Genomic DNA, 112,791 nt, shown 5'->3' with positions numbered 1-112,791 from the left:
GCGCGTGCGATCGCGCTCGGCAAGCTGCGCCGCGCAGCGCAGGTTGTCGAACACGGACAGCCGCGCGAACACGCTGGTGCTCTGGAAGCTGCGCGCGAGGCCGCGGCGCGCGATCGCGGCGGGCGCCAGCCGCGTGATGTCCGCGCCGAACAGATGGATACGCCCCGCGCTCGGCCGCGCGCCGCCCCCGATCAGGTTGAACAGCGTCGACTTGCCCGCGCCGTTCGGGCCGATCAGCGCGTGCCGCTCCCCGGGCTCGATCGCGAGATCGACGCCGCGCAGTATTTGCGTCGCGCCGAAACGCTTTTCGATGCCGTAGAGCGCCAGTGCCGGGATCATCGTGCGGCTCCGGAGGAACGTGCCGCGCGTGCGTGGGCGCTCACGCGTGCATGCGCGCGCAGCGCATGGCGTGTGGACAACGCAGCCAGGGCGGCGAGCGCAACGAATGCCAGCGCCAGAGGAAGCGGCAACAGCATCGGTGCGACGGTGACATCGGTGCCCGCGCCCGCACCGCCGCCGAACAATGCGCTAAACGCCGCCCCTTCGTCCGCACCGAACTGCGCCGCATAGGCCCACTGCACCGCGATCACGACGGCCGCGAGCCACAGCAACCCTGCCGCCGCGCTCCACAGATAAGCGGCGCGGCAACCTCGCCAGCCATAGGCCGCAATCCGCGCCACGTGTCGCGAGGCAAAGCCCGCAAGCCCATCCGGCGCGGCCATCACGACGACGACAAAGAACAGCCCCAGGTAAAACAGCCACGCCCGCGTGACACTCGCGACCACCACGCTGAAAAACGTCAGCACGATCGCCCCCGCGACCGGCCCGAAAAACGCGGCAGTGCCGCCGATCACGGTCGCGATCAGCACCGCGCCCGAGCGCATCATGCCGACGCTTTCGGTCGATACGAGTTCGATATTGATCAGCCCGAGCGTCCCCGCGATGCCCGCGAAAAACGCCGACAGCACGACCACGCCATAGCGAACCCGGCGCGGATAGCAGCCGATCGCCGCCGCGCGCGCCGGGTTGTCGCGCACCGCGTTCGCGAGCCGCATGAACGGCGTGCGCGACAGCGCGAACATCGCGACACTCGCGACGACGCACCACAGCGCGATCAGCGCATAGGCCTCGCGCGCCGGACCGAAACTCCAGCCGCCGAAGAGCGGCCCGCTCGCGCGATCGATCGCGACGCCCGCCTCGCCGCCGAACCAGCCCGGCAGCGTCCACGCGGCCGCGACGACGAGCTCGCCGAGACCGAGCGTGATCATCGCGAACGCGGTGCCGGCACGGCGCGTCGCGATAAAGCCGAACAGCACGCCGCACAGCGCGCCGCCGATGCCGCCGACCAACGGCAGCAGCACGAGCGGCACGCCGCCCGCGTTGAACATGCGCGCGGCGATCAGCGCGCCGAGCCCCGCATACGCGGCATGTCCGAACGACAGCAGCCCGGTCTCGCCGAGCAACAGGTTGTACGACAGCGCGAACACGATCATCGTCGCGCTTTGCGCGAGATAGGCGAGCAGCCAGCTGTGCGGCCAGATGAAAGGCGGCACGGCCAGAAAGGCGACGAGCGCGAGCCAGGGCGCGAGCGCGCCGCCGCGCCTGCGCGGCGGCACCCGGCTTTCCAGCGCATCTGACGGCCCACTCGGCTTACGCATGATCGTCACGCCGTCCGAACAGCCCGCGAGGCCTCATCGCCAGCACCGCGACGAGCAGCAGATACGGCAGCAGCGGCGCGACTTGCGCGAGCGTCAGCGCGTCCCATTCGGGCGGCAGCACCGCGCCGACGAGCGCCACCGCGTCGCCCAACGACAGATCGCTCGCGACCGCCAGCGTCTGCACGCACCCCACCAGCAGCGACGCGATGAGCGCCCCGCTCAGCGACCCGAGCCCGCCGATCACGACGACGACGAAGACGATCGAGCCGAGCGACTCCGCCATCGCCGGCTCGATCACGAACAGCGGCGCGCCGATCACGCCGGCCAGCGCGGCGAGCGCGGTGCCGGCCGCGAATACGCCGGTGAACACGCGCGGCACGTTGTAGCCGAGCGCTTCGACGGCCTGCGCATGCGTGAGCGCGGCGCGCACGATCAGGCCCGTCTTCGATACGCGCAGCATTGCGATGAGCGCCGCGAGCATCGCGAGCGACACCGCCATCATGAACGCGCGATAGCGGGTGAAAACCGCGCCGTACAGCGAGAACAGCGAACCGTCGAGCACGGCCGGGATTCTCGCCGACAGCGGACTGAGCCCCCAGCCGAGCTTGACGAGTTCGCCGAGCAGATACGCGGCGCCGAACGTCAACAGAAGCTCGGGCAGATGACCGTGGCCGCGCACGCGCCGCAGCAGCCAGCGCTCGAGCGCCGCGCCGAGCAGACCGACGACGAGCGGCGCGACCACCAGCGCGCTCCAGAAACCGGCGCGCGCCGCCACCGAAAAGCCGACGTACGCGCCGAGCATGTAGAAGCTCGCATGCGCGAAGTTGAGCACGCCGAGCATGCTGAAGATCAGCGTGAGCCCGGCCGACAGCATGAACAGCAACAGCCCGTAGCTCAGGCCGTTGAGCAAAGTGATGATGAACGACTGCACGCGTCTAGTCCGCCGTCCCGCCAACGCACAACGGTTCGAGCGCCGCGCGCAGTTCGGCGGGCAGGTTCACCGGCCGCCGCGTCGCGCGATCCACGTAGACGTGCACGAAATGCCCCTGCGCGGCGGGCGCTTCATCGCCGTCGCGGAACAGCCCCACCTCGTAGCGCACGCTCGACGTGCCGAGCCGCGCGACGCGCAAGCCCGCGTCGATGCGATCGGGAAATACGAGCGGCGCGAAGTAGTTGCACTGCGTCTCGACGACGAGCCCGATCGTCGCGCCGTGCTCGAAATCGAGCACGCCCGCGCGGATCAGATACTCGTTCACGACGGTGTCGAAATAGCTGTAGTAGACGACGTTGTTCACGTGGCCGTAGACGTCGTTGTCCATCCAGCGCGTGGTGATCGACAGGAAGTGCGGATACGCGGCGCGGCCGGCAGGGGCGGGTTTGTTCATCGGACGTGGCGGTTGGTGGATGCGAGGATGCGGGGCTGCGTCACAAAGACTCCGTCAGCATGCGGCGATAGTCGTCGGCGCTCGCCTCACGCGGATTCGTGCGATGGCAGTGATCGAGCAGCGCGCCCTGCACGACCTTGTCGAACATGCTTTCGTCGACGCCCATCTGCCTGAGGCCGGTCGGCAGACCGAGCCGCGCGGTCATGTCGAACAGCGCCTGCGCGAGATCCGCATGCTCGGGCACCCCCATCACGCGACGCATGCGCGCATAGCGGCGCTCGGCCACCACGCTCGGCGCGCGCTCGTTGAAGCGCAGCACCGCGGGCAGCACGACCGCGTTCAACGTACCGTGATGCAGCGACGTGCGGCCGTTCACCTTCAGGCCGCCCAGCGGATGCGACAGCGAATGCACGCAGCCGAGGCCCTTCTGGAACGCCATCGCGCCCTGCATCGACGCGCTCATCATGTTCAGGCGCGCCTCGCGATCGCTGCCGTCCGCGCACGCGCGCTCGATGCTGTGCCACGCGCGCTCGAGGCCGTCGAGCGCGATGCCGTCGGCGGGCGGATTGAAGGCCGGCGCGAGGAAGGTCTCGATGCAATGCGCGATCGCATCCATGCCGGTCGCGGCGGTCAGCCCCGGCGGCAGGCCGAGCGTGAGACCCGGATCGCACAGCGCCGATTTCGGCAGCAGACTCCACGAATGAAAGCCGAGCTTGCGGCCATCGTTCAGGATCACGATCGCGCCGCGCGCGACTTCGCTGCCGGTGCCAGCCGTGGTCGGAATCGCGATCAGCGGCGCGACGGCGTCGGTGATCTTCGCGCTGCCGCCTTCGATCGTCGCGTACTGCGTGAGCGGCCCCGGATGCGTGGCCGCGATCGCGACGCCCTTCGCGAGATCGATCGACGAACCGCCGCCCACCGCGATCAGCCCGTCGCAGCGCTCGTCGCGATACACCTGGGCCGCCGCGAGCACCTTGTCCTCGGTCGGATTCGACGGCGTGTCGTCGAACAGCGGCACGTCGCCGAGCTTCAGCGCATCGAGTGCCTGCCGCGCGATGCCGGCCGCGACGACGCCCTTGTCGCTGATCACCAGAGGCCGCCTGATGCCGATGCGCGCGCACTCGGACGACAGTTGCGACAGTGCGTCGTAGCCCAGATGAATATGGGTCAGGTAGTAGATGTAGGCCATGCCGTTGCTTCTCCCTGAGCGTGCGCTCATTGACCGCTGATTGACGTGGATGAACGATTCGATGATGCGTCGATGGCTGCTGTGTGCTGTCTCTATGTTGTCCGCGTTGTCCGCATTGTCTGTGTGCTGGCCAATGTTGCGGCTCGATGGACGGAGCGCTTCACAGCCCCGGCCGCTCGACGAATTCGAACGGCAAATTGCGCCGCCGCATCCATTCGCCGAGCGCTTGCCCCGTGCCCGCGCGCCACGGCCGCAGCTTCGCGGGCTCGACGAGCTGGTATTCCAGGAGTTCCGGCGACAGCGCGATCGTCCCATGCGCCTTCACGTGATACGCGATGATCAGCTCGTTCTTGCGGATGAATTCGTACACGCCGATCAGTTCGACCGATTCCGTGTGCAGCGACGTCTCCTCCATCACTTCGCGAGCGATGCCCTGCTCCGGCGTCTCGCCGTTTTCGAGGAAGCCGGTGATCAGCGCGAACCTGCCCTCGGGCCATGCGGCGTTGCGCGCAAGCAGAACCTTGCCCTCGTACTCGACGATCGCGGCGACGACCGGCAGCGGATTATTCCAATGAACATAACCGCACTCGGTGTCGGGACAGATCTGACGGACGCGGCCACCGTCGTGTTCGGGGTCGGTGCGTTCGGTCAGAGGCTTCGCGCAGCGGGGACAGAATCGGTACTCGGTCATGGCGGGGGACGTCTCGTTGTTTCGTGTTTGTTGGCGGGTCGTAGTGGTGTGGCATTGCGCGTGTACCGAGTGGTGCGGCAAGGCGCCGGCAGTCACTCAGGCTGCGGCAGCTTCATGCGTCTTCGCTCACGCGACGCACAGTTCGCGTACGTCGGCCGCGAAACGCTCGACCGTTTCGGGCTGCGTGTCCCACGCGCACATCAGCCGGCAACCGCCCGCGCCGATGAACTCGTAAAACTTCCAGCCACGTGCGCGCATCGTCTTCGCGGCATGCCGCGGCAACTGCGCGAACACCGCGTTCGATTCGCTCGGAAACATGATGCTCACGCCCGGGATTTCCTGCAACCGCGCCTCCAGCAGACGCGCCATCGCGTTCGCGTGACGCGCATTGCGCAACCATACGTCGTTGTCGAGCAGGCCGAGCCACGGCGCGGAAATGAAACGCATCTTCGATGCCAGCTGTCCCGCCTGCTTGAGCCGATAAGCGAAATCGTCGGCGAGCGCGCGGTCGAAGAACACCACCGCCTCGCCGACTGGCAGGCCGTTCTTGGTGCCGCCGAAGCACAGCACGTCGACACCCGCGCGCCATGTGATTTCCGACGGATGCACGTCGAGCGCGGCGACCGCGTTCGCGAAACGCGCGCCGTCCATGTGCACCTTCAGATGACGGCGCTTCGCGATCGCGGCGATCGCGCGCACTTCCTCGACGCTGTAGACGGTGCCGACCTCGGTCGACTGCGTCAGCGTGACGACCTTCGGCTTTGGATAGTGGATATCGGCGCGCCGCGTGACGATGGACTCGATCGCATCGGGCGTGAGCTTGCCGCCGATGCCCGGCGCCGTCAGCAGCTTCGAGCCGTTTGAAAAGAACTCCGGACCGCCGCATTCGTCGGTCTCGATGTGCGCGAGTTCGTGGCAGATCACCGAGTGGTACGACTGGCACAGCGACGCGAGCGCGAGCGAATTGGCCGCCGTGCCGTTGAACACGAAGAACACTTCGCAATCGGTTTGAAACAGGTCGCGCAGACGGTCGCAGACCTGGTTGGTCCAGGAGTCGTCGCCGTAGGCCGGCTCGTGGCCGCTGTTGTTGGCGGCGATCAGCGCGTCGAGCGCTTCGGGACAGATGCCGGCATAGTTGTCGGACGCGAAATGTTGCATGGTCGAGCGACGCGCCCGGCGACAGGCGCGAGGGAATGACGGAAAGCGGTCATTTTAGTGCGCTCGTGCGAGATTTGTTTTCAGGCGCTAGTTGCAACCGCAATCCGGCATGCGGCCACGGCGCGGGCCGCGCGGCACGCGCATCACCGCGATCAGCCCTACCGCCCCCGCCAGCAGCGCGCCCGCGGCGAGCCACAGCGCCAGCGAAAACGATCCCGTGTGGGCGGCAATCGGCGCTGCCACCAACGGACCCGCGATCTGTCCGATGCCATAGGCCGCCGTCGCGTAACCCATCAGCCCGGCCGCATCGTCGCCGCGCAGCCGCCGCGCCTCGCGCATCGCGAATAGCGTGATCGCGGTAAACGGCAGGCCGATCAGGATGCTGCCGAGCGAAAACCCGCCCGCCGTCGGCCACACGATGCCCAACGCGATGCCGATTGCCTGCAACACATATGAGCCTGCGAGCAGCGTGCGGTTGTCCCAATGCAACGGCAAACGCGCGGCGAGCAACGCGCCGACGATCAGCGCGGCACCGAACATCGGCCAGAACAGGTCCGGCCATGCCGAGCCCGGCAACGCGTGGCGCGCGATGACCGGCAGAAAGGTCGCGGTGATGATGTAGCCGAAGCCCGGGATACCGTAGAGCAGCACCAGCCAGAACGCGTCGCTGCGGTGGACGGCATGGCTCGTCTGAACGCCGGCCGTACGGGGCGGCGGGTTTGCGCCAGTGCGTGATCCAGTGGCGGATTTTGCTGCCGAGGAGCTCGCAACGGCAGGCCGCGCTGCCCCCACGCGCCCTGTCTCGGCGAACACGGGCCACACCAGCACGGTCAGCACCGCGCCGATCACCGCAAAGCCGATCCATCCGACCACCGCGCCATAGCCACCCGCGACGCTGACCAGCAAGCCGGTCCCGACGATGCCCACGCCCGGCCCGGTGTAGATGACCCCGCTCCACGCATGCGCGCCGAGTTCGGCGAGCCGCCGCAAGCCCCACTGCGACGCGAACACGAAGGTCCATGCGCTGACCGCGCCGGCGACGAAGCGCACCAGCGCCCACACCCAGAACTGGCCGGTGACGCCCATCGCGAGCGTGAGCAGCACGGTCGCGGCGAGTCCGACGCGCACCATCCGCGCGGGCTCTGCCCGCAGCGCCGCGCAGGTCATCGCACCGACGAAATAGCCGGCGTAATTGAACGACGCGAGCCAGCCGCCATGCTGGATATCGAGGTGCGGCTGGCCGAGCGCCGCGCCGTGCAGCATCAGCGGCAGCAGCGGCGTGAATGCGAAGCGCCCGATCCCGAGCGCGACGGCCAGCGCGGCCATGCAGGCGAGCGCCGCGCGCCGGGCGGCGTGCGGTTCGTGAAAGCGCCGGTACGCGTGGGAAGCCAGGTCGTTCATGTCGGACGGTCAAGCAGCGATGGGGTGAATCCATATTAGCTTGACCTTTCGATCACGAAAAATGAATAATTAGAATGTAATTCATCGCCGGGAGAGAATCATGGATCTGGCTGCTCTGACGATTTTTCGCGCGGTAGTACGCGAAAACGGCGTGACGCGCGCTGCGGCGAAGCTCAATCGCGTGCAATCGAACGTGACCACGCGCATCAAGCAGCTCGAGGAGCAACTCGGCACCGAGTTGTTCATCCGCGACGGCCGCCGGCTCGTGCTGACGCCGGCCGGCGAGACCCTGCTGCCCTACGCGGAACGGCTGCTCGCGCTCGCCGACGAGGCGCGTCACGCGGTGCGCGAGGATCGTCCGAGCGGGCGGCTGCGTCTCGGTACGATGGAAAGCGTCGCGGCGACGCGTCTGCCGGCCCTGCTCGCGCAATATCACCAGCAATGGCCGGCCGTCGAACTGGAGCTGGAGACCGGCACGACCGGCAGGCTGATCGAGCGCGTGCGCGAGTTCGAGGTCGATGCGGCGTTGGTCGCGACGCCGCTCGATCCTGCGACGCTCGGCGATGTGTTCGAAACCGTGCCGATCTTCCGCGAAGAACTCGTGATGCTGACGCCGCGCGGCCATCGGCCGATCCGCGAGGTGCGCGACATCGCGCTATCGACGCTGATCGCGTTCGAGCGCGGCTGCGCTTATCGCGCGTATATCGAGAAGTGGTATCTGGAGCACGGGGTGCGGCCGGAGCGCGTGCTGGAGCTCGGCTCGTATCACGCGATCGTCGCGTGCGTGGCGGCCGGCGCGGGCGTCGCGGTCGCACCGCGCTCGGTGCTCGATCTGCAGCCCGACACGAGCAATATCGCGGTGCACGAGTTGCCCGATATTGGCATCATCGACACGCTGCTGCTCTGGCGACGCGGGCATTTTTCGTCGGCACTCAACGCGTTGCGGCGCGCGCTGGTCGCGTCGCAGGAAGGGACGGCCGACGCGGATGCGGCGGCGCCCGTGGATACCAATGCGGTCTGATCGTTGAATCCACCGCGCCGGCAAAGAGGTTCGACGCAAGCCGATCGGCTTCGGCAAAAGCGAAGGGGCCACGCAACGCGCCGATTCTGCTGGCGCGCCGCGTGGCCCCTTTGTCGAACCCGGCTCGACTTCGCGTCGAGCCGGACTCAACCGACCATCAGATTCAAAGCTGTGCTTCGACCCAGCCCTTGACGCCCGCGAGCGCCGCCGGCAGGTTGGCCGGCTCGGTACCGCCAGCCTGCGCCATGTCCGGACGGCCACCGCCCTTGCCGCCCACCTGCTGGGCCACGAAGTTGACCAGTTCGCCCGCCTTGACCTTCTTGCTGGCGTCGGCGGTCACACCGGCGATCAGGCTGACCTTGCCGCCTTCGACCGACGCGAGCACGATCGCCGCGCTCTTCAGCTTGTCCTTGAGCTTGTCGACCGTTTCGCGCAGCGTCTTCACATCCGCGCCTTCGAGCGTTGCCGCGAGCACGTGCACGCCGCCGACGTCGATCGCCTGGCCCGCGAGCTCGTCGCCCTGGCTCGACGCCATCTTCGACTTCAGCGCGCTCAGTTCCTTCTCGAGCGCCTTCACCTGGTCCTGCACCTGGCCGATGCGCTGCGTGAGTTCCGCCGGTTGCGCCTTCAGCACGGCCGCGGCCGCGTTGACGCGCGCTTCGAGCTCCTGCACGTAGCGCACCGCGTTGTCGCCGGTGATCGCTTCGACGCGGCGGATACCGGCCGCGACGCCGCCTTCCATCACGATCTTGAAGAAGCCGATGTCGCCCGAGCGATTCACGTGCGTACCGCCGCACAGCTCACGCGAGAAGCCGAGGTCGAGCACGCGCACTTCGTCGCCGTACTTTTCGCCGAACAGCGCCATCGCGCCGCCCTTCACCGCATCGTCGTACGACATCAAACGCACGATGCCGGGCGCGTTCGCCAGCACTTCCGCGTTGACGATTTCCTCGACGCGGCGGATCTGTTCGTCCGTCATCGGCGCGTTGTGCGCGAAGTCGAAGCGGGTCTTGTCTGCGTCGACGAGCGAGCCCTTCTGCTGCACGTGCGAACCGAGCACCTCGCGCAGCGCCTTGTGCATCAGGTGCGTGGCCGAGTGGTTGCGCGCCGTGCGAGCGCGGCGCACCGCGTCGATTTCCGCCTTGACGACGTCGCCAACCTTCAGCGTGCCCTGCTCGAGCGTGCCGTGATGGCCGACCACGTCGGCCTGCACCTTCAGCGTATCGGCAACGGCAAAGCGCGTGCTCGCGTTCGCGAGCACGCCCTGGTCGCCGACCTGGCCGCCCGACTCCGCGTAGAACGGCGTGTGATCGAGCACGACGACCGCCGGCTGGCCGGCCTGCACCTGCTGCACCGACGCGCCGTCCACATACAGCGCGACGACCTTCGCGTCGTCGAAGACGATTTCCTCGTAGCCGTGGAACGTGGTCTTCGCGCCCGAGTATTCGAGGCCCTGGGCCATCTTGAACTTGCCCGCCGCGCGCGCCTGCTCGCGCTGACGCGCCATCGCGTCGTCGAACGCGGGTTCGTCGACCGTCACTTCGCGCTCGCGGCAGACGTCCGCGGTCAGGTCGAGCGGGAAGCCGTAGGTGTCGTGCAGCTTGAACGCGAGTTCGCCGTCGAGCGTCTTGCCGCCCTTCGCGTCGAGATCGGCCAAAGCGGCTTCGAGAATCGACATGCCGTGCTCGATCGTCTCGAAGAAGCGCTCTTCTTCCTGACGCAGCACGTCGGTCACGCGCTTCTCGGCCTGTGCCAGTTCCGGATAGGCTTCGCCCATCTGCGCGACGAGGTCGGCGACGAGGCGATGGAAGAACGATCCCTTCTTGCCGAGCTTGTAGCCGTGGCGGATCGCGCGGCGCACGATACGGCGCAGCACGTAGCCGCGGCCTTCGTTGCCCGGAATCACGCCGTCGACGATCAGGAACGAGCACGCGCGGATGTGATCGGCGATCACCTTCAGCGAGTTGTTGGTCAGATCGGTCACGCCGGTTTCGCGGCCAGCGGCTCGAATGAGCGCCTGGAACAGGTCGATCTCGTAGTTGCTGTGCACGTGCTGCAGCACCGCGGCGATACGCTCGAGGCCCATGCCGGTGTCCACGCATTGCTTCGGCAGCGGCGTCATGTTGCCCTGCGCGTCGCGGTTGAACTGCATGAACACGAGGTTCCAGATTTCGATGTAGCGGTCGCCGTCTTCCTCGGGAGACCCCGGCGGGCCACCCCACACGTCCGGGCCGTGGTCGTAGAAGATTTCCGAACACGGGCCGCACGGGCCGGTGTCGGCCATCTGCCAGAAGTTGTCCGACGCGTAGCGCGCGCCCTTGTTGTCGCCGATGCGGATGATGCGCTCGACCGGCACGCCCACTTCCTTCGCCCAGATGTTGTGCGCTTCGTCGTCTTCCTGGTAGACGGTGACCCACAGCTTGTCTTTCGGCAGCTTGTAGACTTCGGTCAGCAGTTCCCACGCGTAGTGGATCGCATCGCGCTTGAAGTAGTCGCCGAACGAGAAGTTACCGAGCATCTCGAAGAACGTGTGGTGACGCGCGGTGTAGCCGACGTTCTCGAGGTCGTTGTGCTTGCCGCCGGCGCGCACGCTGCGCTGCGCGGTCGTGGCGCGCGAATACGGACGCGACTCCGCGCCGAGGAACACATCTTTGAACTGCACCATCCCCGAATTGGTGAAGAGCAGCGTCGGGTCGTTGCCGGGCACGAGGCTCGACGAACGGACGATCGTATGGCCCTTCGATTCGAAGAACTTGAGGAATTTCTCGCGGATATCAGCGGCTTTCATAGCGTGCGGGGGACGGTCCTGACGGTTCCTGACGAAGACTGGCGGTCGATGGGATGCGCCAACTGTCTGTTTCTTTAAACGACTGATTATACGGGATCGGCACGCGTGCGCGGCACCGCGCGCCGCCTGGCTGGCGATCCGGCCAGCACGGCATGCGCGCGCCGCGACACGCGCGCGTCCGATCGTCCGATCGGCGCTATGACGTTCGGCTGACTGCGCCCGCGAGCGGGAATCGCTTAAGATGACTTCCACGAAACGTCGCGCGAAATTGCGCATGGCGGCTCGCCGCGCGGCCTGCAACCATCAGGAGACATTCAGGAACATGGGCGCTCTCAGTCATATCCGCGTGCTGGATCTCACCCGCGTGCTCGCCGGTCCGTGGTGCGCGCAGACGCTCGCCGATTTCGGCGCCGACGTCATCAAGATCGAACGCCCCGAGGTCGGCGACGACACGCGCCACTGGGGGCCGCCGTATCTGAAGACGCCGGACGGCGCGGACACGCGCGAAGCCGCCTACTATCTCGCGGCGAACCGCAACAAACGCTCGGTCACGCTCGACATCGCGTCACCCGAGGGCCAGCGGATCGTGCGCGAGCTGGCCGCGCAAAGCGACGTCGTGCTCGAAAACTACAAGGTCGGCCAGCTGAAGAAGTACGGCCTCGACTACGAATCGCTCAAAGCGGTGAAGCCCGACCTGATCTACTGCTCGGTCACGGGCTTCGGGCAGACCGGACCGTATGCGCAGCGCGCCGGCTATGACTTCATCGTGCAGGGCATCGGGGGCTTCATGAGCATTACCGGCGAGCGCGACGGTCAGCCGGGCGGCGGCCCGCAGAAGGCCGGCGTCGCGATCGCCGACCTGATGACCGGCATGTACTCGACGATCGCCGTGCTGACCGCGCTCACGCACCGCGATCGCACGGGCGAAGGCCAGTACATCGACATGGCGCTGCTCGACGTGCAGGTCGCGATGCTCGCCAACATGAACTCGAACTACCTCGCGAGCGGCCAGCCGCCAGTGCGCTGGGGCAACGCGCATCCGAACATCGTGCCCTACCAGACCTTCCAGACGAGCGATGGCTGGATCATCGTCGCGGTCGGCAATGACGGCCAGTTCCGCAAGTTCGTCGAGGTGGGCGGCCGCCCGGAACTCGCCGACGACGACCGTTTCGCGACCAACCCCGCGCGCGTGCGCAACCGCGAACTGCTCGTGCCGATGCTCGCGGACATGGTCCGTCTGCAAGGCAAGCAGCAATGGATCGCGGCGCTCGAAGCGGCCGGCGTGCCGTGCGGGCCGATCAATAACCTCGACGAAGTGTTCGACAACGAGCAGGTGGTCGCGCGCGGTCTGCAGGTGGATCTGCCGCATCCGTCGGCCGGCACGGTCAAGCTCGTGCGCAATCCGATCAACATGACCGGCACGCCGCCGCAGGCGCTGAGCCATCCGCCACTGCTCGGCGAGCACACCGAGCGTGTGCTGCGCGACCTGCTCGGATACGACGCGCAGACGATTGCGGAATTGAAGCGAAAGGCGGTGATCTGATCGACGATGCGACGAGACTCAGCGCGGCGCCCTTAGCGAAGCCAGCCAGCTGCGCCCCTCGTCCCAATCGCCGAGGCCGCTATCGGCGTTGATGTGGCCGCGCGCGCCAATCTCGATCCAGCGGCTGCCCCACGCGTTCGCGCAGGTTTGTGAAAACGGCACGCCGCCATACGGATCGTCGCTGCTCGCCACGACGATCGTCGCAAACGGCAGGCGTTCGAGCGGCACCGGCGCAAAGCCGGTCGCGTCCCGCGGGAAATGCGCTTCGGCCGGATCGGGCACGGCGACCAGCAGCGCGCCGGCCACCTTCGCGAGTTGCGCCGCGCTCGCGTACCGCGAGGCCCAGAACGCCGTGGTCAGACAGCCGAGGCTGTGAGCGGCGAACACGACCGGCGCGTCGAGGGAGTCGAGCGTGGCGGCCAGCGTGCGGCACCAGGCGTCTCGCGAAGGGTGGTCCCAATCCGGCATCCGCACGCGGAGGAACGCGGGATCGAGCGCTTCCCAGCGCGTTTGCCAGTGGCCTGGGCCGGAGTCCAGATAGCCCGGCAGTACGAGTGTGGTTGGTTGTTGTTCGGTCATCATGCTTCCCCGGGTTCGGCTTATGGCCCGCTCGCGGGATAGCGCGGCGGGGCGTCTACCGTATCACGCGTGCCACGCCGGCACCACGGGGGTCGCTCGCGGGCTCGGGCGTCGTGCCGTTCACGCGGATCATCTGCACGTCGCCGTTGTACGGCTGCTGCTCGACCGTATAGCCGAGCGCCTTCAGCTGCGTGGCGAGCTCATCCGGCGCCGGATGGTACGGCTCGAAGTAGATCGTCTTTTGTGGCAGCAACTGATGATGGAACCGCATCGCGGCGAGCGCGTCCGTCGGCGACATGTCGAAGTCGGAGAGATTCGTCATCACCTGGAAGATCGTCGTCAGGATGCGCGAGCCGCCGGGCGTGCCGATCGCCAGCGCGATCTTGCCGTCCTTCAGCAGCAGCGTGGGCGTCATCGACGAAATCGGGCGGCGGCCCGGCGCGATCGTGTCCGGCTCGGCATCGTCGGCGCCGGATGCCGAGGCCGCGCCCGACGCGCCCGTCGCCCCGGCGCCGGCCGGCTTGATCAAGAAATCGTCCATCGCATCGTTCAGCAGGAACCCGCCGCCGTCCACCACCACGCCCGAGCCGAAATCGCCGTTCAGCGTGTAGGTGTTCGACACCGCGTTGCCCCACTTGTCGACTACCGAGAAATGCGTGGTTTGCGCCTTCTCCGTCGCCTCGGCGCCGTCAGCGCCGGGCTTCACCGGCGCCGCGCCCGGCGCTTCGTCGGTTTTGACTTCGGCCGCGCGCTGCGCGAGGTAGGCGTCGTCGATCAGCTTCGCGACCGGCACCGGCGATGCGTCCGGGTCGCCGATATAGCGCTGCCGGTCCGAGAACACCCGATCCTCGATCTGCGCGATCAGATGGATGTACGGCGCCGAATTCAACGCGAGACCGTCGAACGCCGGCTGCAGAGCGGCCCGCATCTTCAGCATCTGGATCAGCCCGATGCCGCCCGAGCTCGGCGGCGGTGCCGTGATCACGCGGTAGCCGTGCCAGTCGGCTGCGAGCGGCTCGCGCCACAGTGCCTTGTACTGGCTCAGATCCTGGCTCGTGATCAGGCCGTGGCCGTACATCTGCGCGGCGATCATTTGAGCGGTGCGGCCCTCGTAGAACTCGCGGCCGCCGTCGCTCGCGATTCGCCCGAGCGTCTGCGCGAGTTCCGGCTGGCGCAGCGTCGCGCCCGTTCTCAGGTTGCCGAAATAGGCGTCGAAATTGGTCTTGCCGGCGAAACCCTTCGCGGCCGCGTCGCGCCGCTGCTGCAGGCGCGGGCCGATCTGGAAGCCGTCGGTCGCGTAATGGATCGCAGGCGCGAGCACCTGCTTCCATTTAAGCTTGCCGAAGCGGCGCTGCGCTTGCCACATACCATCGACGGTGCCCGGCACCGCCGCCGCGCGATGACCGACCGTGCTCATGCCCGGCACCACGTTGCCCTTGTCGTCGAGGTACATGTCGCGGTTCGCCTGCTGCGGCGCGCGCTCGCGATAGTCGAGAAAATACGGCTTGCCGTCGACCAGCAGCGTCATGAAGCCGCCGCCGCCGAGGTTGCCCGCATCGGGCCGCGTGACGGCGAGTGTGAAGGCCATCGCGACCGCGGCATCGACCGCGTTGCCGCCTTCGGCGAAGATCTGCTGCGCGGTGTCGGCGCTGTAGGCATCGGGCGCGGCGACGGCCGACGCATCGAGCGGCGGCTTCGGCACCGCTGTTTTCGCGGCGGCGGACGGCGGCGCGGCCACGTTCACGGCAAGCGCGGCAAACCAGGCCGAAGCGAGCACGCGACGAGTACCGCTAGAAAATCGGGCGCTAGCCAAAGCGCCGGCAAAAGGCGCGCGAAACGCGCCGTGCATCGGGATAGACATCCGGGAGAACTCCGGCAACGAAGCGAGCATGGCGCACGAGCAAAGGAGCCTCGTGCAAGCGATGAAGGACAGCGTGGACAGCTCAGGCGGCCCGCCCCGCGCGAAGGCCCAGCGCGGGTGCGCGGGCCGCGCGCAGCAGCGCATCCTAAGTCGGCGCGTCGCGCGCCGCCAACCCGTTTTACCTCCTGTTACAGCCCCGCGCGCCTGCTTCGGCGACTGCGGCATCCGCGCCAGACCGCCCCGCCGTTGGCTGCGCGCCGCAAGCGCCTGCCGCGAGCGGGCTCGTCAGGTAGAATTGTCGGCTAAGCGGGCGCATTGCGCGCCCCACGGACTCTCACCTTCTCGCATGAATACCGAACGCAAAGACGCTGATCGCAACGACGCGCCCACGGCATCCAATTTCATCCGCAACATCATCGACGACGACAACCGCACCGGCAAATGGAACCAGCGCGTCGAAACGCGCTTCCCGCCGGAGCCGAACGGCTATCTGCACATCGGTCACGCGAAGAGCATCTGCCTGAACTTCGGCGTCGCGCGCAGCTACGGCGGCGTGTGCCATCTGCGCTTCGACGACACCAATCCGGAGAAGGAAAGCGTCGAGTACGTCGAGTCGATCATCGACTCGGTGCGCTGGCTCGGCTTCGAATGGGAAAAGGACCGCACCGAACATCTGTACTACGCGAGCGACTACTACGACAAGCTGTACGAGTTTGCGGAGCTGCTGATCCAGCGCGGCAAGGCGTACGTGGATAGCCAGTCGGCCGAGGAAATGCGCGCGAACCGCGGCTCTGCTACCGAAGTCGGCACGCCGTCGCGTTTCCGCGATCGTTCGGTCGAAGAAAACCTCGACCTGTTCCGCCGCATGAAGGCGGGCGAGTTCAAGGAAGGCGAGCACGTGCTGCGCGCGAAGATCGACATGTCGTCGCCGAACTTCAACATGCGCGACCCGGTCATCTATCGCATCCGCTTCGCGCATCACTACCGTACCGGTGACACCTGGTGCGTGTACCCGATGTACGACTACACGCACTGCATCTCGGACGCGCTCGAAAACATCACGCATTCGCTGTGCACGCTCGAATTCGAAGATCACCGCCCGCTGTACGACTGGATCCTGAACGAGCTCGCTGAAGCCGGCATCTTCAAGCGTCCGTTGCCGCAGCAAATCGAGTTTTCGCGCCTGAACCTGACCTATGCGATCACCAGCAAGCGCAAGCTGCTGCAACTCGTCAACGAAGGCCATGTGGAAGGCTGGGACGACCCGCGCATGCCGACCATCGTCGGGGTGCGCCGGCGCGGCTTCACGCCGGAATCGATCCAGCTGTTCTGCGAGCGCATCGGCGTGACCAAGGTCGACTCGTGGATCGATATGAGCGTCTTCGAAGGCGCGCTGCGCGACGATCTCGACGAGAAGGCGCCGCGCATCGCCGCCGTGCTCGATCCGGTCAAGCTGATCATCGACAACTTCCCCGAACGCCTCACCGAGCCGTGCCACGCACCGGTGCATCCGCATCATCCGGAACAGGGCGTGCGCGAGTTTCCGATTTCCCGCGAGCTGTGGATCGAGCGCGAGGATTTCACGGAAACGCCGCCGAAGGGCTACTTCCGTCTGTTCCCGGGCAACAAGGTGCGCCTGCGCTACGGCTACGTGATCGAATGCACGCACGCGGACAAGGACGAGAACGGCAACATCGTCGCGGTGCATTGCAACTACTTCCCGGACAGCAAATCGGGCACCGAAGGCGCGAACAATTACAAGGTCAAGGGCAACATCCACTGGGTCAGCGCCGCGGCTGCGTGCCCGGCCGAAGTGCGCATCTACGACCGGCTGTTCAAGGAACCGCAACCGGACGCCGGCGGCCGCGATTTCCTCGAAGCACTGAATCCGGACTCGAAGCGCGTGGTCCACGCCTACCTCGAAACCGGCGCGCGCCATGCGCTGCCGGAGCAGCGCTACCAGTTCGAGCGCCACGGCTACTTCGTTGCCGATCGCGTCGATTCGAAGCCGGGTAAGCCCGTATTCAACCGCATCGTCAGTCTGCGCGACAGTTGGGGCAAGCCGGCCTAAGCTCACGTCAGCGACGGCCCGGCGTTGCCGGGCCCAGACCGGTTGCCTGAGATTCGATCGACACTCATGCGCGCTCGCCTGGGCGCGCCGGTCCGGGAGGTCCGATGAAGGTTGCAGTCCGCCGCGGGGATGGGACTGAAAGTAGCATTTGCGTCGCAAGGAGTCCGCGCGGCTCACGCTTGCCGCACTTGCCGCGCTTCGTGCGCGACCTGCACGGCGCGCTGCTTGCGCTGGCCGCCTGCGGTGTGGTCGCGTTCGCCGGCCCGGCAGGCGCGGATGAACTGACCGGTACGCTGAGAAAGATCCACGACGACGGCGTCGTCGTGCTCGGCGTGCGCGAGGCATCGATCCCGTTCTCGTACTTCGACGGCAAGCGCACGGTCGGCTACTCGCAGGCGATCGCGATGCAGATCGTCGATGAAATCCGGAAGACGCTCGGCATGGCGCAGTTGCGGGTTCACGAAATCACGGTGACTTCGTCGAACCGCACGCCGATGCTGCTGAACAACCAGATCGATCTCGAATGCGGCTCGACCACGCACACGGTCGAGCGCGAAAACGTCGCCGCGTTTTCGGACAGCCTGTTCCAGTACGCGGTGCGCATGATCACGCGCAGGAACAGCGGCATCACCGACTTCCCCGATCTGGCCGGCAAGCCGGTCGTGACGACCGCGGGCACGTCCGACGAGCGCCTGCTGCGCAGCCTCAACACCGAGAAGCAGCTAAACATGCGCATCATGAGCGCGCGCGACCATCAGGAAGCCTTCAACGCAATGAAAGACGGCCGCGCGGTGGCGTTCGTGATGGACGAGCCGATCGTCTACGGTTTCAAGGCGACCGACCCGCATCCCGACGATTTCATCGTGACGGGTGCGCCGCTCGGCTATGAGGTGTACGCGTGCATGTTCCGCAAGGGCGACGAGCCGTTTCGCGCGCTCGTGAATCGCGTGATCGTACGCTCGCAGACGTCCGGCGACGCCGAGCGTCTGTACCGGCAGTGGTTCACGCAGCCGATTCCGCCGCGCGGCATCAATGTCAATTTCCCGCTGTCGGAGCAGAACCGCGCGTTGTTCGCGCATCCTAACGACCGCGCGCTCGACTGAACGCGGCGCGCGCCGTCTATAGCGACCGGTGCAGCTCCGCGAGCGACAGCGTCGTCTCGAAGAGCCGCGTCAGACTACGGCTCGCATACAGCGGGACCTCTTCGATCGACGCCCAGCGGTAGTCGTCCATTTCGGGGATCAGTGTGCCGTCCGAGCGGCGCGGAAACAGCGACGTGCAGGTGCACACGCTCAGATCGAGTTCGCCGGCACTCGCGCGCGCCGCGAATAGATGCAGGTCCTTGTCGCGCCGGTAGACGAACAGGCCGAGATCCTTCAGGCGGCCAGCCTCGAGCGCGATGCCGGTTTCCTCGACCATCTCGCGTAGCGCGGTCACGTGCGGCGCCTCGCCGTCCTCGCCCTGCCCTTTTGGAATATCCCAGTGCGACGTTTCGGTGGCGTGCGCGAGCAGCACGCGTCCGTCGGGATCGAGCAGCACGATCCCGCACGAGACGATTCGCGGGCTCATCGCTTCTGCAGTTGCCAGGCGCCGCCTACCTTGCAGAAGTTCGGACGCAGGTTCATCGATTGCCCTTTCGCATTGAGTACGACGCCGAGGACGCGGCAAGTGCGCCCGCCTTCGGTCGAGGTGCTGTCCATCGTGATGGTCGCGTCGATCTTCACGCTGTTGCCTGTGCCGTCGTTGACCCACGTGAAGCTGTCGCCGTCCTTTCTGTCATTGAGCGCGCTCATGACCGCGTGCTTGATCGAGTCGTTGTCGCGCTGCCTCATGTAGGTGATCGGCGTGTCGTTCAGAAAGGCGAGGTTCGCGGCTTGCGCGCCGATCGCCGCGCCGAGCAGCAGGCTCGCGGCACTGAGGCGGAACAGCACACGGGTTCGCGTCGACATGTGGGACTCTCCTTGAAGTGCGCACGGCGCGCACGGGCGCACGCGGCATTTGATCCTGACCTCAAAAGCATAGCATGCACACTTCTGCGCGCAGCGCGCCATCGACGCGGCCATCAACGCGCCGCGGCCGTCCCCTGCAGGCGGAACGTGCTGACGACGTCGCGCAGCATCTGCGCCTGTTCCTGCATCGACTGCGCGGCGGCCGCCGCCTGCTCGACCATCGCCGCGTTCTGCTGGGTGGTCTCGTCCATCTGCGCGATCGCGAGATTGACCTGCTCGATGCCACGGCGCTGCTCGTCGGACGCGGCGGAAATCTCGCTGATGATGTCGGTCACGCGCTTCACCGCATCGACGAGCGAGTCCATCGTGCCGCCCGCTTTCTCGACGAGCGCCTTGCCGCTGCCGACGCGCGCGACCGAATCCTCGATCAGCGTCTTGATCTCCTTGGCCGCATCGGCGCTGCGGCGCGCGAGATTGCGCACCTCGCCCGCGACGACCGCGAAGCCGCGACCCTCTTCACCGGCGCGCGCGGCTTCGACGGCCGCGTTCAGCGCGAGGATGTTGGTCTGAAACGCGATGCTCTCGATCACGCCGATGATGTCGACGACGCGTGCCGAGCTCTCCGCGATGCTCTGCATATTCGCGACGACGTGCTGCACGGCCTCGCCGCCCTCGCCCGCGAGTTGCGACGCGGAGTGCGCCATGCGGTTGGCCTGCAGCGCGTTGTCGGCGTTCTGTTTGACGGTCGCCGTCAGCCGCTCCATGCTCGCGGCCGTTTCGCCGAGCGACGACGCCTGCTGTTCTGTGCGCGCCGACAGATCGAGATTGCCGGCGGCGATCTCTTCCGCCGCGACCGTGATGGTTTCGGTGCCGCCGCGAATGCGCCTGATCGCGTCGGCGAGGCGGCTTTGCATGCGCTGCATCGCGAACAGCATGCTTTCCTGATCGTTGCCGGCCAGTGCGACGGGGCACGATAGATCGCCGTCGGCGATCGTCTCCGCGACGCTCGCCGCGTAGGCGGGCTCGCCGCCGAGACTGCGCTTGACGTTGCGGATGATCAGCACGAGCGCGATGGTGCTGACGCTGCCGATCACGAGGATCGTCAGCAGATAGCGCAGCAGGTCGGCGCGGAACGCCGCGTCGATGTCGTTCACGTAGACGCCCGAAATCAGATACCAGTCCCACGCGGCAAAGCGCTTGACGAAGCTGATCTTCGGCACGTGCTCGTTGTGGCCAGCAAGGCGTCCCATGTAATCGACGAAGCCCTGTCCCTGCGCCTGCGCCACCTTGACCATCTCGACGAACAGCAGCTTGCCGTCGGTGTCCGCGTAGTGCGACACGTCTTTGTTGCGCAGATCGGCGAGCACCGGGTGCATGATCACGACCGGCGTCGCGGTCGTCACGATCATGTAGCCGCTGCCGGGGTAGCGCATCGCGGACAGGCGCGCCAGCGCCTGCTGCCGTGCCTGTTCCGGCGTCAGCTCGCGCCGGTCGGCGCGCTGCGCGTAGTCGGCGACGATGCCGTACGCGCTCTCGACGACGTTCTGCACCGCCGATTTGCGCTCGGCGAGCATCGTCGCGCGCGACTGCCACGCGGCCCAGCCGCCGAGGCCGAGCAGACCGAGCCACGTGATCAGCAGCGCGAGCCAGAGTTTGGTGTTGAGGCTGAGTCGGTTCACGCTGATTCCTCCAATCGCGGCGCGTCAAACGGTTCTGTTGAACTAACGGCGTCGCGCGCGATTTCCTGAGTCGGGAAACACCCGAAGCGAGCCATTCGATGATGGAAACGACAACGTGCGTGTGACGTCGGGGAGTTGCTGATCGTCAGCCGGGCCCGCGCGCCGATATCAGTTGCTCGACGATCCGGGCAGCAATCTCGCGGTGATCATGAAGGATGGGCGGATCTACAGGAAACACGCTCGGCGTGGCGTTCAACCGTTGCGCGCGTGGTGCTAAAAGACAGCAAAAAAGACAAAAAGGGTTACAGGCGCGAGGCTTGTAACCCTTTCGATGATTCTGGTACGGCAGGAGGGGCTCGAACCCCCGACCCTCGGCTTAGAAGGCCGATGCTCTATCCAGCTGAGCTACTGCCGTATGGATCGCTATCTGCATGAAACCGGCACTCGCAGCGAGCCGCCCGATTTCGCACAAACTAAAATTCTAACTGACCTGCAAACAACCGGGCCCGGATTATAACCGATCGCCCGCCGCGCTCAGACCGGCTGCGGATGCAGCATGAACCAGCCGAGGAACACGATCCCCGCGATCGCGCAGTACAAACCGAACGACGCGAGACGCCCGCGGCCTTCGAAATAGCGCATCAGGAAACGCACGCTCAAGTACGCGGCGATCGCGGTCAGCACGCCGCCGAGCGCCGCGTCGGCAAGCTGGCTCGGCGCGTGGAGCAGCTTCGGCAGTTCGAGTACGCCAGCCGCGAAAATGATGGGGGTGCCGAGCAAAAACGAAAACTCGGCGGCTTTCTCGGTGGTGAGGCCGGCCGCATTGCCGGCGATCATCGTCAGGCCGCTGCGCGAGAAGCCCGGAATCAGCGCGCCGATCTGCGCGAGGCCGACGAAGAACGCCTGGCGGAACGTCAGCTTTTCCGGTGCCCGATGCGCGCGTGCGCGTTGCAGGCGATCGCCGAACCACAGCAGCACGCCGTTCACGATCAACGCAAACGCGACGATCCGCAGATCGTGAAAAATCGCCTCGAGGCGCTTTTCCAGCACGAGACCGACGAGACCCGCCGGAATCGTACCGATGATCAGCGCCCACATCATGTGACCGTCGTCGTTGCGGCGGCCGCCGAGCGACGCGAAGAAACCGCGCACCAGCGCGCACCAGCGCTCGCGGAAGTACCACAGCAGCGCGAACGCGGTGCCCAGATGCAGAGCGACGAGGAACGGCAGCAACTGCGGCGCATGCTTATCGATGTGCATGTCGAACAGGGCTGGCACGAGCAGCGTGTGGCCAAGGCTGCTCACCGGAAACAGTTCGGTCACGCCTTGCAGCACGCTGAGAAAAATCAGAAACGACAGGTTCACGCGGCGGTCCTTGTAAGCAAAGTGTCGGGAAACTGCGCGCCGCACAAAAGGGAAGCCGGCGCGTCAAAAGGCGCACCGATTATGCCTGGCTGCACAGTCAGCGCCAAGCGGTTGGACCACATTCGGAGAGAAATTGACGCGCCGCGTCACAACTCGACACGGTTGTTACGCGAGGGCAAGGAAGCGGGCAGCGGATTCGTCGCGCGCGTACTGCGAACGCAGAGGAATGAACCCAGCGGGATCAGCGCTTGAGCGAGTGGAAGAAGTAGTACGTGCTAGCCGTGAATATGCCGAACAAAGAAACGGCCATTGCCATTGCGAGATCCATGATGCCTCCTGAGCCGATTCGCCCGGGAGTCGGATAGACCGGACGCTCAGGCGGATTATCAATAGGATTCGCCCTTTTCCGACACCCGCAATTTCCCGGGAAGGGTTTCCCCGTAGCGCAAAGCAGCGCAAAATCGCGGTTTCAGCGCGCCTGACGCAGTCGCGGCGAGTGGCGCAAAACGCCGCTTCATCCGGATGCAACGGCCGACGCAGCCAACCGCTTTGCACGACCCTCAACCTCTATCTGGCTACCTACTGACCATGCCCCTCTCCCCGGAACAGGACATTCTCGAGATCGCCCAGGACGCCTCCGTGCTCCGCTTTTCGCCGCAAGCCGGCGGCCGTCTGCTATCGTGGACGATCGATGGCGAAGAGGTGATCCACTGGCCCGAACACGCCGACTGGAGCGCGCCCGCGCGGATTCGCGGTGGCAATCCGCTGCTGTTTCCGTTTCTCGGCCGTCACTTCGTCGACGGCAAGATCGGCCATTGGCGTGACGCGCATGGCACCGTGCGTGAGATGCCGATGCACGGTTTCGCGCGCGACCTGCCGTTCGAGCCCCACGCCGACGTGCATGGCGCCGGCCTGCGCATGATTCTGACCGACAGCAAAGCGACCCGCGCCGTCTATCCGTTCGGCTTTCGCTTCGAAGCCGCTTACGAGCTCATCGATCCGCGCACGCTCGACGTGACGCTGACCACCACCAATACCGGCCACACGCCCCTGCCCTACTACGCCGGCCATCACTTCTACTTCACTCTGCCGCACACGCAGCGCGCGCAGACGACGATCGAGCTGCCGCCCACCGAGCGCTGCCGTCAGCTCGGGGATGGCTCGATCAGCCCCGCCGAGCCTGGCGAAGCGAGTTACACGCTCGACGAAGACCGCATCTACGACCGCTTCCATTGCCTGAGCGGCACGCCCGATCGACCGGTGCGGGTCGAGGCGCCGGGCATCAACCGCGTAATTACGATCGATCTGCAGCGGCCCGGCTCGGTGCCCTGGTACTCGGTCACGACGTGGACCGAAACGCCGCAATCGGACTTTTACTGCGTTGAGCCGTGGCTCGGGCTGCCCGATGCGATCCATAACGGCCGCGGCTTGCGCTGGCTCGAGCCGGGACAAACCGAGACGGCGGCACTGCGCATTACCGTCGAGAAGACCAGCTGATATGCCGACGCCGGCGGCGAGCGGCTCGAAGCGGCCGCCCGCCGCCTCGCCCTCCTCGCCGGGGGGCGCAACACAAAACCGTTAGAATCGAACGCTTTGTCTGTCTGTGCCGCGTGATCGGGATCGGCGCGCGGCAGCGCTTTGCGAGGTCCAATGCTGGAAACAACAAGAATCAAACGACTCGGTTGCGCGGCATTGTTCGTGCTGCTCGCCGCGTGCGGGTCGGCGCCGGTGGCGCCGGGCTACTACCGGGTCGAACGGGGCGACACGCTGTCGAAAATCGCGCGCGGCAACCGCCAATCGGTGCAGAACATCGCGCGCTGGAACAACCTGACCAATCCGGACAACATCGAGGTCGGCCAGGTGCTGCGGGTCGCGCCCCCGAGCGGAACGGCGTCGACGAGCGGTGCGATCCGTAGCGGCGGCGGCGGTGGTAGCGGCAGCGCGAGTGCTTCGGCCGCGCCGCGTGCTGCGCCGGCGGACACTGCGCCGGCCGCCGCGCCCGCGCCGATTTCGCTAGTCTGGCCGGCCGACGGCACCGTGTTCCGCCGTTTCGACGGCGGCAACTCGAAGGGGATCGATATTTCCGCGGCGGCCGGCACACCGATCGTCGCGGCGGCGCCCGGCACCGTCGTCTATGCGGGCAACGGTCTGCGCGGCTACGGCAATCTTTTGATCCTCAAGCACAACGCCGACTACCTGACGGCTTACGCGCATAACCGCACGCTGTTCGTGAAGGAAGGCGAATCGGTCAAGCGCGGCCAGAAAATCGCCGAAATGGGTGACACCGATACCGATCGCGTGATGCTGCATTTCGAGCTGCGCTACCAGGGCCGCTCGATCGATCCGTCGAAGGAACTGCCGCCGCGCTAGGCGGCGGCGGGCGCGAGAACCCACCGTGCTATAAACGCTCAATTCGAAGCGGCGTGGCTGCGCGCCACGCCCTTCGTAGATTTGCAAGGAATCTGAAATGAAAAGCCCATTGGCGCGCGTCGCGGCGGCCGCAACGATCAGTCTCGGCCTCCTGACGCTCGGCGGCCTCGGCGGCTGCTCGACCACGACTACGATGACCTATCTGCCGAGCGGCGACACCGGCTTCGCGATCAACTGCAGCGGCAGCGACGCGAGCACGAGCTGGGCCGAGTGCTACAAGCGCGCGGGCGAAACCTGCGGCAACTACGGGTACGACGTGGTGTCGAAAGACGTCGACAGCGGCGCAACGTCGGGCGGCACGATCGGCGGGATTTTCGGCGCGAATGTGAAAAACCGTTCGATGGTCATTCGCTGCAAGCAGTAATGGCGGCACTTTGTGCGCCAGGCACGGCCGCCCAGCGGGATAGCGTCACCGATCAGCGGCGTCGCCGGCGTCCCGAGCGCGGATCGATGCGAGCGGCGAAGCGCAGCAGCAACGCGAGCGCGATAACCCATACGCCGACAAAGATGATCACCCCGGTCATGAGCCTCGCGCCGAAAAAATAATCCGCCATCATCGGCCGTGTATGTGAATTCGCGGTGAAGATCGCCGCGACGGGTTAAACACCCGCGTAAATCGGTTCAAAAAAAAGCCCGGCACGAAGCCGGGCTAACGGGGGTTCGGCGCATATCGGCAAAGGACCGGTTCACCATGCGCCAGAACGAAATCTAACAATCTGCATTTACAAGCGCAATCGATTAATTTTGCGGTCAATGTTACACGGCGTACGGATTACGCAATCCGTGAATCGGAAATGTCGGAATGAGACCGGCTAAATGCGCCGCGGCCGGGCTACTCGGCCCGCGAGGTCATTCAAACTGGATTGTCCGAGCCTCGCACCAGCCAATGTTCTTGGGCCATCGAGGAAAATGCCGGGAAAACAGCAGAGGAAAGACATCTGTCCGAATAACACTAACTCGTTCGGCAATAAGCCCGCTTTGGCTCGTGAATATTAACTTGGTGCGGAAACGCACGTAACGCATCGATTAGTCGCGGCAACCGGTTCGGAATAAGCTTCGATATTTCATCACAACAAATTCGCGAATAGTGAAAGATTTAACATCGACAATTCCCCGACAATCTTGAAACCATTCAAACTCGCGTTTCAATTCGGAATATTCGGACGATTAATCGCGGCGCTGATTGGCGGCATGGCGCGTGCGCCGTCGTCGTTGAATCCGTCGGCATCCAGGTTCAGAATCCGACTCAGTCCGGCGATGCATAAAAGACCGCTCCGCGCGTTGCGCAGGCCCGCCATGCGGCTCGCCGGTCTGCGCCAATGGTTTATAGTGACGACCCCGTCCGACCCGCCTACTATGACTTCCAACGACGCCCCCCAAAGCCCCCTGTACGCGAAGCTGCTCGGCGAAACCGCCAAGATCGGCTGGAGCGAACTCGAACGTTTCTTTGCGCGCGGCATCCTGCTGCACGTCGCGCGCGACCTTGATCTCGTGAGCGTCGCCGAAGCGATCGCCAACGACGACACCACCCAGGTCGCCCAATGGTTGTCTTCGGGCCTCGTTGAGCGCGTGCAGTCGGAGACGGCCGCCGATTTCGCCGCGCGCGATCCCGAGCTGTGGGCAGTCGTCGTCTCGCCGTGGGTGTGCGTTCAGGAGCGCTCTTGAGCGACGCGAGGACGCCCGATGCCGGGACGCCCGACGGCGCGCCTTCCCAAACCGCCGCGCATTCAGCCAGCGGGCGGGCGCTGCCGGTACGCTGGCATCGCCGGGTGCTCGCGCTCGCGTTCCCGATCGTCCTCGCGAATCTGACGCAGCCGATCCTCGGCGCGGTCGATACCGCCGTCGCCGGTCATCTGGATAGCGCCTCCTACCTCGGCGGCGTTGCGCTCGGCGGGCTCTTCTTCAACTTCGTGTTCTGGGGCTTCGGCTTCCTGCGCATGGGCACCACCGGCCTCGTCGCGCAGGCGCACGGCGCGGCCCACGGCGACGAGCTGCGCAACAGCGTGGTGCGCGCACTGCTGATGGCGGCTGCGATCGGCGCGCTGGTGCTGCTCGTGCAGCAACCGCTGATCGACTACGCGCTGCGGGCGATCGGCGGCAGCGACGCGGTGCAGCGGCATGCGCAGGTGTATTGCCACGCGCGCATCTGGGCCGCGCCGCTCGCGCTCGGCAATTACGTGGTGCTGGGCTGGCTGCTCGGCACGCAGCGGGTGCGGCTCGCGTTGCTGTCGCAGGTGTTCATCAACAGCGTGAACATCGTCGCGGTGCTGCTGTACGTGTACGCGTTTCATTGGGGCGTGGCCGGCATCGGCGCGGCTACCGCGACTGCCGACGCACTCGGCTTCTTGCTCGGCCTCGCGCTGCTATGGCACGGCAGGCCGCGCGGCCTGCCCGCGCTGAATCGCGCCGCGTTGTTCGACACCGCCGCGCTGAAGCGTCTCGTCGTGCTCAATCGCGACATCTTCGTGCGCACGCTGTGTCTGCTTTCGTCGTTCGGCTGGTTTGCGCATCTCGGCGCGCGGCAAGGCGACGCGACGCTCGCCGCGAACGCATTGCTGCTCAATTTTCAGACCTTCATGGCGTACGGGCTCGACGGTTTCGCGCATGCGGCCGAGGCGCTGGTCGGCGCGGCGATCGGCGCGCGCGATCGTCACGCGTTCGCGCAGGCGGTCAAGGTCACCGCGATGTGGTCGGCGCTCGGCGCGATCGGCTTCTCGTTCGTGTACTGGGGCGCGGGCGCATGGATCATCGAGCGGCTGACCGATCAGGCCGCCGTGCGCGCGGCGGCCGAAACTTATCTGCCGTGGGCGGCGCTGTCGCCGGTCATTTCGGTGTGGGGCTTCCTGCTCGACGGCGTGTTCATCGGCGCGACGCGCACGCGCGAGCTGATGATGGCGATGGTGGCGTCGCTCGTGGTGTTCGTCGCGGCGTCGTCGGCATTGCTCTCGTGGCACGGCAATCACGGGCTGTGGATCGCGCTGCTGATCTTCATGGCCACGCGCGGCGCGACGCTCGCGCGCTACCTGCCGGGCGTGTCGCGAGGGATTGCGGCGGCGTAGTCGCGCGGTGCGGCGCGCCGCGCCCCGTTGGCTGTTCGGCGGACGACAGAACGTTACGGCTTGAAACAAGCGCATACATATCGCATAACGAGCGCGTCCTAGAATGTTTCCAGCCCGTGCTCTCCGCGCGAACAGTCGGCACGGGTCAGAAGTGCCGGCGTGCCCGCGCCGGTGCTTCGCTTTCCCCGCCCCTCCCTTTCCCGATCGTTTTCAATTCGACGAGCGCTCACTGTGCGGCGGGCGCGGGCACCATGGCGGGCGGCCGATCGTCGGTTGGCACGCCGTGGTAGTCGGCGGGATCATGTGGCGGGCTGCCGCGATGCGCGGACGGATGGTCCGCACAGCCGGCGACGCCGGCGCACAACAGCAAGGCAACAGTCAGAACGCGGGTCATTTTGCAATCTTCTCCGGGACAAAGGGGATGGCGGAAGTCCGCCGGCGCGCCGAGAGTCTACCCGCAAAGCGCGTTCCGCGACGCCATCACGCCCGCTCGTGCCCCGCTCGTTCCATTTCGTGAGATTTCGCCAGACCTGCGCTACTATGGGTTCATGGCTGAACCTACCGGGAGACTGCCATGGACGGTGAATCGATCGCGGGCCTGATCGGGCTCGCAATAGGCTTGCTCGTGCTGGTGGCGTTGTCGATTTTCGAATCGCGGGCCTACCGGCGAGAACACGACGGCGAGGGCATGCTGCATCACTGGACGCATCAGCACCTGCATATGCCGCATTGGAGGCGTCCAAGGCACTGATGCGGGTGATCTTCGACTCGGACCGAGTCGGCTCTAGTCGCGGCACCGGCATATCGCAGTGCCTCAGTTGCGCGTCCGCTCGATGACGCGATGACCGGCGTTGCGGCGCATGTTTGCGCCGCGCGCGTCGTCGTCCGCTGCACGTGCGCAATACCTTTTCAGTTCCTTCGGCATACATACATCGAACGGTGACGCTACGCGCGCCGCCCCCTCTTTTTTCACCGTCGTCCAAGGCCTCGCCGCATCGATCTTCATCGGTGATGGGCACATGCCTTGCGGGTTCCGATCCAGCAACAGGCGCGCGATACGCGCGTCGATTGTCGCGGCGCGCGTGCGCCAAACCAGCGTGACGATGCGGCCAGCGATTTCGCGGCCCCTCGAAAAGGAGAACGCCATGACCGTCGGAACCATCCTGCTAATCGTGCTCATCCTGCTGTTGATCGGCGCATTGCCAAGCTGGCCGTATAGCAGCGGCTGGGGCTATCGACCGACTGGGCTTGTCGGCGTCGTGCTGATCGTCGTGATCATTCTGCTGTTGATGGGGCGAATATAGCTGACCGCCGAGCCAGCGCAAGCCAAGGCATTGACGCTCCTGTCCGTACCCCCTATACTCTCGGATTCGTCGGAGCGTAGCGCAGCCTGGTAGCGCATCTGATTTGGGATCAGAGGGTCGAAGGTTCGAATCCTTTCGCTCCGACCATTGGAATCAAGCAAAAAGCCCAGCCTTAACCGGCTGGGCTTTTTGCTTTCTGGGTCCGTCTAGGCGCTGTGTAGGCAAATTCGACCAACGCGAATCGGCCTTCGTCGCGCCCCCTCCTCTAAAATCTGCTATCAAAAGCTATCATTTTCGCCAGCCGCGTTGTTTTCGGCGCGCGCAGCGTTAAGGCGCGATTGGAAAGTACTTTTTAAAACCTTCGTTCAGGTGCCGCCTCGCGCTTCGCGTCGGCGGCGGCGCGCTGCCGGGCTTCCTGTTCGCGCGGGTCAAGGCCCATGTCGATCAGCACGCGGAGGTCAGCGGCATGCTGGCGGGCGCCCTCCGGCTTCCAGTTGGCAGGATCGTCAATGTTGCAGCGGATCGTGCGGCCGTGCAGGCGGCCTTCGACAGTGTCGGCACGCGCGCCTGCCGACGTGACGCGCAGGCCCGAAGCCGCGCGTCTTGGTGCCTGCATGAAATTCAATCAACAAGCCGGAATCTCAAAACGCCCTGATTCGAGATCAGAGGGTCGAAGGTTGGTCGAAGGTTCGAATCCTTTCGCTCCGACCACGAAAAGCAAGTCGAAACCCGCGAAGCCTCCGGCTTCGCGGGTTTTTGCTTTTTTGGCCCGCGCTCACCCGGACGCTGACAGCCAATCCATCAGGCACTCGCCTTGCAAATCATCATCCGTGCATGCGACAGTGCTTGCGCACGTACCTCGCTGCGAAGACGCGCAAACCCGCCGCAATGCCTTCCTAGGCCGCTCAAAAGGAGACTCTCATGGACCTGATCCTCTGGCGTCACGCCGAAGCAGAAGATGTCGCCTCGAGCGATCTCGCCCGCGCGCTCACGACGCGCGGCCGCAAGCAGGCGCAGAACGCCGCGAAATGGCTTCGCGCGCGCCTACCCGAGGACGCGGTCGTCCTCGCGAGCCCCGCCGTGCGCACGATCCAGACCGCCGAGACGTTGAGCGACCAGTATCGCGTCGTGCGCGAACTCGCGCCGAACGCGAGCGCGAACGATGTCCTCGAAGCGGCCGGCTGGCCCGGCGGCATCGCGCAGACCGTGGTGATCGTCGGCCATCAACCGACGCTCGGCCACGTCGCCGCGCAACTGCTCGGCGACAGCCGCGCGAGCTGGCCGCTGAAAAAAGCGGGCATCTGGTGGATCGAGAGCCGTGAGCGCCACGGCGAAGAGGAGGCGGTGTTGCGCGCCGCCATCAGTCCCGATCTGATCTGAGCGCGCGCGTCGCGCGACGCATCCGACTTTACGGGCACGCACGCGAGGGCTTACGGGCAGTCATCCAATCGTCACAGCTTTGCCATGCGAGCGTCACCGCGCGTTACTACATTGGCGAAAAAAGAAATCCTCCCTCTTTTCGACCAGGACAGCCAATGCGAGAACTGCCCACGCCCACCCTGCCCTTCGCCTCGCTTTTCGAACCGCGCCGTCTGCCCCGCGCCGAGGAAACGGTCACCGCGCAGCATCGCCTGCAAGTCTCGTGGGCGCGTACCGACGAAGAGCTGCGTGAAGCGCAGCGTCTACGCTATCGCGTCTTCGCCGACGAAATGGGCGCGCGCCTGAGCGGCCCCGCCGGCCTCGACGTCGATGCGTTCGATTCGTACTGCGATCATTTGCTGGTACGCGATCTCGACACGTTGAAAGTAGTCGGTACGTATCGCGCGTTGCCGCCGCATCAGGCCGCGCGCATCGGCCGTCTGTATGCGGAAAGCGAGTTCGACGTGTCGCGTCTCACGCATCTGCGCGCGAAGATGGTCGAGGTCGGCCGCTCGTGCGTGCATCCCGACTATCGCAGCGGTTCTGTGATCATGTCGCTGTGGGCAGGGCTCGGCGCGTACATGAAGCACAACGGCTACGAGACGATGCTCGGCTGCGCGAGCGTCGCGATGGCCGACGGCGGCCACTATGCGGCAAACCTGTATTGCTCGCTGCGTGACAACGCGCTGACCGCGCCCGAATATCGCGCGTTCCCACATACACCGCTGCCGGTAGACGACCTGCAGACCGGCGCCGCCGTCGCGCCGCCGCCGCTCGTGAAGGGCTACTTGCGACTCGGCGCGAAGATTTGCGGCGCACCGGCGTGGGACCCCGACTTCAATACCGCGGACTTCCTGACGCTGTTCCGCCTGTCCGATATCAACGCCCGCTACGCGCGGCACTTCCTCGGCGATGCGTTGCCGCGATAAGCTGCATCACCGGGAAACGAAAAAGCCCTGCATTTGCAGGGCTTTTTTTGTGCACGCGCACGCTGCGAATCGAAGCGTGCGTCGATCGGCGCGACATCAATCGTCGGTATAAACCACGCGATACGGAATCCCGACTTTCTCCCACTCCGCGGCTTCCTGGATCAGGCTGTAGTCCGTCAACGGATTGTTGGCGACCCACTCGTTCGGCAAACGCACCTCGTAACCGCCGTTCGCCTGAGCAACCGTGATGCCCGGCAGGCCGACGTCCGCGCGTCGACGGCACAGCAACGCCGCGAGCCGCAGGCAGAACAGCAGCGGCCATTCGACGTCGCGCGTCTGCGACAGCTTGCCGAGCTTGCCCGCGTGGCCGAGCACGAGCGCGGCGAGGCGTGCCTGATCGGTGCGCGAAAAGCCGGGCATGTCGGCGTTGCTTGCGATATACGCCGAATGCTTGTGATAAGCGCTATGCGAGATCGACAGCCCGATTTCGTGCAGCGACGCCGCCCAGCCGATGAACATCCGGTTCTCCGCGCGGCGTTCTTCGTCCGGTTCGATGAACTGATCGTAGAAGCTCGTCGACAGATCGCTGATACGCCCCGCCTGCGCACGATCGACGCCGTAGCGCCGCATGAAGCCGCCGACCGTCACGGTCCGCATGTCCTCGTGCTGCGAACGGCCGAGCAGGTCGTACATCACGCCGAGACGCAGCGCGCCGTCGGTGGTGTCGACATAATCGACGCCCAGTTCGTCGAATACCGCGATCATGATCGACAGGCCGCCCGCGAGCACCGGCACGCGGTCGCTCTTCAGCGCGATCAGCTTCAGCCGGTTGACGTTCTCTGCCTTGATCAGTGCGCGCTTGAGCCGCTCGAGGCCGCCGCGCGAAATGCCGTGCGTGACGCCGGCATCGTTGAAATTGTTCGCCTCGACCAGTTCGGCGAGCGCGCGGGCGGTGCCCGATGAGCCGATCGCCTGCTCCCAGCCGGTCTTCTTGTATTCGGCGGAAATGATCTGGATTTCGCGGCGCGCGGCGAGCTCGGCCTGACGCATCGTGTATTCGTCGACGTTGCCGGCCGGGAAAAACGTGCGGCTATGGCTCACGCAGCCGATATACAGGCTCTCCATTTTGATCGGCGTGTAGTGCGAGCCGATGATGAATTCCGTCGAACCGCCGCCGATATCGACGACGAGCCGCTTGCCCGCGCTCGCCGGCACCGAGTGCGCGGCGCCTGCATAAATCAGGCGAGCTTCCTCACGCCCCGCGATCACTTCGATCGGAAAACCGAGCGCCGCCTGCGCTTCGCCGAGAAACTCGCCCGCATTCTTCGCGATGCGCAGCGTATTGGTCGCGACCGCGCGCACGTGGTCGGGGTGAAAATCGCGCAGACGCTCGCCGAAGCGCTTCAGCGCATCCCAGCCACGCACCTGCGAGGCGCGATCGAGCATTTTGTCGCTCGATAGCCCGGCCGCGAGCCGCACCGGCTCGCGCAAGGCGTCGACCTGATAGATCTGGCTGCCCGCGTCGGTTTCCTCGACCCGGCCCACGATGAGCCGGAAGCTGTTCGAACCGAGATCCACGGCGGCGAGGAGATGAGGGATATTGACCATCGGGTAAGCGTACTCCATGCGCGCGAGCGCGGCGGCGGCTGCGGGCGTGGCGGCGGACGCTGGCAGCGCCACGCGCCTGCCCGGCGCCTTCGACGCATGATGCGCGTCGCGGCCGGCCGCACTGTTCAAAGACGCCATTCTAAGCGTAGCAGCCTTCACGGTGTCACCTCGCGGCGCAGGGAGTTCGGTATCGTCGCATAGGTAGCGCGTCATATTGACGACAGCCGACGATTGCGGCATAAAATGTTTAAAACACCGCCGATGTCATCAGGACGTCATCAAATCGTGAGAATTTCCGAGCGTCTTTCCGTCGCCATTTCAGACATTCCAATCTCGCCACCGATGTCCGTCCGCTATCCCCTATTGAATCGCGAGCTGGGCATTCTGGGTTTCAACGAGCGCGTGCTGGCGCAAGCCGCCGATCCCGCCGTCCCCCTGCTCGAACGTCTCCGTTTTATCTGCATCACCAGTAGCAATCTCGACGAATTCTTCGAAGTCCGCATGGCCGGGCTTCAGGAACAGATGCGCGACAACCCCGGCGCATTGTCGCCCGACGGCATGTCGCTGCAGCACGTGTACGACCTCGTGGTCGAACGTGCGCAGAAGCTCGTGCATCGCCAGTACACGATGCTGCACGACACGGTGCTCACCGCGCTCGAGGAGGAAGGCATCTATTTCCACGGCACCGAAGCATGGAGCGACGCGCAGACCGAATGGGCGCGTAACTACTTCTTCGACGAACTGCTGCCGGTGTTAACGCCGATCGGTCTCGACCCCGCGCATCCGTTTCCGCGCGTGCTGAACAAGAGCCTGAACTTCGTCGTCGAGCTCGAGGGCAAGGATGCATTCGGCCGCCAGGCGATGATGGGCATCGTGCAGGCGCCGCGCGCGCTGCCGCGCCTCGTGCGCATGCCGCAGGAGCTGTCGGGCTATCCGCATGGCTTCGTGCTGCTGAGCTCGCTGCTGCAGCGCTTCGTCGGCGAGCTGTTTCCGAATCTCGTCGTGCGCAGCTGCAATCAGTTTCGCATCACCCGCAATAGCGAACTGTTCGTCGACGAAGACGAAATCACAAATCTGCGCGTCGCGTTGCAGGGCGAACTGCCGGCGCGACATCTTGGCAATGCGGTGCGGCTCGAAGTGTCGGCGGAAACGCCCGCGCACGTAGTGCGGCGCCTGCTCGACGAAAGCGGTCTGTCGAACAAGGACTGCTACTACGTGAACGGCCCCGTCAACCTGGTGCGGCTGATGCAATTGCCCGAGATGGTCGACCGGCCCGATCTGAAGTTCGTGCCGCATATTCCGTCGACGCCGCCCCAAATCGCCAATGCCGCGAGCATGTTCGACGTGATCGACCAGGGCGACGTGCTGCTGCATCATCCGTACGAGAGCTTTCAGCCGGTGCTCGAGCTGCTGCTGCAGGCCGCCAAGGACCCGAACGTGGTCGCGATCAAGCAGACCATCTATCGCACCGGCACCGACTCGCCGCTGATGGACGCGCTGATGCAGGCCGCGCGCAACGGCAAGGAAGTCACGGTGGTCGTCGAACTGCTCGCGCGCTTCGATGAGGAAACCAACATCAACTGGGCCTCGCAGCTCGAAGCGGTAGGCGCGCATGTAGTCTACGGCGTGGTCGGCCACAAGTGTCACGCGAAGATGATGCTGATCGTGCGACGCGTATTGGCGGGCGGCAAGTCGACCCTGAAGCGCTACGCGCACCTGGGTACCGGCAACTATCACCCGCGCACCGCGCGCCTCTATACCGACTTCGGTCTGATGACCGCCGATCAGAAGATCTGCGAGGACGTGCACCATGTATTCCAGCAGCTGACCGGCATCGGCGGCGAACTCAAGCTGCACGAACTGTGGCAATCGCCGTTCACGCTGCATCCGAAGCTCGTCGAAGCGATCCGCAAGGAAGCCGAGCACGCACGGGCGGGCAGGAAGGCACGCATCGTCGCGAAGATGAACGCGCTGCTCGAGCCGACGGTGATCGCCGAACTGTACGAAGCAGCGCAGGCCGGCGTGAAGATCGATCTGATCGTGCGCGGTGTGTGCTCGCTGCAGCCGGGCGTGCCAGGACTCTCCGAGAACATCACGGTGCGCTCGATCGTCGGGCGCTTTCTCGAACATCATCGCATCTACTATTTCTACGACGGCGGCAAGGAGCAGGTCTATCTGTCGAGCGCCGACTGGATGGATCGCAATCTGTTCCGGCGCGTCGAAGTCGCATTTCCGGTCAACAACCGGCGGCTGAAACGGCGCGTGATCGCGGAAGGGCTATCGGCGTTTCTCGGCGACAACCAGTCGGCCTGGTTGATGCAAAGCGATGGTCACTATCGCCGGCGCCGGCCGGGCAAGGCGTCGCGCAATGCGCAGATGAGCCTGCTCGGCAAGTTCTGTTCGTAGTCGCCCGTGTTGCGGGTGCTCGCCGCGACGGCGGGCACCTGACGATCTGCGCGCATAAAAAAACCGCCTGTTCCAGGCGGTTTTTTGTTGGATCGACCAGTCGGACGACTGCCGTGCTCAAACCTGTGCGGTTTGACAGCGCGCGGTCCGATACACCGGAAAGCGCACCGTGAACGTGCTGCCGCGCCCTTCTTCGCTCTTCACTTCAAGTTGCGCATCGTGCCGTTGCAATACGTGCTTGACGATCGCGAGACCGAGCCCGGTGCCGCCCGTGTCGCGCGAACGGCTGCGATCGACGCGATAGAAGCGCTCGGTGAGCCGTGGAATATCGGCGGCCGGAATGCCGAGGCCGCTATCGGTGACCGAGAACACCGCATGGCCACCCTGCGCACGCCAGTTGACCTTGATCGAGCCGCCGTCCGGCGTATAGCGGATCGCGTTCGTCACCAGGTTGCCGAACGCGCTGAGAATCTCGGTTTCGACGCCGGTGACCGTCAAAGCTTCGTCGGCTTCGAAGACGATCTTGTGATGATCGCTGGACAGGCTCTGCGCGTCGTCGTGCAGATGCCGCAATACCGCCTGCATGTCGATCATCTGATCGCTCGGCGGCTTGTTGTCGCCTTCGAGCGTCGCGAGCACCAGCAGATCGCTGACGATATGACGCATGCGCGACGCCTGCTGCTCCATCAGGTCGAGATAGCGCGCGCGCTCGGCCTCGCCCAACGGCAGCTCACGCATCGTCTCGAGAAAACCGGACAGTACGGTGAGCGGCGTCTTCAGTTCGTGCGACACGTTGGCGACGAAGTCACGCCGCATCGCATCGGTGCGCTCGAGTTCGGTGATGTCCTGCGACAGCACCAGCTTGCGATTGTCGCCATACGGAAACACCTGCACCGACAGCACGTTCTGGCGCTTGTCGCCCATGCCGCGCATGATCAGCATTTCCTCGTACCGATGCGAATTCAGATAGCGCACGAAATCCGGATGACGCACCAGATGCGTGATGTGCTGACGCAGATCGCGCTTCGCATCCAGCCCGAAGTGGCTTTCGGAAATCGCGTTGCACCACTCGATCTGATCGTGATCGTCGAGCATCGCGACGCCGTTCGGCGACGCCTGGATCGCCTGGATGAACCGCGAATGCTGCTGCTCGACCTGGCGCACCTGGGCGTGCCAGCGCTTCGCGAGCTTGTGCAGACGGTAATAGATTTCGCCCCAGATGCCGGGGGCGCTCGGCACTTCGCCGTACACCGGCGCATCGAGCAGACGCCACAGACGCTGCTTGTGGAAGGTACTGAAGACGCTCTGTGCGAGCAGCATGACGATGGCGAGAGCGAGCCCTGCCTTGACGTTCACCAGTGCGCCGACCAACGCGCAAAGAACAGCAAGCAGCACGACCGACACGATGGAGCGCGCCCAGATGATGTTCATGGTCTAGCGATCGAAGAGAAAATACAGCGCAGGAAGGAGTGTGTGGCGGCTCACCGTTACGCAGTGCAGTGCGCCGCCGGCGGCTATCAGGCGCTCTTCGCCAGCCGGTAGCCGCTGCCGCGTACCGTTTCAATCATAGCATCGCACCCGGCCGGCTTGAGAGCCGCGCGCAGACGCTTGATGTGCACGTCGACGGTACGCTCTTCGACGAACACGTGATCGCCCCACACCTGGTCGAGCAGTTGCGTGCGGCTGTGCACGCGCTCCGGGTGAGTCATGAAGAAGTGCAGCAGACGGAATTCGGTCGGGCCGAGATCGAGCTTGATCTCGCTGCCTTCCGCATGCGCGGCGACGCGGTGTGTGGCCGGATCGAGCTTCAGGCCGTTGATTGCGACCACGTCTTCGGTCAGCTGCGGCGCGCGGCGGCGTAGCACCGCCTTGATGCGCGCCATCAGTTCCTTCGGCGAGAACGGCTTCGTCACGTAGTCGTCGGCGCCGATCTCGAGGCCGAGCACCTTGTCCTGCTCGTCGCCGCGCGCGGTCAGCATGATGATCGGGATATGCTTCGTGCGCTCGTTGTTGCGCAGATCGCGGGCGAACGAAATGCCCGATTTGCCCGGCAACATCCAGTCGAGCAGCACGAGATCGGGCAGCACGTCGCTGATCAGGTTGTGCGCCTGCTCCGCGTTGTACGCGCGAATCGGGCAGTGTCCGGCGTGTTGAAGATTGACCGAAATCAATTCGGAAATGGCGGGCTCATCTTCAATGACGAGAATGCTGCTGGGCATCGGCACCTCTGTTCCTTATCTCTGGATTAGCTGAGCGCTTCGCGTTCGAGCGCGTCGCGCGACTGGTGCCGCACGTCGGTACCCTTGACGATGTAGATGATGAATTCGGCGATGTTCTTCGCGTGGTCGCCGATCCGCTCGATCGCCTTGGCGATGAACAGGAAGTCGAGGCCCACCGAGATCGAACGCGGATCTTCGGTCATATACGAAATCAGCTTGCGCACGAACGCGCGGAATTCCTCGTCGATCGCCTTGTCGTCGCGCACGATCTGCGCGGCAGCGACCGTGTCCAGACGCGCGAACGCGTCGAGCGCACGGCGCAGGATCGACACGGCCATCTCGCCGGACAGCTTGATTTCGGCGATGTTGATGGTGCGCGAGGCGCCGTCTTCCATCAGACGCTTGGTGCGCTTCGCGATCTTCTCGGCTTCGTCGCCGGCGCGCTCGAGGTTCGTGATGGTCTTCGAGATCGCGATCAGCAGGCGCAGATCGCGCGCGGCCGGCTGACGGCGCGCGATGATGTTGCTGCACTCTTCGTCGATGTCGACTTCCATCTTGTTCAGACGGTCTTCGGCGGCGATGACCTGCTCGCACATACCGAGGTCGAATTCGTTGAGCGCCTGCATCGCGTTGACGATCTGCGATTCGACGAGACCGCCCATTTCGAGCACTTTCGACGAAACGAGGTTCAGGTCGGCGTCGAACTGGCTGGACAGATGTTTATCGGACATGTCGTACTCCGTTGTATTGCCCGGCGGATCAGCCGAAGCGACCGGTGATGTAGTCCTCGGTTTCCTTGCGGACCGGCTTGATGAAGATTTTTTCCGTGTCGCCGAATTCGATCAGTTCACCGAGGTACATATAGGCAGTGTAGTCCGAACAGCGGGCTGCCTGCTGCATGTTGTGCGTGACGATCACGACCGTGTAGTCGCTCTTCAGTTCGGCGATCAGCTCTTCGATACGGCCCGTCGAAATCGGGTCGAGCGCCGAGCACGGCTCGTCGAGCAGCAGCACTTCGGGTCGAATCGCGATACCGCGCGCGATACACAGACGCTGCTGCTGGCCGCCCGACAGACCGTAGCCGCTCTGGCCGAGCTTGTCCTTCACTTCGTTCCACAGCGCCGCCTTGGTCAGCGCCCATTCGACGCGGTCGTCCATTTCCGAGCGCGACAGCTTCTCGAACATCTTCACGCCGAAAGCGATGTTGTCGTAGATCGACATCGGGAACGGCGTCGGCTTCTGAAACACCATGCCGATGCGCGCGCGCAGCAGCGAAATGTCCTGGCGCGTGGTCAGCAGGTTCTCGCCGTCCATCACGATCTCGCCTTCCGCGCGCTGCTCCGGATAAAGCGCGTACATCTTGTTGAAGGTTCGCAGCAGCGTGGACTTGCCGCAGCCCGACGGGCCGATGAACGCGGTCACCTTGCCTTCGGGAATCTGCAGGTTGATGTTCTTCAGCGCGTGGTACTTGCCGTAGAAGAAGTTGAGATCCTTGACTTCGATCTTCGGACGCGACGGGGTTTGCGCGTGAGCGCTGTGTTCGGGGTCGGAGCCCGCGGGCGCGGTTGCGTGCCCGACCGGATTGAGTTGGGTTTCTGCCATGTTCATCGGATTCACTCCGCCCTTACTTGTTCGAGAAGATCGTGCGCGCGAGGATATTCAGTCCCAGCACCGCGAGCGTGATCAGGAAGACGCCGGCCCACGCGAGCGACTGCCACTGCGCGAACGGGCTCATCGCAAACTTGTAGATCGTGACCGGCAGGTTCGCGACCGGCTGGCCCATATCGACCGAGAAGAACTGGTTCGACAGCGCGGTGAAGAGCAGCGGCGCGGTTTCGCCGGCGATCCGCGCGACCGCCAGCAGCACCCCAGTGACGATGCCCGCGATCGACGCCTTCAGCGTGATCGACAGCACCATCTTCCACTTCGGCGTACCGAGCGCGAACGCAGCTTCCCGCATCGCATTCGGCACGAGCTTCAGCATGTTTTCGGTCGTGCGGATCACGATCGGAACCTGCAGCAGCGCTAGCGCGAGCACGCCGGCCCAGCCGCTGAAGTGGCCCATCTTCGCGACGACGAGCGCGTAGACGAACAGACCGATCACGATCGACGGCGCCGACAGCAGGATGTCGTTGATGAAGCGCGTGAGGTTCGCAAGCCAGCCTTTCTGGCCGTATTCGGCGAGATAGACGCCCGCCATGATGCCGATCGGCGTGCCGACGAAGGTCGCGAGCGCGACCAGCAACAGGCTGCCGACGATCGCATTCGCAAGACCGCCGCCATCGGTGTTCGGCGGCGGCGTCGACTGCGTGAACAGCTCGACCGACAAACCGCCGATCCCGAGATGCAGCGTCGTATAGAGAATCCACACGAGCCACAGCAGGCCGAACGCCATCGCCGCGAGCGACAGCGTCAGCGCGATCGCGTTAGTCATCCGACGGCGCCCTTGCAGACGCACGCGCATCGCTTCGAGCGTCGCAGGGTCCTTCAGGCCCGGCATATTCAGGGACGGTCCGCTCATTTCGCGCCCTCCCCTTTCTCGAGACGCAGCAGCATGATTTTCGAAATCGCCAGCACGATGAATGTAATCACGAACAGGATCAGGCCGAGTTCCATCAGCGCCGACGTGTGCAGGCCCGGGTCCGCTTCCGCGAACTCGTTGGCGAGCGCCGACGTGATGCTGTTGCCCGGCGAAAACAGCGAAATATTGTCGAGCAGATTGGTGTTGCCGATCACGAAGGTGACCGCCATCGTCTCACCCAGCGCGCGGCCGAGGCCGAGCATGATGCCGCCGATCACGCCGGTCTTGGTGTACGGCAGGACGATCTTCCACATCACTTCCCACGTCGTGCAGCCGATACCGTAGGCCGATTCCTTGAGCAGCACCGGCGTCACTTCGAACACGTCGCGCATGACCGCCGCGATGTACGGGATGATCATGATCGCAAGGATGACGCCCGCGCACAGGATGCCGATGCCGATCGGCGGACCCGAGAACAGCGCACCGACGATCGGAATGCCGCCGAGCACCGCGCCGAGCGGCTTCTGGAACCACACCGCGAAGATCGGTGCGAACACGAGCAGACCCCACATGCCGTAAACGATCGACGGAATCGCGGCGAGCAGTTCGATCGCGATGCCGAGGGGCCGACGCAGCCATGCAGGCGACAGTTCGGTCAGAAACAGCGCGATGCCGAAGCTGACGGGCACCGCGATGATCAGAGCGATGATCGACGTCGCGAGGGTGCCGTAGATCGGCACGAGCGCGCCAAATTGTTTGCTGGGTGGATCCCACACCGCCGTCCAGAGGAACGCGAGACCGAACTCGCGAATCGACGGCATCGAGGCAATGATCAGCGACACGATGATGCCGCCGAGCAGCAGCAGCGTGACGATGGCGGAAAGGCGTGCGAGGCCGCCGAAGATCACATCGCCGGAGCGGCCAGGCGCTTTCTGCTGCGACGCGCTGCCAGGCGGAGTGGCCCGGCTCGTGCCGGACGCTAAATGAATATCGGACATGAGAGCCTGAGGGACCTGTATCCAGTTGCCGGACGACACATGTCGGGCGGGCGGTGATGCATGCGGCGCATGCCGCGTGAAAGTCACAGGCCGTCCTCATGCGAGGACGGCCGGGGTGCTACCAGGCGCGATTCAGACATACCGCGCCAGCTTACGCCTGTTACTCGGCGAGCGTCTTGCCTGCCGAATCCTTGACCTTCTGCTTCCACTGCGTGCGGATTTCCGACACTACCGATTCCGGCAGCGAGATGTAGTCCAGATCGTTCGCAGCCTGACCGCCGTTCTTGAACGCCCAGTCGAAGAACTTCAGCGTTTCCGCGCCTTGCGGTGCCTTTTCCTGCGTCGTGTGCAGCAGCACGAACGTCGCGCCGACGATCGGCCATGCGTTCTTGCCCGGCTCGTTCGTCAGGATCTGGTAGAACGACTTCGACCAGTCAGCGCCAGCAGCCGCTGCCTTGAACGTGTCGGTCTGCGGCTGAACCACGGTGCCGGCTTCGTTCTTCAGCGCGACGTAGTTCATGTGGTTCTGCTTGGCGTACGCCCATTCGACGTAGCCGATCGAACCCGGCAGACGCTGCACGAATGCCGCGACGCCGTCGTTACCCTTGCCGCCCGTGCCGGTCGGCCAGTTGACCGTCGCACCTTCACCTACCTTCGTCTTCCATTCCGGGTTGACCTTCGACAGGTAGTTCGTCCAAATGAAGCTGGTGCCCGAACCGTCGGCGCGGCGCACCACGGCGATGTCCAGATCCGGCAGCTTGACCTTCGAGTTCAGCGCGACGATTGCCGGGTCATTCCACTTCTTGATCTTGCCGAGATAGATGTCGCCGAGCACTGCACCCGACAGCACCAGTTCGCCCGGCTTCACGCCCGGCACGTTGACTGCCGGCACCACGCCGCCGACCACCGTCGGGAACTGGAACAGGCCTTCCTTCGCGAGTTCGTCGTCCTTCAGCGGAGCGTCCGAACCAGCGAAATCGACGGTCTTCGCCTCGATCTGCTTGATGCCGCCCGACGAACCGATGCCCTGGTAGTTAACCTTGCCGCCGCCGGTCTTCTGATAAGCGTCGGCCCACTTCGTGTAAATCGGTGCCGCGAACGTGCTGCCCGCGCCGGTGATGTCTGCGGCTTGCGCTGCGATTGCGAAAAGCGCGCCAGCGACGCCAGCGAACACGGTTTGCATCAATTTCATGAGACCTCCAAGGGAGTGTGAGCGTGTGGTGTGAGCGGGAAACTCGAACACCGCGAAGCTTAGGGTCTCTTTATGACAAAAACGTGACTGATCGTGAATCGGATGTGACAGTCACATTACTCAGTGAAAGGTTCGGGAGCGGGCGAATGCCGCCATAGCGATGCTCGCTGCATCGCATTTTGCAAGTTAGACGAAAAAGACGGAGCGCGAACGTTTGCGCTCGGTGCTGAGGGACGTTTTTGTGCGGAGACGTCGACTTTCTGGTGGCTGGGGCGCGGGGAGTTGTTGGGGTGAAGCCCGGCGACGAAGTTTATGAGACGCGGGTCGCTGAACCTTCTCGTAGCGACCGTCAGGCAGCAAGCGGTCGCCACCGCCTGCCGCCTGTTCGGGAACAGATCAGGCCGTCGCTACCCGCACGGCTTCCGCAATCGCTTCCGAATGCTCGAGCGCGTCCGCGGCGTTCTGCGCCTCTACCATCACGCGCAGCACCGGCTCGGTGCCCGACGCGCGGATCAGTACGCGACCGCGGCCGTCGAGCGCGCCTTCGGCCACCTTGATCGCGCTACGAATCGTATCGCTGCCCTTCCAGTCCGCGCCGGGCTTCATGCGCACGTTGATCAGCTTCTGCGGGAACAGCGTGACACCGTCGAGCAGATCCGCGAGCGACTTGCCGCTGCGCTGCATCGCCGCCAGCACGAGCAGAGCGGACACGATGCCGTCACCGGTCGAATGGCGATCGAGCGACAGAATGTGGCCCGAACCTTCGGCGCCGAGCTGCCAGCCGTGCTCGCGAAGCTGTTCGAGCACATAGCGGTCGCCAACCGCGGCGCGCACGAACTTGACGCCGGCTTTCTGCAGCGCGACCTCCACGGCCATGTTGGTCATCAGCGTGCCGACCGCGCCTTCCACATGGCCGGCCGTCGCGATACGGTCCTTGACCAGCACGTACAGCAGCTCGTCGCCGTTGAACAGGCGGCCGGACTCGTCGACGACCTGCAAGCGGTCGGCGTCGCCATCGAGCGCGATACCGAGGTCCGCGTGGTTTGCGCGCACCGCGCGAACCAGCGCATCCGGAGCGGTCGCGCCGACGCCGTCGTTGATATTGAAGCCGTTCGGCGAGACGCCGATCGGGATCACTTCCGCGCCGAGCTCATGGAACACGTGCGGCGCGACGTCGTACGCGGCGCCATGCGCGCAATCGACGACGAGCTTCATGCCGCGCAGGTCGTACGCGGCCGGGAACGTGCTCTTGCAGAACTCGATGTAGCGGCCGGCCGCGTCGTCGAGACGGCGCGCCTTGCCCAGTTGCTCGGAAGCCGCGCATGCGAGCGGCAGCTCGAGCTGCTCCTCGATCTGCGCCTCGACGTCGTCCGGCAGCTTGTTGCCGTCGGCCGAGAAGAACTTGATACCGTTGTCGTAGTACGGGTTGTGCGACGCGCTGATCACGACGCCCGCGGCAAGCCGCAGCGCGCGCGTCAGATAGGCGATGCCGGGCGTCGGCATCGGGCCGGCCAGCATCACGTCGACGCCGGCCGCCGAAAAGCCCGATTCCAGCGCGGCTTCGAGCATGTAGCCCGATACGCGCGTGTCCTTGCCGATCAGGACGGTCGGACGAGCGCCTGTCTTCGCCCATTGATCAGCGCCCGCGAGCACCTTGCCGGCCGCGTAGCCGAGCCGCAACACGAATTCCGGCGTGATCGGGCCTTCGCCGACCTTGCCTCGAATGCCGTCCGTTCCGAAGTAACGACGTGCCATATTTGTTCTCCCTCTATCTGGCTGCGGGTTCAACCGTGCGCGCGGCTCTGCTTTGCCGCGTCGCGCAGGGTTGCCCATACTTTCAATGCATCGACTGTTTGCGCGACGTCGTGTACGCGCAGAATCGCGGCGCCCCGCTCGGCCGCGCACACCGCTGCGGCGATGCTGCCGGCCACGCGCTCCGGCGCCGGCCGCCCCGTCACCGCGCCAACCATCGATTTGCGCGACATGCCCGCAAGGATCGGATACGGCGACGCGGCGCGCGGCGCCGTGTCGCCCAGATGCGCGAGCAGCGCATAGTTGTGCTCGACGACGACCTTGCCGAAGCCGAAACCCGGATCGACGCTGATACGCTCGCGCGCAATCCCCGCCTGCTGCAAAGCTGCGACACGCTCCTCGAGGAACTGGCGCACTTCGCTGACAACGTCGGCATAGTGCGGCTCGCCGCGCTGCATGGTCTGCGGCTCACCTAACATATGCATTACACAAAGGCCGCAGTCGCTGTCGCGCACCGCGTCGATCGCGCCGGGCATGCGGAAGGCCCAGACGTCGTTGATCAGGTCGGCGCCCGCGTTCAACGCGCTCCGCATCACTTCTGGCTTGTAGGTATCGACCGACAACGGCACGTTCGCGCCACGCAGTTGCTCGACGAGTGGTATCACGCGCTCCAGTTCCTCGTCGAGCGGCACGGGCGGCGCGCCAGGACGCGTCGATTCCCCGCCGATATCGATAATGTCCGCGCCCTCGAGCATCATGCGCTCGGCCTGGCGCAGCGCATCGCCGCGCATCGCGTACAAGCCGCCATCAGAGAAGGAATCGGGAGTGACGTTCAGGACGCCCATGACCAACGGGCGTTCAAACGTCAGCTTGAAGCGGCCGCACTGCAGCGGCTCTGGAAGGGGTACGGAGGAAGAATCGGCTTTCGACACGTAGCAATGCTTCACTTTGAACGGATAAATGCAAAACGGGCCGGTGTGTAGCACACCGGCCCGCACTTTCTACTGGCAACCTATCAGGCCGGCGCGGTTGCGCTGCCCGGCTTGACTTCAGTGCCCGCGCTGCCGCCCGACGAGGCGTCGCTTGCCGACGGCGGCGAGCTCTTCGGCGAACGCGGCGGACGGCCAGCCATGATGTCGTTGATCTGATCGGCGTCGATCGTCTCCCACTCCATCAATGCGGCGGTCATCGCTTCGACCTTGTCGCGGTTTTCTTCCAGCAGGCGCCGCGCGAGATTGTACTGCTCGTCCAGCACACGACGGATTTCCGCATCGACCTTCTGCTGCGTCGCTTCCGAAATGGTCCGCGTGAAGCCGCGGCCGAACGGCGAAGCGTCGTTTTCGTCGTCGACATAGACCATAGGTCCGAGCGCATCCGTCATACCGAAGCGGGCAACCATTGCGCGAGCCGTCTGGGTCGCCTTGTTGAAGTCGTCCGACGCACCGGTGCTGATGAGGTTCAGGAACAGCTCTTCTGCGACGCGGCCACCGAACAGAATGGCAAGACGGTCGAGCAGATAGTCCTTCGAGTACGTTTCGTTGTCATGCTCCGGCAACTGCCACGTGACGCCAAGCGCACGGCCGCGCGGAATGATCGTGACCTTGTGCACCGGATCGGCCTTCGGCAACAGCTTCGCGATCACCGCGTGACCCGATTCGTGATACGCGGTCGCACGCTTCGATTCTTCGCGGATCACGGCCGACTTGCGCTCCGGACCCATGAAGATCTTGTCCTTCGCGTCCTCGAAGTCCGTCATTTCGACGATGCGCTTGCCGCGGCGCGCCGCGAACAGAGCTGCTTCGTTGACGAGGTTCGCGAGATCAGCGCCCGAGAAGCCCGGCGTGCCGCGCGCGATCACTGCCGCATCGACGTCGTTCGAAATCGGGACCTTGCGCAGGTGCACCTTCATGATGTGCTCGCGGCCGCGGATATCGGGCAGACCGACATACACCTGACGGTCGAAACGGCCTGGACGCAACAACGCCTTGTCGAGTACGTCCGAACGGTTCGTCGCCGCGATCACGATGACACCCGAATTCGCCTCGAAGCCGTCCATTTCGACGAGCATCTGGTTCAGCGTCTGTTCGCGCTCGTCGTTACCGCCGCCCATGCCGGCGCCGCGATGACGGCCGACCGCGTCGATTTCGTCGATGAACACGATACACGGCGCGTGCTTCTTGGCCTGCTCGAACATGTCGCGCACGCGAGCCGCGCCGACGCCGACGAACATTTCCACGAAGTCCGAACCCGAAATGCTGAAGAACGGCACCTTCGCTTCGCCGGCGATGGCGCGCGCGAGCAGCGTCTTACCGGTTCCCGGCGGGCCCACGAGCAGCACACCGCGCGGAATACGACCGCCGAGCTTCTGGAATTTCTGCGGATCGCGCAGGAAGTCGACGAGCTCCGACACTTCTTCCTTGGCTTCGTCGCAACCGGCGACGTCGGTGAAATTGATTGCGTTGTTGTTCTCGTCGATCAGCCGCGCGCGCGACTTGCCAAACGAGAAGGCCCCGCCTTTGCCGCCCCCCTGCATCTGTCGCATCATGTAGAACCAGAAACCGATGATCAGGATCGTCGGCCCGAGGTAATACAGCACGGACATCAGTGCATTGGGTTCGTCGTCAGCCTTGCCGCTCACCTGTACGCCATACTTCATCAGATCGCCGACCATCCAGATGTCGCCGGGCGACACGATCTGGTACTTCTGGCCGTCTGCTGGAGTGACCGTGAGGTTCCGCCCCTGGACAATGACGTTCTTGACTTTGCCGTTCTTCGCGTCGTCCATGAACTGCGAATAGGAAACGCCTTCCTGGACACGGGGCTTGTCGAACTGCTTGAACACCGTAAACAGCACCAGTGCGATTACCAACCACACTGCTGCTTTCGAAAACATATTGTTGTTCAAAGCACCACTCCTTCACTTAGACGGGCGCCTACATTTGCCTTGCGGCACCACGAAAGCATTCTAATCCAGTCCGCAGACCCCTGCCATAGCGTTTCACTACCACGGAAATAGGGTAGCAGGCCAGCTTGGCGTCGGTCTTCGACGCATCGGGCTCATTATTGGCAGAAATGGAACCGGCTCGCCGCATCCCTATGCGGGACGCTTCAAATGCTTACCCAATATAAATGTTTCTGACGATTTATCCCGCGACGCCTTCGGCTTGCGGGCCGCAACCACCTTGAATTGGCGCTTGAACTTTTCGACAATCTGACTATATCCGCTGCCGTGAAAGCATTTGACTAAAAGGGCACCATCCGGCTTCAGGTGATTTTGTGCAAATTGGAGCGCGAGATCGCATAAATGCTCGATCCGCGCCGCATCCGCGATCGCCACGCCAGAGAGGTTGGGTGCCATATCCGAAATTACAAGGTCTACCTGGCGCGCGCCGACCAATTCTTCGAGTTGGATCAGCACGGAGTCTTCGCGGAAATCGCCCTGGATGAAGTGCACGTCGGCTACCGGCTCCATCGGCAGAATGTCCAAAGCGATGATCGTGCCGTCGATGCCACCTTCGCGCTCCGCGTTGCGCTGCGAGCCGCCGGCAAGCTTGTTACGCGCGTACTGGCTCCAGCTGCCCGGCGAGGAACCGAGATCGACGATCACCTGTCCCGGGCGGATCAGCTTGTCCTGCTCGTCGATTTCCTTGAGCTTGTAGGCCGCGCGGGCACGATAACCTTCCCGTTGCGCCATTTTGACGTACGGATCGTTGATGTGGTCGTGCAGCCACGCGGTATTGAACTTGTTTTTTGCCATTAAAGATTGAACTATTGCTGCGTCGAGTCGCGCTTTAGGGGATAATACGCGGTTAATTCGCGCGGCCACCGCCAGACTGGCGACCATCCGCGATTCTGTTGTTCTGACGCGCACCCTGCTGAATCAACCCGCCCGAATCGCTCGGCGATCGGACGAAAGCGCAGGAGCCGCCATTTTAGTCGAGTCTTCCACTTTCCATGCCAGCCCTCAAAGTCTCTCCCGACCAACGCGCCGAGTTGCGCTCCCAGGCACATGCGCTCAAACCGGTCGTGCTCGTCGGGGCCGAAGGCTTGACCGACGCTGTGCTCGCCGAAATCAAGGTGCACCTCGCAGCGCATCAACTGATCAAGATCCGCGTGTTCGGTGATGAGCGCGAGGAGCGCATCGCCATCTACGAAGAAATCTGCGACACGCTGAACGCGGCACCGATTCAGCATATCGGCAAGTTGCTCGTGATCTGGAAGCCAGAATCGGCACTGCCTGCGGCAAAAGCGAAGCGCGGTGCATTGCCGAGCGCCCGTGAAGCGGCAGCTGAAGAAGCCCGGCCGGCCAAGGGCCGCGCACCGCGCATCGTCAAGGTGGTGAAGCCGACCGACGTGCCGATGCGCAAGCCGCGAGCGAAAGCGGTGTTGGTGCGCGGCAACGAACGCGTGACGCAGGGCGGCAACATCAAGCGCGCGAAGAAGCGGCAAACCAGCGCGAAGCGTTCGCATCAGTCGAAGTAAGAGAACACGCGGCCATGGTGCGGACCGGCTCCGCACCGCGCGTTGGGAGCCTTGAGCGCAAGGCGAAACAGCGCGAATGAACTGTAGCTGGCCGCCGGAATCGCGACGATTCGTCGCAACATGAAGTTCGTCGCGGGCATCGGCATCGACCGGCGGACACAGCGCCGAGTCACACCGCCAGCCACCCACGAGCTTCAGCCCGCCACCTTCCCCCTGACTCCGCGCGCGCCCTCTTCGTCGGCCGCAGTACCGACATGCGCCGGCAGCAGCCACACGAGCGCAACACCTAGCAGGCTCTCGATCAGATAGAACAGACTCGACACGCCATGCAGGATGCCGAAGCGCGTTGCATAAACGGAATGTCCGACGTCGCCGCCCGCCTCGAGCGCGGCGACGCGCATCGCGTTCATGAACGGCTGCAACGCGAAATAGCCAACCAGCACGCATACGAGCATACCGGCGAGCAGCCAGCGCAGGCGGCGATACGCGCCACTACCGCGCCGCACGAGCAGATTGGCCAGACCGAGCAGCAAAATACCGCACACGACGCCAATCACACCCTGAATCCGAAACAGCTGCGCGGCAATGGCACCCGCCGTCATGCGGTCGAGCGACGTGAAGAGCACGGGCGCAACCGCGTAACCGATAGTCAACAGACTACCGACCCACACCACCGTCAACAGGCGGAATAAACGATGCGGCATCAGAGACACCGGCGCCATCCTCAGATGTAGCTGACCGCGATGATTTCGTATTCGCGAATGCCGCCCGGCGCCTGCACCGACGCGACGTCGCCTTCCGACTTGCCGATCAGCGCACGCGCGATCGGCGAGCTGATCGAGATCAGGCCGTGGTCGATGTCCGCTTCGTCGTCGCCGACGATCTGGTATTTGACCGACGCGCCCGACTCGAGGTCTTCGAGCTCGAGCGTCGCGCCGAACACCACGCGGCCGTCGGCTTCCACTTGCGACGGATCGATCACCTGCGCGCCCGCGAGCTTCGACTCGATTTCGGCGATGCGGCCTTCGATGAAGCCCTGCTTTTCCTTCGCAGCGTCGTATTCCGCGTTTTCCGACAGATCGCCCTGGGCGCGCGCTTCCGCGATCGAGTTGATCACAGCCGGACGCTCAACCGATTTCAAGCGCTGCAATTCATCGCGCAGCATGTCAGCTCCGCGCTTCGTCAATGGAATAGTGCTCATAAACAACTCTGGAGGCAAAAAACGGCCATAAAAAAAATCACCGCGGTTAAGTGCATTCCGCGAAAGCCGCCGCCCATGGATAGACCCGGGCCGCAGCACCTGCGGAACGCCGCTTAACCGCGGCACTTACATCTTGGACAGGTATCGAAGCCTTAGTTTAGGCGAGCGTGGAGTCCTTGTAAATCATAGACTTCCAGGTTCTTCAGATAACGAAGACCCTCCACCGCCGCGCGTGCGCCCGACATCGTCGTGTAGTAGGTGACCTTGTTCGCCTGCGCGCTCATGCGGATCGAACGCGAATCGGCGATCGCCGCGCGCGTTTCGTCGACGGTCGTGAAGACGAGTGCGATCTCGCCGTTCTTGATCATGTCGACGATGTGCGGACGGCCGTCCTTCACCTTGTTGACGACCTTGACCGGCACGCCGGCAGCTTCGATCGCGGCAGCCGTGCCCTTGGTCGCGACGATCGGGTAGCCGAGCTCGTGCAGCATGCGCGCGACTTCAACTGCCTTCTGCTTGTCGGCGTCCATCACAGTCAGCAGCACCGTGCCCGACTCCGGCAGACGCGAACCCGCCGCGAGCTGCGACTTGAACAGCGCCTCGCCGAACGTCTGGCCGACACCCATCACCTCGCCGGTCGAACGCATTTCAGGTCCAAGCACCGGATCGACCGTCGGGAACTTGACGAACGGGAACACCGCTTCTTTCACGCTGAAGTACGGCGGCTCGACTTCCTTCGTCACGCCTTGCGCGGCGAGCTTCTGGCCGACCATCGCGCGCGCCGCGATCTTCGCGAGCGGCAGGCTGGTCGCCTTCGACACGTACGGAACCGTGCGCGACGCGCGCGGGTTCACTTCGAGCACGTAGATGATGTCTTCTTTCGAACCATCCGCCTGCGGTACCTGCTGGATCGCGAACTGCACGTTCATCAGGCCGACCACGTTCAGCGCCTTCGCCATCGCGGCGGTCTGGCGCTTCAGTTCGGCAACCGTCTCCTTCGACAGCGAATACGGCGGCAGCGAGCAGGCCGAGTCGCCCGAGTGCACGCCCGCCTGTTCGATGTGCTCCATCACGCCGCCGATAAACACGGCGTCGCCATCGGAAATGCAATCCACGTCGCATTCGATCGCGTCGTTCAGGAAACGGTCGAGCAGCACCGGCGAATCGTTCGACACCTTGACGGCCTCACGCATATAGCGTTCGAGGTCGCGCGGCTCGTGGACGATTTCCATCGCGCGGCCGCCCAGCACGTACGACGGGCGCACGACGAGCGGATAGCCGATTTCGTCGGCGAGCTTCAGCGCTTCGTCTTCGGTGCGCGCGGTGCGGTTAGGCGGCTGACGCAGGCCGAGGTCTTGCAACAGCTTCTGGAAACGCTCGCGGTCTTCGGCCGCGTCGATCATGTCCGGCGACGTACCGATGATCGGCACGCCGTTGGCTTCGAGATCGAGCGCGAGCTTCAGCGGCGTCTGGCCGCCGTATTGCACGATCACGCCGACCGGCTTTTCCTTGTCGACGATTTCGAGCACGTCTTCGAGCGTCAGCGATTCGAAGTACAGACGGTCGGAGGTGTCGTAGTCGGTCGACACCGTTTCCGGGTTGCAGTTGACCATGATCGTTTCATAGCCGTCTTCGCGCATCGCGAGCGCGGCGTGCACGCAGCAGTAGTCGAACTCGATACCCTGGCCGATCCGGTTCGGGCCGCCGCCCAGCACCATGATCTTCTTGTTGTTGGTCGGGTTCGCTTCGCACTCTTCCTCGTAGGTCGAGTACATGTACGCGGTCCTGGTTGCGAACTCGGCGGCGCACGTGTCGACGCGCTTATACACCGGACGCACGTTCAGCTCGATACGGCGCGCGCGCACGTCCGCCGGCTTCGCGCCGAGCAGCTTGGCGAGACGCCGGTCCGAGAAGCCGCTCTGCTTCAGATACTTCAACTCTTCCTTCGACAGGCTCGCGAGCGTGCGGCCGGCCAGCGCCTTTTCCTTCAGCACGATCTGTTCGATCTGCGCGAGGAACCACGGGTCGATCGCGGTCTCTTCGAAGATCTCTTGCGCGCTCATGCCGACGCGGAACGCATCGCCGACATACCAGATGCGATCCGGACCGGCTTCGCCGATCTGGCGGATGATCTCGTCGCGATCGGCAGTCTTTTCGTCGAGACCGTCGACGCCGACTTCGAGGCCGCGCAGCGCTTTCTGGAACGACTCCTGGAACGTGCGGCCGATCGCCATCACTTCGCCGACCGACTTCATCTGCGTGGTCAGGCGCGAATCGGCTTCGCGGAATTTCTCGAACGCGAAACGCGGGATCTTCGTGACGACGTAGTCGATCGTCGGTTCGAACGACGCCGGGGTCTGGCCGCCGGTGATTTCGTTCTTCAGTTCATCGAGCGTGTAGCCGACCGCGAGCTTCGCCGCGACCTTCGCGATCGGGAAGCCGGTTGCCTTAGACGCCAGAGCCGACGAACGCGACACACGCGGGTTCATTTCGATCACGATCATCCGGCCGTCTTTCGGATTGATCGAGAATTGCACGTTCGAGCCGCCCGTGTCGACGCCGATCTCGCGCAGCACCGCCAGCGACGCGTTACGCAGGATCTGGTATTCCTTGTCGGTGAGCGTCTGCGCCGGCGCGACCGTGATCGAGTCGCCGGTATGGATGCCCATCGGGTCGAGGTTTTCGATCGAGCAGACGATGATGCAGTTGTCCGCCTTGTCGCGGACCACTTCCATCTCATACTCTTTCCAGCCGAGCAGCGACTCTTCGATCAGCAGCTCGCGCGTCGGCGACAGGTCGAGACCGCGCTTGCAGATCTCTTCGAATTCGTCGCGGTTGTACGCGATGCCGCCGCCCGAACCGCCCAGCGTGAACGACGGACGGATCACGACCGGGTAGCCGCCGCTGCCGGTTTCCGCGGCGATCTTCGCCTGCACCGCGAGTGCTTCTTCCATCGAATGCGCGGTGCCCGACTTGGCCGAACCGAGGCCGATCTTGGTCATCGCGTCCTTGAACTTCTGGCGGTCTTCCGCCTTGTCGATCGCTTCGGGCGACGCGCCGATCAGTTCGACGTTGTACTTCGCCAGCACGCCGTGCGCGTGCAGATCGAGCGCGCAGTTCAGCGCGGTCTGGCCGCCCATCGTCGGCAGGATCGCGTCCGGGCGCTCCTTCGCGATGATGCGCTCGACCACTTCCCACGTGATCGGCTCGATGTAGGTCACGTCGGCCGTGTTCGGGTCGGTCATGATCGTCGCCGGATTGCTGTTGACGAGAATGACCTTGTAGCCTTCCTCACGCAGCGCCTTGCATGCCTGCGCGCCCGAGTAATCGAACTCGCACGCCTGGCCGATGATGATCGGACCCGCGCCGATGATGAGGATGCTCTTGATGTCTGTCCGCTTGGGCATAACGCTCTCGCTAATGTATTCCTGAATTCTTTCCGTCGGCGCGCGCCGTTTTCACGTTGCGCGCGCTGTTTGCGGCGCACCCGCCGCATCGTGCCGCGGGCCGCCGCGGCCGCCGCGAGCCGCTTTCGTTTCCGTCTCGGGCTGGCTCGTGGGGCCGATCTTTACGTCTTCAAGCCGCCGCGCTGTTGCCGCTCTTCTGCGCGTCCATCAACGCGGTGAAGCGGTCGAACAGGTACGCGATGTCGTGCGGACCAGGCGACGCTTCCGGGTGGCCCTGGAAGCAGAACGCCGGCTTGTCGGTCAGCGCGAAGCCTTGCAGCGTGCCGTCGAACAACGACACGTGGGTCACGCGAGCGTTCGCGGGGAGCGTGTCGGCGTCGACCGCGAAGCCGTGGTTCTGCGACGTGATCACCACGCGGCCGTCTTCGAGATCCTTGACCGGGTGATTCGCGCCATGGTGGCCGGTCTTCATCTTCATCGTCTTAGCGCCGACCGCGAGGCCCATGATCTGGTGGCCAAGGCAAATGCCGAAGGTCGGAATGCCGCGCTCGATGAACTCCTTGGTCGCCGCGATCGCGTAGTCGCACGGCTCCGGGTCGCCGGGGCCGTTCGACAGGAACACGCCGTCCGGGTTGAGCGCGAGCGCGTCGGCGGCGCTCGCCTGCGCCGGCAGCACCGTGACGTGGCAGCCGCGCTCGGCCAGCATGCGCAGGATGTTCTGCTTGACGCCATAGTCGAATGCGACCACGCGGTACTTCGGCGCCTTCTGCTCGCCGTAGCCCGTGCCCAGACGCCACTCGGTTTTGGTCCACTCGTAGGTTTGCTCGGTCGACACCACCTTCGCGAGGTCCATGCCGGCGAGGCCCGGGAACGAGCGCGCGAGTTCGATGGCCTTGGCTTGGTCGTCGGAACCAGCGAGGATCGCGCCGTTTTGCGCGCCCTTGTCGCGCAGCAGGCGGGTCAGCTTGCGGGTGTCGATGCCGGCGATGGCGACCACGCCTTCGTCCTGCAGATATTGCGGGAGCGTACGCTCCATGCGGAAGTTCGACGCGAGAACCGGCAGATCACGGATGATCAGGCCGGCGGCATGGACTTTCGTCGCTTCGACGTCTTCGGCGTTCACGCCGACGTTGCCGATATGCGGGTACGTGAGGGTCACGATCTGGCGCGCGTAGCTCGGGTCAGTCAGGATTTCCTGATAGCCGGTGATGGCGGTGTTGAACACGACTTCACCGATGGTATGCCCGGGGGCCCCGATCGAATAACCACGAAAGACCGTGCCGTCGGCGAGCGCGAGAAGAGCGGGAGAAAATGACGGCAACACGGGAGACTCCTTGGGGGAACACCCTGTTGCCACCTGTCTATCCGATTTCGAGCCGCAGCGGAACACATTCTGGATGCGCGCGCAGACTCGCTCGCGAGCTGCCGGTAACGATGCAAGGGGCGCGATGAGTCCATTGTGTGGACGACTTCGGCTGGGTGCGGGGCCCTTCTTGCTACGCCAATGGCGCGCGGCGGATGAACGGTATGGGGGAGGTAGGCGCTAGGGTGCGGGTTGATAAGCTCAAACCTTGAAATTATAGCCTGAAACCGCCCTTCCTTCCAAATCTGAGATGGGGCGCGGACCTGCAACGGCGTGCCGCACGGCCGTTCAGGCCTCCTGCTCCGCGCGCATGTCGCCCGACAGGGCAAGCTGCCGCCCCGGCAATACGTACCAGATCGCGCTCAGCACCTGCAGCGCGACAAGGATTTTCCACGCGCTCAGATGCGCGACCGCCGGATAGTGCCCGCCGCTCGCCGGCCAGTGCGACAGCACCGCGCCAACGCCGATCTGAAAACCGAAGATCAGCAGAAAAATGATCAGCGTCAGCGTCGTGTTGACCCGGCCGATCATCTGCGGCGGGAAATGTCGCGCCATCACTGCGTAGCTCAGAATGCCGGTGCCACCGAAGATTCCGTACGCGGCCCACAACAGGCTCGCCGGCAATGGCGCGTTCAACATAATCAGCATCTGCGTCAGCACGTATAAGGCCATGCCGATGCCGCAGAACGCATACAACGAGAGGCCGCGCCGTTCGAGACTACGCGCCGCCGCGCCGAAACCGACGCACCCCGCCATCATCGCGAAGCCGAGAATCGACACGAGCGCCGCCGCCTCGCGCGGCTCGAAGCCTTGTACATCGCGCAGCCATGCTCCGACCCACAACGACTGCATCGCGTAGAAAACACCCTGCGTAACGACCGAGAATGACGCGATTTTCCAGAATGCCGCGCTGCGCAGGATATGCAACGTACCCTTGAACTGCGCGACGAGGCTCGTCTGGCGATGCGCGTCGCGCGCGTCCGGCGCGAGCGTCCATTGCGCGAGCGCGACCACCACTGTCAGCACACCGAGCCCTACACAGACCGAGCGCCAACTGGAAAAGCCGAGCACCCACGTGAGCGGCGAACCGACCATCACGCCGCCGAACCCGCCGATCGCCATCACGAGTCCGTTCATCAATGGCAAACGCGATACCAGAAAATGCTGCGCGAGCGCCTTGAACGCGGCGCCCAGACACACGGACACGCCGACGCCGATCAGCAGCCGCCCGACCATCATCATGCCGAGACTATGCGCGGCACCGAACACCCAGATGCCGAGCGCGGCGAAGAGCAGCGTGACGGCCGTCACGCGACGGGCGCCGAAGTGGTCGAGCAGCACGCCAGCGGGAATCTGCGCGCCCGCGAAGCCGAGGAAATACAGACTCGTCAGCACACCCAAATCGGCGGCTGACAGACCGAGATCGCGCGTGATGAACGGCGCGAAACCGAGATTGACGCCGCGAAACACGTAAGAGACGAAGTAGCCGGCGGAAAAAAGCAGAAAGACGCGCAGTTGGGTCGACGACATAAATCAGGAAGAAAACCTGGAAATGGACCTCGAAAACCTGGCCCGAGGTTCGGACGGATCAGGACAAAACGGCGTCCCGCGGCCAACGCGGCCGAAGCACGAACAATAAATTAAATACGGCAAATCCGCAGGAATCGTCTTCCAATGAAAAACGCCGTCACCCTGAGGTGACGGCGTTGGATGAACACGGTGCGTGATCGGAGCGCAATCCATGCGCTGCCCCCGCAACGCATGTGGTCACTACCGTGAGAGCCGCTATTGGTCTATTTACCCTTCTTCTTCGCGTTGGCCACGGTCTTCGGGCGGCTCTCAGCCGCGGCCTTCGACGCCTTGCCGGGCACCGGGGCCGACACCTTCTCGACCTTGCCCTTGCTGGCGGGCGCCGCCGGTTTGTCAGCCTTGCCGCCCGGCTGGGAGACCTTGACGATGGCAGAGTGGCCGCGCCCTTTCTTCTTATCGTAGCGCGAATCGCCGCGGGCGTCTGCGGCATGGACGCCAATCTTCTGCACACTGCCGCCTTGCACATCGGCGGCGATCTTTTCGGGACCCGGCTCGCTCGGTACCGGCTTGCCGACCGGCACGTGCAGCACGACCACCTGGCCGCGCGAAACCTGATCGCGACGGGTCTTGTTCCAAGCCTTCAACTGAGCGACCGACACGCCGTAGCGCAAAGCGATGGCGGCCATCGACTGATTGCGGCGCACACGGATCAGCATCTTGCGCGTGTCAGGTACGTCGGGCTCCATCGCGAGCACCGCGCTTTCGGCGATGTCGGCGCTGATGTCCTCATCGTCGTCCGAGCCGCGCGGCACGACGATCGTCGAGCCCGGCTTCAGGCGCATGCCGACCGGAATCTTGTTCACTTCCATCAGCGTATCTGCGTCGACGCCGATCTTTTGTGCGATCGCCGCGGGTGTCGCCCGTGCGTCGACGGTGTAGGTCGTCCAGGACGACAGCGAGCCCGAGTACGTTTTCAGATTGCGCTCGAACGCGGACGCGTTGTCGAAAGGCAACAGAATCTGCGGCTGCGTCGCGCCGAGAATCACCGGCTTCTTGAACGACGGGTTCAGCGAGCGGAACTCGTCGGTCGACATGTTGGCAAGCCGTGCGGCGACGTCGACGTCGATATCGTGCGAGGTCGTGACCGTCACGAAGTACGGGTGGTTTGGAATCGGCGGCAGCGTGAGCCCGTACATCTGCGGGTTCATCACGAGGTTCTTCACCGCCTGCAGCTTCGGCACGTAGTTGCGCGTTTCGTTCGGCATGCGCAAGCTCAGGTAGTCGGTCGGCAGACCAGCCGCCTCGTTGCGCGCGATCGCGCGCTGCACGTTGCCCTCACCCCAGTTGTACGCGGCGAGCGCGAGTTGCCAGTCGCCGAACATATCGTGCAGCTTCGATAGATAGTCGAGCGCGGCACTGGTCGACGCGAGCACGTCCCGGCGCTCGTCCTGCCACATGTTCTGCTTCAGGTTATAGGTACGACCCGTGCCCGGCATGAACTGCCACATGCCCGCCGCCTTGGCGACCGACAAAGCCTGCGGACTATACGCGGACTCGATGAACGGCAGCAGTGCGAGCTCGGTCGGCATATGGCGCGACTCAAGTTCCTCGACGATGTGATAGAGATATTTCTGCGAGCGCTCAGTCATGCGCTGCACATAATCGGGACGTTGCACATACCAGTTGAGCTGCATGTCGACGAGGTCGCTCTGCAGGTCTGGCATCTGGAAGCCACGGCGAATGCGGCCCCAAAGATCGGCGTCCTCGCTCGTCAACTGATTGACGGAGCTCTGGTCGACATTGATGGTTTCTTTAGCGGTGGCGTTCTTGCGAAGTGCGTCGGCTACGGCTTGCTGGCTGGCGGGGTTATTGGCGGTATTCGTCGTCGGTCCCTGACTCGCGCACGCGGCGAGTGTCAGGACCAATAACGCGCTTAAGATAAATCGCATGAACGTCTCGGTTTCCACAAGGGCTGGAATTTGCAGCCGATAGTACGAAACGTCAACGTTTCCGTCAATTGGAAAATCAAGAAAAAAATCAACCAAATCTGGGGCTTGGCGAATTTTTCCGATTCATCGCGTGAAGAACTGCCGAATGCGCTCCGGATCAACGGAAGCGGTTCTTCCATTCGCGCATCAATGTGAAGGCCTTCAGCCTGTCAGAGACCGTTTCGTGCAATTGTGCTTCGAGATTCGACTGGATCGCCGGCACGTCTGCGCGCAGGAACGGATTGACCGCGCGCTCGTGCGCGATTGTGGTCGGCAGCGTCGGCTGGTGGCGGGCGCGGAGTTCGATCGCCTTGTCGCGCCACGCCTGCAGTTCCGCGTTGTGCGGCTCGCAAGCGAGCGCGAAGCGGATGTTCGGCAGCGTATATTCGTGCGCGCAATGCACTTCGGTTGCGCCGGGCAGCGCGGCGAGCGCATCGAGCGAATTCAGCATCTGCTGCGGCGTGCCTTCGAAAAGGCGCCCGCAACCGCACGCGAACAGTGTGTCGCCGCAAAACACGTGCGGCGTGCCGCGCGTATCGGCCGCCTGGAAATAGGCAATGTGTCCGCTGGTGTGACCGGGCACGTCGAGCACGCTGAATTCGAGTGCGGGTGCCGCGATCGTCACATGATCACCACTTTTGAGACGATGCGTAAGATGCGCAATCGCCTCGCCGGCGGGGCCATAGACAGGCACGTCCTGGCCGTTCAGCAGATCGGCCACCCCGCCGACGTGGTCTTGATGATGGTGCGTGAGTAAAATAGCGCTCAGCCGCCAGCCTCGTTGGGCCAGACAGGCGCGCACAGGGGCGGCTTCGCCCGGATCGACGACGACCGCATGATGTCCGTCGGCAATGACCCAGATGTAATTGTCTTCAAACGCCGGGACCGGCACGTACTCGAGCGCATTCATAGGCGACGCATTTTTAATATGACTGACCGAGCGATTATAGACTGGCCCGCCTGGACCGATTCGCCGCCAGGCCGCTACGTGCTCGACTGGGAGCAAACCCAGCTCGACCGCGTGGTGTCGGACGTGTTCGGCTATCATGCGCTGCAACTCGGCCTGCCGCAGCTCGACGCGCTGCGCGAAAACCGCATGCCGTGCCGCGGCCTCGTGCTCGACGCGGCGAGCGGCGCGAGCGCGCCGTACACGTATCCGCCGGCGGTACGTCGCGGCAGCGTCGGCGGCATCAGCGGCGCGGGCAACCCTGGCGGCGACAATCCAGCCAACGCGGCGCCCGGCGCGCCGGGTCCGCACGCGCCGGCCGGGCGCAGCGCGGTATGGTGCGACCTGCTCGATCTGCCGTTCGAAGCGCAAAGCGTCGACCTCCTAGTGATGCCGCACACGCTCGAATTCACCAGTGACCCGCATCGGCTGCTGCGCGAAGCCGAACGCGTGCTGGTGCCCGAAGGCCAACTGATCATCCTTGGCTTCAACTCGTTGTCGCTGTGGGGCGTACGGCAATCGATCGGCAAGATGACGGGCCGCCCGTTCGTGCCTTCGGCCGTCGACCTGATCGCGTTCACGCGCCTGAAGGACTGGATCAAGCTGCTCGGCTTCGACCTTGAACGCGGGCGCTTCGGCTGCTATCGTCCGCCGCTCGCGAGCGATCAATGGCTCGCGCGCTACGGCTTCATGGAGGCCGCCGGCGACCGCTGGTGGCCGATTTTCGGCGCCACCTACATGATCAAGGCGATCAAGCGCGTGCGCGGCATGCGTCTCGTCGGGCCGCTCAAAGTGAAAAAGCCCGTGCTCGCGGCAGGCCTCGCGCCCGCCGCCACCCCGAACACACGTAACCACACCGAATGACTCCGGACCACATCGACATCTATACCGACGGCGCCTGCAAGGGCAATCCCGGCCCTGGCGGCTGGGGCGCGTTGCTGCGCTTCGGCAACCAGGAAAAAGAACTGTTCGGCGGCGAGGCCAACACGACCAACAATCGCATGGAGCTGATGGGCGTGATTTCCGCGCTCGAGGCGTTGAAGCGCCCATGCAAGGCGATCGTGCACACCGATTCGCAATACGTGCAGAAAGGCATCAGCGAGTGGATTCACGGCTGGAAGAAGAAAGGCTGGGTCACCGCGGCGAAGCAGCCGGTCAAGAACGCCGATCTATGGAAGCGGCTCGATGCGCTCGTCGCACAGCACGAAGTCGAATGGCGTTGGGTGCGCGGTCACAACGGCCACCCGGAAAACGAGCGCGCCGATCAGTTGGCCAATCGCGGCGTGGCATCGCTCGCCGAGATGTAACGAGCGTGCGCGCATCGGCCAACGACGCGCGCCGCCCTCTTCGCCTTTTTTCTGCACTTTTTTCGAAGCAGGCTAATCCGACATGCGTCAACTGATCCTCGACACCGAAACTACCGGCCTGAACGCCCGCGGCGGCGACCGGATTCTCGAACTCGGTTGCGTCGAGCTGGTGAACCGCCGGCTGACCGGCAACAACCTGCACTTCTATATCAACCCAGAGCGCGACAGCGATCCGGGCGCGCTCGCGGTGCACGGCCTCACGACGGAATTTCTGAGCGACAAGCCGAAGTTCGCGGAGATCATCGACGAGTTCCGCGACTTCATCCAGGGTGCGGACCTGATCATTCACAACGCGCCATTCGACATCGGCTTTCTCGACGCCGAGTTCGCGCTGCTCGGTCTGCCGCCGGTGAGCACGCACTGCGGCGAGATCATCGACACGCTCGCGCAAGCCAAGCAGATGTTCCCCGGCAAGCGTAATTCGCTCGATGCGCTGTGCGACCGCTTCGGCATCAGCAATGCGCACCGTACGCTGCACGGCGCGCTGCTCGACTCGGAATTGCTCGCCGAGGTCTATCTGGCGATGACGCGTGGCCAGGAAAGCCTCGTCATCGATATGCTCGGCGAAGCACAGGCCGGCGGCGATATACATGCGCCGCGTGTCGCGTTCGACTCGCTGGAATTGATCGTGATCGCCGCGAGCGATGACGAAGCCGCCGCGCACGAAGCCGTACTCGACGATCTCGACAAGGCGAGCAAAGGCGCGAGCGTATGGCGTCTCGAACCCGCGCCAGCAGCTGATGAGCAAACTGCTTAAAAAAGACTAGACGAACCCCAAATTCCCTGACATAATCTCAATCTCTTCGGGTGGTTAGCTCAGCGGTAGAGCACTGCCTTCACACGGCAGGGGTCACTGGTTCGATCCCAGTACTACCCACCAGATTCTTGGTGTGTCGATCACCGAAGAAAAAAGGGCTTACGCAGCAATGCGTAGGCCCTTTTTCTATTTGCCGGCAAAAACATCGCTTGCGCAGCACGCGATTCCACTGGCTGTAGAACCACGTCGTTCCGTAGGTTGGCGAGCGCCCCGCACTGTTGCTATATTCGACAGACGGGCATTCGCCCGGTCCGGCTCTGTCCGGTTTCTCCATCTTGAACCATCTCAGGGAGGCGCCACATGTTCGCAGTGCATCGCGCGCTCCCTCAAATGGTCCCACGACCGTCAGCCCGTCCGCCGCGACCTTGAATGCCGCAGCGTCGTAGCTGATGCGCCGCCGTCCCGACAGGCGCGCTGCGTTCACTCCAGACAGTCCGTTGTTCCGCTGCCGTTGTTTGCCGCCGTATTTTTTCGCGCGTTCCCGCGCACATTCCGGCATCCGCTGGCTGTCTACCTTTTTTCGCTTCTGACTGGAACCTCGGCGCACTCGTACGGCGCCGGGTCGAAAGCAAATGGCCAACAAAAAACTCGACTTTCGCGGACAAGCCTTCAAGGATGTCCTCGGCTTCACCTTCCGTCACTGGGCACAACAGCCGTGGCGCATCGTCGTGATTGCGGCGCTCGCGCTGCTCACGGCGGGCGCGGACATCCTGACGCCGGTTTTCGCCGGACGTCTCGTCGACGCAATCGCGGCCGGGCCGGCGTCGTCGGCGCCCGTCTGGCATCACGCGCTCGAGGCCTTCGGCGTGCTCGCCGCGCTCGGGCTCACCGCGACGCTGCTGCGCCAAGGCGTGTACTTCAACATCATCCGCTTCACGCTGAAGATGATGAGCGAGATCGCGGCACGCGCTTTTCATCGCGTGCAGCGCTTTTCGACCGACTGGCACGCGAACAGCTTCGCCGGCTCGACCGTGCGCAAGATCACGCGCGGCATGTGGGCGCTCGACCTGCTTAACGACACGCTGCTGATCGCGCTGCTGCCGTCGCTGGTGATGCTGGTCGGCGCGACCCTGCTGCTCGGCTCGCGCTGGCCGATGATGGGCGTCGTCGTCGGCATCGGCTCGCTGCTGTACATCGGCGTGACCGTGACGGTGTCGCTCGGTTTCGTCGCGCCGTCCGCACGTCTCGCGAACGCGTGGGACACGCGCATGGGCGGCGCGCTCGCCGATGCGGTCAGCTGCAACGGCGTCGTCAAGGCTTTCGGCGCGGAAGCGCGCGAGGAAGCGCGCCTCGGATACGTGATCGGCAAATGGCGGCAGCGCACGCGCCGCACGTGGGTGCGCGGCACGCTCAACGGCGGCCTCCAGGGCGGCATGCTGGCCGCGATCCAGGCCGCAATTCTCGGCGTGGCGCTGCTGCTGTGGGCACGCGGTGAAGCGAGCGTCGGCGACATCACGTTCGCGTTGACGATGTTCTTCATGCTGCAAGGCTATCTGCGCGACATCGGCATGCACATCCGCAACCTGCAGCGCTCGGTCAACGACATGGAGGAACTGGTGTCGCTCGAAAGCCAGCCGCTCGGCATCGAAGATCGTCCCGGCGCCGGCCCGATCGCGATCCGCAACGGCGAAATCCGCTTCGAGCATGTGTCGTTCCACTATGGCGCGCACAGCCGGCCGCTCTACGACGACTTCTCCATCCGCATCGCGCCGGGCGAGCGCGTCGGGCTGGTCGGTCATTCGGGCTCGGGCAAGACGACCTTCATCAAGCTGATCCAGCGCCTTCACGACATTTCGGGCGGCCGGATCACGATCGACGGCCAGGACATCGCGCAGGTCCAGCAGGCGTCGCTGCGCAGCCAGATCGCGATCGTCCAGCAGGAGCCGGTGCTGTTTCACCGCTCGCTTGCCGAGAACATCGCGTATGGACGGCCCGGGGCGAGCCGCGCCGACATCGAGCGCGCCGCGCGGCTCGCCAGCGCGCATGACTTCATCGCTGCGCTGCCGAACGGCTACGACACGCTGGTCGGCGAGCGCGGCATCAAGCTATCGGGCGGCGAGCGTCAACGCGTCGCGATCGCGCGGGCGTTTCTCGCCGACGCGCCGATCCTGATTCTCGACGAAGCCACCTCGAGCCTCGACAGCGAAAGCGAAGTGCTGATCCAGCGCGCGATGGAGCGGCTGATGCAGGGGCGTACCACGCTGGTAGTCGCGCATCGGCTATCGACGGTGCGCGCGCTCGACCGGCTGCTCGTGCTGGACAAAGGCAAGGTGATCGAGGAAGGCAGCCACGACGCGCTGATCAAGCGCGACAACGGCTTGTACCGTCGCTTGTTCGAGCGTCAGGCGCTGGAGTTGATCAAGGGTCACGGCGAGCCGGAACTCATGCGCGAGTCGGCAGCGGTCAAAGCCGACCGGGTCGACGATTCTGTCTGGCTGGTCGGCTAGCGTGACGCAGGCGTGCTCGAGGCGCCACGCTTGGCGCGCACCACCAGCCCGTCGCAATGGAAAGAAGGCCCGCCGCGCTACACCGCGCCGGCGGGCAGTCCGATGCCGCGCGCCATTCCGGTCGCCGCAAACACCATCAAAACCAGCAGCACGGTCTGGATCACGCTGAAATGCGCGTAGGAACGCGCCTTCTTCAGATTCGGCGCCGCGCCGCTGCGGATCGACGCGCGCCAGCGCATCAGGCCGAGCATCGTGGGCACTTCGAGGATCAGGATCAGCACCAGCAACGTCATCTTCACGTGAAAGAGCGGCTCGTGCAGGTAGTAGTCGGCGCCCTTCTCATAGCCGCCGAACACGCGCATCAGTCCGGTCACGATCAGCACCAGCGCGGCGATGCCCCAGCGTGAATCGGCGCGAAACACCGAACGCAGCGCGGCAGGCACCGATGCGCGCCGCAGCGACCACGTGCGCCTGAGAATCGACGCGAGCGCAAAGCCATAAGCAAGCAGATGAAGGGCGGCAAGCAACCAGCGAACCAGCATAGCGACTCCTGCGAAAGACGCGATACGATCGATGAGTGTCCCACTCGCCCGCCAGCAGGCCGGGCGCCTTGATTGCATTATCGACGAAGCTTCGCTTCGGGATGCGTGCAATGGCCACGCGATGTGACCGATAGCACAAAACGTGCAGCGTCAGACCTGGCGCAGCGTCGAGTCGAGCGCGCGGGCGGCGACGCGATCGCCTTCGGTCGTCAGCGCGGCGCGGAAAACGGTCTGCCGGTTATGCCCAGCGGCGGCCGGCGAATCCCACAGCAACTCGACCTTCGGACGAACGCCGAACGTGCTGCGCGCCAGCGAGGGCGCCGCGACCGACGGCATCGGCGCCGCCGACGCACCGGCCTCGCCCGCCGCGCCGAACGCAACTGCGGGCGCGGGCGCCGGCGTCGCGCGCGCATCGGAACCGCTCGCCCAGCGCACCGACAATTCGCGCGCATCGTATTGCCCCACCTTGCGCCGCTCGGCCCACACGACGACAGTGCGCGTCACCGGATCGAGCGACACCGCGTAGCGGCCGATCGCAAAACGCCGCGCCGCCACATTGGTGCGCCACAACGGCAGCGGCCGGCAGATCCACAAGACGATCGCATACAGCACCGGCGCAGCGACGAGCCAACCGTTGGTGGCCGCCACCGCCTGCATCGCGCGACGCCAGCCCGCGCTCGCGACGAACGCGCCGACCGACCACAGTGCAAACAGAAAGCCGAGGAACGCAAACAGGCGCAGCGCCTGACGCAGCCATTGCGGCAACGGATGGAACGGACGCTCGGCGACGGCGCGCGCGCCCGGCAGGAAGATCAGCAGGAACAGAAAGACGAGATTGATACATGCCCACGGTGAAGACGCCATCGCGGTCAGCGCGGTGGTCAGTCTCATCTCGGACATCGAGAAAAGCCAGCGGGCGGCGAGCACGAGACCGATGGCGCGCAACGTAAAAATCGTTCCGGCGCCGGGCGCGGCGTTCGCGCGCGTCTCTTTCGTTCTCGCCAAGGCATCCTCCTGTCGTCGGCGGCACCGCAGCCCAATTTGCGGCACGGCAATTATAGGGATATTACCGAGCCTGGCTCGTTCGCGCCGCGCGGAAACCGGTATTTTCATCGGTGCACCGACGAAAAACGCGGCGCGCATGCAACAACGCCCCGCCAGCAACATGCCGGCGAGGCGTTCAGAGCAGCGAGGGAAGCGTGGTTCCTGCCGCCAGCGTCTTATCCGTCGCGAAACAACCGCGGCGAATCAAGCGCCAATCAGCCCGCGTTGACTTCGCGCAGCACCGTGCGATGCTTGCTGCGCAGCAGGTCTTCGTAGACTGCGACGTAGTTCTTCGCCATCACCTTCGACGTGAAACGTGCTTCGAAGGCCTTGCGCACGCCAGCGCGAGGCAGCGTGTGCAGACGCTTGAGCGCAGCGACCGCGCTGATTTCGTCTTCAACGACGAAACCCGACACGCCATTTTCGATCACTTCCGGCACCGAACCGCGGTTGAACGCGATCACCGGCGTACCGCAAGCCATCGCCTCGATCATCACCAGGCCGAACGGCTCCGGCCAGTCGATCGGGAACACCAGCGCATGCGCGTTGCCGAGGAACTCACGCTTTTCGGCTTCGCCGATTTCGCCGATGTACTCGACATGCGGGAGCGCCATCAGCGGCTTGATCACTTCTTCGTAATAGGCACGGTCGGCCTTGTCGATCTTGGCGGCGACCTTGAGCTTCATGCCTGCCTGGCCGGCGATGCGGATCGCGCGGTCGAGACCCTTCTCCGGCGAAACGCGGCCGAGAAATGCGAGGTAGCCCGGCTCGACGTCGGGAATCGGCGTGAGCACGTTTTCCGGCAGGCCGTGGTAGACGGTTTGCAGCCAGTTCGCCTGTTGCAGCGGGATGCGCTGGTTGTCGGAAATCGACACGACCGGCACGTCCTTGAACGTATTGAAGATAGGCTGCAGTTCCGGCAGATCGAGACGGCCGTGCATCGTGGTCAGGAACGGCACCGGCTGACGCGCGAATAGCGAGAACGGGTAGTAGTCGATGTGGAAGTGCAGCACGTCGAATTCGTCCGCGCGGCGGCGCACTTCTTCGAGCAGCAGCATATGCGGCGCCATCACGTCGCGGATCGTCGGGTCGAGGCGCAGCGCCTGCGGCCAGAAAGCCTCGAGCTTCGCCGAGGTTTGCGAATCACCGCTTGCAAACAGCGTGACGTCGTGGCCCTGCTCGACCAACGCTTCGGTCAGATTGGACACCACGCGTTCCGTACCACCGTACAGCTTGGGAGGAACCGCCTCGTGCAGCGGAGCGATTTGAGCGATTCGCATATTGACGAACTCCTAGTAAAAAATCAGGCAAAAGTACTGCGATTGGAAAAAGCGACTCGCTTGCTCGCCAGGGCAGTCTGGCCGGAGATACCGGCGCGGGCCTGATTCTTTTGAGAAATCCAGCGATGGATCGCTTGGGTCACGAGCCCAGACAAGTGGATCAGCGTCTGCGCATGTGCGAGTAAACGCGCATGGGGCACCTACGTTGACAAACTGTCAGAAAATTTGCCGGGGCTAACGAGCACGCATTATCGATGCCCGAATTCTCGCCGGACCACAACATTTCAAAGTCTTTACGTTGTTACAAACGCGAAACACTTTGCAAACCCTTGTTTTCAAAGACAGTTCTACAGTATCGACGAGGTTAGGCGAGGCACGGGGTACCGACTCGATGAGCTCTCGCGCATCCAACGTTGCCGGTAGGCATTGCAAAATTGCTACGGCCCGGTTGAATGCAAACTGTAATTATATCTCGAAATTTTCCGCGATCTGCCCGAATGGTCCGTCGGCTGGTGTGTCGAGACGACGCAGATCGCGGAGGTCCATCGCGAAATCAATCGCGTCAAAGCCCGGATACACAGGGCGCAATCGTCTTTGCATGTTTACAATGCGAAGCATCGGCTTCACGGAGCGATGCTTGTCCGTGTGGTCCGCGCATTGCATGCACAACCCGCAACACATCGATCTCAGCTCAATTGGAACACTTGACTATCGCCCAGCGAAACGCCGAGAACGCAAAGCTCGCGAGCTATGCGCACCGGCCGCTTGCGTTTCTCTTCCGCTTTATCCGCCGCCATCCGGTCGCGCACGCGATCGTGCTGTGCAGCGTGTTTGCGGCCGTGGGCTGTGCACTCGCTTCGCAATACGCGATCAAACATCTGATCGACGTGCTCGGCGGTGGCCGCCATCATCCGGGGCCGTTGTGGGGCGCGTTCGCGATCCTCGTCGGCCTGATCGCCGCCGATAACCTGTTATGGCGGGTCGGCGGCTGGTTCGCCGCGCACACGTTCGTCGCCGTGACCGGCGATTTGCGGCGCGACCTGTTCCAGTACCTGAGCGGCCATTCGCCGACCTACTACGCCGAAAAGCAGCCCGGCATGCTGGCAAGCCGGATCACCGCGACCTCGAACGCCGTCTACACCGCCGAGAACACCACCGCGTGGAACGTGTTGCCGCCGTGTATCGCCGTGCTCGGCGCGATCGTGATGATCGTCTCGGTGAACCCGCTGATGGCCGCCGGCCTGATGCTGTGTTCGGCGATCCTGGCGATCGTGCTCTACAAGCTCGCGGGCCGCGGCTCCGCGCGTCACCATAATTTCGCGACCAAGGCGGCATCGGTCGACGGCGAGCTCGTCGACGTGATCAGCAACATGGGCCTCGTGCGCGCGTTCGGCATGACATTCCGCGAACAGCACCGTTTTGCGTCGACGGTCAAGTCGGAAATGGACGCGCGCCAGCAAAGCCTGCTGTACCTGGAAAAGCTGCGTCTGCTACACGCCGTGATCACCGCACTGCTGTCGGCCGGCCTGCTCGGCTGGGCGCTGTGGTTGTGGGACCAGGGCCGCGCGACCTCGGGCGACATCGTGCTCGTCAGCTCGCTCGGTTTCACGATCCTGCACGGCACGCGCGATCTCGCGGTCGCGCTCGTCGACGTCACCCAGCACGTCGCGCGACTCGCGGAGGCGGTGCGCACGCTGCTCGAACCACACGGCATGCCCGATCGGGACGACGCGACCGAACTCGTGCCGCAGGGCGGCCGCGTCACGTTTGACGCTGTCACGTTCGCCTATCCGCGCCGCCGGCCGATCCTCGATCACTTCGACCTCAATATCGAGCCGGGCCAGCGCGTCGGCCTGATCGGCAAGTCGGGCGCCGGCAAATCGACGGTGCTCGCGCTGCTGCAGCGCTTTTACGACACCCAGGGCGGCGCGATCAAGATCGACGGCCAGGACATCGCGTCGATCACGCAGGACAGCCTGCGTCACGCGATCGCGCTGGTGCCCCAGGACATTTCACTGTTCCATCGCACGGTGTACGAGAACATCGCGTACGGCCGCCCGGAAGCGAGCCGCGAGGAAGTGCTCGCCGCGGCGCGCGAGGCGCGTTGCGCGGACTTTATCGAAGCGATGCCGGAAGGCTACGACACGATCGTCGGCGACCGTGGCGTGAAGCTGTCGGGCGGCCAGCGCCAGCGCATCGCGATCGCGCGCGCGATTCTGAAAAACGCGCCGATCCTGCTGCTCGACGAAGCCACGTCCGCGCTCGACAGCGCGTCCGAGGAAGCGATCCAGAAGGCGCTCGACCGCCTGATGGTCGGTCGTACCGTGATCGCGATCGCGCACCGTCTGTCGACGCTGAACAACTTCGACCGGATCATCGTGATGAGCGCCGGCAAGGTCATCGACGACGGCTCGCCGGAAGAACTGCGTCAGCGTCCGGGCCTCTATCGCGACCTGCTCGCAAAGCAGTATGGCAAGGGCCAGACGCTGCATATCGGCGGCAAGAAGGTCGACGAACAGCACGTGGCCTGACGCCACGCAGGGTCCACGCGCTGCGCGCCGCATGCAAAAAGCCGCTCCAGGGAGCGGCTTTTTGCTGTCTGGCTTCGCGGCTAGCTTAGCCGGTCACGCTCTCGCGCGCCGGCCTCTTCCGCCCGGCGCGAGCCGCTCCCGTGGCCGCGCGCGCCTTCCCGCTTCTAGCGCGCTTCGCGCGATCGACGCCCTGCAGATCGCGCATGAAGTTATCGCGCCACACCGACACGTTGTTCTCACGCAGCTGCGCCATCATGTCGCGATAGCGCGCCTGCCGCTCGGCGAGCGGCATGTCGAGCGCCTGCGCCAGCGCCTCGGCCATGCCGTCGATATCGACCGGATTGACGATCAGCGCGCCGTCGAGCTCCTGCGCCGCGCCCGCGAAGCGCGACAGCACCAGCACGCCGGGATTCTCCGGATCCTGCGCCGACACGTATTCCTTCGCGACGAGGTTCATGCCGTCGCGCAACGGCGTCACATAGCCGACGTGCGCGGTGCGGAACAGCGCCGCCAGCACCGAGCGCTCGTATTGCTTGTGGATGTACAGGATCGGCGTCCAGTCCAGCTCGGCGAAACGTCCGTTGATCCGTCCGGACTCGCCTTCGAGCTGCAGCCGGATGTCCTGATACGCGTGCAAGTCGGCGCGCGTCGGCGGCGCGATCTGCAGGAACGACACCTTGTTGCGCTGCGCGGCCGTATGCTCGAGCAGGCGCTCGAACGCGCGGAATCGCTCGACCAGCCCCTTCGAATAATCGAGCCGGTCGACGCTCATGATCAGCTTGCGCGAATGCAGCGTCGCCTTCATCGTGCGCACCGGCTTGCCGCGCTCGCCCGCCTTCGCGAGCTCGGCAATTTCATCCGGATAGACGCCGATCGGATAGGCCGACGCGCGCAGCGTGCGGCCGAACGCATGCACGGTGAGCGGACCTTTCGGCGACGCGTCGATCGAGCCGCCCGCCTCGTTGATCACGTAGTCGCAAAACGCGCGCAGATCGGGGCCAGTCTGGAAGCCCAGCTGGTCGAACGAACACAGCGCCTCGACGAGCTCGCGATGCGGCGGCACCGTCAGCAGCACCTGCGCGGCCGGAAACGGAATGTGCAGGAAAAAGCCGATGCGGTTCTTCACGCCTGCGGAGCGGAGCGCCTGAGCGAACGGGATCAGGTGATAGTCGTGCACCCAGATCACGTCGTCTTCGCGCAGCAGCGGCAGGAGTTGCTGCGCGAGCCAGGCGTTGACGCGGCAGTAGCCTTCGAAGTCGTGCCGGTCGTAGTGCAGCAGGTCGGATCGATAGTGGAACGCGGGCCACAGCGTCGCGTTCGAGAAACCGCGGTAGTACTGGTCGTAGTCGCGGCGCATCAGCGGGACGGTCGCGAAGGTCACCGGACCGCGCTCCTCGAGCTTGATCTGCGGCTGGCCGGAGCTGAGCACGTCGCCGCTCCAGCCGAACCACATGCCGCCGGTCTCTTTCAGCGCGTCGTACACGCCGACCGCCAGACCGCCCGCCGCCGGGCCGCCCTCCGAAATGGGCGCCACCCGGTTCGAAACAATGATCAGTCGGCTCATGAAGCGCGATTCCCGATGCAGTATGTTGTTTTCGTTGAACGTCGCACCGGCGTCATGCGCCGCGCGCCGCCGCGACAATCGTTTCGAGCCAGTCGAGCAGTGACGACACCGACTCGACGCGCGTGCGCGCCATCGTTTCGCCCGCGCCGACCTTGATCGATAGACCGCCACGTTCGTTGACGACCGCGAAGCCCTTCTCGTCGGTCAGATCGTCGCCGGCGAACACGGGCGTGCGGCCGGTGAACGGCAGCTCGTCGAGGAACGCGCGCGTCGCGCGGCCCTTGTCGACGTCCTTCGGCTTGATCTCGTAGACCATCTTGCCGGGCTGCAGCACGTACGACGTGGGGTAATCGGCGACGAGCCGCTCGGTTGCCTCGCGCGCGACCGGCTCGCGGTCCGGCGCATTGCGGTAGTGCAGCGCGAGCGCCGCGCCCTTGATCTCGAGCAGCATGCCCGGGTGCTCGTTGACGACCTGCGCGAGCACCTGCTCCATGCGCAACAGGCGCTGGTCGTGAAAGCCGATGCGCTGCGTGTCGCCGTTCGCATCGCGCCGCTCGGCGCCGTGCAGACCAGCGACCGGTAGATCGGGCATGCCGAGAAAACTGTCGATGCTGTCGATGCCGCGCCCCGACACCACCGCAACCGCGCCATTCGTCAGACTGCGCAGTTCGCGCAGCAGATCGATCACGCGCGGCTGCACGAGCACGCCGTCCGGCGTGGGGGCGAGTTCGACGAGCGTGCCATCGAAGTCGAAGAAAAATGCCGTCTCGCTCGGAGACAGAACAGCCGGAAGTGCTTGCATTGCCTGGGTTCGCCTTTCAGCCATCTGGGGCCGGAAAAGTGTGCGCATCTTACCGCGCATCGGTCAATTTTTCGAGAAAGTAAGCCGGGACTCAAGCCCGGCGCGCCGTTTGCCCGCCCGCTCGCGGTGATTGCATTCAAAAGCGCAACGATCGGGCTTCGCCCGACTTTCAGCCTGCTGCGTCAAATTGACTCGCATATCGTGCGCCCGGCGCGCCCCGCGACGCTGGCGCCAATTTTGCGCTACAGTCGCTGCCACGCAGACCGTCGGCGTAATGGACATCGTTGCACCTGCCGCTCAATTTCGTGCCGTGCGCGAATCTTGCACGGCATGACGGGCGACGGTGGGCCTCCCCGCTCCATCGATTCGTGTGGCCTGCTCCCAATCGAGTCATTGAACCCTGCTTTGTTCCCGATCTTCCCGCCCCGACGCCCGCAGCCAAACCTGTCCCGCTCACGATCCGACCGGCCCATGCACCGGTTGACGAACGGGGTAGCACGCCGGTTGGCGGCGGCGGCGCTGGGCACGCTGGTCGCGCTCGTCACACTGACCGGTTGCACGCAGCGCGCCGAGCCCTGGCGGCTGACCAACGTGACCGGGCACCTCCCGGATCTGGACTTTACGTTGACCGACGACACCGGCCGGCCCGTCAATGCCGCTTCGTTCAAGGGCCGCACCTCGCTGGTCTACTTCGGCTACACGCATTGCCCGGACGTCTGCCCCGAAACGATGGGCCGTCTGATGCTGGTGCTGGGCAAGCTCGGCCCCGAGGCGCACAAAGTGCGCATCCTGTTCATCACCGTCGATCCCGCGCGCGACACGCCGCGGGCCTTGCACGACTATGTCGGCGCATTCGACGCGCAGCACGCCGAAGGGCTGACCGGCACCGACTGGCAGATCGAGTCGCTGGCGAAGCGCTATCGTGTTGCGTATCAGATGGAAAAGCGCGACCCGAACGGCAACTATGAGGTCACGCACAGCTCCGCCGTCTATGTGTTCGACAGCCAGGGCCGCGCGCGCCTGCTCGCCACCGATCACGACACGCCCGATGCGATTGCTAAGGACCTGCGCCGCATCATCGATGACCAATCCTGACTCTTCTTTGATCCCACTCCATTTCATCATGACGATCAAGCTCAAACCATTCGCTTCCCTCGCCCGCACGCTCGTGTTGTCTTTCGGCGTCGCGTCCGCCGCCCACGCGGCCGATGCTCACGCGATCAGCATCAAGGACGCGTGGGTCCGCTGGCTGCCGAACAACCTGCCCGCGGCCGGCTATGCGACGCTCGTCAACGCGAGCGACAAGCCGATCGACCTCGTTGACGTATCGAGCGACGACTACGGCGACGCGATGCTGCATCAAACCGTATCGAACGGGTCGACCCAGAAGATGGTGATGGTCGACAAGCTGACGGTGCCCGCGCATGGCCAGGTCGCGATCACGCCGGGCGGCTATCACTTGATGCTCGAGGACGCGAAGCACAAGGTTGCGCCGGGCGACACCGTGCATCTGACGCTGAAGTTCTCCGATGGCGAAACCTTGAGCGCACCGTTCGCGGTCAAAGCGCCGGGCCAGGCCAAGTAAGCGGCAACACGGGCCGCGGCCACCGCACACGCCACCGCCATGAACCTGCTCTACTGGCTCGATCCGTGGGAGTTTTCGCCGACCGCCGTGATCGCGTTGCTGATTCCCGCGATCCTGTTCGTGCGCGGCGCGCGCAAGGCGCGGCTGTCGTTCGCGCGGCGTCTGTCTTTCTGGTTCGGGCTGGTCGCGCTGTATGTCGTGCTGCATACGCGGCTCGATTATTTCTTCGAGCATGAGTTCTTCATGCATCGCTTGCAGCATCTGGTGCTGCATCATCTCGGGCCGTTCTTCATTGCGCTGTCGTATCCGGGCGCGGCGTTGCGCGCGGGCATTCCATTGCGCTGGCGACAGCGTTTCGTGCGGCCCGCGCCGCAGACTCCGCTCGTGCGCGGGGCGCTCGACGTCGTCATGCACCCGGTCGTGGCGGTCACGCTATTCGTCGGGCTGATCTATTTCTGGCTTCTGTCGCCGATCCATTTCATCGCAATGCTCGACTGGCGGATCTATCGCGTGATGAACTGGAGCATGGCGATCGACGGTCTGCTGTTCTGGTGGCTCGTGCTCGATCCGCGCCCGGCGCCGCCCGCGCGTCTGTCGCCGGGCAAGCGCGTGCTCGTCGTGATTGCGGCTATTCCGCCGCAGATCATCCTCGGCGCGTTCATCTTCTTTACGCCGCACGAGCTGTATCCGATCTATTCGATCTGCGGCCGCGCGTTCACATGGCTGAGCCCGATGCGCGATCAGCAGATCGGCGGGCTGCTGCTATGGATTCCGGGCTCGATGATGAGCGTTGTCGGCGCGCTGATCGCGCTGCGTCACTGGATGCGGCTGTCGGCGCGCGGACGCCTGCGCGCCGAGCGGCGCGCGAAAGCTGCGCGCGGGCTCACGCATGCTGCGTCGACGACCGCGAACGGGCCTCGCTGACCCGTTTACAAGAAGGTTGAACTGACCGGCTCGCGTTCAGATCGAGCGCATCCACACATGCGGGATGCCGTCTTCGTCGTGAATCTCCGAGACCGGCTCGAAACCGAACGCACCGTAAAAGCCTTGCAGATGCGCCTGCGCGTGCAGGCGGATCGGCGTATCGGGCCACTGCGCACGAATGTGCGCGAGCGAGCGTTCGAGCATCGTATTGCCGAGACCGATGCCGCGAAACGACGCAGTGGTCAGCACCCGGCCGATGCGTACGTCGGCATCCGTCGCATCGGGCAACAACACGCGCAAATAGCCGGCCAACGGCGACGGCGCCGCTTCTCCGCCGGTGCCATACGCGAGCAGATGCCAGGCTTCGACGTCGAGCCCATCGATATCGCCATACACGCAGTTCTGTTCGACGACGAATACCGCGCTGCGGGCGGCCAGCATCTCATAGACTTCGACGCTCGTGAGGTCCGCGAACGGCTTCCAACGCCATTCGAGTTCGGTGAGCCGCGTGGCGGCGGTGTGCTGCAAATCAGTCATCGGTAGCTTTCAGGGTCAATGCGCGACAGCGCGGGCAACGATCCGTAATTATGCCGCGCGTGCCTGGGTTGGGCCATCGCGCGGGTCGGCTGGAGATTGGCCGCGAGTCGGGCGCCCGTCAGTGCCGTTGCGCCGAGCGCGCCTTCGACGCCTGCTTGTGGCTATACATCGCCGCATCGGCCGCGGCGAGCAGTTCGGCGACCGTGCCGTGGCGCGTCGGCTCGTACGTCACCTGGCCGACGCTGAAGTGGATCTGATAGCCGGGCAGCAGCTCGGCATTGCGTTGGTCGAGCAGCTGCTCGAGACGCTGCGTCACCTCATGCGTCTCCGCGTTGCTGGCGCCGGTCAGCAGCGCGACGAACTCGTCGCCGCCGAGCCGCCCGATGACGTCGCTTTCGCGCAGCGCGGTACGCAGCACCTCGGCGAAGGCTTGCAGCGCGCGGTCGCCCTCCGCGTGCCCGAGCGTATCGTTGATCTGCTTGAAATCGTTCAGATCGAAGAACAGCAGTGACGCCGGCTTATCCATGCGCCGACAGACGTTCAGCGCGTGTTGCGCGAGCACTTCGAAACCGCGTCGGTTCGACAGCAGCGTGAGGTCGTCGAGCGTGGCCAGCTGGATCGCGGCGAGTTCCTGTTCGGCCATGCGCGCGAGGTCGCGCAGCAACGCGCGATCTTCGTCATCGAGCATGCGCGGCTTCGTGTCGAGCAGGCACAGCGTGCCGACCTTGCCGCCGTTCGCAACCTGCAGCGGACAGCCTGCGTAGAAGCGGATGTGCGGTTCGTCGATGACGAACGGATTGTCGTTGAAGCGCGGATCGGCGAGCGTGTCGGGCACCATGAAAATATCGTCGCCGAGAATGGCGTGCGCGCAAAACGACACGTCGCGCGAGGTCTCGCTCGCCTCCAGGCCAATGCACGATTTGAACCACTGCCGGTTCGCATCGACGAGACTGACGACGGCGATCGGTACACCGAACAGCCGCCGCGCGAGGCGGGTCAGGCGATCGAAGCGCTCTTCCGGCGCCGTGTCGAGAATATGCAGTGCGTGCAATCCGTCGAGACGGGCGCTTTCATTGCTGGGGATCGGAGGAACAAGCATGAAGTGAGGTCGGCGGGTGTCGGATGTTCTAGCGGGTAAGGATTAGTGTATAGCGGCATTCCGGCGCGTGGAATTGAGGAAACGGCCAGTCGTCCGGGCGGTCGACACAGCCGTGTACAGCCGCGAAATCCGCGCACGCGCTCAGAACACTGCTTGCACGGGTCGCGCGAGACAGTCGAGCAGGTTGTCGGGGCCACACAGATGCAGCGCGCCGACGACCACCAGCGTGCGCTCGCGCACGTCCAGCAATTCGTTCAGCCGCGCGGCCCATGCGCGATTGCGCACGTCGAGGATCGCCTGACGGATGCCGGGTAGATTGAACATCGGCGATTCGACGGCGATTTGCTGTATCGCTTGCAGATCGCCGTCCAGCCACGCCCCGTGCATCCGTTCGAGCGTGCGTTGCGGCTCGCCGCGATCGGCCATCAGCATGTCGAGCGCGGCGGCAATGGCTTCGAGCGGAATCGATTCGAGCGTGACGGCGACGTCCTGCGCGGACTCGAGATAGCGGTACGGCTTCGCCTGCGCGATCGCCGGGCGCAACATGCGCGGCTCGACACCCTCGACCACCTGCTGCAGCAGCGTCGGCGCGACGATCAGCGCGGCCCACGGACGCAGTGTTTCAAGCGGCGCCAGCAGACCATCGGTTGGCCATAGGGCCTGCAGTTGGGTCCAGGCTTCGTCGCGCATCAAGGGCCGCAGTTGTGCGGCAGCGGGGTGTGCGTCGGCTTTGAGGAACGGCAGGATCGTCGCTGGATCGGACTCGAGCACGAGCGTGTCAGCCCAGTCATAGGCCTCGGCGATCCATGGCGGCGTTCGACGGCTGATCGCAGGAAACAGATGCATCGAGCCTAGCAAGCGGACCTGGGTGCCGGTGAATTGGAAATACATGCGGCTTCAATGAAAGCGGGCGATGACGATGCTTGATTCTATCGTCCGTTCCGGATGCGGCGCGACGGCAGACTTTGTCCTTCTCCGCGAGCCGGACACGCCATTAGTCTGAATGCGCTGCTCATGTGTGAGCAGGAGTCAACCGCGGTAATAGCGATGCACCGAAAAATGCGGTCATGCCGGTTCCTGAACAACGTTCCCCTGCCCTCAATCAAATCCGCGCTCCATTTCTGACCGATTCGAAGCAACGTCTACAGCACGCGGCGGGATCGACCGGTCCTCTCGCATCGCTGACGACGGTCGGCAAAAGCTGACGAAAGAGGAATAGAAAAAAGAAAAGCCCCGACAAGTCGGGGCTTCTCTTTACATCAAAGACTGGAGGCGCGAGCCGGAGTCGAACCGGCCTAAACGGCTTTGCAGGCCGCTGCATAACCGCTTTGCTATCGCGCCGCAAGCGGACTGGAACCTAGACACGGGTTCGCAGATTTATCTGGTGGTTACCAGAAGAACCGAAGCTCTGGAAAGTTCAGAACGACCGGCCTTCCAAACAAAAAGGGAAGCGTTGCTTCCCCTGATGTATGGAGCGGGAGACGAGGCTCGAACTCGCGACCTCAACCTTGGCAAGGTTGCGCTCTACCAACTGAGCTACTCCCGCATTGAACTGCTTCACACCGCGCTGCGTTTTTTACTTCGCCAAACAACGCGATGCTTCGAAAACTGGAGCGGGAAACGAGGCTCGAACTCGCGACCTCAACCTTGGCAAGGTTGCGCTCTACCAACTGAGCTATTCCCGCGTCGTACTGCATTCACTGCTACTTCTTTGCTGCGTCTCCGGTGTTTCGCGTTGCGTGCATCGGAGAAACGAGATTATGGAGAAACGACTGAAACGTGTCAACCCCTTTGGCCCATCAGTTTTTAAGAAAATATTTCGCTCGTAGTAGCCCGGGGTTCGAACACACGTTTGCGTCCCCGCGCTCCTTCTGTTCACACCATCACGCGACACCACCGCGCTCGCGAATCTGCGGCCACGCGAGCTTCATGTAGTACAGCATCGACCAGATCGTCAGGAACGCGGCCAGATAGATCAGCCACAGGCCCCACACCCGCGTATCGACTGTCACGCCGGCGCCGAGCGACAGCGGACCATAGAACAGCAGCATCGGAATCGCGACCATCTGGCAAGCGGTCTTGAACTTGCCGAGCGAGTTCACCGCGACGCTCTTCGATGCGCCGATCTGCGCCATCCATTCGCGCAGCGCCGAGATCGCAATTTCGCGGCCGACGATCACGAGCGCGATCGCCGAATCGATCCGCGCGAGCTGCACGAGCACGAGCAGCGCCGCGGTCACCATCAGCTTGTCGGCGACCGGATCGAGAAACGCGCCGAACGCCGAGGTCTGATTCCATTTACGGGCCAGAAAGCCGTCGAACCAGTCGGTGAGCGCCGCCAGGATGAAGATCGTCGCGGCCGCGAGATTGCGGTGCGCGGGGCTCATCATCATGTCAGGCAAATAGAACACACCGACGACGAGCGGAATCAGCACGATCCGCAGCCAGGTCAGGAATATCGGGAAATTAAACGGCATGGGGCAGGCGCAGCGTCTGACGAGTGAGTTGCAATTGTGCCGTGTCGCAAGGCCTGCCACAAGCAAGCGGCCCGGGCATGGCCACGCGGGGGCGGCAAGCGGGCCGCGCCCGGCGCGTGGTTCGCGGAGTCGGCGCCAGCCGGCGCATCCGCCGCGCGACGCGTCAGCTCCGGCCAGCGGTCGTGTCGACAACAGCGCGGCCCGGCCCGTCGATTCAATGCAGTTGCCGGTAGATCTGCTCGGCAAGCGCCTGCGAAATACCCTCGACGCTCGCCAGATCCTCGACGCTCGCGGCCACCACACCGCGCAAGCCGCCAAAGCGCGCGAGCAGGCGCTGACGCCGCTTGGCCCCCACCCCTTCGAGTTCTTCGAGCCGCGAGGTCTGGCGCGTCTTGCCGCGCTTGGCGCGCATGCCGGTGATCGCGAAGCGGTGCGCTTCGTCGCGGATCTGTGCGACCAGCATCAGCGCGGCGCTTTCCTTGCCGAGTTCGAGCGGCGTACGGCCGTCCGCGAAAATCAGCGTCTCGAGACCGACCTTGCGCCCCTCGCCCTTCGCGACGCCGACCAGCATGCCGGTGTCGAGCCCCAGCTCGGTGAACACCTGCCGCGCGATCTCGACCTGCCCCTTGCCGCCGTCGATCAGCACGATGGTCGGCAAGACGCCGCCGGCCGCGGCGGGCTCGGCGGCATCGGCGGCGAGCGACGGATCGGCGGCCGCATCGCTTTGCGATTCGGCGGCTTCATCGCTCGCGTTCGCGGCGGCTTGCGCGACCATCTTCTCGTAGCGGCGCGTGAGCACCTGGCGCATCGCCGCGTAATCGTCGCCGGGCGTGATGCCGGTGATGTTGTAGCGCCGATACTCGGACGACTGCATCTTGTGATGGTGATACACGACGCACGACGCCTGCGTCGCCTCGCCCATCGTATGACTGATGTCGAAGCATTCGATGCGCAGATGCGCGAGGTCGTCGCACTCCATGCCGAGCGTGTCGGTCAGCGAGCGCGTGCGCGCCTGTTGCGAGCCCTGCTCGGACAGCAGCCGCGCGAGCGCGAGCCGCGCGTTCTGCTCGGCCATCGCCAGCCACGCGCGCCGCTGTCCCTGCGGTTGACGCAGCACGCTCACCTTATGGCCCGCCTGCTCGATCAGCACGTCGACGAGTTCGCGCGCCGGCGCGTGGCTGACCACCAGCACCGGCGGCACGCGATTGCCGAGGTAATGCTGCGCGATGAACGCTTCGAGCACTTCGGATTCGACGCCGCCAGGCGCGCGGCCTTTGCGGCCCTTCGCCGCCGGGCCGGATTCCGGGCGCCCGTCGGCGCCTTCGTCCACGCCTTCGTCGCTGATGGCGTCCGCGGTCGCTTCGGTAGCCTCGTCGAGCGCTTCTTCGTCACTACCATCGGTGTCTTTGTCTTCCGACGGCATGTCCTGCGCGATCGCGAGCGCATCGGCCGTGGCCCTCGCCGCTTCGGCCGACGGCGCGACTGCCTGCCCCCCCGCCGATGCACCGTCCTGATCGCCGTCTTCTTCGAGCCCGCCTTCCTCCGCCGTCAACGCGCTCTCCACGTGCGTGGGAAAGTACGCCTTGTCGCCGAGATGCCGCCCGCCGCGCACCATCGCGAGATTCACGCACACGCGGCCCCCTAGCGCGACCACCGCGAGAATGTCGACGTCGCTATCGCTGCCGACTTCGATCGCCTGCTGATGCAGCACCGTCGACAGCGAGCTCATCTGGTTGCGCACCGCCGCGGCCTGCTCGAATTTCAGCTCGCTCGCGAACGCGTGCATCTTCTGCTCGAGCTCCTTCATCACCTCGCCCTGGCGGCCGAGCAGAAAGCGCGACGCGTTGGCGACGTCGCGCGCGTAATCCTCTTCGCTGATATTCGCGACGCACGGCGCGGTGCAGCGGCCGATCTGATGCAGCAGACACGGCCGCGTCCGGTTGTTGAACACCGAGTCCTCGCAGGTGCGCAGCTGGAACACGCGCTGCAGGATCTGGATGCTCTCGCGCACCGCCCACGCGCTGGGGAACGGACCGAAGTACTGGTTCTTGCGATCGACCGAGCCGCGGTAATAGGCCATGCGCGGAAACTTGTGACCGGTCAGCTTCAAGTACGGATATGACTTGTCATCGCGAAACAGGATGTTGTAACGCGGCGTGAGCGCCTTGATCAGGTTGTTTTCGAGCAGCAGCGCCTCGGCCTCGGAACGCGTGACCGTCGTCTCGATACGCGCGATGCGCGTGACCATCATCGCGATGCGGGGCGACAGCTGCGTCTTCGTGAAGTAGCTCGATACGCGCTTCTTCAGATCGCGCGCCTTGCCGACATAGAGGACGACGCCGCTCGTGTCGTAATAGCGGTACACGCCGGGCAGATGCGGCAGTTGGGCGAGCACTTTTTTCGGCTCGAAGGTGTCGGGGGCGTCGGTTGCTTCGGGTTCGGTCATGCGGGATCGATTGGGGTGGGACTGTCTCGCGCCGCCTCGCCGCTTGCACCGATTACGTGGATTGCGCGGATTGCGCCGATTGCCCGGCACCACGCGCCGGGGGTCGTGTCGCGCGTCGTGCCATGCGGCCCGCGTGGCGGACAAACGGCGCGCGCGATCGCGAGCGAGGCTTTAGAATCGCCAGTTTAGAACATTCCGCGTTCGTTCGAACCCGCTCCGCGTCGCCGGAGTCACCGAGCCAGCCGAGCCGCCATGTCCTCCGTCGCGCCCGCTTCCGGATCACCCGCTGCCCCTGCCAACCCGGTCGCCTGCGATATCTTCTGCGCGGTGATCGACAACTTCGGCGACATCGGCGTGTGCTGGCGCCTCGCGCGCCAACTCGCGCACGAGCATGGCTGGCAGGTGCGCGTGTTCGTCGACGATCTGCATGCGTTCAAGAGGTTGTGCCCGTCGCTCGTGCTCGAGCGTGCGCGGCAGACGCTCGACGGCATTGTCATCGAGCATTGGCACGAGCCGTCTCACGCAGGCGATACGCTCGAAGTCGCCGACGTCGTGATCGAGGCGTTCGGCTGCGAATTGCCGCCCGTCTATATCGCGGCGATGGCAAAGCGCGCGCGCGCGCCGCTGTGGTTCAACCTCGAATATCTGAGCGCCGAGGACTGGGTCGCCGATTTTCATTTGCGGCCCTCGCCGCATCCGCGCTACGCGCTGAGCAAGATCTTCTTTTTTCCCGGCCTCGGCCCCGGGACCGGTGGCGTCCTGAAGGAGCGCGATCTCGACGCGGCGCGCGCCGCGTTCGAAGGTTCACCGGCCGCGCGCACCGACTGGTGGCGCAACGTCACGGGCCACGCGCCGCCGCCCGCCGACGCGACCGTCGTTTCCCTGTTCGCATACGAAAATCCGGCGGTCGACAGTCTGCTCGAACAATGGCGCGACAGCGCAAGCCCGATCGTGCTGCTGGTGCCCGAAGGACGCATTTCCGGCGCGCTCGCGCGTTTTTTCGGCCTACCGTCATTTGCAGCAGGCACCCATGCGATGCGCGGCAACCTCAGGGCGCACGCACTCGCTTTCACCGAACAGCCGGGCTACGACGCACTGCTATGGGCGAGCGACATCAATTTCGTGCGCGGCGAGGACTCGTTCGTGCGCGCGCAGTGGGCCGCCAAACCGTTCGTCTGGCACATCTATCCGCAGGCCGACGACGCCCATCTGCCAAAGCTCGACGCCGCGCTCGCGCACTACACGCGCACGCTGTCGAGGGACGCACGCGCCGCGCTCGGGCGTTTCTGGCACGCGTGGAACGGCGCCGGTCAGCCGGACTGGGCGGAATTCCAGCGCCACTATCCGGCGCTTAAGCGGCGCGCCGCCGCGTGGTCGGTCGAACTCGCGCAAGTCGGCGATCTCGCCGGAAATCTGACCTCGTTCGCAAAAACTCAGTTAAAATAAGCGGTTATCCAACGGCCGACGACGCAAGCGCGGCCCGATTCGAGCAACAACCCCATGGTCAGCCCGTCTGACCGGTCCCCTCGAAAAACACAGCACGTGTCCCAATCTCCTGGTCGGGCACGCGAATGTCAAAAAAGGGACGTATGTTTGGGCGTATTGCAGATCGGCGCCACTCGTGTACACGCCCGAACAGGGTAAAACTCAGGTAACGGACAGGTGGAAACGCCGGGGCATCACGCCGCGGATTTTCGCCGTGAGCCGGTCCCGTTTCACGCATCCGGGCTGCGGTCGCTTCGAGCGGCGCGCGGCAGGCGGTGGGCGAAACGCCGAAGCCGCTTGGCACCTATGCCGTTGAGCAACAGTTAAGCTATTTATCTCGTACAGGACAGTTTTATGAAGACCGCACAGGAACTCCGCACCGGCAACGTCGTGATGATCGGCGCAGACGCAATGGTCGTGCAAAAGGCCGAATACAACAAATCGGGCCGTAACTCCGCCGTTGTCAAAATGAAGTTCAAGAACCTGCTGACCGGCGCAGGCATGGAAGCCGTGTACAAGGCGGACGACAAGTTCGACGTCGTCGTGCTCGAGCGCAAGGAAGTGACGTACTCGTACTTCGCCGACCCGATGTACGTGTTCATGGACGCCGACTACAACCAGTACGAAGTCGAAGCCGAAATGATGGGCGACGCGATGAACTACCTCGAAGACGGCATGGCTTGCGAAGTCGTGTTCTACAACGAGAAGGCCATTTCGGTCGAACTGCCGACCACGCTGGTTCGCGAAATCATCTACACGGAACCGGCTGTCAAGGGCGACACGTCGTCGGGCAAGGTCCTGAAGAACGCCAAGCTGAACACCGGCTTCGAACTGCAAGTGCCGCTCTTCTGCAACATCGGCGACAAGATCGAAATCGACACGCGTACGCACGAGTACCGCAGCCGCGCCTAAACGGCGGCCTGCGTCACCCCGCCAGCGCCGGCGCCCTGCCGGCCTGCACCAAAAGCGCTCAATTTTTGGGCGCTTTTTCTTTTCTGTCGCGCCGTGTATGGTTTAGGAAAACTTTACCGGCAAATTTCTCAAAATTGCCATCGCGACATCATGAATTCGCGTCGCGCGCGCGCCAGGCCCTTGATCCATTTCATCCAGGCTTTTTGGCACGATGCCTGCTAGGTGGAGAGAGTTACGCGAGTACCGCTCAATATCCACTTGGGAGAGCCACCATGAACGAAGACATTGCTGAAGGTAAATGGAAACAGATGGTCGGCAAGGCGAAGGCCGCATGGGGCGAACTGACTGACGACGAACTGACCAAAGCCGAAGGCCGGGCCGACAGGCTCGCCGGTCTGATTCAGGAACGCTATGGCAAAACCCGTGAACAGGCGGAACTCGAAGTGCGCCGGTTTTTCGATAGCAACCGGGATTTCTGACAGGAGCAGTGAAGGAACTACAGGCGCCGGCCCGCGCCGCTCAAGACGCAGTGCCGGCGGCTGTCGTTTTTTCACCGTGCAAGGACCGTTCGTTTAGCCCTGTCATCGAGCCCCCAGGAGCCCACGGTGCGCGCCATCAGCGTTGGCGGCGCGCCGGGCATTCAACCCATTCATAAAATTGCGCTCGCCATGCCACACGCCCTGATTGTTGAAGACGATCCCAATAGCCTGTCCGGTCTGTCGGCAATCCTCGCCGCCGACGGCTTTTCAGTCGACACCGCGACCACGCTCGCCGAGGCGCGCGGCGCATTGACGCGCTTCATTCCGGACGTCGTGCTCGTCGACCTGAATCTGCCGGACGGCAGCGGCCTCGATCTGTTGCAGCATCTGCCCGCGCATCCGCCAGGCGGTGCGCTTCCAGTGATCGTGATGACCGGCAATGCGACGGTCGAGAGTGCGATCGAGGGGTTGCGGCACGGTATCTGGGACTATCTGCTGAAGCCGGTCAACATCCCGCGTCTGCGCAGCCTGCTCGCGCGCATTCCGCGGCCTTATGAGCTGACCGAGGAGGTCCAGGCGCTGCGGGCATCGCTGCGTCAACTCGGCCGCTTTGGTTCGATGCTCGGCCGCAGCAGCACGATTCAACACGTGTACGACACGATCGAGCGGCTCGCGCCGACTGAAGCCGCGGTGCTGATCTCCGGCGAGGCCGGCACCGGCAAGCAGATCGCCGCGCGCACGCTGCACGACATGAGTCGCCGCCGCAAAGGCCCGTTCGTCACCTTCGATTGCCGCGGCGCGGCCGCCGGCGGCCTCAATCGCTCGCTCGACAGCTTGTTGTTCGGCCACGAACGCGGCGCGTTCGGCGGCGCAGAGCAGCGCGAGCCAGGCCTCTTCGAACAGGCGAGCGGCGGCACGCTGTTCATCAACGAAATCACCGAACTGCCGCGCGCGCAGCAGGAAGCGCTGTTGCGCGCGCTCGATTCGCAGACCTTTATGCGCGTGGGCGGCAGCAACCAGATCGTGACCGACTTCCGACTGATCGCGTCGACGCGCAAGCCGCCGCGCGCGGCGGTCGCGGACGGCTCGCTGCATCAGGACCTCGCGCTGCGTCTCGAAGCCGCCGCGGTCAACCTGCCGCCGCTGCGCGAGCGCGGCGAAGATCCGGTGCTGATCGCACAGGCAGTCGTCGACGAACTGAATATGGAAGCGACCGCGCGCGGCACGGCCGAGGTCGCGAAGCAGGCGGGGCCGAACTTCCTGCGCGAATGCCTCGCGTACGACTGGCCGGGCAACGTGCTCGAGCTGCAGGAACGCGTGCGGCGCGCCTATCAGGCGTCGGGTGACGTGATCGAATCATTGCGCGCCGACGAGGCCGGCACGGCCAACGGCCGCGATCTTAACGGCAGCCGCGTGCAGGTGACCGTCGGCACGCCACTCGCTGACGTCGAAGAAATGCTGATTCGCGCGACGCTGGACGCGGTCGGCGGCACGCGGCATCGCGCGGCGTCGTTGCTGGGAATCAGCCCGAAGACGCTGTACAACAAGTTGCAGCGCATGCGCCTGAACTGAACGATTGCCCGACGGCGGTTCGGGCCAGTCGAAGCTGATAAAAAATGGCGCCTTGAATTGCTTCAAGGCGCCATTTCCATTTATGCAAAGGTACTGCGCACCAGTCTCTGCGCTTCGGCGTACCGTGGCTCGGCCATCAGCTTGCTCCACGTGAGCGCCTTGCCGCGCGGCCGCATGCGCTTCAACCGCCGCAGCGATTCCTTCGACGGCGTGACGCGCAGTGCGTCGAGCACCTTCTCCGCTTCGTCCGGCTGGTTGCAGATCAGCACCATGTCGCAGCCGGCCTCCAGCGCGGCTTGCGCGCCTTCGGTCAACGTGCCGCCCTGGCGCGCGGCTTCCATCGATAGATCGTCGCTGAAGATCGCCCCTTCGAAGCCCAGCTTGCCGCGCAGGATGTCCTGCAGCCAGATGCGCGAGAAGCCGGCCGGCTTCACGTCGACCGCCGGATAGACGACGTGCGCGGGCAGCACCGCGCCAAGCGACAGACCGAGCCAGTCGTACGGTGCGACGTCGTTGCCGAGAATCTCGTCGAGCGGGCGTTCGTCGATGGGCATCGCGACGTGCGAATCTGCCTGCGCGAATCCGTGCCCCGGAAAATGCTTGCCGCAGTTGCTCATGCCGGCGAGCGCGAGACCGTGATTCAGGCTCTTCGCGAGCAGCGCGACCACGCGCGGATCGCGATGAAACGCGCGATCGCCGATCACCTGCGAATGCCCATAGTCGAGGTCGAGCACCGGCGTGAAGCTCATGTCGATGCCGCATGCGCGCAGTTCCGCGGCGAGGATGTAGCCGACCGCGGTCGTCACCTTCGTCGCGCGCAGCACGTCCTGGTCCCACAACGCGCCGAGCTTGCCCATCGACGGCAGCACCGTGAAGCCGTCAGTACGAAAGCGCTGCACGCGGCCGCCTTCGTGATCGACCGCGATCAGCAGATCCGGGCGAATCGCGCGGATCGCATCGGTCAGCGCGACCAGTTGCGCGCGGCTCTCGTAGTGGCGCGCGAACAGGATCACGCCGCCGGTCATCGGATGCGCGAGACGCCTTTTGTCATCGCGGTTCAGCGTTTTGCCGACCACGTCGAGCATCACCGGTCCGGGAGTGGTTTTCATCGAATTCCGCTGGAAAAGAGTCTGACGCAAAGACAAACGCGACCGACAGCGGCCGCGGTCAACATTTTTATTCGGTGGCCGAGTGCGCGGACGAAGCCCGCGACGCCGACGCCGCAAACGAAGCTTCCGTCTCGTCCGGCCGCTGCGTCTCGGCGATCACGAACGACACCGCGTAGTCGCGCTCGTCGCTGATCGTCACGCGCGCCGTGATGCCGCGCGCGTCGAGCCAGTCGGCCAGCTCGCCGGAGGCGACCACCATCGGCTCGCCGCTCGGCCGGTTCAGCGTCTGCAGCGCGCGCCAGCTCATCGGCCAGTGCATGCCGAGGCCGATTGCCTTCGAGAACGCCTCTTTCGCCGAAAAGCGCGTCGCGAGAAACGCGAGACCGCGGGCCGCCGAACGGGCGTGACGCGCGTGGTAGACGCGTAGTTCGTCGGGACCGAGCACCTTCTCAGCGAAACGGCCATTGGTGCGGGTCATCACCGCTGCGACACGGCTGACCTGAACGATGTCGGTGCCGATTCCGTAGATTGCCATGCGTGCGTCCGTCGCGAGATCGGGTTACGCGCGCGCGCCGAGACGCGCGGCGACCATGATCGCCTTCATCTCGCGCACCGCGTTGTCCCAGCCCGCGAAGATCGCGTGCGCGACGATCGCATGGCCGATGTTGAGTTCGACGATGCCGTCGATCGCCGCGATCTGCTGCACGTTCGTGTAGTGCAGGCCGTGGCCCGCGTTCACCTTAAGGCCGAGCGTCGTGCCGAATTCGACCGCGCGCGAGATGCGCTCGTATTCGCGCTGCTGTTCGGCGGGATCGTGCGCTTCCGCATAACGGCCGGTGTGCAGCTCGATCACCGGCGCGCCGGCTTCGTGCGCGGCGCGAATCTGGGTTTCGTCGGGATCGATGAACAGCGACACGCGCGAGTTCGCGTCCGCCAGTTGCTTGCATGCGGCGCGCACCGCATCGAACTGTCCGGTGACGTCGAGGCCGCCTTCGGTCGTCAGTTCCGCGCGTTTTTCAGGCACGAGGCACACGTCGTGCGGCTGCACTTCGCACGCGATGTCGAGCATTTCGGCCGTGACCGCGCATTCGAGATTCATGCGCGTTTTCAGCAGCGGACGCAGCTTGTGCACGTCCGCGTCGACGATATGCCGACGGTCTTCGCGCAGATGCAGCGTAATCGCGTCGGCGCCGGCTTCTTCGGCCATCAGCGCGGCGCGGATCGGATCGGGATAGGACGTGCCGCGCGCGTTGCGCAGCGTGGCGACGTGGTCGATATTCACGCCGAGGTCGATCACGGTCGGCGAAGTCAGGAAGAAGCTCATAAGTTCTGCAGGTCGATCAGGATCTGGCGGGTAGCAAGCGGCGCGCCGCCGAGATAGGTGTTGAGCAGGAAGCGCATCAGCGTTTTGCTTTGCGCGACGGTCTGCGCTCGATGGTAATCGTCCTTTTCCATATCGAGCAAGGTCTGTCCCGATACCACCGGCCACTGCGCGGGCCATTCGTCCGATGCCTCGCGCACGCCGCGCTCGGGATCGAACACGTAGCGGCCGTCGGCGAGCACGGCCTTGCGCGCGACCGTGCGGTCGAGCGCCATCGCGTAGCCGGTCTCGCGCAGCAGCACGCGTTCGAACGAACGCAGCACCTGCACCGGCGGCTCATCGTGCGCAAGGCGGGTCAGCGTAACGACGTAGTGATGGAACAACTGAGGATGCGGGTCTTCGCGCGCGCAGAAGCGCACCAGCAGTTCGTTGACATAGAAGCCGCACAGCAGCGCGTCGCCGGTCAGCGGCAGCATGCCGCCGACCCATTCGGCGCCGGTCAGCGTACGCATTTCGGATTTGCCCGACCATGCGAGCGACAAAGGCTGGAACGTTTGCAGCACGCCGCGCAACGCGGAGTGCGGGCGCTTTGCGCCCTTCGCGACGAGCGCGAGACGACCGTGATCGCGCGACAGCACGTCGATGATCAGGCTGGTCTCACGATACGGGTAGCTGTGCAGCACGAACGCGGGCTGCTCGGTGATCCGGTATTCTGATGTGGAGGTGCGCGGCGCGCGACGCGCCGGCGTTTTGCGCGGCTCGCCGTCGTCGGCGGGCGCGCCTTTCGCGCCTTTCGCGCCTTTCGCCTGAGCCGACGATTTCCTCGCGCTACGCGCGGGCCGCGACGGCTCGTGCTCCGGTTGGTCCGGAGCCTCGTCTGAATTGAGCGTCATCCACGCGTCATTCGTACCCATACGCACGAAGCCCGGCTTCGTTGTCGGCCCAGCCGCTCTTCACCTTGACGAAGGTCTCGAGATACACCGGCCCATCGAACAGCTTCGCCATGTCGAGGCGCGCCTCGGTGCTGATCTGCTTCAGCTTTGCGCCCTTCTGCCCGATGATCATCGCCTTGTGCGTGTCGCGATCGACGAGGATCGTTGCGAAGATACGGCGCAGCCGCCCTTCGGTTTCGAACTTGTCGATCAGCACGGTGCTGGTGTACGGCAGTTCGTCGCCGGTCCAGCGGAAGACCTTCTCGCGCAGGATTTCGGCCGCAAGGAAGCGCTCGCTGCGGTCGGTCAGGTCGTCCTCGCCGTAGATCGGCTCGCCTTCCGGCAGGAACGGCTTGATGGTCGCCATCAGACGCTTGATGTCGTCGGTATTTTTCGCGGACAGCGGCACGATCTCGTTGAACTCGCGCAGCGTGCTCATCTGCTGCATGAACGGGAAAAGCGAGTTCTTATCCGATACGCGATCAAGCTTGTTCGCGATCAGCAGCGTCGGCACCTTCGCCGGGATCAGGTCGAGTACCTTCTGGTCGTCGGGGCCGAAGCGGCCTGCTTCGATGACGAACAGGATCGCATCGACCGAGGTCAGCGTCGACGTTACGGCGCGGTTCAGCGAGCGGTTCAGCGCGCCGCTGTGCTTGGTCTGGAATCCGGGCGTGTCGACGAAGATGTACTGAGCGTCTTCGAGCGTGTTGATGCCGGTGATGCGATGTCGCGTGGTCTGCGCCTTGCGCGACGTGATGCTGACTTTCTGGCCGACCAGCGCGTTCATCAGCGTGGACTTGCCGACGTTCGGGCGGCCGACGATCGCGACCATGCCGCAGCGAAAACCAGTGGGAGTGGGAGCGTTCATATTCGGACTACGGCAGGTTCAGGTCGGCGCGCGCGACGCGCACGCCGATGGCAATCAATGGCCCGCATCGGCGACGCGCGTTTGCACCGCGCCGGCGACGCCGGGTTCGTGTTCGGCAGGTGCCGGGGCCGCCGAGACGACCGACGCGGGTGCGGCGGAAACGCTCGAAGAGCCCGTGCCCGGCGCGGCTTCGCGGTTACGCTGACGCTCTGCGCTACGGGTGTGTGACGGCGCGTCGGCTTTGAGGTCGGGGGTTTTGTCCGCTGCGGGCTTTTCGGCTGACTTGTCGACAGGTTTCTCGCCTGAGTGCACCGAAACCTTGTCGGTTCTCTCCGCCTTTTCGGACTTCTCGGCGCGTTCCGGCTTGTCATGTCCGCTGTACTCCACATGCGCGGCACGGATGACAGCCAACGGCGCACCGGCGGGACCTGGCGCGGCACGCTCGGCTGCAGGCCGTTCAACGGCTGACTTTTCCACGGCAGACTTGTCGGCGTGGGCTTCAATCGTGGCAGGCGCGCGCCCTTCGCCGCGCGCGCTCTTGCGATCCGGCGTGCGTAAATCCAGTGCGGCCTGTACGCCGGTCACGCCCGGCACGATTTCCTGCTCGGCGTTTTTCGCGGCGCGTGCGCTTTTCGACCGCTTCGGCTTCGCAACCACGGCGGGCGCCGCGGCCATTACTTCGTCGAGCGCCTTCTTTGCGGCCGCCTGCTCCGCCGCGCGACGGCTCGCGCCCGAGCCGGACACTTTGACGTCGAGCTTTGGCACCGTGCATTCGACTTCGAATTGCTGATTGTGCGCCGCACCATGGGTAGCGACGACCGTATAGGTAGGCAACGCAATCTTGTGGCCTTGCAGATACTCCTGCAGCAGCGTCTTTGCGTCCTTGCCGAGCGTACGGGGGTCGATGTGGTCGAGGATCGGCACGTAAAGGCGCTTGATGACCGTCTGCGCAGCGTCGAAGCCGCCGTCGAGAAATATCGCACCGAGCACCGCCTCGAGCGTATCCGCGAGGATCGACGGCCGGCGGAAGCCGCCGCTGCGCAACTCGCCCTCGCCGAGGCGCAGGCCTTCCGAGATATTGAGTGCCTGAGCGATCTCGTAGAGAGACTGCTGTTTGACCAGATTGGCGCGCACGCGCGATAGGTCGCCTTCGTCGAGTTTGCCGAAACGTTGGAACAAAAGCGCAGCCACCGCGCAATTCAGAACGGAGTCGCCGAGAAATTCGAGCCGTTCGTTATGCGTGGAGCTGTGACTGCGGTGTGTTAAAGCCTGACGCAGCAATTCCGCATTGCGAAATTCGTAGCGCAAACGGCTTTCCAACGGAGATAGAGGCATGGGCAGAGTATAACGCGGGCGCCTGACCCGGCGGAAACGCGGGGCGCCAGAGGAAAAAGCGTGGTGAAGCGACGTTACCGCGAGTTCTTAAAGTTGCATGACAACACGCCGCGACCGAGATAACCGGTGCCGGTTATTCGCGCGGCGTGTGATCGCTCATGAAGTGATCACGAAGCGATCAATGCACACGACTCACTGGAAGGAGCCGATGCGTCGCAGATCGCTGAAGTTCATCCAGATGAAAAATGCGCGGCCGACGATATTGCGTTCAGGCGCAAAACCCCAGTACCGGCTATCCGCGCTGTTGTCGCGGTTATCGCCCATCATGAAGAAATTGCCCGGCGGCACTTTGCAGATCACCCCACGTGCGTTGTATTGACAGTTGTCGCGATAGGGGAAGTCTTCTGCACCAACGATGAACGGCGGCACCGCCGGATTGTTCAGAATTGCGTTCTTGCGGCCGTCGATATCTTCCTGGAACTGCTTCGCATAGCCGAGCCGCTCTTCGTCGAGATAATCGGGCAGCGGCGTTTCTGGCACCGGCTTGCCGTTGACGGTCAACTTCTTGTCCTGATACTCGACCAGATCGCCCGGCAGACCAATCACGCGCTTGATGTAGTCGACCGATTCGTCTTTCGGATAACGGAACACCACCACGTCGCCGCGCTGGACCGGGCGGCCCTGCGTGATCCTCGTGTTGGTGATCGGCAAACGAAGACCGTATTCGAATTTACTGACGAGGATGAAGTCGCCCACCAGCAGCGTCGGCACCATCGAGCCGGATGGGATCTTGAACGGCTCGACCACGAACGAGCGCACGACGAACACCACCAGAATCACCGGAAAAAAGCTCGCCGTATATTCGAGCCACCACGGCTGACGCAGTTTGTCGTCGCGCAAACGCGCGCGCGTTTGCGCGGCGTTTTCATCGGCGAAACGCTCGCCGATGCGCGCCTGCTGACGATCGAATTCGGCGACTGCGGCTTCCGCGTCGCGGCGCCGTTTCGGCAGGAAAACCAGTTTGTCCGCGACCCATGCGACGCCCGTCAAAACGACGAGCACAAAAAGAATCAGCGCGAAATTCATAGGGTTCCGTTATTCAACTTATTTGTCTTCGACACGCAGAATAGCGAGGAAAGCCTCTTGCGGGATTTCAACCGAACCCACCTGCTTCATTCGCTTCTTGCCTGCCTTCTGCTTTTCAAGCAGCTTCTTCTTACGCGTGATATCACCGCCGTAGCATTTTGCCAGCACGTTCTTACGCAACGCTTTAATGTTTTCGCGCGCGATAATGTTCGAACCAATCGTGGCTTGAACCGCTACGTCGTACATCTGACGCGGAATCAGCTCGCGCATTTTCGCTGCCACTTCGCGGCCGCGATACTGGCTTTGCGAGCGATGCACGATCACCGACAGCGCATCGACCTTGTCGCCGTTGATCAGCATGTCGACCTTCACGACGTCCGACGCGCGGTATTCCTTGAACTCGTAATCCATCGACGCGTAACCGCGAGAAATCGACTTCAGACGGTCGAAGAAATCAAGCACGACTTCGCCCATCGGGATTTCGTACGTCAACTGGACCTGACGACCGTGATACTGCATGTTGATCTGGTTGCCGCGCTTCTGCGTACACAACGTGATCACCGCGCCGACGTAGTCTTGCGGCATGTACAGGTTCACGGTGACGATCGGCTCGCGCACTTCCTCGATCTTCGACGGCTCGGGCATCTTGGCCGGATTCTCGACCATCAGGGTCGTGCCGTCGCGCTGCAGTACTTCGTAGACCACGGTCGGCGCCGTTGTGATCAGGTCCATGTCGAACTCACGTTCGAGACGTTCCTGCACGATTTCCATGTGCAACAGACCGAGGAAGCCGCAGCGGAACCCGAAACCGAGCGCTTGCGACACTTCCGGCTCGTACTGCAGCGACGCGTCGTTCAGCTTCAGCTTTTCGAGCGAGTCGCGCAGCGCGTCGTACTGGTTCGCTTCGACCGGATAGAGACCCGCGAACACCTGCGGCTTCACTTCCTTGAAGCCCGGCAGCGGCTCGGCCGCCGGCTGGTTCACCAGCGTAACCGTGTCGCCGACCTTCGCCGCCGCGAGTTCCTTGATGCCGGCGATGATGAAGCCCACCTGCCCCGCCGACAGCGATTCGAGATTCTTCGACTTCGGCGTGAACACGCCGATATGTTCCACCGGATACTGCGCGCCGGTTGCCATCAGGCGGATCTTGTCCTTCGGACGCAGCGTTCCGTTGACGATGCGCACGAGCATCACGACACCGACGTAGTTGTCGAACCACGAGTCGATGATCAGCGCCTGCAGCGGCGCTTCCGGGTCACCCTTCGGCGGCGGCACTTTCGCGATCAGCGCTTCGAGCACGTCTTCGACGCCGAGGCCAGTCTTCGCGCTGCAATGTGTGGCGTCGGTCGCGTCGATGCCGATCACGTCCTCGATCTCGGCGATCGCGTTTTCGGGGTTCGCCGCCGGCAGATCGATCTTGTTCAACACCGGCACCACTTCGACGCCGAGCTCGATGGCCGTGTAGCAGTTGGCGACGGTTTGCGCCTCCACGCCCTGGCTCGCGTCGACGACGAGCAGCGCGCCTTCGCACGCGGACAGGGAGCGGCTGACTTCGTACGAGAAGTCGACGTGCCCGGGGGTGTCGATCATGTTCAGGTTGTAGACCCGGCCATCGCGCGCGCGATACGACAACGCGGCGGTTTGCGCCTTGATGGTGATGCCGCGCTCGCGCTCGAGATCCATCGAGTCGAGCACCTGAGCTTCCATCTCGCGGTCGGACAGACCACCACAAATCTGGATGATGCGATCGGCGAGCGTCGACTTGCCATGGTCGATGTGCGCAATGATCGAGAAGTTACGAATATGATCCATTCAGTGCCGATCAAGCGAAAAGGCGCGCCCGGACAATAGCGGAGCACGCCTTGTAAGTAGGTGAAAAACCTATCTATTTTAGCCGAAAAGCCCCTCGGCCGGCGCATCTTGCATAGCGCGGGCCTCAAGACGGCGTAGAGGAGGCGAGAAATTTACCGGGCGCATCGAAGCGAGTCGCCGCAAACATGTGCATGTATCGCGCGAATCACATGCCGCGCGGATGTAAATCAGGATGCCGCCGCGACACGCGACGCATGCGCCGCCAATGCTGCGCGCACTCGCGCTTCGTCGAGATGGTAGTGGCACAACTCGACGCCATCGCATACCAGCACCGGCACCAACTCGTTGTAACGCGCTTCGAGCAACGGATCGCTGTCGACGTCGATCACTGCGACTTGCGCCCCGAACTCGGCCAGCAACGGCTCGAGCGCGGCGCGCATGTCCTCGCACAGATGGCACCACGCGCGCCCATACAGCGTGAGCGATGCCGTCTTCGTCATTTCTGCGCGCCGCGCGGACGGACCGGCACAAACTGCGTGTTGTCGCCGCGACGAACCAGCAACGCGACCATCTTCTGCGAATCGAGGTGTGAGGTCAGTTCGTCGAACTGTTTCGCGCTCGTCACATCGGTGTCGCCAACCCGCAGGATGATGTCGCCCTTTTGGAGCCCGACACGGGCTGCCGGACCGTCGACAGCGTCGATCTGCACGCCGTTCTGAATCTTCAGCGTTTTCTGCTGGTCGGCGGGAATATCGCTCACCGCGATGCCAAGCGCGTTGGTCGCGCGCTGCTTCGGCGCCTGCGGCTTCTTCTGGTCCGCTTTCGCGACCTTATCCTGCTGCATTTCTGCGATCGTGATCGGCAGTTCGCGCGTCTGACCCTTGCGCCAAATCGAGATCGACGTCTTCGTGCCCGGCTTCGTATCGCCGACCATACGCGGCAGGTCCGTCGCGGTGTCGACCGAATGACCGTTGAACTTGAGAATGATGTCGCCCGGCTGCACGCCGGCCTTGTCGGCCGGGCCGCCCGGTTCGACGCTGCTGACGAGCGCGCCCTGCGCCTTCGGCAAACCGAGCGAATCGGCGACGTCCTTCGTCACCTCACCGATCGCCACCGCGATGCGGCCGCGCACCACCTTGCCCGAACTCTTGAGCTGGTCGGCCACGCGCATCGCTTCGTCGATCGGAATCGCGAACGAAATGCCCATGAAACCGCCGGTGCGGCTATAAATCTGCGAATTGATGCCGATCACTTCGCCCTGCATGTTGATCAGCGGGCCGCCCGAGTTGCCCGGATTGACGGCCACGTCGGTCTGAATGAACGGCAGGTAGTCGCCGGTGTCGCGTCCCTTCGCGCTGACAATACCGGCCGTCACCGTGTTTTCGAGACCGAACGGCGACCCGATCGCGACGACCCATTCGCCGACGCGCACCTTGTTCGAATCGCCGATCGTGATGGTCGGCAGATTCGACGCGTTGATCTTCACGACCGCGACGTCGGTTCGGTCGTCGACCCCGATCAGCTTCGCCTTGAATTCGCGCTTGTCGGTCAGCGTCACGTAAATCGTGTCCGCGTCGTCGACGACGTGCGCGTTGGTCATCACGTAGCCGTCCGCCGACAGGATGAAGCCCGAGCCCACGCCGCTGTTCTGTTCGGGGTCGGTGTTGTCCTGTGAATCCGGGCTGCCGCCGCTGCCGCCCCCCCCTCCACCACCGCCGTTATCACCACCGCGCGGTGATTGCGGTGACTGCGGCAATGGAATCCCGAAGAAGCGCCGGAAGAACTCCGACATATCGCCGTCGTCCATACCCGGCGGCAGGCCGCCGCGGGAACTACTGTTCGACACGCGCGTTGTCGTGCGAATGTTGACGACCGCCGGGCCGACCTTGTCGACGAGGTCAGTGAAGTCGGGCAGATTGGCAGCGGGAGCCGCCGATGCCATATGCGGCACAAGCGGCAAACACGCCGCCACCACTACGGCCGCGAGGAATTTGCGCACCGAGAAAGTCGTCATATCGTAGCAAGCCGAGGGATTTCAGGATTCGGAAGGGTTACTTCGGAGCTTTGTATTCTATGGCAGACGCGAATTGCTGCAATGTGGTTTGGGGCACCTCACCAAGCAGGGTAATCCAGAAGTCACCCTGACGCTTGACCAGGACGTGCGTCGCGCCGCTATCGCCTGTGCCCTCTTTGCGCGCGTTGTTCTCGACCGGCTCGACGAAAACCGAAATCGCCGCGAGGCCGTCGGAAAACACGGCCTGGTCGACGGGGATCGGCGGCTGCCCTGCCTCGCGCGACGCCATCGGACGGCGCAACTGACGGATGATATGGAAGCCCCGCACCGACGGATTGATTTGCCAACCCTGCGCGGCCATGTCGACCGGCTCGACTGGCGGACGCACGACCGTCCAGCCCGTGAGATTGCGGATGCCGTTGACGATGCCCGCCTTGTCGACCGGCACGCCGATGCGGACCTGCGAAAACGACAGTTGCTCGAGCACCTGGCCGCTCGGGTCGAGCGTCTGCGCGCGCAGCAGCAGACCGGTCTTCTTGTCGGCCCACAGCTTGTACGCGAACCGGTAGGCGTCTTTCGGATCGAGTTCCATCACGAGACTGTCGACGCCCGCGACGCGGTCATCGCCCAGCATCTTCGGCTCGTAGACGGACAGAACCTGCTCTCCGTTCACGGACAGCAGCGCGGGGAACGAATCTTTGTTCTGCCGCTTTTCGAAGACCACGATACGCCGTTCCGGCAGGAACGTGTACATGTCGTCGTTGTGGCGGAGCATTTTGCGCGGCTTACCGTCGAGGCTTTCGAGCTGCTCGAATTCGCCGTCCGTATGCGTGGAGTAATGCGCGATACGCGACGTCTGCACGAAATTGCCGCGCTGATAGACGAAGGCGCCCTCGTAGTTCTGCTGCTGGGCGGCCTGATGAATGCGGTCGAGCAGTTCCGCGGCCGTGCGACGGGCAACGACCGGATCGTCTTGAGCGAAGACCCGCGGTGTAGCGGACAACAACACAGCTGCACAGAACAGAAATGCTGGCAACCGCCCCCAGATAGTCGTTTTATTGAACCGCGGAGTCTGCATCAAACTATTGGCCCTGCGTGGAGACTGAGGCAGCGCGAATTACCGGCATCGAGCCTGCCATCGCCGGTTGCTGCGCGAATTGCTGATGAGCTTCGAGGTATTGGTCGAGGCTCGCGTCGCGAATGATGTTGGAGTCTTGCGCGGGCACCGAGGCCATGGCGACACGCTGCACCGGGTCGCCGTGCGACTGGAGCGAAGCGAGCTGGGCACCCGATCCACCCGGCACGCCCTGCAGCTGCGGCACGACGATCCAGGTCAATGTAGCGGCCGCGGCAGCGACGGCGAAAGCCGGCACGACCCGCCGGCGCAGCCCGAGCAGGCGGCGGGTGACCGACGCGGACGCGGCGGCTGGCGCCAGCACATGCGGCTCACTTTCGAGGCGCGCGGCAAAACCGCTCAGAAAGGCGCTGCTCCGTGCCGGGCTGACTGCCAGATCGTCGGAACGTAGCGCGTCGCCGATCAGGTGGTAGCTCGACCAGGCGGCGCGATCATCGCCGTCCAGTTCCGCAAAAAACTTGTCCAGATTCAGATGCTCTTCGCCGAACAATTCACCGTCGACGAAAGCGGACAGACGCTCGCCGCGCGAGCCCGCTTGCGATTGCATCGAGACCGACCCCATGATGCTCCCCATCTTCCAAATAACCCCGTAGTGACACCACTAATCCAGATATTGCACCGCTGCCCCGCCAAGCCAGCTGGACGCTCAGAGACGTCTACCAGCGCTTGCCCTCGGGTGTGTCAAGCAACGGTCGCAATTTTGCCGCAATGGCTTCGCGAGCGCGGAAAATTCGTGATCTGACTGTGCCAATTGGGCAACCCATCATCTCAGCGATTTCCTCGTAGCTCAAACCCTCAATTTCTCGAAGAGTAATGGCGGTGCGCAATTCTTCCGGTAAAACCGCCATCGCAGCATTGACCGTCTCAGCGATCTGCTTGCTCATCAACATCGACTCAGGCGTGTTGATATCCCTTAGTTGGTCAGCGTCGGAGAAAGTTTCAGCTTCTTCAGCATCCGCTTCGGTCGAGGTCGGCGCGCGCCGGCCCTGGGTGGCAAGGTAGTTCTTCGCGGTATTGACCGCAATCCGGTACAACCACGTATAAAACGCCGACTCGCCGCGAAACTGCGGCAACGCGCGATAGGCCTTGATAAATGCGTCCTGCGCGACGTCTTCGACTTCGGCGGGGTCCCGCACGAGACGCGAGATCAGCCGGAGAATCTTGCGGTGGTATTTGGAGACCAGAAGCTCGAACGCGGCCTTGTCGCCCTTCTGGACGCGTTCGACCAGCACCTGATCAATTTCTTTTTCGCTCACCTGATAAATCCGTTAACTATAGGGCGCATGGCGGGGGACCATTGTAGCGTCCCCCTCGTGAGGGCACGTTACTACGGTAACAGCGGTTACAGTCGTTACAGTCAGGCGCCGGCCGCACGCCGGCCCAGCACGGAAAGTTCGCGGAAAACAGTGGGCGGCAGCGCGTCGGCGGCGATTATCAGGGAGCGCGTACGGCCCGGCGGCACACGCATGAGGGCACGCCTCCGACCGCCCTCGGGCGCGAGCGCGAGCACCAGCAGACGGCTGCTCCACTGCGCGCAACCGACGATGCGACCTCGCGCGAGCAATTCACCTGCGCGGTTCCAGGCGGAAATCTCACCCATCGCGAAATGCAGCGCGGCGGGCTGCGCCGCGTCATGCCTCGCCGCGCACAGTGCAAGGACCGCTGCGACGGCGAGCGTCAACGCCGCGGCCGGCCACGCGCCCAACCGCGGTGCGAGGCAGGTATAAACGGCTAACGTCGCAATCAGCATGAACGCCCCCGCCGCGGCACGCATTCCGACAGAGCGACGCAACGCAATCCGCTGCGTCGTCGTGCTCAACGTTGCCGGTGCGGGGGAAAGCGCCGGCGAAGCCGGCGTCGTGAACTGATGCGTCACCCGTGACCAGGCGATCAGGCGCGCTTGATCACCAGCGTGCCGTTCGTGCCGCCGAACCCGAACGAGTTCTTCAGCGCGACGTCGATCTTCATGTCCCGCGCGGTGTTCGCGCAGTAATCCAGATCGCAGGCCGGGTCCTGGTTGAAGATGTTGATGGTCGGAGGCGAGACCTGGTGATGCACGGCGAGCACCGTGAACACCGACTCCAGACCGCCGGCGCCGCCCAGCAGGTGACCCGTCATCGACTTGGTCGAATTTACGACTATGTCCTTCGCGTGGTCACCGAACGCCCGCTTGATGCCGGTCGTTTCCGCCAGATCGCCGAGCGGCGTGGATGTGCCGTGCGCGTTCAGGTAGTTCACCTGATCGCCGTTGATGCCCGCGTTCTTCAGCGCGGCGAGCATGCAACGACGTGCGCCGTCGCCGTCTTCGAGCGGCGCGGTCATGTGATACGCATCGCCGCTCATGCCGTAGCCGCCGATTTCCGCGTAGATCTTCGCGCCGCGCGCCTTTGCGTGCTCGTATTCTTCGAGCACCATCACGCCCGCGCCTTCGCCCAGCACGAAGCCGTCGCGGTCTTTGTCCCACGGACGGCTCGCGGTCGCCGGATCATCATTGCGTTGCGACAGCGCGCGCGCCGCCGCGAAGCCGCCGATACCGAGCGGCGATACGGTCGATTCCGCGCCGCCGGCGATCATCACGTCGGCGTCGCCGTATTCGATCAGGCGCGAAGCCTCGCCGATGCAGTGCAGACCGGTCGTGCACGCGGTGACGATCGACAGATTCGGACCCTTGATGCCGAACTTGATCGACAGGTGGCCGGAGATCATGTTGATGATCGAAGCCGGCACGAAGAACGGCGAAATGCGACGCGGGCCGCGATTGAGCAATTCGGTTTGGGTGATTTCGATCATCGGCAGACCGCCGATGCCCGAACCGACCACTACGCCGATGCGCTCCGAATTCTCGTCGGTGACTTCGAGCCCGCTGTCCTGCATCGCCTGGATGCCCGCGGCCACGCCGTAGTGGATGAACGTATCCATGTGGCGCGCTTCCTTGCCGGGGATGTAGTCCTCGATATTGAAGCCCTTCACCTCGCCGGCGAAACGAGTCGAGAAGTTCGACGCATCAAACTTCGTGATATTGGCAATCCCAGACTTGCCGGCGACCAGATTGGCCCAGCCATCGGCAACATTATTGCCAACAGGCGAAATCAGCCCCAGGCCTGTAACAACAACACGACGGCGGCTCACGGTAACCCCTTTTTCATAGATGACAAAAAGCAAAAGCCACAGCGGCCACAGGAATCGCCCTGTGTGCCCTGTGGCTGTTTAAGTCGGCAATCGCGCGGAAAGTTGCGCTGTCAACATCGCTGGCTCCTGCGTGGCAAACGGCGCGGCGTATGGTGTGTCGATGGACACGCCCCATAGCGCCGACCCTGCGGGCGCCGGCAAGCGGCACGGCAGGGCGTCATGCGCGGCCCGTGCAGAAACGCAGGCGCGAATGACCTTAGGCCTTGACGTTCGCGCGAGCGTAGTCGATCGCTTGCTGAACGGTGGTGATCTTCTCGGCTTCTTCATCCGGAATTTCCATGCCGAATTCGTCTTCGAGGGCCATCACGAGCTCAACGGTGTCGAGCGAGTCGGCGCCGAGATCGTTCACGAACGACGCTTCGTTCTTGATTTCCGCTTCCGCAACGCCCAGTTGTTCCGCGACGATCTTCTTGACGCGCTGTTCGATATTGTCCATTACCCCTCCAAGGGAAAAGAAGTTCAAAAATACAGGTGCGCGCATTTTATCAGGTTTGACCCGGCAAAAAAGCGGCGCTTCGGGTTCCTGTCAACGCATGCGCCTCGTGCTTCTTGCAAACGCATCAAGGCGCGGATAGTAACTGAATTTGGTTACTGCATGTACATGCCGCCGTTCACGTGCAGCGTCGTGCCGGTGATGTAGCCCGCTTGCGGCGACGCGAGGAACGCGACCGCGTGCGCGATGTCTTCCGGGCTGCCGAGACGGCCGAGCGGAATCTGCGTTTTCAGCACGGTCTGCTGCTCTTCGGGCAGCGCCTTGGTCATGTCGGTATCGATGAAGCCAGGCGCCACGCAATTGACCGTGATTCCACGGCTGCCGATCTCGCGCGCGAGTGCACGCGTCATGCCCGCGACGCCCGCCTTCGCGGCCGCGTAGTTGATCTGGCCAGGGTTGCCGGCCGAGCCGACCACCGACGTGATGTTGATGATCCGGCCGCCCTTTGCTTTCATCATCGGGCGCAGCACCGCGCGCGACAGACGGAACACCGACTTCAGGTTGGTGTCGATCACCGCGTCCCAGTCGTCGTCCTTCATGCGCATCGCCAGTTGATCCTGCGTAATGCCGGCGTTGTTCACCAGCACGTTCAGCGCGCCGAATTCCTTGACCGTGCCGTCGATCAGCGCTTCGGCCGCCGCCGCGTCGTTGACGTCGAGCACCGCGCCGCGGCCGTTCACCCCGGCCGCTTTGAACGCCTCGGTGATCGCAGTCGCGCCGCTTTCGCTGGTCGCGGTGCCGATGACCGTCGCGCCCTGACGCGCGAGTTCCATCGCGATCGCACGGCCGATGCCGCGCGATGCGCCCGTCACGATTGCGATCTGCTTGTCGAGAGTCTTTTCCATCTGTCAGTCCGGATGCCCTTCAAATAGGGCTCATTGATTCTTGTTGATTCGTCTGTCGAGGGATGCTGCGCCAGCGCGGTCCTGCTTTGCCGATATCCGCTCGTGAAAGCGCGCTCAGCCTGCCGTCACGAGCTTCAGCGTTTCTTCCAGCGATGTCGGATCGAACACAGACGCGCCGACCAGATTGCCGTCGATGCGCTTGGTCAGACCCGCAAGGACCTTGCCCGGGCCGCATTCGATCACGTGCGTGACGCCCTGCGCGGCCATTGCCTGCACGCATTCGACCCAGCGCACCGCACCAGCCGCCTGACGCACCAGCGCGTCCTTGATTTTGGCCGGCTCGTTGACCACGGCGACGTCGACGTTGTTGATGACGGGAATCGACGGCACCTGCACGTCGATGCTCACGAGGTATTCGCGCAATTGATCCGACGCTGGCTTCAGCAGCGACGAGTGGAACGGCGCCGACACCGGCAGCGGCAGCGCGCGCTTCGCACCCTTCGCCTTCGCGACTTCGCAGGCTTTCTCGACTGCGGCTTTGTGGCCCGCGATCACGACTTGCGCCGGCGCATTGAAATTGACCGCTTCGACGACGCCCGCCACCGACGCTTCCGCGCAGACCGCGCGCACCGTGTCGTCGTCCAGGCCGAGAATCGCGGCCATACCCCCTTCGCCCACCGGCACCGCGGTTTGCATCGCCTGCGCGCGAAAACGCACGAGCGGCACCGCGTCGCGAAACGCTAGCGCGCCGGCCGCGACGAGCGCCGTGTATTCGCCGAGGCTATGGCCGGCGACGATCGCCGGCGCCGGGCCGCCCGCCTGCTGCCACGCGCGATAGGTCGCGTAGGCCGCAGTCAGCATGACCGGCTGGGTGTTGGTGGTGAGATTGAGATCTTCGGCGGGGCCTTCGGCGATCAGCTTGCCGAGGTCCTGGTTGAGTGCGTCGGAGGCTTCCTGAACCGTCTCACGCACGACTGCGTGATCGGCGAATGCGTTGAGCATGCCGACCGCCTGCGAGCCCTGCCCAGGAAAAACGAACGCGAATTTCATATCGTCCCCAAAATCTGTTTAATCGGATGTGGCGGCCGGCCGCGGCTGCCAGATGGCGCGCGGTATTACTCCGGCCGCGCGGGCGCCGCCAGCGACGCCCTGCGATACGCCGTCGCGCTCAGTAGCGAATGACCGAGGCGCCCCACGTGAAGCCGCCGCCGACGCCTTCGATCAGCACGTTCTGGCCACGCTTGATGCGGCCGTCGCGCACCGCGACATCGAGTGCAAGCGGAATGGACGCCGCCGACGTATTGCCGTGCTCGCCCACCGTGACGACCATGCGCTCCTGCGGCAGGCCGAGCTTGCGGCAGGTGCTTTGCATGATGCGGATATTGGCCTGATGCGGAATCAGCCAGTCGATCTGCTCGGGCTTCAGATCGGCTTTTTCCAATGCTTCGATTGCGACCTTCTCGAGCACGTTGACGGCGAGCTTGAACACCGCCTGACCGTCCATGTGCAGGAACGCGCTGCCGGCGACCACGCCGCCGTTGACGTTGCCCGGCGTGCACAGAATGTTCGAATGGCTGCCGTCCGCGTGCAGCGCGCTCGAGAGCACGCCAGGTTCGTCGGAGGCCTGCAGGATGACAGCGCCGGCGCCGTCACCGAACAGCACGCAGGTGGTCCGGTCGTTGAAATCGAGAATGCGCGAGAAGGTTTCCGCGCCGACCACGAGGGCCGTGCGATGCTGGCCAGTGCGAATCAGGCTGTCGACCGTCGCGACCGCGTAAGCGAAGCCGGAGCAGACCGCCTGCACGTCGAACGCGGCGCCCTGATTCTTGATGCCGAGCTTGTTCTGCAGCAGACAGGCGGTGCTCGGGAACACGAAGTCGGGTGTGGAGGTGGCGACGACGATCAGGTCGATGGACTGCGGATCGATGTCCGCCGCTTCGATCGCGCGCTGCGAGGCGATCAACGCTAGGTCGCTGGTCGTGACGTCCGGATCGGCGAAGTGACGCGCATGGATGCCCGTGCGCGCGACGATCCATTCGTCGCTCGTTTCGACACCTTGCCTGGCAAGACGCTCAGCCAGATCCTGATTGGTGACGCGGTTGGGCGGCAGACAGCTGCCGGTGCCCAGCACGCGGGAGTAGATTGTGGATTGAGCCATTATGCCTTCGAGGATTGCGCAGCGTAGGGCTCGGCCGGCTGGCCTGCGATCGGGCTTGCGTGACCCGCACCGCTTGCGTCGCGCGCCGCCTGTTCGAGAGAACCTGCGTTCTCTTCCATCGCTCGCGCAAGGCGCTCCAGCACGCCGTTTTTGACGGCATCATACCCGCGTTTGATAGCCCACTCAAACGCGTAGGCATCGGCGGAACCGTGGCTTTTGATCACGAGACCGCGCAAGCCGAGCAGCGCAGCGCCGTTGTATTGCCGATGGTCGACGCGTTTCTTGAAGCGCATCAATACCGGCAGCGCGAGCACCGCCATCACCTTGGTCAGCCACGAACGGCCAAACTCTTCCTTGATGATGTTGGACAGCATCTGCGCGAGACCTTCCGACGTCTTCAGCGCGACATTGCCGACAAAGCCATCGCAGACGATTACGTCGACGGTGCCTTTGTAGATGTCGTCGCCTTCGACATTGCCATGAAAGTTCAGTGTACTCGCACGCAGCAGTTCGCCGGCGCGCTTGATGATGTCGTTGCCCTTGATGACTTCTTCGCCGATGTTGAGCAGGCCGATAGTGGGCCGCTCTTTTCCTTCGAGCGCGGACACGAGCGCGTGCCCCATCTCGGCGAACTGCAGCAAGTGCTGCGGCTCGCAGTCGACGTTGGCGCCCAGGTCCAGCATCATCGTATAGCCGGTGGGATTGGGCAGGGCGAACGCGATGGCCGGGCGTTCGATGCCCGACAGCGTTTTCAGCACATAACGCGAGACCGCCATCAGTGCGCCGGTGTTACCGGCGGAAATGCAGGCTTGCGCCTCGCCTTCCTTGACGCGATTCAGCGCCACGCGCATCGACGAATCTTTTTTCTTGCGCAGCGCGACCTCGACCGGATCGTCCATCGCGACGACCTCGGTAGCAGGCACGACGGTCAGCGCCGGCAGATCCTGAGCCTTGAGCTTCTTCAGCTGCGCACGAATCGCACTTTCAATGCCGACGAGCAGCAACTGCGCATCGGGATGCGAACGAACGAAGTTGACGGCAGCGGGAACGGTCACGGACGGGCCGTGGTCGCCTCCCATGCAATCTATCGTGAGCTTTACTGTCATGGAGTGCGACGAATTTCAGACACAAAAAAGCGGCAGTTGAATGCCGCCTTTTTGCCGAACCGGGAAAATGTCAAGCGAGCCGATCGCTACGCGAAACGCCACAGGGCGCATCGCAGTCGACGATTAGTCGTTCTTCGTCTTGACTACTTTCTTGCCGCGATAGTAGCCGTTCGGGCTAATGTGGTGACGCAGATGCACTTCGCCCGTGCTCGGCTCGACGGCCAGCGGCGCTGCCGTCAGGAAATCGTGCGAACGGTGCATGCCGCGCTTCGACGGCGACTTCTTGTTTTGTTGAACTGCCATGACTAAAACTCCAAAAAATTTTCCGAATTCTAACACAGCCCGATACGGACTTAACCACTGGCCGAATGGCCAATGCGCCAGCATCGCGCCCCCTGCAACTATTCAGTGCTTCTTGCCGCCCGGTTCGTCGCGTTTCAAACTCTCAAGCGCCGCGAACGGATTGCGCCGCTCGCTGGATTGATCCGGCTCGCCGACATCGCCAGCTTCGTGGTGCGCGGCTTCGTCACCCTCCCCTTCACTGCCGTCCGCGCCCGAAACAAGGCTCTCGTGCACTTCAGGACAGACCTCGTGTTTGGGCACGAGCGGCAAGGAAAGCAGCAACTCTTCTTCGATCAAGTCGATGAGATCGAACTGGCGCGAGCCCACGATCACCTCGACTTCATCCTCGTCGAGCGGAAACTCTTCGGCTTCCGCCTCCGTACTGACGATCCGGTAAGTTGCATCGACGTTGAACGACTGCGAATACGGCGTCAAGCACCGCTGGCATTCGAGCCACGCGGCACCATGAATCGCCAGCCGCAGATAAGGCTGGGGACCTTCGGTGCCGTCGTCCTGCAATTCCGGCTGCGTCGTCCCTTCGGCCTGCCATGTGAACGCGGTGTCGCGATCTGGCGCTTCCGCCGGGACTTCGTTTAACATGCGCGGCAGTTGCGAGACGCGCACGACACCCGCGGCCTGACGCCCACTCCGCGCAAATTCGAACAGATCGAGTTCATGCGGGTCGGACAGACCTGCAGGTTTGCCAGGATGTTGAGTCATGTGCGCTCCTGCGTCGGCAAGCAAGTTGCCGGGGTGATTCGCGAAGGACGATCAGATCCGCCGCGAAGATAATCCGGTGTGCGAGGCAGCCAATGGCCGTTGCGCCCAACCTCGCCGAGCTTTCTTCGACCTTCCGGCTGCCGAAAAATTGGCGAACGCGCGAGACCCTTCAAGCGTAAGCATACCGTGAAAAGCCCAAAATCATATCCGTTTTGTCTTTTCGAGTCAAACACTTAAGCCCGTACGCACACGAGCCTCGCGCGACCCCGTACGACCCGCCTCTTCCGTTGCCCGCAAACCCATGTCAGATTCCCCCAAACGCCCGCCACGCCTGATTCTGGCGTCGAGTTCACAGTATCGCCGTGAGTTGCTCGAACGCCTGCGCGTGCCGTTCGACATCATCGTACCCGCGATCGACGAAACCCCTCTCGCCGGCGAAACGCCCGAAACCACTGCGCTGCGCCTCGCCGAATCCAAAGCCCGCGCGGTCGCCCGAGGCCTCGCCACCACCGAACCCGCTCTCGTGATCGGCTCCGACCAGGTCGCCACCTACGACGGCCTGCAGATCGGCAAACCCGGCACGCACGACAGGGCGCTTGCGCAATTGCAGGCGATGCGTGGTCGCGAGGTGCTGTTCCATAGCGCACTATGTCTGTTCGACAGCGCGACGAACAGCGCGCAGACCGTCGACGTGATCACCCGCGTCCGCTTTCGCGACCTGCCGGACGCGGCGCTCGACGCCTATCTGCGCGCCGAAACACCCTACGACGTGGCCGGCAGCGCCAAATCCGAAGGACTCGGCATCGCGCTGCTGGAGGCGATCCATTCCGACGACCCGACCGCGCTCGTCGGCCTGCCGCTTATCGCGTTATCGCACATGCTGCTCGCGGCCAACTATCCGCTTCTGGGTGCATGATGACCGGTACGCTCTATCTGATTCCGAACACGCTCGGCGAAGGCGACGCAAGCGCACTGGAGCTGGTACTGCCCGCGCCCGTGCGCGCCCGTGCGGCGTCGCTTCACTATTACATTGGCGAAAACGCGAAAACCACGCGCGCGTTCCTGAAAAAAGTCGGCACCGAACGGCCGATTCAGGAGATCGAGATTCGCGAACTGAACGTCAATACGCCGGCTGGGGAAATCGACAAGCTGCTCGCGCCGCTGCTCTCGGGCACGGACGCTGGCCTCGTCTCCGAGGCTGGCTGCCCGGCAGTCGCGGACCCGGGCGCGCTACTTGTGCGACGCGCGCACGAGCGCGGCGTGAAGGTCGTGCCGCTGGTCGGACCGAGTTCGATCCTGCTCGCGCTTATGGCGTCGGGGCTGAACGGCCAAAGCTTCGCGTTTCACGGATACCTGCCCGTCGACGCGGCCGAGCGCGCCAAACGTCTGCGCGATCTCGAGCAGCAGTCGCGCAAGAGCAAGCAAACGCAGATCTTCATCGAAACGCCGTACCGGAATCGCGCGTTGCTCGATACGTTGCTCACGACCTGCGCGCCGTCGACGCTCCTGTGCGTGGCCGCCGATCTGACGCTGCCGAGCGAAGTCATCGCAAGCCGGAGCGTTGCGGACTGGAAAAAGAAGCCGGGGATCGAACTCCATAAGCGGCCGGCGATTTTTCTGATTCTGGCGGCCTGAGCGCGGCCCCGGCCGGGCGGCGAACAGCAGGCCGCCCCGAAGCCTGCACGCAAGACAAAGCCCGCGCGATCGGCCAAGCCGACCCGCGGGCTTCTTTCCTTACTGCGGGTTCAACGCAGGTTCATTTTCGCGCCGAGCGCCATCGCCCGAACCGCGCCGGCGCCCACCGCGGCGCCGAATTTGCGCGCAACGCGATCCGTGATGCTCTCTTTTACCGTGTAATCGACGATATCCGGTGCCTTGAAGATCTCTCGCGCAACGTAATCCGCATTGCCCAAACCGTCCGCGAGGCCCAATTCGACGCTCTTCTGCCCCGTCCAAAACAGACCCGAGAACATGTCCGGTGTCTCATGCAGACGCTTGCCGCGCCCCTGACGCACGGCGTCGATGAACTGCGCGTGGATCTGATCGAGCAAAACCTGCGCATGTTCGTCCATCTTCGGCGTCTCAGGCGAGAACGGATCAAAAAACCCCTTGTTCTCTCCCGAGGTGTGCAGCCGGCGCTGAATCCCCAGCTTGTCCATCAGACCAGTGAAACCGAAGCTGTCCATCAAAACGCCGATCGAACCGACGATGCTCGCCTTGTCGACATAAATCTTCTCCGCGGCCGCGGCCGCGTAGTAACCGCCGGACGCGCACATATCCCCAACTACGACATACAGCGGAATAGACGGATATTTCCCGCGCAAACGCCGAACTTCGCTGTTGATAATGCCCGCCTGGACCGGACTGCCGCCCGGGCTATTGCAATAGAGAATCACCCCCGCGGTATTGGAATCTTCGAATGCGGAATCGAGGGCAGTGTTGATATCTTCTGCGTTCGCGTTCGTATCCGTCGAGATCTCACCGTCAAGCGACACCATCGCCGTATGCCGGCCGGTAGTGGCGACCCGCTCGCCCGAAAAACTCAGCACACCCCACACTACCAGTGCGAGGACTCCGAGGAACAGGAAGCGGAAAAAAATCCGCCAGCGCCGCGCGGCGCGTTGCTCATTGATCGCGGCGAGCGCGATGCGCTCGAGAGCGGCACGCTCCCAGCCGGGCCGGTCGGCGGGCGCACCCGAGCGTCCTCCTGAGGCAGGGTCCTTTCCGGGGGTCAAATTGTCGGACATGCGGACAGTGGATAAATTGGAGAGGAAATCAGCGCGTGACGGGCAGCAATTCGCCGTCAGGCAACCAGAATACGGCACGGCCCTCAGGCGTATCGCGTTCCTCGACCTGCAGGGCACGCAATCTGCCTCCACGACATGGACCACCGACGCATTTGCCGGTATCCGGCACGTAAATCGCGCCATGTGTCGCGCACATCAAGTATAAGCCGGACGATTCGAAGAACTGCCCTTCCTGCCAGTCGAGTTCCATCGGCACGTGAGCGCAGCGGTTCAGATAGCCGTAGGCGCGGCCATCATAGCGGACGAAAAACACCACGGCATCCTGCCCGCCGAGCCGCGCGTCGCGCCTGATGCCTTCGCCACCGTCGACCAGTTCCTCTGCCGCGCAAATGCGCACCGCCTGCGCAGCCGCGGCCGTCGCAGCATTCACGCCGTCGGCGCTCATGCGTTCTCCCGCAGCCAGCTGGACAAATCGCTGATGCTCGAAGCAACGAACTTCGGCGACATCGCATTCAGCGAATTCGCCGGATGCGCGCCGTAAGTCACGCCGATGCCCGCCACGCCGGCGTTGAGCGCCATCTGCAAGTCGTGCGTCGTATCGCCGATCATGACCGTGCGCGCCGTATCCTGCCCCAACTCACGGGTAAGCTCGTGCAGCATTGCCGGATGGGGCTTCGAGAAGGTTTCGTCAGCGCAACGCGTGCCGTCGAACAGGCTCGTCAGACGTGCCTGATCGAGCGCGCGATTGAGCCCGACGCGACTCTTGCCGGTGGCGACCGCGAGCAGATAGCCGACATCGCGCAACTCCTGGAGCATCTCGCGCACGCCGGGGAATAGCTCGGTGGTCTGATCCTTTACCAGAAAATGAAAGCGGTAACGCTCAGAAAGCCGCGAATAGTCGGCCGGATCGAGCGTCGGCGCGGCGATCTGCAGTGCGTCGCGCAGGCCTAGGCCGATCACATAGCTCGCGGCTTCGTCGGCGGGTACCGGCAGGCCGAGATCGCGACACGCTGCCTGGATGCTGCGCGTGATATGCGCGGTCGAATCCATCAGCGTGCCATCCCAGTCAAACACGATCAGGTCAAATTGCTCTCTAGCCATGCAAGGTCGTCTCCGGGTTGGACCCAGTGCGTAGTTCGTTGAGTTGTTCTATAAAGCCGCGGCAGTCGGCCGGCAGCGGCGCCTCGATTTGCAACGGCGCGCCGGTGGCCGGATGCGTGAGCTTGAGCCGGTAAGCGTGCAGAAACATACGCTTGATCCCGGGCTTCGCGTTCGCGCGGGCAAGAGCCTTGTTAAGCGCGAAATCACCGTATTTGGCGTCGCCGACGATCGGTAGTGCCAGATGCTGCAAATGCACGCGAATCTGGTGCGTGCGCCCCGTCTTCAGTTCTGCCTCCAACAGCGCGTATTCCGGCCAGCGGTCGACCAGATTGAAGATCGTGTGCGAAGCGAGCCCATCGGCCTGCACGCGCACGCGGCGCTCGCCGTCGGCGGTCAGGTACTTGTGCAGCGGCTCCTTCACCGCTCGACGGCGCCCCCAGTCGCTTGCCCATTCGCCGTGCACGCACGCGTAGTAGCGCTTGTCCATCCGGTTGTCGCGGATCTGCTCGTGCAGATTGACGAGCGCCGCGCGCTTCTTCGCAAGCATCAGGATGCCCGAGGTCTCGCGATCCAGCCGGTGCACGAGTTCGAGAAACTTCGCCTGGGGCCGGGCCTCGCGCATCTGCTCGATCACGCCGAACGCAACTCCGCTGCCGCCGTGGACCGCGACGCCGGCTGGCTTATCGATCACCAGCAAATGCTCGTCTTCGAACAGAATGCGAAAGCCCGCCGCGGGCACGGGCACCTGGGCTACGGCCTGATTCGGCTGGGCGACGCGGATCGGCGGCACACGCACCAGATCGCCCAGTTCGAGCCGGTATTGCGCATCGATCCGGCCCTTGTTGACGCGCACTTCGCCGCTACGCAGGATGCGGTAAATATGGCTTTTCGGCACGCCCTTGCAGACGCGCAGCAGGAAATTATCGATGCGCTGACCAGCCGATCGGTCGTCGATCTCGATCAGCGAAACCTGGTCGCCTGAAACCGAGCCTTCGACCGCGCCTGCAACCGATCTCTGGGATGTTTTGCCTAACTCTTTCATTCTGAATATAATTTGCCCAGCAGTCCGCGACGGCCGGCGCAGTGTCCGCACAGCGTACGGAATGCGAGTGGATTGCGCGAGCGCAAGCGATAAACCGTTATTTTACTTGCGCCGGGGTCTGGTTGCTCGCCCTGAAAATGAGATGCAACAAGTTGCACGCACGAAGTCAGCCCCCGGCAGGGACGGCGCCCGCAGGCGCGTTCGGCCAAGGTCGGCTTCGACGGTAACGGAATTTTGGTAAAAAAGAATTTAGCTTCCAGCTTCGTGATCCGGGTGGTATGACGCCCTGCTGGACGAAGCTGCAAGTCGCGAAAATACGGCGTGCGCCCGAGGCGTCTTGTAGAAAGTACAAGACATGGCGACGTCAAAAGAAAGGCGAGACACCCCCAGCAGGAAAAGACGCGCCGCCTGCGCGAACTTCCCGTTGCGGCATGACCGCGGACTTCGGCCCTTCGCTCGTGCGCCCAGTTGGCGCGCCGGCTTCACAGGACGAAGACTTATGAAGGTCTGCTGGCTAAACGCGGCGTGTCAGGCCATGATTTGAAGCCGTGTTCGCATGTGCCCTGCGGCACCGTGCCCATCTTTTAATCGGGCCGGGCCCTCTCAGGCAATTCTCCCGCCATCTTTCCCGCTCCAGCGTGCTTGTGAAAACACAATAAGACGCGGCACGCCTGCCCTTTACGCTCTCGCGACTGACAACCGCGCAGCCGGGTCGGCGAGGCCGCTCTGGAGCCGTTCAATGAAACGAATGTTGTTCAATGCGACGCAGCAGGAAGAACTGCGCGTCGCCATCGTCGATGGGCAAAAACTCATCGACATTGACATCGAAACCGCCGGGCGCGAACAGCGCAAAGGCAATATTTACAAGGGCATCATCACGCGCATCGAGCCGTCGCTCGAGGCCTGCTTCGTCAACTACGGCGAAGACCGCCACGGCTTCCTGCCGTTCAAGGAAGTCGCCCGCCAGTACTTCCGCGAAGGCGTCGACATGCGTTCCGCACGCATCCAGGACGCGCTGAAGGAAGGTCAGGAACTGATCGTCCAGGTCGAAAAGGAAGAACGCGGCAACAAGGGCGCGGCCCTGACCACGTTCATCTCGCTCGCCGGCCGCTATCTGGTGCTGATGCCGAATAACCCGCGTGGCGGCGGCGTGTCGCGCCGGATCGAAGGCGACGACCGTCAGGAACTGCGCGAAACCATGGCGCAGCTGCAACTGCCGGAAGGCATGAGCATCATCGCGCGCACGGCTGGTATCGGCCGCAGCGCCGAAGAGCTGCAGTGGGACCTGAACTACCTGATGCAGCTGTGGCGCGCGATCGAAGCCGCGTCGCAAAGCGGCATGGCCGGCCAGCCGATGCTGATCTATCTGGAATCGAGCCTCGTGATCCGCGCGATTCGCGACTACTTCCAGCCCGATATCGGCGAAATCCTGATCGACACGACCGAAATCCATGACCAGGCGCGTGCCTTCATGGACATCGTGATGCCGGACAACGTCGGCAAGGTGAAGCGCTACCACGACGACGTGCCGCTGTTCTCGCGTTTCCAGATCGAGCACCAGATCGAGACCGCGTACTCGCGCACGGTGCCGCTGCCGTCGGGCGGCGCGATCGTGATCGACCACACCGAAGCGCTCGTCGCAATCGACGTGAACTCGGCGCGCGCTACCAAGGGCGCCGACATCGAGGAAACGGCCGCGCGCACGAACCTCGAAGCCGCCGACGAAGTCGCCCGCCAGCTGCGTCTGCGCGACCTGGGCGGCCTGATCGTGATCGACTTCATCGACATGGAATCGGCCAAGAGCCAGCGCGAAGTCGAGCAGCGACTGAAAGACGCGCTGAAGCATGACCGCGCCCGCGTCCAGATGGGCAAGATCTCGCGCTTCGGCCTGATGGAGCTGTCGCGCCAGCGTCTGCGCCCGGCGCTCTCGGAAGGCAGCCACGTCACGTGTCCGCGTTGTAATGGCACGGGTCACATCCGCGATACCGAATCGTCCGCGCTGCAAGTGCTGCGGATCATTCAGGAAGAAGCGATGAAGGAAAACACCGCGGCGATCCACTGCCAGGTGCCGGTCGAAGTGACCGCCTTCCTGTTGAACGAGAAGCGCGCCGAAATCAACAAGATCGAGTCGCGTTTCAAGGTCAACGTCGTGCTGATCCCGAACAAGCACCTCGACACGCCGCACTACAAGCTCGAGCGTCTGCGTCACGACGACGCGCGCCTCGACGATCCGCGCGCATCGTGGAAGATGGCCGAAGAAGCGGCCCGCGAGCTCGAATCGGAAACCGGCTACAGCAAGCGCACCGAGGAAGTGAAGCCGAAGCAGGAAGCGGCGGTCAAGGGCATCACGCCCGAGAAGCCGGCTCCGAGCGCACCGGTCCGCCCGGCGGCCACCTCCGCTCCGGTCGCGGTGACACCGGCCAGCGGCGGCTTC

The 112,791-nt window shown here is 64.1% G+C and carries 104 protein-coding genes and 6 tRNA genes; 32 read left to right on the top strand and 78 right to left on the bottom strand.

Annotated elements, in window-relative coordinates; genetic code table 11:
- From AB3X89_RS22830 to AB3X89_RS22795, 8 genes are all read right to left on the bottom strand, one after another.
- On the bottom strand, positions 1–339 hold a 339-nt coding region (locus tag AB3X89_RS22830; protein ID WP_368585278.1), incomplete at its 3' end, for an ATP-binding cassette domain-containing protein.
- A complete protein-coding gene (locus AB3X89_RS22825) occupies positions 336–1,628 on the bottom strand; it encodes a branched-chain amino acid ABC transporter permease (RefSeq protein ID WP_368585286.1) in 1,293 nt (430 codons plus the stop codon). The genes AB3X89_RS22825 and AB3X89_RS22830, both read right to left, overlap by 4 nt.
- A gap of 22 nt (positions 1,629–1,650) precedes the next feature.
- Positions 1,651–2,589, bottom strand: coding sequence for a branched-chain amino acid ABC transporter permease (locus AB3X89_RS22820; RefSeq protein ID WP_368585277.1), 939 nt, complete (start codon positions 2,587–2,589; stop codon positions 1,651–1,653).
- A gap of 4 nt (positions 2,590–2,593) precedes the next feature.
- Positions 2,594–3,043, bottom strand: coding sequence for an acyl-CoA thioesterase (locus tag AB3X89_RS22815; RefSeq protein ID WP_368585276.1), 450 nt, complete (start codon positions 3,041–3,043; stop codon positions 2,594–2,596).
- Positions 3,044–3,083: 40 nt separating this feature from the next.
- Positions 3,084–4,232 (bottom strand): iron-containing alcohol dehydrogenase, encoded by a 1,149-nt coding sequence (locus AB3X89_RS22810; protein WP_368585275.1) that lies wholly within the window; start codon positions 4,230–4,232, stop codon positions 3,084–3,086.
- A gap of 160 nt (positions 4,233–4,392) precedes the next feature.
- A complete protein-coding gene (locus tag AB3X89_RS22805) occupies positions 4,393–4,923 on the bottom strand; it encodes an NUDIX domain-containing protein (protein ID WP_368585274.1) in 531 nt (176 codons plus the stop codon).
- A gap of 126 nt (positions 4,924–5,049) precedes the next feature.
- Positions 5,050–6,081, bottom strand: coding sequence for a low specificity L-threonine aldolase (locus AB3X89_RS22800; RefSeq protein WP_368585273.1), 1,032 nt, complete (start codon positions 6,079–6,081; stop codon positions 5,050–5,052).
- A gap of 87 nt (positions 6,082–6,168) precedes the next feature.
- Positions 6,169–7,482: a YbfB/YjiJ family MFS transporter gene (locus AB3X89_RS22795; protein ID WP_368585272.1), complete on the bottom strand. Its 1,314-nt coding sequence runs from the start codon at positions 7,480–7,482 to the stop codon at positions 6,169–6,171.
- Between the two features lie 100 nt (positions 7,483–7,582).
- On the opposite strand from AB3X89_RS22795, the gene AB3X89_RS22790 reads away from it, so the two are divergent.
- Positions 7,583–8,503, top strand: a complete 921-nt coding sequence (locus tag AB3X89_RS22790) for a LysR family transcriptional regulator (protein WP_368585271.1) — start codon at positions 7,583–7,585, stop codon at positions 8,501–8,503.
- Between the two features lie 163 nt (positions 8,504–8,666).
- Here AB3X89_RS22790 and alaS read toward each other — a convergent pair whose 3' ends face one another.
- On the bottom strand, positions 8,667–11,291 hold the full coding sequence (alaS, locus tag AB3X89_RS22785; protein WP_368585270.1) for an alanine--tRNA ligase: 2,625 nt from the start codon (positions 11,289–11,291) through the stop codon (positions 8,667–8,669).
- A 322-nt stretch (positions 11,292–11,613) separates the two neighbouring features.
- Between alaS and AB3X89_RS22780 the strand changes: the two genes are divergently transcribed.
- Complete coding sequence (locus AB3X89_RS22780) at positions 11,614–12,834, top strand: CaiB/BaiF CoA transferase family protein (protein ID WP_368585285.1); 1,221 nt, start codon at positions 11,614–11,616, stop codon at positions 12,832–12,834.
- 18 nt (positions 12,835–12,852) lie between these two features.
- Here the strand turns inward: AB3X89_RS22780 and AB3X89_RS22775 are convergent, their stop codons facing one another.
- Both AB3X89_RS22775 and ggt read right to left on the bottom strand, forming a co-directional pair.
- Positions 12,853–13,413 carry an RBBP9/YdeN family alpha/beta hydrolase gene (locus AB3X89_RS22775; RefSeq protein ID WP_368585284.1) on the bottom strand — a complete coding sequence of 187 codons (561 nt, stop codon included), beginning with the start codon at positions 13,411–13,413 and terminating at the stop codon, positions 12,853–12,855.
- Positions 13,414–13,468: 55 nt separating this feature from the next.
- Positions 13,469–15,274, bottom strand: coding sequence for a gamma-glutamyltransferase (gene ggt / locus AB3X89_RS22770; RefSeq protein ID WP_368585269.1), 1,806 nt, complete (start codon positions 15,272–15,274; stop codon positions 13,469–13,471).
- 346 nt (positions 15,275–15,620) lie between these two features.
- Between ggt and AB3X89_RS22765 the strand changes: the two genes are divergently transcribed.
- On the top strand, positions 15,621–17,345 hold the full coding sequence (locus AB3X89_RS22765; protein ID WP_368585268.1) for a glutamine--tRNA ligase/YqeY domain fusion protein: 1,725 nt from the start codon (positions 15,621–15,623) through the stop codon (positions 17,343–17,345).
- Positions 17,346–17,449: 104 nt separating this feature from the next.
- On the top strand, positions 17,450–18,448 hold the full coding sequence (locus tag AB3X89_RS22760) for a transporter substrate-binding domain-containing protein (protein ID WP_368585267.1): 999 nt from the start codon (positions 17,450–17,452) through the stop codon (positions 18,446–18,448).
- Positions 18,449–18,464: 16 nt separating this feature from the next.
- Here AB3X89_RS22760 and AB3X89_RS22755 read toward each other — a convergent pair whose 3' ends face one another.
- From AB3X89_RS22755 to AB3X89_RS22735, 5 genes are all read right to left on the bottom strand, one after another.
- Positions 18,465–18,914 (bottom strand): NUDIX hydrolase, encoded by a 450-nt coding sequence (locus tag AB3X89_RS22755; protein WP_368585266.1) that lies wholly within the window; start codon positions 18,912–18,914, stop codon positions 18,465–18,467.
- A complete protein-coding gene (locus AB3X89_RS22750; protein WP_368585265.1) occupies positions 18,911–19,294 on the bottom strand; it encodes a hypothetical protein in 384 nt (127 codons plus the stop codon). The genes AB3X89_RS22755 and AB3X89_RS22750 overlap by 4 nt, the downstream gene beginning before the upstream one ends.
- 113 nt (positions 19,295–19,407) lie before the next feature.
- On the bottom strand, positions 19,408–20,973 hold the full coding sequence (locus tag AB3X89_RS22745) for a methyl-accepting chemotaxis protein (protein WP_368585264.1): 1,566 nt from the start codon (positions 20,971–20,973) through the stop codon (positions 19,408–19,410).
- 338 nt (positions 20,974–21,311) lie between these two features.
- A tRNA-Arg gene (locus tag AB3X89_RS22740) sits at positions 21,312–21,388 on the bottom strand.
- A gap of 119 nt (positions 21,389–21,507) precedes the next feature.
- Complete coding sequence (locus AB3X89_RS22735; protein WP_368585263.1) at positions 21,508–22,338, bottom strand: undecaprenyl-diphosphate phosphatase; 831 nt, start codon at positions 22,336–22,338, stop codon at positions 21,508–21,510.
- 588 nt (positions 22,339–22,926) lie between these two features.
- Here AB3X89_RS22735 and AB3X89_RS22730 point away from each other — a divergent pair.
- The 3 genes from AB3X89_RS22730 to AB3X89_RS22720 all read left to right on the top strand — a co-directional run bounded on the left by AB3X89_RS22730 (position 22,927) and on the right by AB3X89_RS22720 (position 25,132).
- Positions 22,927–23,835 (top strand): aldose epimerase, encoded by a 909-nt coding sequence (locus AB3X89_RS22730; protein WP_368585262.1) that lies wholly within the window; start codon positions 22,927–22,929, stop codon positions 23,833–23,835.
- A gap of 153 nt (positions 23,836–23,988) precedes the next feature.
- Positions 23,989–24,708 carry a peptidoglycan DD-metalloendopeptidase family protein gene (locus AB3X89_RS22725; protein WP_368585261.1) on the top strand — a complete coding sequence of 240 codons (720 nt, stop codon included), beginning with the start codon at positions 23,989–23,991 and terminating at the stop codon, positions 24,706–24,708.
- Positions 24,709–24,805: 97 nt separating this feature from the next.
- On the top strand, positions 24,806–25,132 hold the full coding sequence (locus AB3X89_RS22720; RefSeq protein WP_368585260.1) for a hypothetical protein: 327 nt from the start codon (positions 24,806–24,808) through the stop codon (positions 25,130–25,132).
- A 781-nt stretch (positions 25,133–25,913) separates the two neighbouring features.
- On the opposite strand, the gene AB3X89_RS22715 is transcribed toward AB3X89_RS22720, so the two are convergent.
- A complete protein-coding gene (locus AB3X89_RS22715) occupies positions 25,914–26,066 on the bottom strand; it encodes a hypothetical protein (protein ID WP_368585259.1) in 153 nt (50 codons plus the stop codon).
- A gap of 58 nt (positions 26,067–26,124) precedes the next feature.
- Here AB3X89_RS22715 and AB3X89_RS22710 point away from each other — a divergent pair, with 58 nt between their 5' ends.
- Entirely contained in the window at positions 26,125–26,433 is a 309-nt protein-coding gene (locus AB3X89_RS22710) for a DUF2288 domain-containing protein (protein ID WP_013089991.1), read from the top strand.
- Positions 26,430–27,827, top strand: coding sequence for an MATE family efflux transporter (locus AB3X89_RS22705; protein ID WP_368585258.1), 1,398 nt, complete (start codon positions 26,430–26,432; stop codon positions 27,825–27,827). The genes AB3X89_RS22710 and AB3X89_RS22705 overlap by 4 nt, the downstream gene beginning before the upstream one ends.
- A 226-nt stretch (positions 27,828–28,053) precedes the next feature.
- Here the strand turns inward: AB3X89_RS22705 and AB3X89_RS22700 are convergent, their stop codons facing one another.
- Positions 28,054–28,221, bottom strand: coding sequence for a hypothetical protein (locus AB3X89_RS22700; RefSeq protein WP_368585257.1), 168 nt, complete (start codon positions 28,219–28,221; stop codon positions 28,054–28,056).
- Between the two features lie 180 nt (positions 28,222–28,401).
- Between AB3X89_RS22700 and AB3X89_RS22695 the strand changes: the two genes are divergently transcribed.
- Positions 28,402–28,578, top strand: a complete 177-nt coding sequence (locus AB3X89_RS22695; protein ID WP_368585256.1) for a hypothetical protein — start codon at positions 28,402–28,404, stop codon at positions 28,576–28,578.
- Between the two features lie 63 nt (positions 28,579–28,641).
- On the opposite strand, the gene AB3X89_RS22690 is transcribed toward AB3X89_RS22695, so the two are convergent.
- Positions 28,642–28,833, bottom strand: coding sequence for a hypothetical protein (locus AB3X89_RS22690; RefSeq protein WP_368585255.1), 192 nt, complete (start codon positions 28,831–28,833; stop codon positions 28,642–28,644).
- 139 nt (positions 28,834–28,972) lie between these two features.
- Between AB3X89_RS22690 and AB3X89_RS22685 the strand changes: the two genes are divergently transcribed.
- Together AB3X89_RS22685 and AB3X89_RS22680 are read left to right on the top strand one after the other, a co-directional pair.
- Positions 28,973–29,131: a DUF3309 family protein gene (locus AB3X89_RS22685; protein ID WP_176105549.1), complete on the top strand. Its 159-nt coding sequence runs from the start codon at positions 28,973–28,975 to the stop codon at positions 29,129–29,131.
- Positions 29,132–29,201: 70 nt separating this feature from the next.
- A tRNA-Pro gene (locus AB3X89_RS22680) sits at positions 29,202–29,278 on the top strand.
- 205 nt (positions 29,279–29,483) lie between these two features.
- Here the strand turns inward: AB3X89_RS22680 and AB3X89_RS22675 are convergent.
- Positions 29,484–29,756 (bottom strand): hypothetical protein, encoded by a 273-nt coding sequence (locus tag AB3X89_RS22675; protein WP_368585254.1) that lies wholly within the window; start codon positions 29,754–29,756, stop codon positions 29,484–29,486.
- Between the two features lie 296 nt (positions 29,757–30,052).
- On the opposite strand from AB3X89_RS22675, the gene AB3X89_RS22670 reads away from it, so the two are divergent.
- Positions 30,053–30,511, top strand: a complete 459-nt coding sequence (locus AB3X89_RS22670) for a histidine phosphatase family protein (RefSeq protein ID WP_368585253.1) — start codon at positions 30,053–30,055, stop codon at positions 30,509–30,511.
- Positions 30,512–30,666: 155 nt separating this feature from the next.
- The gene (locus AB3X89_RS22665; protein ID WP_013089997.1) at positions 30,667–31,479 is read left to right on the top strand and encodes a GNAT family N-acetyltransferase; all 813 of its coding nucleotides are present in this window, start codon (positions 30,667–30,669) and stop codon (positions 31,477–31,479) included.
- Positions 31,480–31,575: 96 nt separating this feature from the next.
- Here the strand turns inward: AB3X89_RS22665 and ppx are convergent, their stop codons facing one another.
- A complete protein-coding gene (ppx, locus tag AB3X89_RS22660) occupies positions 31,576–33,225 on the bottom strand; it encodes an exopolyphosphatase (RefSeq protein WP_368585252.1) in 1,650 nt (549 codons plus the stop codon).
- 204 nt (positions 33,226–33,429) lie between these two features.
- Here ppx and ppk1 point away from each other — a divergent pair, with 204 nt between their 5' ends.
- The gene (ppk1, locus tag AB3X89_RS22655) at positions 33,430–35,493 is read left to right on the top strand and encodes a polyphosphate kinase 1 (RefSeq protein WP_368585251.1); all 2,064 of its coding nucleotides are present in this window, start codon (positions 33,430–33,432) and stop codon (positions 35,491–35,493) included.
- Positions 35,494–35,610: 117 nt separating this feature from the next.
- Here ppk1 and phoR read toward each other — a convergent pair whose 3' ends face one another.
- The 11 genes from phoR to AB3X89_RS22600 all read right to left on the bottom strand — a co-directional run bounded on the left by phoR (position 35,611) and on the right by AB3X89_RS22600 (position 47,932).
- Positions 35,611–36,924 (bottom strand): phosphate regulon sensor histidine kinase PhoR, encoded by a 1,314-nt coding sequence (gene phoR, locus AB3X89_RS22650; protein WP_368585250.1) that lies wholly within the window; start codon positions 36,922–36,924, stop codon positions 35,611–35,613.
- Between the two features lie 86 nt (positions 36,925–37,010).
- Positions 37,011–37,712: a phosphate regulon transcriptional regulator PhoB gene (phoB, locus tag AB3X89_RS22645; RefSeq protein ID WP_008922879.1), complete on the bottom strand. Its 702-nt coding sequence runs from the start codon at positions 37,710–37,712 to the stop codon at positions 37,011–37,013.
- A 26-nt stretch (positions 37,713–37,738) separates the two neighbouring features.
- The gene (gene phoU, locus AB3X89_RS22640; protein WP_368585249.1) at positions 37,739–38,443 is read right to left on the bottom strand and encodes a phosphate signaling complex protein PhoU; all 705 of its coding nucleotides are present in this window, start codon (positions 38,441–38,443) and stop codon (positions 37,739–37,741) included.
- Positions 38,444–38,471: 28 nt separating this feature from the next.
- Positions 38,472–39,320, bottom strand: coding sequence for a phosphate ABC transporter ATP-binding protein PstB (gene pstB / locus AB3X89_RS22635; RefSeq protein ID WP_018433457.1), 849 nt, complete (start codon positions 39,318–39,320; stop codon positions 38,472–38,474).
- A gap of 16 nt (positions 39,321–39,336) precedes the next feature.
- The gene (gene pstA / locus AB3X89_RS22630) at positions 39,337–40,233 is read right to left on the bottom strand and encodes a phosphate ABC transporter permease PstA (protein WP_368585248.1); all 897 of its coding nucleotides are present in this window, start codon (positions 40,231–40,233) and stop codon (positions 39,337–39,339) included.
- Positions 40,230–41,231 carry a phosphate ABC transporter permease PstC gene (pstC, locus tag AB3X89_RS22625; RefSeq protein WP_368585247.1) on the bottom strand — a complete coding sequence of 334 codons (1,002 nt, stop codon included), beginning with the start codon at positions 41,229–41,231 and terminating at the stop codon, positions 40,230–40,232. Before pstC ends, pstA begins: the two co-directional genes overlap by 4 nt.
- Positions 41,232–41,391: 160 nt before the next feature.
- Positions 41,392–42,423, bottom strand: a complete 1,032-nt coding sequence (gene pstS / locus AB3X89_RS22620; RefSeq protein WP_368585246.1) for a phosphate ABC transporter substrate-binding protein PstS — start codon at positions 42,421–42,423, stop codon at positions 41,392–41,394.
- Positions 42,424–42,819: 396 nt separating this feature from the next.
- Positions 42,820–44,178, bottom strand: a complete 1,359-nt coding sequence (glmM, locus tag AB3X89_RS22615) for a phosphoglucosamine mutase (RefSeq protein ID WP_368585245.1) — start codon at positions 44,176–44,178, stop codon at positions 42,820–42,822.
- 29 nt (positions 44,179–44,207) lie between these two features.
- Entirely contained in the window at positions 44,208–45,107 is a 900-nt protein-coding gene (gene folP / locus AB3X89_RS22610) for a dihydropteroate synthase (RefSeq protein WP_368585244.1), read from the bottom strand.
- An 83-nt stretch (positions 45,108–45,190) separates the two neighbouring features.
- Positions 45,191–47,080 carry an ATP-dependent zinc metalloprotease FtsH gene (gene ftsH / locus AB3X89_RS22605; RefSeq protein ID WP_013090008.1) on the bottom strand — a complete coding sequence of 630 codons (1,890 nt, stop codon included), beginning with the start codon at positions 47,078–47,080 and terminating at the stop codon, positions 45,191–45,193.
- Between the two features lie 189 nt (positions 47,081–47,269).
- Positions 47,270–47,932, bottom strand: coding sequence for an RlmE family RNA methyltransferase (locus tag AB3X89_RS22600; protein ID WP_368585283.1), 663 nt, complete (start codon positions 47,930–47,932; stop codon positions 47,270–47,272).
- 197 nt (positions 47,933–48,129) lie between these two features.
- On the opposite strand from AB3X89_RS22600, the gene AB3X89_RS22595 reads away from it, so the two are divergent.
- Complete coding sequence (locus AB3X89_RS22595; protein WP_368585243.1) at positions 48,130–48,657, top strand: YhbY family RNA-binding protein; 528 nt, start codon at positions 48,130–48,132, stop codon at positions 48,655–48,657.
- Positions 48,658–48,851: 194 nt separating this feature from the next.
- Here AB3X89_RS22595 and AB3X89_RS22590 read toward each other — a convergent pair whose 3' ends face one another.
- The 7 genes from AB3X89_RS22590 to gloB form a co-directional block, all read right to left on the bottom strand.
- On the bottom strand, positions 48,852–49,361 hold the full coding sequence (locus tag AB3X89_RS22590; RefSeq protein WP_368585242.1) for a DUF4149 domain-containing protein: 510 nt from the start codon (positions 49,359–49,361) through the stop codon (positions 48,852–48,854).
- A 20-nt stretch (positions 49,362–49,381) separates the two neighbouring features.
- Positions 49,382–49,858 (bottom strand): transcription elongation factor GreA, encoded by a 477-nt coding sequence (greA, locus tag AB3X89_RS22585; protein ID WP_026228283.1) that lies wholly within the window; start codon positions 49,856–49,858, stop codon positions 49,382–49,384.
- A 152-nt stretch (positions 49,859–50,010) separates the two neighbouring features.
- On the bottom strand, positions 50,011–53,265 hold the full coding sequence (gene carB / locus AB3X89_RS22580; protein WP_368585241.1) for a carbamoyl-phosphate synthase large subunit: 3,255 nt from the start codon (positions 53,263–53,265) through the stop codon (positions 50,011–50,013).
- A gap of 169 nt (positions 53,266–53,434) precedes the next feature.
- A complete protein-coding gene (gene carA / locus AB3X89_RS22575) occupies positions 53,435–54,589 on the bottom strand; it encodes a glutamine-hydrolyzing carbamoyl-phosphate synthase small subunit (RefSeq protein WP_368585240.1) in 1,155 nt (384 codons plus the stop codon).
- Between the two features lie 327 nt (positions 54,590–54,916).
- Positions 54,917–56,158 (bottom strand): nitrate/nitrite transporter, encoded by a 1,242-nt coding sequence (locus AB3X89_RS22570; protein WP_368585239.1) that lies wholly within the window; start codon positions 56,156–56,158, stop codon positions 54,917–54,919.
- Positions 56,159–56,421: 263 nt separating this feature from the next.
- Positions 56,422–58,107 (bottom strand): transglycosylase SLT domain-containing protein, encoded by a 1,686-nt coding sequence (locus AB3X89_RS22565; protein WP_368585238.1) that lies wholly within the window; start codon positions 58,105–58,107, stop codon positions 56,422–56,424.
- A gap of 157 nt (positions 58,108–58,264) precedes the next feature.
- Entirely contained in the window at positions 58,265–59,056 is a 792-nt protein-coding gene (gene gloB / locus AB3X89_RS22560; RefSeq protein WP_368585237.1) for a hydroxyacylglutathione hydrolase, read from the bottom strand.
- 18 nt (positions 59,057–59,074) lie between these two features.
- On the opposite strand from gloB, the gene AB3X89_RS22555 reads away from it, so the two are divergent.
- From AB3X89_RS22555 to AB3X89_RS22535, 5 genes are all read left to right on the top strand, one after another.
- Complete coding sequence (locus tag AB3X89_RS22555; RefSeq protein WP_368585236.1) at positions 59,075–59,956, top strand: class I SAM-dependent methyltransferase; 882 nt, start codon at positions 59,075–59,077, stop codon at positions 59,954–59,956.
- On the top strand, positions 59,953–60,399 hold the full coding sequence (rnhA, locus tag AB3X89_RS22550) for a ribonuclease HI (protein WP_176105530.1): 447 nt from the start codon (positions 59,953–59,955) through the stop codon (positions 60,397–60,399). The genes AB3X89_RS22555 and rnhA overlap by 4 nt, the downstream gene beginning before the upstream one ends.
- A gap of 82 nt (positions 60,400–60,481) precedes the next feature.
- Complete coding sequence (gene dnaQ, locus AB3X89_RS22545; protein ID WP_368585235.1) at positions 60,482–61,216, top strand: DNA polymerase III subunit epsilon; 735 nt, start codon at positions 60,482–60,484, stop codon at positions 61,214–61,216.
- A 48-nt stretch (positions 61,217–61,264) separates the two neighbouring features.
- Positions 61,265–61,339: transfer RNA gene (locus AB3X89_RS22540), tRNA-Val, on the top strand.
- Between the two features lie 509 nt (positions 61,340–61,848).
- Positions 61,849–63,723 (top strand): ABC transporter ATP-binding protein, encoded by a 1,875-nt coding sequence (locus AB3X89_RS22535; protein ID WP_368585234.1) that lies wholly within the window; start codon positions 61,849–61,851, stop codon positions 63,721–63,723.
- Between the two features lie 77 nt (positions 63,724–63,800).
- Here AB3X89_RS22535 and AB3X89_RS22530 read toward each other — a convergent pair whose 3' ends face one another.
- From AB3X89_RS22530 to AB3X89_RS22520, 3 genes are all read right to left on the bottom strand, one after another.
- Positions 63,801–64,265, bottom strand: coding sequence for a DUF2214 family protein (locus AB3X89_RS22530; RefSeq protein ID WP_176105484.1), 465 nt, complete (start codon positions 64,263–64,265; stop codon positions 63,801–63,803).
- A gap of 150 nt (positions 64,266–64,415) precedes the next feature.
- Positions 64,416–65,270 carry a hypothetical protein gene (locus AB3X89_RS22525; protein WP_368585233.1) on the bottom strand — a complete coding sequence of 285 codons (855 nt, stop codon included), beginning with the start codon at positions 65,268–65,270 and terminating at the stop codon, positions 64,416–64,418.
- Between the two features lie 254 nt (positions 65,271–65,524).
- A complete protein-coding gene (locus tag AB3X89_RS22520; RefSeq protein ID WP_176105482.1) occupies positions 65,525–66,589 on the bottom strand; it encodes a glycosyltransferase family 4 protein in 1,065 nt (354 codons plus the stop codon).
- Between the two features lie 695 nt (positions 66,590–67,284).
- Here AB3X89_RS22520 and AB3X89_RS22515 point away from each other — a divergent pair.
- On the top strand, positions 67,285–69,120 hold the full coding sequence (locus AB3X89_RS22515; protein ID WP_368585231.1) for an ABC transporter ATP-binding protein: 1,836 nt from the start codon (positions 67,285–67,287) through the stop codon (positions 69,118–69,120).
- An 85-nt stretch (positions 69,121–69,205) separates the two neighbouring features.
- Here the strand turns inward: AB3X89_RS22515 and otsA are convergent, their stop codons facing one another.
- On the bottom strand, positions 69,206–70,684 hold the full coding sequence (gene otsA / locus AB3X89_RS22510) for an alpha,alpha-trehalose-phosphate synthase (UDP-forming) (RefSeq protein ID WP_368585230.1): 1,479 nt from the start codon (positions 70,682–70,684) through the stop codon (positions 69,206–69,208).
- 52 nt (positions 70,685–70,736) lie between these two features.
- Entirely contained in the window at positions 70,737–71,486 is a 750-nt protein-coding gene (gene otsB / locus AB3X89_RS22505; RefSeq protein ID WP_008919323.1) for a trehalose-phosphatase, read from the bottom strand.
- A gap of 471 nt (positions 71,487–71,957) precedes the next feature.
- On the opposite strand from otsB, the gene AB3X89_RS22500 reads away from it, so the two are divergent.
- Genes AB3X89_RS22500 through AB3X89_RS22490 form a run of 3 tightly spaced genes read left to right on the top strand, consistent with a single transcriptional unit; the run spans position 71,958 to position 73,995 of the window.
- Positions 71,958–72,581, top strand: coding sequence for an SCO family protein (locus tag AB3X89_RS22500; protein ID WP_368585282.1), 624 nt, complete (start codon positions 71,958–71,960; stop codon positions 72,579–72,581).
- A gap of 28 nt (positions 72,582–72,609) precedes the next feature.
- Positions 72,610–73,071 (top strand): copper chaperone PCu(A)C, encoded by a 462-nt coding sequence (locus tag AB3X89_RS22495; protein WP_368585229.1) that lies wholly within the window; start codon positions 72,610–72,612, stop codon positions 73,069–73,071.
- A 39-nt stretch (positions 73,072–73,110) separates the two neighbouring features.
- Entirely contained in the window at positions 73,111–73,995 is an 885-nt protein-coding gene (locus AB3X89_RS22490; protein ID WP_368585228.1) for a cytochrome c oxidase assembly protein, read from the top strand.
- A gap of 36 nt (positions 73,996–74,031) precedes the next feature.
- Here the strand turns inward: AB3X89_RS22490 and AB3X89_RS22485 are convergent, their stop codons facing one another.
- From AB3X89_RS22485 to uvrC, 8 genes are all read right to left on the bottom strand, one after another.
- Entirely contained in the window at positions 74,032–74,532 is a 501-nt protein-coding gene (locus AB3X89_RS22485; protein WP_368585227.1) for a GNAT family N-acetyltransferase, read from the bottom strand.
- Positions 74,533–74,650: 118 nt separating this feature from the next.
- A complete protein-coding gene (locus AB3X89_RS22480) occupies positions 74,651–75,631 on the bottom strand; it encodes a sensor domain-containing diguanylate cyclase (protein ID WP_368585226.1) in 981 nt (326 codons plus the stop codon).
- 141 nt (positions 75,632–75,772) lie between these two features.
- Positions 75,773–76,522: a TraB/GumN family protein gene (locus tag AB3X89_RS22475; protein WP_368585225.1), complete on the bottom strand. Its 750-nt coding sequence runs from the start codon at positions 76,520–76,522 to the stop codon at positions 75,773–75,775.
- A 376-nt stretch (positions 76,523–76,898) separates the two neighbouring features.
- Positions 76,899–76,972, bottom strand: a tRNA-Cys gene (locus tag AB3X89_RS22470).
- 129 nt (positions 76,973–77,101) lie between these two features.
- Positions 77,102–77,177 (bottom strand) — tRNA-Gly (locus tag AB3X89_RS22465).
- Between the two features lie 63 nt (positions 77,178–77,240).
- A tRNA-Gly gene (locus AB3X89_RS22460) sits at positions 77,241–77,316 on the bottom strand.
- 198 nt (positions 77,317–77,514) lie between these two features.
- A complete protein-coding gene (gene pgsA / locus AB3X89_RS22455; RefSeq protein WP_368585224.1) occupies positions 77,515–78,108 on the bottom strand; it encodes a CDP-diacylglycerol--glycerol-3-phosphate 3-phosphatidyltransferase in 594 nt (197 codons plus the stop codon).
- 214 nt (positions 78,109–78,322) lie between these two features.
- On the bottom strand, positions 78,323–80,554 hold the full coding sequence (gene uvrC, locus AB3X89_RS22450; protein WP_368585223.1) for an excinuclease ABC subunit UvrC: 2,232 nt from the start codon (positions 80,552–80,554) through the stop codon (positions 78,323–78,325).
- Between the two features lie 252 nt (positions 80,555–80,806).
- Between uvrC and earP the strand changes: the two genes are divergently transcribed.
- From earP to AB3X89_RS22430, 4 genes are all read left to right on the top strand, one after another.
- On the top strand, positions 80,807–82,000 hold the full coding sequence (earP, locus tag AB3X89_RS22445; RefSeq protein WP_368585221.1) for an elongation factor P maturation arginine rhamnosyltransferase EarP: 1,194 nt from the start codon (positions 80,807–80,809) through the stop codon (positions 81,998–82,000).
- Positions 82,001–82,393: 393 nt separating this feature from the next.
- Positions 82,394–82,951, top strand: coding sequence for an elongation factor P (gene efp / locus AB3X89_RS22440; RefSeq protein ID WP_013090038.1), 558 nt, complete (start codon positions 82,394–82,396; stop codon positions 82,949–82,951).
- 272 nt (positions 82,952–83,223) lie between these two features.
- Positions 83,224–83,430: a CsbD family protein gene (locus AB3X89_RS22435; protein WP_368585220.1), complete on the top strand. Its 207-nt coding sequence runs from the start codon at positions 83,224–83,226 to the stop codon at positions 83,428–83,430.
- Positions 83,431–83,619: 189 nt separating this feature from the next.
- Entirely contained in the window at positions 83,620–85,002 is a 1,383-nt protein-coding gene (locus tag AB3X89_RS22430) for a sigma-54-dependent transcriptional regulator (protein WP_368585219.1), read from the top strand.
- Positions 85,003–85,082: 80 nt separating this feature from the next.
- On the opposite strand, the gene nagZ is transcribed toward AB3X89_RS22430, so the two are convergent.
- From nagZ to AB3X89_RS22320, 22 genes are all read right to left on the bottom strand, one after another.
- Positions 85,083–86,111, bottom strand: a complete 1,029-nt coding sequence (gene nagZ, locus AB3X89_RS22425) for a beta-N-acetylhexosaminidase (protein WP_368585217.1) — start codon at positions 86,109–86,111, stop codon at positions 85,083–85,085.
- A 67-nt stretch (positions 86,112–86,178) separates the two neighbouring features.
- Positions 86,179–86,646, bottom strand: coding sequence for a holo-ACP synthase (gene acpS, locus AB3X89_RS22420; RefSeq protein WP_368585216.1), 468 nt, complete (start codon positions 86,644–86,646; stop codon positions 86,179–86,181).
- A gap of 24 nt (positions 86,647–86,670) precedes the next feature.
- Positions 86,671–87,435, bottom strand: a complete 765-nt coding sequence (pdxJ, locus tag AB3X89_RS22415) for a pyridoxine 5'-phosphate synthase (protein ID WP_368585215.1) — start codon at positions 87,433–87,435, stop codon at positions 86,671–86,673.
- On the bottom strand, positions 87,432–88,346 hold the full coding sequence (recO, locus tag AB3X89_RS22410; RefSeq protein ID WP_368585214.1) for a DNA repair protein RecO: 915 nt from the start codon (positions 88,344–88,346) through the stop codon (positions 87,432–87,434). Before recO ends, pdxJ begins: the two co-directional genes overlap by 4 nt.
- Positions 88,333–89,232: a GTPase Era gene (era, locus tag AB3X89_RS22405; protein ID WP_368585213.1), complete on the bottom strand. Its 900-nt coding sequence runs from the start codon at positions 89,230–89,232 to the stop codon at positions 88,333–88,335. Before era ends, recO begins: the two co-directional genes overlap by 14 nt.
- Before the next feature lie 54 nt (positions 89,233–89,286).
- On the bottom strand, positions 89,287–90,567 hold the full coding sequence (gene rnc / locus AB3X89_RS22400) for a ribonuclease III (protein ID WP_368585212.1): 1,281 nt from the start codon (positions 90,565–90,567) through the stop codon (positions 89,287–89,289).
- Positions 90,568–90,759: 192 nt separating this feature from the next.
- Positions 90,760–91,653 (bottom strand): signal peptidase I, encoded by an 894-nt coding sequence (lepB, locus tag AB3X89_RS22395; protein ID WP_368585211.1) that lies wholly within the window; start codon positions 91,651–91,653, stop codon positions 90,760–90,762.
- 18 nt (positions 91,654–91,671) lie between these two features.
- Positions 91,672–93,465 (bottom strand): translation elongation factor 4, encoded by a 1,794-nt coding sequence (lepA, locus tag AB3X89_RS22390; protein WP_013090048.1) that lies wholly within the window; start codon positions 93,463–93,465, stop codon positions 91,672–91,674.
- Positions 93,466–93,692: 227 nt separating this feature from the next.
- On the bottom strand, positions 93,693–93,965 hold the full coding sequence (locus AB3X89_RS22385; RefSeq protein ID WP_368585210.1) for a glutaredoxin family protein: 273 nt from the start codon (positions 93,963–93,965) through the stop codon (positions 93,693–93,695).
- The gene (locus AB3X89_RS22380) at positions 93,962–95,479 is read right to left on the bottom strand and encodes a DegQ family serine endoprotease (protein WP_368585209.1); all 1,518 of its coding nucleotides are present in this window, start codon (positions 95,477–95,479) and stop codon (positions 93,962–93,964) included. The genes AB3X89_RS22385 and AB3X89_RS22380 overlap by 4 nt, the downstream gene beginning before the upstream one ends.
- A 37-nt stretch (positions 95,480–95,516) precedes the next feature.
- Positions 95,517–96,557: a MucB/RseB C-terminal domain-containing protein gene (locus tag AB3X89_RS22375; protein WP_368585208.1), complete on the bottom strand. Its 1,041-nt coding sequence runs from the start codon at positions 96,555–96,557 to the stop codon at positions 95,517–95,519.
- Positions 96,558–96,561: 4 nt separating this feature from the next.
- Complete coding sequence (locus tag AB3X89_RS22370) at positions 96,562–97,176, bottom strand: sigma-E factor negative regulatory protein (RefSeq protein WP_368585207.1); 615 nt, start codon at positions 97,174–97,176, stop codon at positions 96,562–96,564.
- Positions 97,177–97,270: 94 nt separating this feature from the next.
- A complete protein-coding gene (gene rpoE, locus AB3X89_RS22365) occupies positions 97,271–97,870 on the bottom strand; it encodes an RNA polymerase sigma factor RpoE (RefSeq protein ID WP_006051939.1) in 600 nt (199 codons plus the stop codon).
- A gap of 101 nt (positions 97,871–97,971) precedes the next feature.
- Positions 97,972–98,388, bottom strand: coding sequence for a hypothetical protein (locus tag AB3X89_RS22360; protein ID WP_368585281.1), 417 nt, complete (start codon positions 98,386–98,388; stop codon positions 97,972–97,974).
- 116 nt (positions 98,389–98,504) lie between these two features.
- Positions 98,505–99,743, bottom strand: a complete 1,239-nt coding sequence (gene fabF, locus AB3X89_RS22355; RefSeq protein ID WP_368585206.1) for a beta-ketoacyl-ACP synthase II — start codon at positions 99,741–99,743, stop codon at positions 98,505–98,507.
- A 256-nt stretch (positions 99,744–99,999) separates the two neighbouring features.
- Positions 100,000–100,239: an acyl carrier protein gene (gene acpP / locus AB3X89_RS22350; protein ID WP_004197638.1), complete on the bottom strand. Its 240-nt coding sequence runs from the start codon at positions 100,237–100,239 to the stop codon at positions 100,000–100,002.
- 152 nt (positions 100,240–100,391) lie between these two features.
- Positions 100,392–101,141 (bottom strand): 3-oxoacyl-ACP reductase FabG, encoded by a 750-nt coding sequence (gene fabG / locus AB3X89_RS22345; protein WP_368585205.1) that lies wholly within the window; start codon positions 101,139–101,141, stop codon positions 100,392–100,394.
- A gap of 114 nt (positions 101,142–101,255) precedes the next feature.
- On the bottom strand, positions 101,256–102,191 hold the full coding sequence (gene fabD / locus AB3X89_RS22340) for an ACP S-malonyltransferase (protein WP_368585204.1): 936 nt from the start codon (positions 102,189–102,191) through the stop codon (positions 101,256–101,258).
- A 118-nt stretch (positions 102,192–102,309) separates the two neighbouring features.
- On the bottom strand, positions 102,310–103,299 hold the full coding sequence (locus tag AB3X89_RS22335) for a beta-ketoacyl-ACP synthase III (protein WP_368585203.1): 990 nt from the start codon (positions 103,297–103,299) through the stop codon (positions 102,310–102,312).
- Positions 103,299–104,405 (bottom strand): phosphate acyltransferase PlsX, encoded by a 1,107-nt coding sequence (gene plsX / locus AB3X89_RS22330; protein ID WP_013090058.1) that lies wholly within the window; start codon positions 104,403–104,405, stop codon positions 103,299–103,301. The genes AB3X89_RS22335 and plsX overlap by 1 nt, the downstream gene beginning before the upstream one ends.
- A gap of 123 nt (positions 104,406–104,528) precedes the next feature.
- On the bottom strand, positions 104,529–104,708 hold the full coding sequence (rpmF, locus tag AB3X89_RS22325) for a 50S ribosomal protein L32 (RefSeq protein WP_006401275.1): 180 nt from the start codon (positions 104,706–104,708) through the stop codon (positions 104,529–104,531).
- Between the two features lie 102 nt (positions 104,709–104,810).
- Positions 104,811–105,467 carry a DUF177 domain-containing protein gene (locus AB3X89_RS22320; protein WP_368585202.1) on the bottom strand — a complete coding sequence of 219 codons (657 nt, stop codon included), beginning with the start codon at positions 105,465–105,467 and terminating at the stop codon, positions 104,811–104,813.
- A 301-nt stretch (positions 105,468–105,768) separates the two neighbouring features.
- Between AB3X89_RS22320 and AB3X89_RS22315 the strand changes: the two genes are divergently transcribed.
- Complete coding sequence (locus tag AB3X89_RS22315; protein ID WP_368585201.1) at positions 105,769–106,383, top strand: Maf-like protein; 615 nt, start codon at positions 105,769–105,771, stop codon at positions 106,381–106,383.
- Entirely contained in the window at positions 106,383–107,102 is a 720-nt protein-coding gene (locus AB3X89_RS22310; RefSeq protein ID WP_368585280.1) for an SAM-dependent methyltransferase, read from the top strand. Before AB3X89_RS22315 ends, AB3X89_RS22310 begins: the two co-directional genes overlap by 1 nt.
- A gap of 110 nt (positions 107,103–107,212) precedes the next feature.
- Here AB3X89_RS22310 and AB3X89_RS22305 read toward each other — a convergent pair whose 3' ends face one another.
- The 4 genes from AB3X89_RS22305 to AB3X89_RS22290 are packed head-to-tail and all read right to left on the bottom strand — an operon-like array spanning position 107,213 to position 110,357.
- On the bottom strand, positions 107,213–108,214 hold the full coding sequence (locus AB3X89_RS22305) for a S49 family peptidase (protein WP_368585279.1): 1,002 nt from the start codon (positions 108,212–108,214) through the stop codon (positions 107,213–107,215).
- Between the two features lie 28 nt (positions 108,215–108,242).
- Positions 108,243–108,659 (bottom strand): Rieske (2Fe-2S) protein, encoded by a 417-nt coding sequence (locus AB3X89_RS22300; protein WP_368585200.1) that lies wholly within the window; start codon positions 108,657–108,659, stop codon positions 108,243–108,245.
- Positions 108,656–109,315, bottom strand: a complete 660-nt coding sequence (locus AB3X89_RS22295; protein ID WP_176105449.1) for an HAD-IA family hydrolase — start codon at positions 109,313–109,315, stop codon at positions 108,656–108,658. Before AB3X89_RS22295 ends, AB3X89_RS22300 begins: the two co-directional genes overlap by 4 nt.
- Positions 109,308–110,357 carry an RluA family pseudouridine synthase gene (locus AB3X89_RS22290; protein WP_368585199.1) on the bottom strand — a complete coding sequence of 350 codons (1,050 nt, stop codon included), beginning with the start codon at positions 110,355–110,357 and terminating at the stop codon, positions 109,308–109,310. Before AB3X89_RS22290 ends, AB3X89_RS22295 begins: the two co-directional genes overlap by 8 nt.
- Positions 110,358–111,096: 739 nt before the next feature.
- Between AB3X89_RS22290 and AB3X89_RS22285 the strand changes: the two genes are divergently transcribed.
- A partial coding sequence (locus AB3X89_RS22285; RefSeq protein ID WP_368585198.1) for a ribonuclease E/G occupies positions 111,097–112,791 on the top strand: 1,695 nt, incomplete at its 3' end.

The organism is Paraburkholderia sp. BR14320 (genome assembly GCF_040948665.1).
In the GTDB taxonomy this organism is placed as follows: domain Bacteria; phylum Pseudomonadota; class Gammaproteobacteria; order Burkholderiales; family Burkholderiaceae; genus Paraburkholderia; species Paraburkholderia youngii.
This window is presented reverse-complemented; position numbering and strand designations above follow the sequence as displayed.

Excerpts from the sequence above, each read along its gene's own strand:
- AB3X89_RS22300 (WP_368585200.1), bottom strand. The coding sequence starts at position 108,659 with ATGAGCGCCGACGGCGTGAATGCTGCGACGGCCGCGGCTGCGCAGGCG.
- pdxJ (WP_368585215.1), bottom strand. The coding sequence starts at position 87,435 with ATGAGCTTCTTCCTGACTTCGCCGACCGTGATCGACCTCGGCGTGAAT.
- AB3X89_RS22780 (WP_368585285.1), top strand. The coding sequence starts at position 11,614 with ATGGGCGCTCTCAGTCATATCCGCGTGCTGGATCTCACCCGCGTGCTC.
- AB3X89_RS22530 (WP_176105484.1), bottom strand. The coding sequence starts at position 64,265 with ATGCTGGTTCGCTGGTTGCTTGCCGCCCTTCATCTGCTTGCTTATGGC.
- rnc (WP_368585212.1), bottom strand. The coding sequence starts at position 90,567 with ATGCCTCTATCTCCGTTGGAAAGCCGTTTGCGCTACGAATTTCGCAAT.
- pstC (WP_368585247.1), bottom strand. The coding sequence starts at position 41,231 with ATGTCCGATATTCATTTAGCGTCCGGCACGAGCCGGGCCACTCCGCCT.
- plsX (WP_013090058.1), bottom strand. The coding sequence starts at position 104,405 with ATGACAGTAAAGCTCACGATAGATTGCATGGGAGGCGACCACGGCCCG.
- alaS (WP_368585270.1), bottom strand. The coding sequence starts at position 11,291 with ATGAAAGCCGCTGATATCCGCGAGAAATTCCTCAAGTTCTTCGAATCG.
- ppk1 (WP_368585251.1), top strand. The coding sequence starts at position 33,430 with ATGTCCGTCCGCTATCCCCTATTGAATCGCGAGCTGGGCATTCTGGGT.
- AB3X89_RS22480 (WP_368585226.1), bottom strand. The coding sequence starts at position 75,631 with ATGCTTGTTCCTCCGATCCCCAGCAATGAAAGCGCCCGTCTCGACGGA.
- AB3X89_RS22685 (WP_176105549.1), top strand. The coding sequence starts at position 28,973 with ATGACCGTCGGAACCATCCTGCTAATCGTGCTCATCCTGCTGTTGATC.
- phoR (WP_368585250.1), bottom strand. The coding sequence starts at position 36,924 with ATGAACATCATCTGGGCGCGCTCCATCGTGTCGGTCGTGCTGCTTGCT.
- pgsA (WP_368585224.1), bottom strand. The coding sequence starts at position 78,108 with ATGCCGTTTAATTTCCCGATATTCCTGACCTGGCTGCGGATCGTGCTG.
- rpmF (WP_006401275.1), bottom strand. The coding sequence starts at position 104,708 with ATGGCAGTTCAACAAAACAAGAAGTCGCCGTCGAAGCGCGGCATGCAC.
- AB3X89_RS22495 (WP_368585229.1), top strand. The coding sequence starts at position 72,610 with ATGACGATCAAGCTCAAACCATTCGCTTCCCTCGCCCGCACGCTCGTG.
- otsA (WP_368585230.1), bottom strand. The coding sequence starts at position 70,684 with ATGAGCCGACTGATCATTGTTTCGAACCGGGTGGCGCCCATTTCGGAG.
- AB3X89_RS22305 (WP_368585279.1), bottom strand. The coding sequence starts at position 108,214 with ATGTCCGACAATTTGACCCCCGGAAAGGACCCTGCCTCAGGAGGACGC.
- ggt (WP_368585269.1), bottom strand. The coding sequence starts at position 15,274 with ATGTCTATCCCGATGCACGGCGCGTTTCGCGCGCCTTTTGCCGGCGCT.
- AB3X89_RS22790 (WP_368585271.1), top strand. The coding sequence starts at position 7,583 with ATGGATCTGGCTGCTCTGACGATTTTTCGCGCGGTAGTACGCGAAAAC.
- AB3X89_RS22315 (WP_368585201.1), top strand. The coding sequence starts at position 105,769 with ATGTCAGATTCCCCCAAACGCCCGCCACGCCTGATTCTGGCGTCGAGT.
- AB3X89_RS22815 (WP_368585276.1), bottom strand. The coding sequence starts at position 3,043 with ATGAACAAACCCGCCCCTGCCGGCCGCGCCGCGTATCCGCACTTCCTG.
- AB3X89_RS22810 (WP_368585275.1), bottom strand. The coding sequence starts at position 4,232 with ATGGCCTACATCTACTACCTGACCCATATTCATCTGGGCTACGACGCA.
- AB3X89_RS22590 (WP_368585242.1), bottom strand. The coding sequence starts at position 49,361 with ATGCCGCATCGTTTATTCCGCCTGTTGACGGTGGTGTGGGTCGGTAGT.
- AB3X89_RS22290 (WP_368585199.1), bottom strand. The coding sequence starts at position 110,357 with ATGAAAGAGTTAGGCAAAACATCCCAGAGATCGGTTGCAGGCGCGGTC.
- AB3X89_RS22535 (WP_368585234.1), top strand. The coding sequence starts at position 61,849 with ATGGCCAACAAAAAACTCGACTTTCGCGGACAAGCCTTCAAGGATGTC.
- AB3X89_RS22700 (WP_368585257.1), bottom strand. The coding sequence starts at position 28,221 with ATGACCCGCGTTCTGACTGTTGCCTTGCTGTTGTGCGCCGGCGTCGCC.
- AB3X89_RS22775 (WP_368585284.1), bottom strand. The coding sequence starts at position 13,413 with ATGACCGAACAACAACCAACCACACTCGTACTGCCGGGCTATCTGGAC.
- AB3X89_RS22335 (WP_368585203.1), bottom strand. The coding sequence starts at position 103,299 with ATGGCTCAATCCACAATCTACTCCCGCGTGCTGGGCACCGGCAGCTGT.
- AB3X89_RS22430 (WP_368585219.1), top strand. The coding sequence starts at position 83,620 with ATGCCACACGCCCTGATTGTTGAAGACGATCCCAATAGCCTGTCCGGT.
- AB3X89_RS22755 (WP_368585266.1), bottom strand. The coding sequence starts at position 18,914 with ATGAGCCCGCGAATCGTCTCGTGCGGGATCGTGCTGCTCGATCCCGAC.
- carB (WP_368585241.1), bottom strand. The coding sequence starts at position 53,265 with ATGCCCAAGCGGACAGACATCAAGAGCATCCTCATCATCGGCGCGGGT.
- AB3X89_RS22360 (WP_368585281.1), bottom strand. The coding sequence starts at position 98,388 with ATGCGTGCCGCGGCGGGGGCGTTCATGCTGATTGCGACGTTAGCCGTT.
- AB3X89_RS22370 (WP_368585207.1), bottom strand. The coding sequence starts at position 97,176 with ATGGGGTCGGTCTCGATGCAATCGCAAGCGGGCTCGCGCGGCGAGCGT.
- AB3X89_RS22555 (WP_368585236.1), top strand. The coding sequence starts at position 59,075 with ATGACTGACCGAGCGATTATAGACTGGCCCGCCTGGACCGATTCGCCG.
- phoB (WP_008922879.1), bottom strand. The coding sequence starts at position 37,712 with ATGCCCAGCAGCATTCTCGTCATTGAAGATGAGCCCGCCATTTCCGAA.
- AB3X89_RS22310 (WP_368585280.1), top strand. The coding sequence starts at position 106,383 with ATGACCGGTACGCTCTATCTGATTCCGAACACGCTCGGCGAAGGCGAC.
- AB3X89_RS22500 (WP_368585282.1), top strand. The coding sequence starts at position 71,958 with ATGCACCGGTTGACGAACGGGGTAGCACGCCGGTTGGCGGCGGCGGCG.
- AB3X89_RS22295 (WP_176105449.1), bottom strand. The coding sequence starts at position 109,315 with ATGGCTAGAGAGCAATTTGACCTGATCGTGTTTGACTGGGATGGCACG.
- AB3X89_RS22375 (WP_368585208.1), bottom strand. The coding sequence starts at position 96,557 with ATGCAGACTCCGCGGTTCAATAAAACGACTATCTGGGGGCGGTTGCCA.
- greA (WP_026228283.1), bottom strand. The coding sequence starts at position 49,858 with ATGAGCACTATTCCATTGACGAAGCGCGGAGCTGACATGCTGCGCGAT.
- era (WP_368585213.1), bottom strand. The coding sequence starts at position 89,232 with ATGAACGCTCCCACTCCCACTGGTTTTCGCTGCGGCATGGTCGCGATC.
- AB3X89_RS22595 (WP_368585243.1), top strand. The coding sequence starts at position 48,130 with ATGCCAGCCCTCAAAGTCTCTCCCGACCAACGCGCCGAGTTGCGCTCC.
- AB3X89_RS22765 (WP_368585268.1), top strand. The coding sequence starts at position 15,621 with ATGAATACCGAACGCAAAGACGCTGATCGCAACGACGCGCCCACGGCA.
- lepB (WP_368585211.1), bottom strand. The coding sequence starts at position 91,653 with ATGAATTTCGCGCTGATTCTTTTTGTGCTCGTCGTTTTGACGGGCGTC.
- phoU (WP_368585249.1), bottom strand. The coding sequence starts at position 38,443 with ATGTCCGATAAACATCTGTCCAGCCAGTTCGACGCCGACCTGAACCTC.
- AB3X89_RS22520 (WP_176105482.1), bottom strand. The coding sequence starts at position 66,589 with ATGCGAATCGCTCAAATCGCTCCGCTGCACGAGGCGGTTCCTCCCAAG.
- AB3X89_RS22565 (WP_368585238.1), bottom strand. The coding sequence starts at position 58,107 with ATGCGATTTATCTTAAGCGCGTTATTGGTCCTGACACTCGCCGCGTGC.
- AB3X89_RS22710 (WP_013089991.1), top strand. The coding sequence starts at position 26,125 with ATGACTTCCAACGACGCCCCCCAAAGCCCCCTGTACGCGAAGCTGCTC.
- earP (WP_368585221.1), top strand. The coding sequence starts at position 80,807 with ATGTCCTCCGTCGCGCCCGCTTCCGGATCACCCGCTGCCCCTGCCAAC.
- AB3X89_RS22380 (WP_368585209.1), bottom strand. The coding sequence starts at position 95,479 with ATGACGACTTTCTCGGTGCGCAAATTCCTCGCGGCCGTAGTGGTGGCG.
- rnhA (WP_176105530.1), top strand. The coding sequence starts at position 59,953 with ATGACTCCGGACCACATCGACATCTATACCGACGGCGCCTGCAAGGGC.
- AB3X89_RS22725 (WP_368585261.1), top strand. The coding sequence starts at position 23,989 with ATGCTGGAAACAACAAGAATCAAACGACTCGGTTGCGCGGCATTGTTC.
- fabD (WP_368585204.1), bottom strand. The coding sequence starts at position 102,191 with ATGAAATTCGCGTTCGTTTTTCCTGGGCAGGGCTCGCAGGCGGTCGGC.
- AB3X89_RS22320 (WP_368585202.1), bottom strand. The coding sequence starts at position 105,467 with ATGACTCAACATCCTGGCAAACCTGCAGGTCTGTCCGACCCGCATGAA.
- dnaQ (WP_368585235.1), top strand. The coding sequence starts at position 60,482 with ATGCGTCAACTGATCCTCGACACCGAAACTACCGGCCTGAACGCCCGC.
- AB3X89_RS22795 (WP_368585272.1), bottom strand. The coding sequence starts at position 7,482 with ATGAACGACCTGGCTTCCCACGCGTACCGGCGCTTTCACGAACCGCAC.
- AB3X89_RS22670 (WP_368585253.1), top strand. The coding sequence starts at position 30,053 with ATGGACCTGATCCTCTGGCGTCACGCCGAAGCAGAAGATGTCGCCTCG.
- AB3X89_RS22750 (WP_368585265.1), bottom strand. The coding sequence starts at position 19,294 with ATGTCGACGCGAACCCGTGTGCTGTTCCGCCTCAGTGCCGCGAGCCTG.
- uvrC (WP_368585223.1), bottom strand. The coding sequence starts at position 80,554 with ATGACCGAACCCGAAGCAACCGACGCCCCCGACACCTTCGAGCCGAAA.
- AB3X89_RS22730 (WP_368585262.1), top strand. The coding sequence starts at position 22,927 with ATGCCCCTCTCCCCGGAACAGGACATTCTCGAGATCGCCCAGGACGCC.
- lepA (WP_013090048.1), bottom strand. The coding sequence starts at position 93,465 with ATGGATCATATTCGTAACTTCTCGATCATTGCGCACATCGACCATGGC.
- pstB (WP_018433457.1), bottom strand. The coding sequence starts at position 39,320 with ATGAACATGGCAGAAACCCAACTCAATCCGGTCGGGCACGCAACCGCG.
- recO (WP_368585214.1), bottom strand. The coding sequence starts at position 88,346 with ATGGGTACGAATGACGCGTGGATGACGCTCAATTCAGACGAGGCTCCG.
- AB3X89_RS22720 (WP_368585260.1), top strand. The coding sequence starts at position 24,806 with ATGAAAAGCCCATTGGCGCGCGTCGCGGCGGCCGCAACGATCAGTCTC.
- AB3X89_RS22485 (WP_368585227.1), bottom strand. The coding sequence starts at position 74,532 with ATGACTGATTTGCAGCACACCGCCGCCACGCGGCTCACCGAACTCGAA.
- pstA (WP_368585248.1), bottom strand. The coding sequence starts at position 40,233 with ATGAGCGGACCGTCCCTGAATATGCCGGGCCTGAAGGACCCTGCGACG.
- AB3X89_RS22435 (WP_368585220.1), top strand. The coding sequence starts at position 83,224 with ATGAACGAAGACATTGCTGAAGGTAAATGGAAACAGATGGTCGGCAAG.
- AB3X89_RS22715 (WP_368585259.1), bottom strand. The coding sequence starts at position 26,066 with ATGGCGGGCCTGCGCAACGCGCGGAGCGGTCTTTTATGCATCGCCGGA.
- otsB (WP_008919323.1), bottom strand. The coding sequence starts at position 71,486 with ATGCAAGCACTTCCGGCTGTTCTGTCTCCGAGCGAGACGGCATTTTTC.
- glmM (WP_368585245.1), bottom strand. The coding sequence starts at position 44,178 with ATGGCACGTCGTTACTTCGGAACGGACGGCATTCGAGGCAAGGTCGGC.
- nagZ (WP_368585217.1), bottom strand. The coding sequence starts at position 86,111 with ATGAAAACCACTCCCGGACCGGTGATGCTCGACGTGGTCGGCAAAACG.
- acpP (WP_004197638.1), bottom strand. The coding sequence starts at position 100,239 with ATGGACAATATCGAACAGCGCGTCAAGAAGATCGTCGCGGAACAACTG.
- AB3X89_RS22570 (WP_368585239.1), bottom strand. The coding sequence starts at position 56,158 with ATGTCGTCGACCCAACTGCGCGTCTTTCTGCTTTTTTCCGCCGGCTAC.
- AB3X89_RS22690 (WP_368585255.1), bottom strand. The coding sequence starts at position 28,833 with ATGAAGATCGATGCGGCGAGGCCTTGGACGACGGTGAAAAAAGAGGGG.
- AB3X89_RS22600 (WP_368585283.1), bottom strand. The coding sequence starts at position 47,932 with ATGGCAAAAAACAAGTTCAATACCGCGTGGCTGCACGACCACATCAAC.
- fabG (WP_368585205.1), bottom strand. The coding sequence starts at position 101,141 with ATGGAAAAGACTCTCGACAAGCAGATCGCAATCGTGACGGGCGCATCG.
- AB3X89_RS22805 (WP_368585274.1), bottom strand. The coding sequence starts at position 4,923 with ATGACCGAGTACCGATTCTGTCCCCGCTGCGCGAAGCCTCTGACCGAA.
- ppx (WP_368585252.1), bottom strand. The coding sequence starts at position 33,225 with ATGGCGTCTTTGAACAGTGCGGCCGGCCGCGACGCGCATCATGCGTCG.
- AB3X89_RS22800 (WP_368585273.1), bottom strand. The coding sequence starts at position 6,081 with ATGCAACATTTCGCGTCCGACAACTATGCCGGCATCTGTCCCGAAGCG.
- AB3X89_RS22695 (WP_368585256.1), top strand. The coding sequence starts at position 28,402 with ATGGACGGTGAATCGATCGCGGGCCTGATCGGGCTCGCAATAGGCTTG.
- efp (WP_013090038.1), top strand. The coding sequence starts at position 82,394 with ATGAAGACCGCACAGGAACTCCGCACCGGCAACGTCGTGATGATCGGC.
- AB3X89_RS22385 (WP_368585210.1), bottom strand. The coding sequence starts at position 93,965 with ATGACGAAGACGGCATCGCTCACGCTGTATGGGCGCGCGTGGTGCCAT.
- acpS (WP_368585216.1), bottom strand. The coding sequence starts at position 86,646 with ATGGCAATCTACGGAATCGGCACCGACATCGTTCAGGTCAGCCGTGTC.
- pstS (WP_368585246.1), bottom strand. The coding sequence starts at position 42,423 with ATGAAATTGATGCAAACCGTGTTCGCTGGCGTCGCTGGCGCGCTTTTC.
- AB3X89_RS22760 (WP_368585267.1), top strand. The coding sequence starts at position 17,450 with ATGAAGGTTGCAGTCCGCCGCGGGGATGGGACTGAAAGTAGCATTTGC.
- gloB (WP_368585237.1), bottom strand. The coding sequence starts at position 59,056 with ATGAATGCGCTCGAGTACGTGCCGGTCCCGGCGTTTGAAGACAATTAC.
- AB3X89_RS22490 (WP_368585228.1), top strand. The coding sequence starts at position 73,111 with ATGAACCTGCTCTACTGGCTCGATCCGTGGGAGTTTTCGCCGACCGCC.
- AB3X89_RS22475 (WP_368585225.1), bottom strand. The coding sequence starts at position 76,522 with ATGTATTTCCAATTCACCGGCACCCAGGTCCGCTTGCTAGGCTCGATG.
- AB3X89_RS22665 (WP_013089997.1), top strand. The coding sequence starts at position 30,667 with ATGCGAGAACTGCCCACGCCCACCCTGCCCTTCGCCTCGCTTTTCGAA.